General features: G+C 63.8%; 100 protein-coding genes and 2 tRNA genes (2 of these 102 running past the window's edge). 57 read left to right on the forward strand and 45 right to left on the reverse strand.

The annotated features are described in order from the left end of the window. The 4 genes in view from DNK59_RS15140 to DNK59_RS15155 are tightly spaced (at most 2 nt apart) and all read right to left on the reverse strand, a layout consistent with a single transcriptional unit that may run on beyond the window. A protein-coding gene (locus DNK59_RS15140) for an FAD/NAD(P)-binding oxidoreductase (protein ID WP_110723711.1) crosses the window boundary here: on the reverse strand, nt 1-1,072 show its 5' portion. Its footprint begins 188 nt before the window's first position; 1,072 of the gene's 1,260 nt are visible here — the first part of the coding sequence; it begins with the start codon at nt 1,070-1,072; the stop codon falls past the left edge of the window. Further along, a complete protein-coding gene (locus DNK59_RS15145) occupies nt 1,069-1,302 on the reverse strand; it encodes a 2Fe-2S iron-sulfur cluster-binding protein (protein WP_092320312.1) in 234 nt (77 codons plus the stop codon). The genes DNK59_RS15140 and DNK59_RS15145 overlap by 4 nt, the downstream gene beginning before the upstream one ends. Then, complete coding sequence (locus tag DNK59_RS15150; RefSeq protein ID WP_146249909.1) at nt 1,299-2,408, reverse strand: FAD-binding oxidoreductase; 1,110 nt, start codon at nt 2,406-2,408, stop codon at nt 1,299-1,301. The genes DNK59_RS15145 and DNK59_RS15150 overlap by 4 nt, the downstream gene beginning before the upstream one ends. Before the next feature lie 2 nt (nt 2,409-2,410). Continuing rightward, nucleotides 2,411-3,343: a 4-hydroxyproline epimerase gene (locus tag DNK59_RS15155; protein ID WP_110723713.1), complete on the reverse strand. Its 933-nt coding sequence runs from the start codon at nt 3,341-3,343 to the stop codon at nt 2,411-2,413. 265 nt (nt 3,344-3,608) lie between these two features. On the opposite strand from DNK59_RS15155, the gene DNK59_RS15160 reads away from it, so the two are divergent. From DNK59_RS15160 to DNK59_RS15175, 4 genes are all read left to right on the forward strand, one after another. Beyond that, nucleotides 3,609-4,529 (forward strand): dihydrodipicolinate synthase family protein, encoded by a 921-nt coding sequence (locus DNK59_RS15160; RefSeq protein ID WP_110723714.1) that lies wholly within the window; start codon nt 3,609-3,611, stop codon nt 4,527-4,529. Nucleotides 4,530-4,656: 127 nt separating this feature from the next. Continuing rightward, nucleotides 4,657-6,228 (forward strand): APC family permease, encoded by a 1,572-nt coding sequence (locus tag DNK59_RS15165; RefSeq protein ID WP_092320316.1) that lies wholly within the window; start codon nt 4,657-4,659, stop codon nt 6,226-6,228. 32 nt (nt 6,229-6,260) lie between these two features. Further along, complete coding sequence (locus DNK59_RS15170) at nt 6,261-7,835, forward strand: aldehyde dehydrogenase (NADP(+)) (RefSeq protein WP_110723715.1); 1,575 nt, start codon at nt 6,261-6,263, stop codon at nt 7,833-7,835. A 61-nt stretch (nt 7,836-7,896) separates the two neighbouring features. Next, nucleotides 7,897-8,907, forward strand: a complete 1,011-nt coding sequence (locus tag DNK59_RS15175; RefSeq protein ID WP_110723716.1) for an Ldh family oxidoreductase — start codon at nt 7,897-7,899, stop codon at nt 8,905-8,907. A gap of 172 nt (nt 8,908-9,079) precedes the next feature. On the opposite strand, the gene DNK59_RS15180 is transcribed toward DNK59_RS15175, so the two are convergent. Further along, nucleotides 9,080-11,203: a TonB-dependent siderophore receptor gene (locus DNK59_RS15180; protein WP_256596384.1), complete on the reverse strand. Its 2,124-nt coding sequence runs from the start codon at nt 11,201-11,203 to the stop codon at nt 9,080-9,082. Between the two features lie 272 nt (nt 11,204-11,475). Here DNK59_RS15180 and DNK59_RS15185 point away from each other — a divergent pair, with 272 nt between their 5' ends. Continuing rightward, nucleotides 11,476-12,012, forward strand: a complete 537-nt coding sequence (locus tag DNK59_RS15185; RefSeq protein WP_110723718.1) for a GNAT family N-acetyltransferase — start codon at nt 11,476-11,478, stop codon at nt 12,010-12,012. Between the two features lie 57 nt (nt 12,013-12,069). Here DNK59_RS15185 and DNK59_RS15190 read toward each other — a convergent pair whose 3' ends face one another. The 4 genes from DNK59_RS15190 to DNK59_RS15205 all read right to left on the reverse strand — a co-directional run bounded on the left by DNK59_RS15190 (nt 12,070) and on the right by DNK59_RS15205 (nt 16,075). After that, nucleotides 12,070-12,444: a hypothetical protein gene (locus tag DNK59_RS15190; protein WP_092320320.1), complete on the reverse strand. Its 375-nt coding sequence runs from the start codon at nt 12,442-12,444 to the stop codon at nt 12,070-12,072. Between the two features lie 219 nt (nt 12,445-12,663). After that, nucleotides 12,664-12,951, reverse strand: a complete 288-nt coding sequence (locus tag DNK59_RS15195) for a hypothetical protein (protein ID WP_110723719.1) — start codon at nt 12,949-12,951, stop codon at nt 12,664-12,666. 340 nt (nt 12,952-13,291) lie between these two features. Then, nucleotides 13,292-14,488 carry a DUF1501 domain-containing protein gene (locus DNK59_RS15200; RefSeq protein WP_110723720.1) on the reverse strand — a complete coding sequence of 399 codons (1,197 nt, stop codon included), beginning with the start codon at nt 14,486-14,488 and terminating at the stop codon, nt 13,292-13,294. A 42-nt stretch (nt 14,489-14,530) separates the two neighbouring features. Next, entirely contained in the window at nt 14,531-16,075 is a 1,545-nt protein-coding gene (locus DNK59_RS15205; protein ID WP_177431255.1) for a DUF1800 domain-containing protein, read from the reverse strand. 296 nt (nt 16,076-16,371) lie between these two features. On the opposite strand from DNK59_RS15205, the gene DNK59_RS15210 reads away from it, so the two are divergent. Beyond that, nucleotides 16,372-18,147 (forward strand): sensor domain-containing phosphodiesterase, encoded by a 1,776-nt coding sequence (locus DNK59_RS15210; protein WP_110723722.1) that lies wholly within the window; start codon nt 16,372-16,374, stop codon nt 18,145-18,147. Between the two features lie 247 nt (nt 18,148-18,394). Here the strand turns inward: DNK59_RS15210 and DNK59_RS15215 are convergent. From DNK59_RS15215 to DNK59_RS15235, 5 genes are all read right to left on the reverse strand, one after another. Beyond that, a tRNA-Gly gene (locus DNK59_RS15215) sits at nt 18,395-18,468 on the reverse strand. 157 nt (nt 18,469-18,625) lie between these two features. Beyond that, complete coding sequence (locus DNK59_RS15220; protein ID WP_092320325.1) at nt 18,626-19,510, reverse strand: alpha/beta fold hydrolase; 885 nt, start codon at nt 19,508-19,510, stop codon at nt 18,626-18,628. A 324-nt stretch (nt 19,511-19,834) separates the two neighbouring features. Continuing rightward, complete coding sequence (locus DNK59_RS15225; protein ID WP_092320326.1) at nt 19,835-20,527, reverse strand: pseudouridine synthase; 693 nt, start codon at nt 20,525-20,527, stop codon at nt 19,835-19,837. Nucleotides 20,528-20,562: 35 nt separating this feature from the next. After that, nucleotides 20,563-20,781, reverse strand: coding sequence for a cysteine-rich CWC family protein (locus DNK59_RS15230; RefSeq protein ID WP_110723723.1), 219 nt, complete (start codon nt 20,779-20,781; stop codon nt 20,563-20,565). Further along, the gene (locus DNK59_RS15235; protein WP_110723724.1) at nt 20,774-22,261 is read right to left on the reverse strand and encodes a sensor domain-containing diguanylate cyclase; all 1,488 of its coding nucleotides are present in this window, start codon (nt 22,259-22,261) and stop codon (nt 20,774-20,776) included. Before DNK59_RS15235 ends, DNK59_RS15230 begins: the two co-directional genes overlap by 8 nt. A gap of 303 nt (nt 22,262-22,564) precedes the next feature. On the opposite strand from DNK59_RS15235, the gene DNK59_RS15240 reads away from it, so the two are divergent. Beyond that, the gene (locus DNK59_RS15240) at nt 22,565-22,951 is read left to right on the forward strand and encodes a hypothetical protein (RefSeq protein ID WP_110723809.1); all 387 of its coding nucleotides are present in this window, start codon (nt 22,565-22,567) and stop codon (nt 22,949-22,951) included. Nucleotides 22,952-23,000: 49 nt separating this feature from the next. Here the strand turns inward: DNK59_RS15240 and DNK59_RS15245 are convergent, their stop codons facing one another. Next, nucleotides 23,001-24,113: an enoyl-CoA hydratase/isomerase family protein gene (locus DNK59_RS15245; protein WP_110723725.1), complete on the reverse strand. Its 1,113-nt coding sequence runs from the start codon at nt 24,111-24,113 to the stop codon at nt 23,001-23,003. 132 nt (nt 24,114-24,245) lie between these two features. Between DNK59_RS15245 and ung the strand changes: the two genes are divergently transcribed. Then, nucleotides 24,246-24,938 carry a uracil-DNA glycosylase gene (ung, locus tag DNK59_RS15250; protein ID WP_092320330.1) on the forward strand — a complete coding sequence of 231 codons (693 nt, stop codon included), beginning with the start codon at nt 24,246-24,248 and terminating at the stop codon, nt 24,936-24,938. 71 nt (nt 24,939-25,009) lie between these two features. Here the strand turns inward: ung and DNK59_RS15255 are convergent, their stop codons facing one another. From DNK59_RS15255 to DNK59_RS15275, 5 genes are all read right to left on the reverse strand, one after another. Then, a complete protein-coding gene (locus DNK59_RS15255; RefSeq protein ID WP_110723726.1) occupies nt 25,010-26,035 on the reverse strand; it encodes an AbrB family transcriptional regulator in 1,026 nt (341 codons plus the stop codon). Then, nucleotides 26,028-27,542 (reverse strand): tripartite tricarboxylate transporter permease, encoded by a 1,515-nt coding sequence (locus DNK59_RS15260; protein ID WP_092320332.1) that lies wholly within the window; start codon nt 27,540-27,542, stop codon nt 26,028-26,030. Before DNK59_RS15260 ends, DNK59_RS15255 begins: the two co-directional genes overlap by 8 nt. A gap of 1 nt (nt 27,543) precedes the next feature. Next, nucleotides 27,544-28,002: a tripartite tricarboxylate transporter TctB family protein gene (locus DNK59_RS15265; protein ID WP_110723727.1), complete on the reverse strand. Its 459-nt coding sequence runs from the start codon at nt 28,000-28,002 to the stop codon at nt 27,544-27,546. Between the two features lie 58 nt (nt 28,003-28,060). Then, complete coding sequence (locus tag DNK59_RS15270; protein ID WP_110723728.1) at nt 28,061-29,047, reverse strand: tripartite tricarboxylate transporter substrate binding protein; 987 nt, start codon at nt 29,045-29,047, stop codon at nt 28,061-28,063. A gap of 175 nt (nt 29,048-29,222) precedes the next feature. Next, complete coding sequence (locus tag DNK59_RS15275) at nt 29,223-30,515, reverse strand: OprD family porin (RefSeq protein WP_110723729.1); 1,293 nt, start codon at nt 30,513-30,515, stop codon at nt 29,223-29,225. Nucleotides 30,516-30,751: 236 nt separating this feature from the next. Between DNK59_RS15275 and DNK59_RS15280 the strand changes: the two genes are divergently transcribed. Next, nucleotides 30,752-31,423, forward strand: a complete 672-nt coding sequence (locus DNK59_RS15280) for a response regulator (RefSeq protein ID WP_092320336.1) — start codon at nt 30,752-30,754, stop codon at nt 31,421-31,423. After that, nucleotides 31,416-32,801: a sensor histidine kinase gene (locus tag DNK59_RS15285; RefSeq protein WP_092320337.1), complete on the forward strand. Its 1,386-nt coding sequence runs from the start codon at nt 31,416-31,418 to the stop codon at nt 32,799-32,801. Before DNK59_RS15280 ends, DNK59_RS15285 begins: the two co-directional genes overlap by 8 nt. 3 nt (nt 32,802-32,804) lie before the next feature. On the opposite strand, the gene DNK59_RS15290 is transcribed toward DNK59_RS15285, so the two are convergent. Both DNK59_RS15290 and DNK59_RS15295 read right to left on the reverse strand, forming a co-directional pair. After that, nucleotides 32,805-33,626, reverse strand: a complete 822-nt coding sequence (locus tag DNK59_RS15290; RefSeq protein WP_092320338.1) for an HDOD domain-containing protein — start codon at nt 33,624-33,626, stop codon at nt 32,805-32,807. Nucleotides 33,627-33,663: 37 nt separating this feature from the next. Next, nucleotides 33,664-34,605, reverse strand: coding sequence for a folate-binding protein YgfZ (locus tag DNK59_RS15295; protein ID WP_110723730.1), 942 nt, complete (start codon nt 34,603-34,605; stop codon nt 33,664-33,666). Between the two features lie 149 nt (nt 34,606-34,754). Between DNK59_RS15295 and DNK59_RS15300 the strand changes: the two genes are divergently transcribed. Both DNK59_RS15300 and DNK59_RS15305 read left to right on the forward strand, forming a co-directional pair. Beyond that, a complete protein-coding gene (locus DNK59_RS15300; RefSeq protein WP_016963899.1) occupies nt 34,755-35,009 on the forward strand; it encodes a succinate dehydrogenase assembly factor 2 in 255 nt (84 codons plus the stop codon). Beyond that, nucleotides 34,993-35,445, forward strand: a complete 453-nt coding sequence (locus DNK59_RS15305) for a protein YgfX (RefSeq protein ID WP_110723731.1) — start codon at nt 34,993-34,995, stop codon at nt 35,443-35,445. The genes DNK59_RS15300 and DNK59_RS15305 overlap by 17 nt, the downstream gene beginning before the upstream one ends. Here the strand turns inward: DNK59_RS15305 and nadB are convergent. Further along, a complete protein-coding gene (gene nadB, locus DNK59_RS15310) occupies nt 35,408-37,030 on the reverse strand; it encodes an L-aspartate oxidase (protein WP_110723732.1) in 1,623 nt (540 codons plus the stop codon). The two genes, DNK59_RS15305 and nadB, sit on opposite strands and share 38 nt — an antisense overlap. A 557-nt stretch (nt 37,031-37,587) precedes the next feature. Between nadB and rpoE the strand changes: the two genes are divergently transcribed. The 4 genes from rpoE (at nt 37,588) to DNK59_RS15330 (ending at nt 41,410) form a co-directional block, all read left to right on the forward strand. Beyond that, nucleotides 37,588-38,169 (forward strand): RNA polymerase sigma factor RpoE, encoded by a 582-nt coding sequence (rpoE, locus tag DNK59_RS15315; RefSeq protein ID WP_007930230.1) that lies wholly within the window; start codon nt 37,588-37,590, stop codon nt 38,167-38,169. 31 nt (nt 38,170-38,200) lie between these two features. Beyond that, complete coding sequence (locus DNK59_RS15320) at nt 38,201-38,788, forward strand: sigma-E factor negative regulatory protein (RefSeq protein ID WP_016963902.1); 588 nt, start codon at nt 38,201-38,203, stop codon at nt 38,786-38,788. A gap of 8 nt (nt 38,789-38,796) precedes the next feature. Next, complete coding sequence (locus tag DNK59_RS15325) at nt 38,797-39,753, forward strand: MucB/RseB C-terminal domain-containing protein (RefSeq protein ID WP_110723733.1); 957 nt, start codon at nt 38,797-38,799, stop codon at nt 39,751-39,753. Nucleotides 39,754-39,979: 226 nt separating this feature from the next. Continuing rightward, nucleotides 39,980-41,410 carry a DegQ family serine endoprotease gene (locus DNK59_RS15330; RefSeq protein WP_092320343.1) on the forward strand — a complete coding sequence of 477 codons (1,431 nt, stop codon included), beginning with the start codon at nt 39,980-39,982 and terminating at the stop codon, nt 41,408-41,410. Between the two features lie 75 nt (nt 41,411-41,485). On the opposite strand, the gene DNK59_RS15335 is transcribed toward DNK59_RS15330, so the two are convergent. Next, nucleotides 41,486-42,919 (reverse strand): M48 family metalloprotease, encoded by a 1,434-nt coding sequence (locus tag DNK59_RS15335; protein WP_110723734.1) that lies wholly within the window; start codon nt 42,917-42,919, stop codon nt 41,486-41,488. 232 nt (nt 42,920-43,151) lie between these two features. Between DNK59_RS15335 and DNK59_RS15340 the strand changes: the two genes are divergently transcribed. Both DNK59_RS15340 and DNK59_RS15345 read left to right on the forward strand, forming a co-directional pair. After that, nucleotides 43,152-43,391, forward strand: coding sequence for a sulfurtransferase TusA family protein (locus tag DNK59_RS15340; RefSeq protein WP_092320345.1), 240 nt, complete (start codon nt 43,152-43,154; stop codon nt 43,389-43,391). 33 nt (nt 43,392-43,424) lie between these two features. Next, nucleotides 43,425-44,495 carry an AI-2E family transporter gene (locus DNK59_RS15345; protein ID WP_092320346.1) on the forward strand — a complete coding sequence of 357 codons (1,071 nt, stop codon included), beginning with the start codon at nt 43,425-43,427 and terminating at the stop codon, nt 44,493-44,495. 35 nt (nt 44,496-44,530) lie between these two features. Here the strand turns inward: DNK59_RS15345 and DNK59_RS15350 are convergent, their stop codons facing one another. Together DNK59_RS15350 and DNK59_RS15355 are read right to left on the reverse strand one after the other, a co-directional pair. After that, nucleotides 44,531-45,004, reverse strand: a complete 474-nt coding sequence (locus DNK59_RS15350) for a peroxiredoxin (protein ID WP_092320347.1) — start codon at nt 45,002-45,004, stop codon at nt 44,531-44,533. Between the two features lie 9 nt (nt 45,005-45,013). Next, entirely contained in the window at nt 45,014-45,574 is a 561-nt protein-coding gene (locus DNK59_RS15355) for a glycine cleavage system protein R (protein ID WP_016963909.1), read from the reverse strand. 325 nt (nt 45,575-45,899) lie between these two features. Here DNK59_RS15355 and dapA point away from each other — a divergent pair, with 325 nt between their 5' ends. The 13 genes from dapA to DNK59_RS15420 all read left to right on the forward strand — a co-directional run bounded on the left by dapA (nt 45,900) and on the right by DNK59_RS15420 (nt 64,366). Continuing rightward, a complete protein-coding gene (dapA, locus tag DNK59_RS15360) occupies nt 45,900-46,778 on the forward strand; it encodes a 4-hydroxy-tetrahydrodipicolinate synthase (protein ID WP_092320348.1) in 879 nt (292 codons plus the stop codon). A gap of 17 nt (nt 46,779-46,795) precedes the next feature. Next, nucleotides 46,796-47,911 (forward strand): outer membrane protein assembly factor BamC, encoded by a 1,116-nt coding sequence (gene bamC, locus DNK59_RS15365; protein WP_110723735.1) that lies wholly within the window; start codon nt 46,796-46,798, stop codon nt 47,909-47,911. 4 nt (nt 47,912-47,915) lie between these two features. Then, nucleotides 47,916-48,674 carry an MBL fold metallo-hydrolase gene (locus tag DNK59_RS15370; RefSeq protein WP_110723736.1) on the forward strand — a complete coding sequence of 253 codons (759 nt, stop codon included), beginning with the start codon at nt 47,916-47,918 and terminating at the stop codon, nt 48,672-48,674. Between the two features lie 28 nt (nt 48,675-48,702). After that, nucleotides 48,703-49,416 (forward strand): phosphoribosylaminoimidazolesuccinocarboxamide synthase, encoded by a 714-nt coding sequence (gene purC, locus DNK59_RS15375; protein WP_060838001.1) that lies wholly within the window; start codon nt 48,703-48,705, stop codon nt 49,414-49,416. Nucleotides 49,417-49,500: 84 nt separating this feature from the next. Continuing rightward, a tRNA-Ser gene (locus tag DNK59_RS15380) sits at nt 49,501-49,590 on the forward strand. 611 nt (nt 49,591-50,201) lie between these two features. Further along, complete coding sequence (locus DNK59_RS15385) at nt 50,202-50,765, forward strand: fimbrial protein (RefSeq protein WP_092320394.1); 564 nt, start codon at nt 50,202-50,204, stop codon at nt 50,763-50,765. 27 nt (nt 50,766-50,792) lie between these two features. Then, nucleotides 50,793-51,557: a molecular chaperone gene (locus tag DNK59_RS15390; protein WP_110723737.1), complete on the forward strand. Its 765-nt coding sequence runs from the start codon at nt 50,793-50,795 to the stop codon at nt 51,555-51,557. Nucleotides 51,558-51,741: 184 nt separating this feature from the next. Beyond that, the gene (locus tag DNK59_RS15395) at nt 51,742-54,297 is read left to right on the forward strand and encodes a fimbria/pilus outer membrane usher protein (RefSeq protein ID WP_256596385.1); all 2,556 of its coding nucleotides are present in this window, start codon (nt 51,742-51,744) and stop codon (nt 54,295-54,297) included. After that, nucleotides 54,297-55,058: a fimbria/pilus periplasmic chaperone gene (locus tag DNK59_RS15400; protein ID WP_110723739.1), complete on the forward strand. Its 762-nt coding sequence runs from the start codon at nt 54,297-54,299 to the stop codon at nt 55,056-55,058. Before DNK59_RS15395 ends, DNK59_RS15400 begins: the two co-directional genes overlap by 1 nt. Before the next feature lie 79 nt (nt 55,059-55,137). Continuing rightward, nucleotides 55,138-56,781 carry a ShlB/FhaC/HecB family hemolysin secretion/activation protein gene (locus DNK59_RS15405; RefSeq protein WP_371920288.1) on the forward strand — a complete coding sequence of 548 codons (1,644 nt, stop codon included), beginning with the start codon at nt 55,138-55,140 and terminating at the stop codon, nt 56,779-56,781. Between the two features lie 75 nt (nt 56,782-56,856). Further along, entirely contained in the window at nt 56,857-59,892 is a 3,036-nt protein-coding gene (locus DNK59_RS15410; RefSeq protein WP_110723741.1) for a GLUG motif-containing protein, read from the forward strand. 214 nt (nt 59,893-60,106) lie between these two features. Further along, a complete protein-coding gene (locus tag DNK59_RS15415) occupies nt 60,107-61,267 on the forward strand; it encodes a fimbrial protein (protein WP_110723742.1) in 1,161 nt (386 codons plus the stop codon). Between the two features lie 171 nt (nt 61,268-61,438). Then, a complete protein-coding gene (locus tag DNK59_RS15420; protein WP_110723743.1) occupies nt 61,439-64,366 on the forward strand; it encodes a GLUG motif-containing protein in 2,928 nt (975 codons plus the stop codon). Nucleotides 64,367-64,482: 116 nt separating this feature from the next. On the opposite strand, the gene DNK59_RS15425 is transcribed toward DNK59_RS15420, so the two are convergent. Beyond that, complete coding sequence (locus DNK59_RS15425) at nt 64,483-65,271, reverse strand: IclR family transcriptional regulator (RefSeq protein WP_092320402.1); 789 nt, start codon at nt 65,269-65,271, stop codon at nt 64,483-64,485. A gap of 200 nt (nt 65,272-65,471) precedes the next feature. Continuing rightward, nucleotides 65,472-65,903 (reverse strand): PaaI family thioesterase, encoded by a 432-nt coding sequence (locus DNK59_RS15430; RefSeq protein WP_092320403.1) that lies wholly within the window; start codon nt 65,901-65,903, stop codon nt 65,472-65,474. A gap of 265 nt (nt 65,904-66,168) precedes the next feature. Between DNK59_RS15430 and DNK59_RS15435 the strand changes: the two genes are divergently transcribed. The 3 genes from DNK59_RS15435 to DNK59_RS15445 are packed head-to-tail and all read left to right on the forward strand — an operon-like array spanning nt 66,169 to nt 70,276. After that, on the forward strand, nt 66,169-67,872 hold the full coding sequence (locus DNK59_RS15435) for a long-chain fatty acid--CoA ligase (RefSeq protein WP_110723744.1): 1,704 nt from the start codon (nt 66,169-66,171) through the stop codon (nt 67,870-67,872). A 48-nt stretch (nt 67,873-67,920) separates the two neighbouring features. Next, nucleotides 67,921-69,276, forward strand: coding sequence for an MFS transporter (locus tag DNK59_RS15440; RefSeq protein WP_110723745.1), 1,356 nt, complete (start codon nt 67,921-67,923; stop codon nt 69,274-69,276). Between the two features lie 31 nt (nt 69,277-69,307). Beyond that, the gene (locus tag DNK59_RS15445; protein WP_110723746.1) at nt 69,308-70,276 is read left to right on the forward strand and encodes a nitronate monooxygenase family protein; all 969 of its coding nucleotides are present in this window, start codon (nt 69,308-69,310) and stop codon (nt 70,274-70,276) included. A 170-nt stretch (nt 70,277-70,446) separates the two neighbouring features. Here DNK59_RS15445 and DNK59_RS15450 read toward each other — a convergent pair whose 3' ends face one another. From DNK59_RS15450 to DNK59_RS15465, 4 genes are read right to left on the reverse strand one after another with little or no spacing between them, the layout of a single operon-like run. Beyond that, nucleotides 70,447-71,589: an acyl-CoA dehydrogenase family protein gene (locus DNK59_RS15450; protein WP_110723747.1), complete on the reverse strand. Its 1,143-nt coding sequence runs from the start codon at nt 71,587-71,589 to the stop codon at nt 70,447-70,449. Nucleotides 71,590-71,599: 10 nt separating this feature from the next. Next, nucleotides 71,600-72,787 (reverse strand): acyl-CoA dehydrogenase family protein, encoded by a 1,188-nt coding sequence (locus tag DNK59_RS15455; protein WP_110723748.1) that lies wholly within the window; start codon nt 72,785-72,787, stop codon nt 71,600-71,602. 10 nt (nt 72,788-72,797) lie between these two features. After that, nucleotides 72,798-73,982, reverse strand: coding sequence for an acetyl-CoA C-acyltransferase (locus DNK59_RS15460; protein ID WP_110723749.1), 1,185 nt, complete (start codon nt 73,980-73,982; stop codon nt 72,798-72,800). 16 nt (nt 73,983-73,998) lie between these two features. Further along, nucleotides 73,999-76,119: a 3-hydroxyacyl-CoA dehydrogenase NAD-binding domain-containing protein gene (locus tag DNK59_RS15465; protein WP_110723750.1), complete on the reverse strand. Its 2,121-nt coding sequence runs from the start codon at nt 76,117-76,119 to the stop codon at nt 73,999-74,001. Between the two features lie 311 nt (nt 76,120-76,430). On the opposite strand from DNK59_RS15465, the gene DNK59_RS15470 reads away from it, so the two are divergent. The 14 genes from DNK59_RS15470 to DNK59_RS15535 all read left to right on the forward strand — a co-directional run bounded on the left by DNK59_RS15470 (nt 76,431) and on the right by DNK59_RS15535 (nt 94,717). Continuing rightward, nucleotides 76,431-77,177 carry a GntR family transcriptional regulator gene (locus DNK59_RS15470; RefSeq protein ID WP_110723751.1) on the forward strand — a complete coding sequence of 249 codons (747 nt, stop codon included), beginning with the start codon at nt 76,431-76,433 and terminating at the stop codon, nt 77,175-77,177. Continuing rightward, complete coding sequence (locus DNK59_RS15475; RefSeq protein ID WP_110723752.1) at nt 77,174-77,962, forward strand: SDR family oxidoreductase; 789 nt, start codon at nt 77,174-77,176, stop codon at nt 77,960-77,962. Before DNK59_RS15470 ends, DNK59_RS15475 begins: the two co-directional genes overlap by 4 nt. 99 nt (nt 77,963-78,061) lie before the next feature. Beyond that, a complete protein-coding gene (locus DNK59_RS15480) occupies nt 78,062-78,994 on the forward strand; it encodes a 3-keto-5-aminohexanoate cleavage protein (RefSeq protein WP_110723753.1) in 933 nt (310 codons plus the stop codon). A gap of 79 nt (nt 78,995-79,073) precedes the next feature. Beyond that, complete coding sequence (locus DNK59_RS15485) at nt 79,074-80,423, forward strand: MFS transporter (RefSeq protein WP_110723754.1); 1,350 nt, start codon at nt 79,074-79,076, stop codon at nt 80,421-80,423. 532 nt (nt 80,424-80,955) lie between these two features. After that, nucleotides 80,956-81,537: a fimbrial protein gene (locus DNK59_RS15490; RefSeq protein ID WP_110723755.1), complete on the forward strand. Its 582-nt coding sequence runs from the start codon at nt 80,956-80,958 to the stop codon at nt 81,535-81,537. A gap of 28 nt (nt 81,538-81,565) precedes the next feature. Beyond that, on the forward strand, nt 81,566-82,321 hold the full coding sequence (locus DNK59_RS15495; protein ID WP_110723756.1) for a molecular chaperone: 756 nt from the start codon (nt 81,566-81,568) through the stop codon (nt 82,319-82,321). A 66-nt stretch (nt 82,322-82,387) separates the two neighbouring features. Beyond that, a complete protein-coding gene (locus DNK59_RS15500; protein WP_371920289.1) occupies nt 82,388-85,090 on the forward strand; it encodes a fimbria/pilus outer membrane usher protein in 2,703 nt (900 codons plus the stop codon). Beyond that, nucleotides 85,087-85,836: a fimbria/pilus periplasmic chaperone gene (locus tag DNK59_RS15505; RefSeq protein WP_256596388.1), complete on the forward strand. Its 750-nt coding sequence runs from the start codon at nt 85,087-85,089 to the stop codon at nt 85,834-85,836. The genes DNK59_RS15500 and DNK59_RS15505 overlap by 4 nt, the downstream gene beginning before the upstream one ends. An 85-nt stretch (nt 85,837-85,921) precedes the next feature. After that, complete coding sequence (locus DNK59_RS15510) at nt 85,922-87,574, forward strand: ShlB/FhaC/HecB family hemolysin secretion/activation protein (RefSeq protein WP_110723812.1); 1,653 nt, start codon at nt 85,922-85,924, stop codon at nt 87,572-87,574. A gap of 76 nt (nt 87,575-87,650) precedes the next feature. Beyond that, a complete protein-coding gene (locus DNK59_RS15515; RefSeq protein ID WP_110723757.1) occupies nt 87,651-90,662 on the forward strand; it encodes a GLUG motif-containing protein in 3,012 nt (1,003 codons plus the stop codon). 142 nt (nt 90,663-90,804) lie between these two features. After that, the gene (locus DNK59_RS15520; RefSeq protein WP_110723758.1) at nt 90,805-91,956 is read left to right on the forward strand and encodes a fimbrial protein; all 1,152 of its coding nucleotides are present in this window, start codon (nt 90,805-90,807) and stop codon (nt 91,954-91,956) included. An 89-nt stretch (nt 91,957-92,045) separates the two neighbouring features. Then, the gene (locus DNK59_RS15525; protein WP_092320419.1) at nt 92,046-92,969 is read left to right on the forward strand and encodes a LysR substrate-binding domain-containing protein; all 924 of its coding nucleotides are present in this window, start codon (nt 92,046-92,048) and stop codon (nt 92,967-92,969) included. Nucleotides 92,970-93,080: 111 nt separating this feature from the next. Then, a complete protein-coding gene (locus tag DNK59_RS15530; RefSeq protein WP_092320420.1) occupies nt 93,081-94,271 on the forward strand; it encodes a low temperature requirement protein A in 1,191 nt (396 codons plus the stop codon). An 80-nt stretch (nt 94,272-94,351) separates the two neighbouring features. Next, complete coding sequence (locus DNK59_RS15535) at nt 94,352-94,717, forward strand: 5-carboxymethyl-2-hydroxymuconate Delta-isomerase (RefSeq protein ID WP_092320421.1); 366 nt, start codon at nt 94,352-94,354, stop codon at nt 94,715-94,717. A 3-nt stretch (nt 94,718-94,720) separates the two neighbouring features. Here the strand turns inward: DNK59_RS15535 and DNK59_RS15540 are convergent, their stop codons facing one another. From DNK59_RS15540 to DNK59_RS15560, 5 genes are all read right to left on the reverse strand, one after another. Then, nucleotides 94,721-95,659, reverse strand: a complete 939-nt coding sequence (locus DNK59_RS15540) for a LysR family transcriptional regulator (protein WP_110723759.1) — start codon at nt 95,657-95,659, stop codon at nt 94,721-94,723. Nucleotides 95,660-95,839: 180 nt separating this feature from the next. Next, nucleotides 95,840-96,763, reverse strand: coding sequence for a DMT family transporter (locus DNK59_RS15545; protein ID WP_110723760.1), 924 nt, complete (start codon nt 96,761-96,763; stop codon nt 95,840-95,842). Nucleotides 96,764-96,779: 16 nt separating this feature from the next. Beyond that, nucleotides 96,780-97,964, reverse strand: coding sequence for a cyanate transporter (locus DNK59_RS15550; RefSeq protein WP_092320424.1), 1,185 nt, complete (start codon nt 97,962-97,964; stop codon nt 96,780-96,782). Between the two features lie 178 nt (nt 97,965-98,142). After that, nucleotides 98,143-98,613 (reverse strand): cyanase, encoded by a 471-nt coding sequence (cynS, locus tag DNK59_RS15555; RefSeq protein WP_092320425.1) that lies wholly within the window; start codon nt 98,611-98,613, stop codon nt 98,143-98,145. 36 nt (nt 98,614-98,649) lie between these two features. Then, entirely contained in the window at nt 98,650-99,309 is a 660-nt protein-coding gene (locus DNK59_RS15560) for a carbonic anhydrase (protein WP_092320426.1), read from the reverse strand. Between the two features lie 108 nt (nt 99,310-99,417). On the opposite strand from DNK59_RS15560, the gene cynR reads away from it, so the two are divergent. Next, nucleotides 99,418-100,308, forward strand: a complete 891-nt coding sequence (gene cynR / locus DNK59_RS15565) for a transcriptional regulator CynR (RefSeq protein WP_110723761.1) — start codon at nt 99,418-99,420, stop codon at nt 100,306-100,308. Here the strand turns inward: cynR and DNK59_RS15570 are convergent. Further along, the gene (locus tag DNK59_RS15570) at nt 100,281-101,069 is read right to left on the reverse strand and encodes a transporter substrate-binding domain-containing protein (RefSeq protein WP_110723762.1); all 789 of its coding nucleotides are present in this window, start codon (nt 101,067-101,069) and stop codon (nt 100,281-100,283) included. The genes cynR and DNK59_RS15570 overlap by 28 nt on opposite strands. A gap of 181 nt (nt 101,070-101,250) precedes the next feature. On the opposite strand from DNK59_RS15570, the gene DNK59_RS15575 reads away from it, so the two are divergent. The 4 genes from DNK59_RS15575 to DNK59_RS15590 all read left to right on the forward strand — a co-directional run bounded on the left by DNK59_RS15575 (nt 101,251) and on the right by DNK59_RS15590 (nt 104,512). Then, nucleotides 101,251-101,913, forward strand: coding sequence for a class I SAM-dependent methyltransferase (locus tag DNK59_RS15575; protein WP_110723763.1), 663 nt, complete (start codon nt 101,251-101,253; stop codon nt 101,911-101,913). A gap of 122 nt (nt 101,914-102,035) precedes the next feature. Beyond that, nucleotides 102,036-103,169, forward strand: coding sequence for a ribonuclease D (gene rnd, locus DNK59_RS15580; RefSeq protein ID WP_092320430.1), 1,134 nt, complete (start codon nt 102,036-102,038; stop codon nt 103,167-103,169). Next, nucleotides 103,166-103,459 (forward strand): YcgL domain-containing protein, encoded by a 294-nt coding sequence (locus DNK59_RS15585; RefSeq protein ID WP_092320431.1) that lies wholly within the window; start codon nt 103,166-103,168, stop codon nt 103,457-103,459. The genes rnd and DNK59_RS15585 overlap by 4 nt, the downstream gene beginning before the upstream one ends. Before the next feature lie 120 nt (nt 103,460-103,579). Continuing rightward, complete coding sequence (locus DNK59_RS15590; protein ID WP_110723764.1) at nt 103,580-104,512, forward strand: D-2-hydroxyacid dehydrogenase; 933 nt, start codon at nt 103,580-103,582, stop codon at nt 104,510-104,512. Nucleotides 104,513-104,580: 68 nt separating this feature from the next. On the opposite strand, the gene DNK59_RS15595 is transcribed toward DNK59_RS15590, so the two are convergent. Continuing rightward, entirely contained in the window at nt 104,581-105,174 is a 594-nt protein-coding gene (locus DNK59_RS15595) for a nitroreductase family protein (protein WP_110723765.1), read from the reverse strand. 273 nt (nt 105,175-105,447) lie between these two features. Between DNK59_RS15595 and DNK59_RS15600 the strand changes: the two genes are divergently transcribed. Next, the gene (locus DNK59_RS15600) at nt 105,448-105,897 is read left to right on the forward strand and encodes a YcgN family cysteine cluster protein (protein WP_016964444.1); all 450 of its coding nucleotides are present in this window, start codon (nt 105,448-105,450) and stop codon (nt 105,895-105,897) included. 185 nt (nt 105,898-106,082) lie between these two features. Beyond that, the gene (locus DNK59_RS15605; protein WP_110723766.1) at nt 106,083-107,318 is read left to right on the forward strand and encodes a hypothetical protein; all 1,236 of its coding nucleotides are present in this window, start codon (nt 106,083-106,085) and stop codon (nt 107,316-107,318) included. A gap of 60 nt (nt 107,319-107,378) precedes the next feature. Here the strand turns inward: DNK59_RS15605 and DNK59_RS15610 are convergent, their stop codons facing one another. The 4 genes from DNK59_RS15610 to DNK59_RS15625 all read right to left on the reverse strand — a co-directional run bounded on the left by DNK59_RS15610 (nt 107,379) and on the right by DNK59_RS15625 (nt 109,527). Next, nucleotides 107,379-107,744 (reverse strand): DUF2892 domain-containing protein, encoded by a 366-nt coding sequence (locus DNK59_RS15610; protein WP_110723767.1) that lies wholly within the window; start codon nt 107,742-107,744, stop codon nt 107,379-107,381. A gap of 81 nt (nt 107,745-107,825) precedes the next feature. Continuing rightward, on the reverse strand, nt 107,826-108,293 hold the full coding sequence (locus DNK59_RS15615) for an RNA methyltransferase (protein WP_011059840.1): 468 nt from the start codon (nt 108,291-108,293) through the stop codon (nt 107,826-107,828). Between the two features lie 120 nt (nt 108,294-108,413). After that, complete coding sequence (locus DNK59_RS15620; protein ID WP_016964441.1) at nt 108,414-108,791, reverse strand: YajD family HNH nuclease; 378 nt, start codon at nt 108,789-108,791, stop codon at nt 108,414-108,416. Between the two features lie 49 nt (nt 108,792-108,840). Beyond that, nucleotides 108,841-109,527: a spermidine synthase gene (locus tag DNK59_RS15625; protein WP_092320436.1), complete on the reverse strand. Its 687-nt coding sequence runs from the start codon at nt 109,525-109,527 to the stop codon at nt 108,841-108,843. 75 nt (nt 109,528-109,602) lie between these two features. On the opposite strand from DNK59_RS15625, the gene DNK59_RS15630 reads away from it, so the two are divergent. Next, nucleotides 109,603-109,914 carry a hypothetical protein gene (locus DNK59_RS15630; protein WP_110723768.1) on the forward strand — a complete coding sequence of 104 codons (312 nt, stop codon included), beginning with the start codon at nt 109,603-109,605 and terminating at the stop codon, nt 109,912-109,914. 155 nt (nt 109,915-110,069) lie between these two features. On the opposite strand, the gene DNK59_RS15635 is transcribed toward DNK59_RS15630, so the two are convergent. After that, on the reverse strand, nt 110,070-110,543 hold the full coding sequence (locus DNK59_RS15635) for a cyclic nucleotide-binding domain-containing protein (RefSeq protein ID WP_092320438.1): 474 nt from the start codon (nt 110,541-110,543) through the stop codon (nt 110,070-110,072). 103 nt (nt 110,544-110,646) lie between these two features. Continuing rightward, on the reverse strand, nt 110,647-112,701 hold the full coding sequence (locus DNK59_RS15640) for a S9 family peptidase (protein ID WP_110723769.1): 2,055 nt from the start codon (nt 112,699-112,701) through the stop codon (nt 110,647-110,649). Between the two features lie 100 nt (nt 112,702-112,801). Here DNK59_RS15640 and DNK59_RS15645 point away from each other — a divergent pair, with 100 nt between their 5' ends. Beyond that, a protein-coding gene (locus DNK59_RS15645) for an MFS transporter (RefSeq protein ID WP_110723770.1) crosses the window boundary here: on the forward strand, nt 112,802-113,013 show its 5' portion. 283 nt of this gene lie beyond the right edge of the window; 212 of the gene's 495 nt are visible here — the first part of the coding sequence; the start codon lies at nt 112,802-112,804; its stop codon lies beyond the right edge, outside the window.

Below are 113,013 nucleotides of genomic sequence, written 5' to 3' on the forward strand. Positions count from 1 at the left end.
CAGCCACGGCTGCGTAGGGCACATCTTCGCAACGGCAGAGCAGGGTGTCGGGGCGGGCCAGTTGCAGGATCCGCGGTTGCAGTTCGAAGTGCTGTTGCAGCCGTGTAGCAAAGTCCTGCCAATGCCGGCGTTGAGCGATCAAGGCAGCCGCCCGGGCGCTCTGGCCGCTGGCGACGCAGCCGGCAATCTCGCCTTCGATCCGGGCCAGCTCGCTGCCACCGATGCCGGTGCATTCGCCGGCGGCCAGGACCTGGGGCAGGCTGCTGCGTTGTTGCGGGTCGACGGCGATCGCCCCCTGTTCCAGGCGACAGCCCAGGTGGCTGGCCAGTCGGGTGTTGGGCACCAGGCCGAAGCCGCAGGCCAGGTAGTCGCAGGGCAGTTCACTGAGCTGCCGGTCCTGGCGGATGCGCACCCGTTGCAACTGCTGGTCGCCCAGGGCCTCCACCACGTGGGCGTTGCAGCGGTAGGCCGGGGTGAGCAGTTTGATCGCCTGGATCAGTTTGGTCGGCCAGCGCCACAAGTGGCTGGCGAACCCCAGTACCGCCGTGGTGGGCGCCTGTTCCAGCACCCGCAGCACCCGCGCCCCGGCCTGGCGTGCGGTGGCGGCGGTGGCCAGCAGCAAGGGGCCGCTGCCGGCGATCACCAGGGGTTTTCCGTGCATCGGCAAGCCGTTTTTCACAAGGGCCTGCAGGCCTCCGGCGCCGGTGACCCCGGGCAGGGTCCAGCCGGGAAAGGGCAGCAACAGTTCCTGGGCACCGCAGCACAGGATCAGGTGTTCGAACTCCACTTGCCAGGCCTGCCGGGCATCCTCCAGCAGCAGACTGTGGGGGCTCAGGGCGGCGATCACGCGGGTGGCGCCGAGGTAGCGCACCGCTGGGTGTTGCACAACCTTGAAGCGTTCGTCCGCGGCCGACGGCGTCGGACCCTGGCGCCAGATCTGCCCGCCGGGACGCGGGTTGTCATCGATGAGCACGATCGAGCGCGCGCTGTGGCTGGCGGCCCGGGCCGCGGCCAGCCCCGCCGGGCCGCTGCCGACAATCAGTATCTGGCAGCGCAGGCGTTGGGCGTTCATTGGCCGCGCTCCACCTGCATGCCGTCCTGGCACAGGGTCTGGCAGGCTAGTTGGCGCAGTCCGTCGATGCTCATCCGGCATTCCTGGCAGATGCCCATGCCGCAGAACGGCGCCCGTGGCCCGCCGTTGCAGGCGGTGCGGGTCCGCGGGTCGCCGCTGGCGGCCACGGCGGCGGCGACCGTGAGGCCGGGGCGCACGGCCAGTGCCTGGCGATCCAGGTAGATGATCATGGGGACTCTCCAGTCAGGGGGGCGAAGCGCCCGGGTCGATAAGGTCGCGGGTCGAGCGCCGGGCATTCACCGAGCATCTGCTGCACCAGCAGCCGTGCGCTGCCAGGGGCGGTGGTCACCCCCAGCCCTTCGTGGCCGAGCGCCAGCCACAGCCCCGGCTGTTGCGGGTGTTCGCCGAGGATCGGCAGGCCGTCCGGGGTGGCGGCGCGAAAACCGGTCCAGGCGCGGATGCCGTTGAGTTGTGCCAGTGCCGGCAGGTACTCCACCGCGCGCTGCAGCATCGCTGCCAGCACTTGGGGCTCGACCTCGGGCTCCAGGGTGTCGAACTGCCGCGACGAGCCGATCAGCAGTTGCCCGGTGGGGCGTGGCTGAACATTGAACGCCACCGAGGTGCCGTGGCTGGCGTGGGCGCTGGCGGCGTAGCCCAGCTCCACCAATTGATGCCCCACCTGCTGCGGGTAGCGGTCGGTGATCAGCAAGTGGCCCTTCTTCGGCCGCAGGGGCAGTTGCGCCAGCAGCTCCCGGGCGCCGTAGCCGTTGGCCAGCAGCACCTGGGGCGCGCGCAGTACCCGTCCATCGTCGAGCTCCAGCCGGTTGCCGTCGACGTTGCGGACCCGGGCGCGCTGACAGCTGATCAGCGGCTGGCTGTCGAGCAGCCAGCGGGCGGTGGCCGGGGCGTAGAGAATGCCGTCGCCGGACACTTGCAGGGCACCGCCCAGGCCCTGGCGCAGCATCGGTTCCAGGGCCGCCAGTGCCGGGCCGTCGAGCAGCTGGCCGGTGACGCCCTGTTCGGCCAGGGTCTGCTGCTTGGTCCGCGCCAGGTCCATTTCCGCGCGGTCGGCGGCCAGCCACAGGGTGCCGCAGTTGCGGTAGGCGCAGACCTCGGGCAGTTGAGCGCGCAACTGGCGCCAGAGCTCGAGGGAGTAGTGACTCAGGGCCAGTTCCGCAGGGTTGTCGTCCATGGCCACCAGATGGCCCATGCCGGCAGCGGTGGCGCCGCCACGGGCGTCGTCCAGCACCTGCACCCGCAGACCGCGGCTGGCCAGTTCGTGGGCGCAGGCGGCGCCGATGATGCCGGCGCCGACCACGATCACATCGGCCTGCACTTTCACGAGCCGATGCCCCAGGCGAACGGGTCGCTAGCGTCCAGCAGCAGGGTGGCTTCGGCGCTGATATGGGCACTGCCGCGCAGGGTCGGAATGATCCGCTCGCCGGCCAGTTCGTAATGGGCGCTGAACTGGCTGCCGATGACGCTGGCCTGGCGCCAGGTCTGGCCCGGGGCGAGCTGGCCGTCCGCGGCCAGACAGGCCAGCTTGGCACTGGTGCCGGTGCCGCAGGGCGAGCGGTCGTAGGCCTTGCCCGGACAGAGGACGAAGTTGCGGCTGTCGGCCTCTGGGTCGTCGGCGAACAGTTCGATGTGGTCGATGATCTCGCCCCCGGCGCCGGTGATTCCGGCGGCTTCCAGGGCTGCGCGCACGCTCCAGGTGTAATGGGTCAAGGCTTCGACGTTGTCCAGGGCCAGGCGCTGGCCGTGGTCGCTGATCAGGAAGAACCAGTTGCCGCCCCAGGCAATGTCGCCGTGCAGCGTGCCGTGCCCCGGCACCTGCAGCGCCACCTGCCTGCGGTAGCGATAGGCGGGCACATTGCGCACGCTCACCGACAGGTCCTCATGCAGGGTGGCCTGCACCGTGCCCACCGGGGTTTCGATGCGGTGCACGCCGCAGTCGATGCGCCCCAGGTGGTACAGCGAGCGCACCAGGCCGATGGTGCCGTGGCCGCACATGCCCAGGTAGCCGCTGTTGTTGAAGAAGATCACGCCGGCGCAGGCATCGCTGGCCTGGGGCGCGCAGAGTAGGGCGCCCACCAGCACGTCGCTGCCCCGGGGTTCGAGGACGCAGGCACGGCGCCATTGATCGGGGTCGCTGCGCAGGGTTTGCAGGCGCTCGGCCATGGAGCCCCGGCCCAGGTCGGGAAAGCCGTCGATGACCAGACGGGTGGGTTCACCTGCGGTGTGGGAGTCGATCACGGTTATTTTTTTCATGGCGGCACCTGCGGGGAAAGAGCTACAGAGTGGCCCTGGCGAGGGGCCGGCCGCTTGTGGGTTTTCCCTGGCGCGGATGACGAAATCGGCACAGTCGCCCGCGCGCGCCCGGGCTCGGGGAAGCAGGGTGCAGGGGATCGGCGAATGTGCCGATTTCGTCTCTTGCGGGGGTGAAAAGCTTCAAGCTGCAAGGGGGATAAAAGGCGACTCTGGATAGCGTCTCCAACGCCTGTCGGCCCGGCCGACCTCAAACAAGGACAAGACCATGAGCCGTAAAGCCATCCAGTGGAGCGGTGTATTCCCCGCCGTGACCACGCAATTCAAAGCCGATTTCTCCCTCGACCTGCAGGCCACTCACCAGGTCATGCGCAAGCTGGTGGACGATGGCGTGTCCGGCCTGGTGGTGTGCGGCACCGTGGGGGAAAACACCTCCCTGAGTACCGCCGAGAAACTCGCGGTGATCGAAGTCGCCAAGGACGCCGCCGCTGGCCGGGTGCCGGTGATTGCCGGGGTGGCCGAATTCACCACCGAGTTCGCCCGCAACACGGTGCGCGAGGCCGCCAAGGCCGGGGCCGATGGGGTGATGGTGATGCCGGCGCTGGTGTACTCGGCCAAGCCCCATGAAACCGCCGCGCATTTTCGCGCCGTGGCCACCGGCACCGACCTGCCGGTGATGGTCTACAACAACCCGCCGATCTACAGGAACGACGTCACCCCCGAGGTGCTGATCGCCCTGCAGGACTGCGAGAACATCGTCTGCTTCAAGGATTCCTCCGGTGACACCCGGCGCTTCATCGACCTGCGCAATGCCGTCGGCGAGCGCTTCGTGCTGTTCGCCGGGCTCGACGATGTGGTGGTCGAAAGCGTCGCGGTGGGCGCCGAGGGCTGGGTTTCCGGCATGTCGGTGGCCTTCCCCAGGGAGGGCGAAACCCTGTTCCGCCTGGCCAAGGCCCAGCGCTTCGAGGAGGCCCTGGCCCTGTATCGCTGGTTCATGCCGCTGCTGCACCTGGACGCCCGTCCGGACCTGGTGCAGTGCATCAAGCTCTGCGAAGAACTGGTGGGCCGCGGCTCGTCCATCACCCGGCCGCCGCGCCTGCCGCTGCAGGGGGAAACCCTGGCCGAGGTCAAGGCGATTGTCGCCAAGGCCCTGGCCACGCGGCCAAGCCTGCCGGACGTCGGCCTGTAATCCCTTGCCGGGCGCCCCGGGTGGGGCGCCCGCTTGCGCAACAGCGCATGTGCTGCAAGCGTCGGGCGGCCCCGCCGACGTGACATACGACCTGCCTATTCCAATAACCCAAAAAAGGCGCAGCCCCATGTCAGGCAAAGGCAAATTCAAGAAGCAACTCTCTCTGGTGGACCTGACCTTTATCGGTCTGGGTGCGATCTTCGGTTCCGGCTGGTTGTTCGCCGCCAGCCACGTTTCGGCGATTGCCGGGCCGGCGGGGATCTTTTCCTGGTTGCTGGGCGGCTTTGCCGTGCTGCTGCTGGGCATCGTCTACTGCGAGCTGGGGGCGGCCCTGCCCAGGGCCGGCGGCGTGGTGCGCTACCCGGTGTTTTCCCACGGGCCGCTGCTGGGCTATTTGATGGGGTTCATCACCCTGATCGCCTTTTCCAGCCTGGTGGCGATCGAAGTGGTGGCGGCCCGGCAGTACGCCGCGGCCTGGTTCCCGGTGTTGACCCATGAAGGCAGCAGCAACCCGACCACCATTGGCTGGCTGCTGCAGTTTGCCCTGTTGTGCCTGTTTTTCTGGCTCAACTACTCCAGCGTCAAGACCTTCGCCAAATCCAACAACTTCATCAGCCTGTTCAAGTTCGTCGTGCCACTGCTGGTGATCGTGGTGCTGTTCACCTTCTTCAAGCCCGACAACTTCCATATCCAGGGTTTTGCGCCGTTCGGTCTGTCGGGGATCGAGATGGCGGTGTCGGCCGGGGGCATCATCTTTGCCTACCTGGGGCTGACGCCGATCATTTCCGTGGCCAGCGAAGTGCGTGACCCGCAGCGCACCATTCCCATTGCCCTGATCCTTTCGGTGCTGCTGTCGACCCTGATCTACGGCCTGCTGCAACTGGCCTTCCTGGGCAGCATTCCCACGGAGATGCTGGCCAACGGCTGGAGCGGCATCAGCAAGGAGTTTTCCCTGCCGTACCGAGACATCGCCCTGACCCTTGGGGTCGGCTGGCTGGCCTATCTGGTGGTGGCCGACGCGGTGATCTCCCCCAGCGGCTGCGGCAACATCTACATGAACGCCACGCCGAGGGTGGTGTATGGCTGGGCCCGTACCGGGACCTTCTTCAAGATCTTCACCCGCATCGATGAGCAATCGGGGATCCCGCGTCCGGCGTTGTGGCTGACCTTCGGCCTGTCGGTGTTCTGGACCCTGCCGTTCCCCTCCTGGGAAGCGCTGATCAACGTGGTTTCGGCGGCCCTGGTGCTCAGTTACGCGGTGGCCCCCATCAGCGTCGCGGCGTTGCGCAAGAGCGCCCCGAATATGCCGCGGCCATTCCGGGTCAGCGCGTTTGCACTGCTCGGCCCGGTGTCGTTCGTGATCGCCGCGCTGATCGTCTACTGGTCCGGCTGGGGCACGGTGTCCTGGCTGCTGGGGCTGCAGATCCTGATGTTCGTCATCTACCTGCTGTGCAAGCGCCTGGTGCCCACCGACCACCTGAGCATCGGCGAGCAGGTGCGCTCATCGCTGTGGCTGATCGCCTTCTATGCCCTGACCATGGTCATTTCCTACCTGGGCAGCTTCGGCGGCATCGGCGCCCTGAGTCACCCCTACGACACCCTCACCGTCACCCTCATGGCCCTGGGTATCTACTACTGGGGGGCCAACACCGGGGTGCCCAGCGCCAAGCTGGTGCTGGACGGCGACGAGGTGGAATGACCCTTATCCCTTTTATTCAGACGAGGTACTGCATGACGGTTACGGGACAGATGCTGATAGGTCACAGCGCTGTACTAGGCGGCAATGGCTGGATTCATGGCGTGGCCGCCGCCAGTGGCGAGGTGTTGCAACCGGCTTTCGGTGGCGCTTCGCAGGCAGAGCTTGAACGTGCCTGCGCCTTGGCGGAGGCGGCCTTCGATCCTTATCGGCAGTTGCCGCTTGTGCAGCGGGCGGCATTTTTGGAGGGCATTGCCGAGCAGATTCTGGGGTTGGGCGAGGAGTTGATCGAGCGCTGTCAGTTGGAAACCGGCTTGCCCCGGGCCCGCCTGGAAGGTGAGCGGGGGCGCACCGTCGGCCAGTTGCGACTGTTTGCCCAGGTGGTCCGTGACGGCAGTTTTCTCGGGGTCAGGATCGACCCGGCGCAACCTCAGCGTCAGCCTCTGCCCAGGGTCGCGTTGCGCTTGCGGCAGATCGGCCTGGGCCCGGTGGCGGTGTTTGGTGCATCGAACTTTCCCCTGGCGTTTTCCGTGGCTGGCGGTGACACCGCCTCGGCCTTGGCGGCGGGCTGTCCGGTGATCGTCAAGGCTCATTCGGCGCACCCCGGCACTTCGGAGCTGGTGGCGCAGGCCATCGTTCTGGCGGCCCGGCAGCACGGGATGCCCGAGGGCGTGTTTTCACTGCTGTTCGACAGTGGCCGGAGCATCGGCCAGGGGCTGGTGGCGGACTCGCGGATCAAGGCCGTGGGCTTCACCGGCTCGCGCAGCGGCGGGATGGCGCTGATGCAGATCGCCGCGGCGCGCGCCGAGCCGATTCCGGTCTATGCAGAGATGAGCTCGATCAACCCGGTGCTGCTGTTGCCCCATGCCCTGGAGGAGCGCGCGGAACCTATTGCCTCGGCATTCGTTGCCTCACTGACCCTGGGCGCCGGGCAGTTCTGCACCAACCCGGGGTTGATCCTGGGCGTCGATGGGCCGGCGTTGCAGCGTTTTGAGCGGGCCGCCGCCGAGGCCCTCGGCCACGTGGCGGCGCAGACCATGCTCACGCCGGGCATTTACCGCAGCTACTGCCAAGGCGCGGCCATCCTCGCGGCGCATGCCCGGGTGCAGACCCTGGCCCAGGGCCCGGAAGGGCAGGGCCAGCAGGCGCGTGGGGCGTTGTTCGCCACCTCGGCCGCGGCGTTCATGGCGTGCCCCGAATTACGCGAGGAAGTCTTTGGCCCGGCCTCGCTGATTGTTCGCTGCGCCGACATGACGGTCCTGCAGCAGGTGCTGCAGAGCCTGGAGGGCCAGTTGACCATCGCCCTTCACCTGAGCGAGGGCGATCAGCCGCAGGTGCAGGCGTTGTTACCGTTGCTGGAGAGCAAGGCCGGACGCCTGCTGGCCAATGGTTTTGGCACCGGGGTCGAAGTCACCCATGCCATGGTCCACGGTGGCCCCTTTCCGGCCACTTCCGACAGCCGCAGCACCTCGGTGGGCAGCCTGGCGATCCAGCGCTTCCTGCGCCCGGTGGCCTACCAGGACTTGCCCGAGGCGCTGTTGCCGGCCGAGCTGCGCAGCGCCAACCCGTTGCAGGTGCCGCAACTGCTCGACGGTCGGTTCCCGGGTTGATCTCTCCATCCACCAAGACTCTCCCACAGGAGCGTTCCCCACCTGCCATAGAGGTTCTCGCATGTCTGAACACATCACCCTGTCACTGGATGAAGTCCGCGCCCTGTCGTATCGGGTCCTTACCCATCACGGTCTGTCCGAGGCCCATGCTCGGGCCATCGCCGAAGTCGTCACCCAGGGCCAGCGTGACGAATGCCATTCCCACGGGGTGTACCGCCTGCTGGGCTGCGTGCGCTCGGTGCGCGAAGGCAAGATCGACCCCCGAGCCGAGCCTAGCCTGCGGCACATATCGCCGGCGGTGCTGGAGGTGGATGCCCATTACGGCTACTCGTTGCTGGGCTTTCACACCGGCTTGCCGCTGTTGGTGGAAAAGGCCCGCAACCAGGGCATCGCGGCGATGGTGATCAAGCGCTGCTTTCATTTTTCCGCGCTGTGGCCGGAGGTCGAGGCGATTGCCGACTGCGGCCTGGTGGGCCTGGCGATGAACCCCAGTCACAGCTGGGTGGCCCCGGCCGGCGGCCGTCATCCGGTGTTCGGCACCAACCCTCTAGCCTTTGCCTGGCCGCGGCCTGGGGCTCACCCCTTTGTCTTTGACTTCGCCACCAGCGCCATCGCCCGGGGCGATATCGAACTGCATGCGCGCCAGGGCAAGCCGATTCCCGAGCACTGGGCGATTGACGCCGACGGCGAGCCCACCACCGATGCACGGGCCGCCTTGCAAGGGGCGATGCGCACCTTTGGCGGACACAAGGGCTCGGCCCTGGCGGCGATGATCGAACTGCTGGCGGGAGCCTTGATCGGCGACCTCACCAGCGTCGAGTCCATGGCCTTCGATGAGGGCGTCGGGGCCACGCCTTGCCATGGCGAACTGGTGCTGGCCTTCGATCCCAAGGTGTTTCTGGGGCCGGGTTATCAAGCCGGTCTGGAGCGGGCGGAGGGCTTGTTTGCCGACATGGCCCGGGACGGAGCCAGGTTGCCGTCCCAGCGCCGCTTCGAGGCTCGGGCCCGGAGCCTGGAGCATGGGGTGCAGATTCCCCGGGAGTTGCTGGAGGAGATTCGCCGGCTGCTCTGAGGCCTGTTCCTGCAGGCCGGCTTGCCGGTGAAGGGGAGCGGCTGCATGCGGCGTTTTGGTGGGCGTCTTCGCTGGCAAGCCAGCTCCTACAAGCATCCGTAGGAGTCGGCTTGCCGGCGAACAGGGGCGGGCATGATGCCGTGTCTTGATTGGCGGCTGGCCGGCGGACGCGTCAGAAGCGCACCTTGGCCGCCAGCTCCGCCGAGCGGCCAGGGGCGACGATGGCGAACATCCCCACGTGAGAGGCGTCGTAGTAGGTTTCGTCGGTCAGGTTGAGCACGTTGAGTTGCAGGTCAAGGTTCTTGTTCACCCGGTAGGCGAGCATGGCGTCGTAGCGCCAGTAGGCGTCGAGGCTGCGGGTGTTTTCGTCGTTGCTGTAGCGCTTGTCCACATAGTTGGCGCCGCCGCCGACCTTCCAGCGCTCGGTGAGCGCGTAGGTGGTCCAGATCGAGCCACTGTTGGGGGCGATGAACTTGGCCCGGTTGCCATCGAAGCGGGTGTCTTTCCCGGACGCGTACTTGAGCGTCCTGGCATCCAGGTAGGTGTAGCCCGCCATCACTTCCCATTGATCGGTGAGGTGGCCGGTGGCACCCACTTCAAAGCCCTTGACCTCGACGTTGCCGTCCAGCGTGACTTCGTTGCTGATCGGGTCGTAGGTCCGGGCGTTGCTCTTCTGGGTCTTGAACAGGGCCGCGGTCAGGGACAGGCGCTCATTGAGCAGGTCCCACTTGGTGCCCAGTTCGAGGCTGCGGCTCTTTTCCGGGGCCAGGTTGCTCAAGCGTCCGCCTGCGGCGCCGTCGGCATTGCCGGATTGCCCGGCGGTTTCCCCGGAAGGGTTGAACGAGGTGCCGTAGGACAGGTAGATGCTGCCATGGGGCAGGGGCTTGAAGACGATGCCGCTCTGGTAGGTCCAGATGTTGTTGCGGTTGCTCTGGGCGTCGTCACGCACGTGGTAATTGTCGAAGCGGGCGCCCAGGTTCAGGTCCCATTGTTCGTGCAGGGCCAGGGTGTCCATCACGTACAGGGCACGGTTGTTATGCCGGGTGACGTCGTGGCTGCCGTCGCCGCGTGGCACAGGGGCGTAAGGGGCTTGCGGGTTGGGATGGTTGAGATCGCCGGGGTCGGTCGCGGATCTTTTCGGCGCATAGCGGTTCTTCACGTCGATCCGCTCGCGGGAGAACTCCAGGCCGGCGCTGTAGCTATGGGTGATGGGGCCGGTGTCGAACTGGCCGAAGAGGTCGGTCTGGTTGATCAGCGAGGTATTGACCACGTTGCGCCCCCGGGCCGGGCCGCGCAGTACCACGCCAGCGGCTTGGTTGCTGATCTGGGCGGCGTCGTCGGCGCCCAGGTTCGGCCGGCTCATGATGTAGTCCTGCATGCTGCGCCCCTGGCGGGTGGTGTTGCGCAGGGTCAGGTGGTCATTGAGGTCATGCTCCAGCTGCAGGGTGAACAGGTCCGCCGAGGTCTTGCGGAAGTCGCGCTTGCTGAAGCCGTAGAAATTGTCTCGATTGACCTTGACCGGCTTGCCGCTGATGGCTGACACCGGGTGGCCCTGGTCGGGAATGTCGTCGCTCTGCAGGTGGTAATAGCTGAGGGTGCCGCGGGTGTCGGTGTTCAGGCCGAAGGAAAGGCTCGGCGCCAGGCCCCAGCGGGAGACTTGCACATCATCGCGCCCGGGGGTGTCGGCCTCATGCTGCATGGCGTTCAGGCGCAGGGCCATGTTCTGTTCGGGCAGGTACTGGTTGAGGTCGACGGTGCTCCGGCGCAGTTGATCGGTGCCCAGGGACAGGCCGCCGGCGGCGAAGCTTGCCTGTTGCGGCACCTTGCTCACCAGGTTGATGGTGCCACCGGTGGAGCCGCGTCCCGAGTAGGCCGAGCCCGGGCCCTTGACGATCTCGATCTGCTCGACGTTGAACGCTTCGTGGGTCATGCGCCCGACGTCGCGGATGCCGTCGATCATGATGTCGGTACTGGCTTCGAAACCGCGAATGAAGGGCCGGTCGCCCAGTGGCGTGCCGCCCTCACCGGCGCCGAAGGTGATCCCCGGCGTGGTGCGCAGGGCGTCGGCCAGGCTCGATACCGCGCGCTCCTGCATCAGCGACTCGGTGATGATGGTCACCGACTTTGGCGTTTCTCGCAGCGGTGCGGTGAACTTCACCGAGTCCGATGCCTCACGTCTGTATCCTGGCTGGTGTTCGCCCTTGACCTGGGTAGTGCCCAGGGTAACGGCCGCCGGCCCGGACGGGGCGGCAGCGTCTTGTGCGCTGGCGCCGATGCTGGCTTCGCTGAGTGCCATCAAGCCAAGGGATGTTGACCATAGCTTCCAGGGATGTGGACGGGCAGTACTGGACATTGAGAAAGGACCTCCGTTTTTATTTGGAAGCGATTCTCATCTGCGAATATGTGTCATTCAATCAGAACTGTCTGAACAATCATGTGGAAAAGTGTATGCGTTGCCCTTGGCGCTTATCGCTGATCTTGCGCGACACCTTGATTCTCATGCCGCCCCTTCTATTTTTCCTTGCGTTGCGATTTCATGGACGGCCCCTCCTTCTTGGACACTCATGGATGAACCTGCACCTTGAAACCCCCAGGCTGTTTTTACGTCCACGTACCCTTGAGCATTTCGAGGCTTGCCTGCGCATGGACCAGGATCCGCAAGTCACGCGCTTTGTTCCGGGCACCTGGGACGGCGGCCAATGGCACCGGGATTTTCTGCGCTCGCGCATGACCCAGGACTTTGGCCCGCGCTGCGGTTATTGGGCGATTTTTGCCAAGGACGCGCCGGATGAATTGCTGGGCTGGGTGTCGTTCATCCCCTTTGACGCCGTGGGGCCGGAGCTGGAAATGGGCTGGCGCCTGGTGCGGCGGGCCTGGGGGCGCGGTTTTGCCAGCGAGGCCGCGCGGCGGATTGTCGAGCATGCGTTTGCCGACCCGGCCGTGGAACGGATAGTCGCCGATGCCCATGTCGATAACGAGGCGTCGTTGGCGGTGGCGCGCAAGATCGGTTTTCGTTTCACCCACGAGGCCGATTTCGAAGGCTTGCCTTGCCGCTTCTTTGCAATGACTCGCGAGGACTTCCAGCAACAAGCGGTCGCTGGCTGAGGCGGGTTCAAGTGCGGGGCACCGCTAGCTGGTGCCCCGCAGGCTCGACGGTGGTCGTCAGAGGTGACGGCTGACCCACCACAGCACCAGGAAGGCGATCGCGGCGGCCAGGGCCGCGAGCTGGAACAGATTGATCAGGCACTTCAGGCCCAGGGGGAATCTGCGGTAGTCCTTGGCGTTCATGCCGCCGTTGCGCAGGAACAGATGGGGCATGGCGAACATGGAGCCGATGCACAGCAACATGAAGAAGCGGCTCAGGGGGTCCTTGCCCAGGAGCGGCATGCGGATGGCGATGACTCGGCAGCGCGCCAGGTGCTTGACCATGTCATCGAGCCTGAAATAACCCAGGTACACCTGGATCACCAGGGACACCAGCCCGGACATGACCACCAGGACCCAACCCGCAGTGTAAATATCTTTGGCGTTACACATATCTCTTCAGTGACCTCCTCAAGCTTCACGACCAGGCGTTCAGCGTATTGCTCCTCCAGTGAGCCCCGACACACAGGGCAGCCGGCCACCATACCACCCCGGGAGGCGGGGCGGGCCGTAGCGGGGCTGTTGCGACCATAGCCGCAGGCTTGCCCGGGCTACATGAGACAAGTACCAAAGGTGCGGGCCAGGGCCCTGGAATGTTCGCAGAGGGTTGCCCTAGAGCTTGGCGCAACGTGCCACATCGGCCTGGGTGGTGACTTGGGTGTCGATGCCCAGGCGGTATTTGCAGTAGTCGATGATCATCTGCCGTTGTTCGTTGCTGAGTGTTTCCACGCGCCGGTCATCGCCGTCGTTGGCATGGATGTTGAAAAACTCCAGGCGCAGGGTCGGGGCTCGCTTGAGAAACCAGCGGGTGTGGGTTTCAGCCTCTTCAAGCTCGGTGTAGTAACCGACATTGAGCATCAGCAACAGGACGAGGGAGAGCAGGAACAGCAGTTTTTTCAAGGTACGGCTCCTTCCGTGAGCGAGGGGCGCCCAGGGCCCGGGCGGCGCATGCTTGAGTTTTTTGCGCCGCTTGGCAAGCGCCGCGGATCGCGGGATGGGTGAAGTGTTCCTGGCCCGGGTTGCATCCGGGTTCAGCAAGCAGACAGTTGCCAACTGTTAAAAAGTGCAGCACGCCCAGCAGGAGCGGGGCGGTAACAGGGGGCAAATGGCTTGCCGCGGATGCACGGCAGATCGCCAAGAGTCTGTCGCGGCCAGTGGCCAATGCATCGGCTTGCAAGCCTCGGGGGCGATCTTCGGATCGCTCCTTTTTTTCGTGTTCATCCGGCATCCGGTCGAGGCTTCAGACCAGCCCCAGGGCATTGGGCCGCGAGCTGGGGAACACTTGCTGCACCTGGGGCCCCGTCAGTCCCCAGGTCGTGGCCAGCAACCCCCCGAGCAGATCGCGGTAGTTGTTGAGCACTGGGTAGTCGCGGTTCTGCAGCAGGCTCTGGGCATTTACCGCCACTTGCTCGCCGGCCAGGCGCCCACCGCGCACAGCGCCGCCGAGCACCCAATACACCGTGCCATGGCCGTGATCGGTGCCCTTGGCGCCATTCTCGCGAAAGGTCCGGCCGAATTCGGATACCACGATTACCAGGCTGTTCTTCCAGTGTTCGCCCATGGCCTCGGCATAGGCCGCCAGCCCTTGCCCGAGGTTGGCCAGGTTGTTGGCCAACGGGCCCTGGGTACTGCCCTGGTTGACGTGGGTGTCCCAGCCGCCGACATCGACGAAACCCAGGCGGTACTGTTCGCGCATCAGGCTGGCCATGCGCCGGGTCTGGGTGGCGAAGTTCTGCGCATTGGCGGCCCCGCGATTGGCCGCGAGCATCTCTTGCTCCAGCTCCTGCGAGACTTTCTGGCGCAAGGCCAGACCATCGCTGGCTGCTGCGGCGTAGGCCGTGTGCTGATACATGGATGAGAGAATGTTTGCCTGGCGCGCATCGAAGGGCACCTTGCCGGCGCTGCGCAGGGACAGGTTGGGAATGTCCCGGCCACCCTGGAAGCTCAGGGGCAGGGCATCGGTGAAAGCCATCGGCGCGCTGTCGGGCACTTGCCGGACCAGGCGCGCAAGAAAGCCCGAGTCGTAGCGCCGGCTTGGCTGGTTCGGCTGTCCGGCTTCGATGCTGTCCTGGGTTGCGAAGTGGCTGCGGGACAGGTCGTCGGTGCCGGCGAAGGGCACGAAGGCCATTTCCTTACGCTGCCACAGCGGGTACAGCGAGTCCCGCAGCACCGGGTTCAGGCCCCAGTGGCTGTCCAGGGCGATGGCGCTTTGCGGGTCGCGGGCGTCGGGGCGGGCGATCGCCAGGTTCGGCCGCGACTCGTAGTAGAAGTCGCTGCCGTAGGGCACCAGCAGGTTGTTGCAGTCGTAACCGCCGCGCAGGAACACCAGCAGGGTCCGCGGCGCGGCGGTCGGTGCGGCGAACAGCCGGGCGGAGAACGACAGGCCGGGCAGGGCAGCTGCGGCGGCCGCGGCAATCAGCAGTTGGCGACGATTCATGGCGGTTCCTGGTCAGGTGGCGGGCAGCCCTTTGGCGCGAGCTCAGCGGTTGTTGAAGTCCGGCGAGGACAGCAGAAAGGTGTTCCATTCCTGGGGCGAGACGGCCTGCTCCAGGGCGTTGCGGGTTGCGCTGGAGAGATGAGGAGCGAACGCCTGGTAATACATCGGGGTGGTGATCATCGGAAAGCCCGGCCCCGGGACCGTGCTGCCTTCGGCGGTGAACAGCCGGTTGTTGCCCGAACCTATGGCCCGGGCGATTTCAAAGCGCTTGGCCATCTGTCCGGAGCTCGACCAGCCACTGGCCACCAACGGCCAGCCGTCGGGGGTAATCCGGCCGAATATCGGCTGGCCCAGCTGATTCAGCCAGTTGAGCAGCGGGCGCGGGTTGGCCACGGGCTTGCCGTCATAGGTCAGGCGCAGCGCCGAGATCACGAACTGCTGCGGATCCTTGAATTTCCTGCCGGTCGATTGCAGCAACTCCGGTGACTGCATCAGCGTGCGCATGACCTGCGCAATGTCGCCGTCGCTGTCGTGGAAGGTCTTGGCCATGCGGGCCACCAGCGCCGGTGGCGGTTCGTCGGCGACAAAGTACTGGGCCAGCTTGCGCGCAATGAACTGGGCGCAGGCCGGTTGCCGGGTGATCAGGTCGATGGCCTGGGTGATTTCGGCGTAACCGCTGCCCTTGATGGTGTGGCCAAGCAGGTGCTTGTCGCTGAAGTCATGGCGCTTGGGGTTGAACTGGAACAGACCCTGTTGCACCACTAGCGGTTGCAGGGGCCGGGGCCAACGTTGCTCGCGGCCATCCGGGGGCATCAGCCCGGCGCCGGTGAGGATCAGGGCCAGTTGCTGCACGTCCTCCTGGCTGTAGCCGGCCGCCACGCCGAGGCTGTGCAGCTCCAGCAGTTCACGGGCGTAGTTCTCGTTGACCCGGCCCTTGGCGTTCTGGCTGTTGTCGAGGTATTCGAGCATGGCCGGGCTTTGCAGGGTGGCCAGCAGCAGGTCCTTGAACTTGCCCAGGGCATGGGGGCGAATCGCCTGGTTCACGTAGTCGGCGCTCAGCAGCCGCACCTGGCCCTTGCCCTGGAACAGGCTGAAGTGATTGAGCCAGAACAGCACCAGTTGCTCCTTGAGCTGGTTGGGGCCGTAGATGGCGTGCAGCAGCACCGCGGACTGGGTCTGCTCGGCGAGTTGGCTGGCCCGCTGGCGAAGGTCTTGCCTGGCCTGGTTGCGGGCATCACCGTCGGGCATGGCCTTGAGCTGTTCCTGGCGCTGCTTGAAGTCCTGCAGCAGGGCCGGGGTCGAGCCGTTCAGGACCGGGTAGCTGCGCAGCAGGGCGTCGATTGCCGCTGGCAACGGCTCGCGCAGGCGATCTTGCAGTTGCGCCTCGAGCAATCCGTCACGGCCCAGGTGGCGCAGGCGCTGGAATTGCGCGGTGTCCAGGTCGAAGCCGTCGCGCCTGAGCCAGGCAATGTCGGCGGCGCTGGGGGGCTGGGGCTGGGGTTCGGCGGCCTGGGCGAGGATCGGCAGGAACACGGCCAGCGCGCTCCACAGGTACAGGCAACGATGCAACGTAGGGGGCCTTGGCATGGGGCGGTTTTCCGGGTGGAGAGGGCAGCGGTGTGGCGTCTCAGTGCGCCCTGGCGGAGCTCTACCTTCCAGGGTAGGTCGCTCTAGATCAAGTGTTTCAACGAAGCGTTCAGACGCTGGCCGTCGACCGTTCGTCCGACGGATGGAATTGGCAAGCACCAGTCACTGCGTCATGCTGTCGATAGATGTCGTAATGCCATTACTTCAAGGCCCGGCCCGGTTTCCGGGCATCGTTGTATCCCCCCGTGAGTGAGATAGGTTGCTGATGAGTGTGTTGAACCTGCCCGAGACGGCGTATGCCCGATAAGGCGTTGGCCGAGGAGCAGCGCCTGGCTGCCCTGTATGCCCTGGAACTGCTGGATACCGCCCGTTGCGAGCGTTTTGACCGTATCTGCCGGCTGGCCGCCGAGTATTTCAAGGTGCCCACGGCGTTGATCACCCTGGTGGACCGTGATCGGCAATGGTTCAAGTCGCGGGTGGGGTTCGCGGCCGAACAGACCCCCATCGAGCAATCGTTCTGCGCTTACACCATCAGAACTGATGATGTGTTCGAGGTACAAAACGCCCGTCAGGATGTGCGCTTCCATTCCAATCCCTTGGTGACCGATGAGCCGGGCATCGGCTTTTATGCGGGTGCGCCACTGATTACCTCCACCGGGCATGCGATTGGCAGTCTGTGCGTCATCGACAAAGAGCCCCAGCGCCTGAATGCCGCCGAGCGCCAGCAATTGCGTGACTTGGCATCGCTGGTGATGGAACAGGTCGAGCAGCGTCAGCGCCTGACCCGGCGTGACCCGGTGAGCGGCCTGCCCAACCGCGAACAGTTCCAGAGCGATCTGTACGACCTGGCGGAGGAGCATCCGGGAGAAAGGCGCGTGCTGGTGCTGGTGGATGCGGTGGACATGACCGTGGCCCACGAGCTGACCCTGGCCATGGGCCTGGCGCCATTCGAAACCATCGTGCGCTTCCTGGCCCAGCAACTGCTCACCTACCTGGGGCGGCATGTGCGGGTGTATCACGTGTCGGTCAAGCGCTTTGGTTTCCTGCTGCCGGCGGCCCCCGGGATCGAGCGCTTTCTGGATGGGCTGGTGCGGCGTCTGCGCCGTCAGCCGCCGGGCCTGGAGTTGCCGATGATTCCCGGGGTGTGCGCGGGTACGGTGGAGTTCTTCACGGACCGCGACGCGGTGCCCGACGTCCTGCGCAAGGCGATGTTCGCCCTGGAACTGGCGACCCTCGGCCGCAGCACCTGGGCACCTTACGATGTGGTGCGTGACCAGGCCTATCGGCGGGCCTTCAACCTCGCCTCGGACATCAGCGAAGCCCTGGACAGCGGGCAGATCTACCTGATGTTCCAGCCGCGCTTCGCCCTGCCCGATGGCGCTCAGGTCGGCGCCGAGGCGCTGATCCGCTGGGATCATCCGTGGCTGGGGCCGATTTCACCGGCGGAGTTCATTCCGGTCATGGAGCGCAATACGCTGATCCACCGGGTGACCCACTGGGTGATCAATGCCGTGCTGGAGCGCCTGCAGCGCTGGAGTTCCAGCGACGTGCAGCGTCTGTCGATCAACCTCTCGCCCCAGGATTTCGAGGACCAGGACATTGCCGATGTGCTGCGCGATGCCTGCCGGCGTCATCGCATCGACCCACAGCGCCTGGAAGTGGAAATCACCGAAGGCGCCTGGCTGCGCTCCAACCCCACGGTGCTGGATCAACTGAGCAAGATTCGCGGCCTGGGCATGGATGTGGCCATCGACGACTTCGGCACCGGCTACAGCAACTTCGCCTACCTGCATCAGATTCCGGCCAATGTGGTGAAGCTCGACAAGTCCATGGTCACCGACCTTGAGAGCAGCGCCCAGCACCAGAAGATCACCCGCTCGGTGATCGCTCTGGCCCGGGAACTGGGTTACCGCACCGTGGCCGAGGGCATCGAGAGCTTCAAATGTCTGCAGATGCTGCGCACTTTCGGCTGTGATGAAGCCCAGGGGTATTTTCTGGCGCGGCCCATGGGCCAGGAGAAATTCCTCGCTCGCAGCGGTGCCCGGCGCTTTCCCTTGCAGCAGGTCTTCTGAGCGGGCTGGACAAAGCTGTCGGGGCGGTTGTGCAGCAGGGGCGGCTAGCGGTGGCTCGCGCAGTTCGCCCGGGGGCGGTGGTGCCAGCTTTTGCTTGGCAATCAGCCCAGGTGCGCGGCAGGTCAGTGATGAACCCGGAGCATCCGGACGAGGCTTGTGCTTGAGAAGCGGGAGTCGAGGAAAACGCTTGAAGCGAGGACTTGATGAACTGCTACGGACATCTGCACAGGCTTGCAGATAGAGGAAGTGGAGCGGGTGAAGGGAATCGAACCCTCGTTATCAGCTTGGGAAGCTGGAGTAATGCCATTATACGACACCCGCTCGAACGGCTGACTTTGTACCAGATGTGGCCGCAGATTTGAAGTTTTTCTTTATCTGACCTGTGCTTGCGTGTCATCGCTGTTCGCCGCAGGTGGGCCATGCGCCAGGAAAAACAGGGTTTTTCAAGGACGTCTGGCCCACCTGTGACGCTGCACGGTCAGATCGCCCGTGCATGCTGAGGCTGATCATAGTGCGCGCGCGTTCGAGCGTCGTACTGACCCGGCTTGAGGAATCCCAGCAATGCCTGGCGGCTGTCGCGGCAGGCGGCCTTGTGTTCCATGTCGAGAAAATGCCCGGTGGCCTGGATGGTGCTGAAGCTCGCTTGCTGCACATGGTCGGCGAACAGCTTGGCGTCGTTGGCCGAGGTGTACTCGTCCCACTCACCGTTGAGAAACAGCACCGGCACCTGGATCTTCTTCGCCGCCCGCAAGTAGCACTGCCGGTCGCCGTTGAGCACATGGCTGATGTGGAAGTGCATCTGCCCGTACTCGTGTTCCGCCAGGCTGCTGACGTGGCGATAGTTGTAACGCTTGAACAGCGAGGGCAGGTGCTTGCCGATGGTGTCGTTGACCAGGTGGCCGACGCGATGGCGGTCGAGGTTGCCGAGGTAGTCGACACCGCGCTCCAGGTAGTCGCGCATCGGCTCGTTGATCACCGGCGAGAACGAGCTGATCACCGCCTTCTCGATGCGCCGTGGACGCTGGGCCAGAGCCTGCAAGGCTGCGGCGCCGCCCCAGGAAAACGACAGCACATGCTCGGCGGCAAAGTGCTCGATCAACTCCAGGAGGATCTGCCCCTCCACTTCCTTGGTGAGCATCCGTTCGTGTTTGTTGTGGGCTTTGGAGCGGCCCGCGTAGGGCTGGTCGTAGAGCACCACGTTGAACTGCGGGTGCAGGTTCTTCACGGTCTGCGCAAAGGACGCAGTAGTGGCCATCGAACCGTTGACCAGAATGATGGTCTTGTCTGCGGCATCTGCGCGATAGAACTCCGTGTAAACCCGATACTGACCCTGTATATCCAGCACAGCGATTTCTGGCCTCATGTCATAAGACTCCTGGCAAGCGGGTATGCGCGCATCACTGAGTGTGCACGGGCAATGTGACAGGTAGGCATACGCCTGGAATGGGAGCCCATGTCGATCCGGTAAGGCAGGTCGACGGGTGTTGTTATAGGTGGGCGATTTGCCGGGGAAATGCAGAGCAGGCAGGGCTCAGGCCGGCAAAAGGTTTCTTAGATGTCTGTTCGTGACTCGTCGGTCACATTTCGGCCGACGGAGTGATTCAAGCAGGGCAATCGGCAACCTGCAAGTCGATTGGACAAATTGTTCGACAGCTTCTGCCCAGCGGTCGTCCGGGCAGGGGGTACTTCAGATCAGGCGGATTTCGTCGGCGCTCAGGGGCCGGTATTCGCCAGGTGCCAGCCGTTCGTCCAGCAGCAGCGGCCCCATGCGTTCGCGATGCAGGCGCAGCACCTTGTTGTTGAAGTGGCCGAACATGCGTTTGACCTGGTGATAGCGCCCTTCGACGATGCTCAGTCGAGCGCTGCGCGGACCGAGGATCTGCAACTGCGCGGGCAGGGTGGTGAGGTCTTCGAAGGCAAAATACAGGCCCTCGGCGAAGGTCTGGATGTACTCGGGGCCAATCTCGTCTTCGGTTTCCACGTAGTAGAGCTTGGGCAGCTTGGTCTGCGGCTGGGTCAGGCGTCGCGACCAGTGGCCGTCGTTGGTGATCAGCATCAGCCCGGTGGTGTTGTAGTCCAGGCGTCCGGCGATGTGCAGTTCCTGCGGGTCCGGCTCGTGGATCAGCTCCAGCACGGTCCGGTGCTCGGGATCGCGGGTGGCGCTGACGCAACCCATGGGCTTGTGCAGCATGAAGTAGCGTGCCGGCTTGCCGGCCTGCAGCACGTCCTCATCCAGCTCCACCCGACTGAATTCATCGACCTCGGCCCGTGGATCGCTGACCGGCTGACCGTCGATACGCACGCGCCGCTGCACCAGCAGCAGGCGCACCTGTTGGCGGTTGAAGCGCGGCAGGTTGCTGAGGAAACGGTCGAGGCGCATGGCAGGGGATCGCTGGCAGTGGACGAGGGCGGGTTTCAGGAGCTGGGCAGGGTGCCGGCGCGCAACTGCGCCTCGACCCCGGCGCAGCGCGGGCACAGGCAGGCACGGTCGCGCAGTTGCGGCGCCAGGGCCTCGATGATGGCCGGGTCGATGCTCACGCTATAGCACCAGCAGGCTTGGTCCGCCGTGCGTGGGTCGGCCAGGGCGCAGTCGTTGCGGGCACCGCAGGCCGGGCAAAGGTCAGGTTCATTCATGGCTGGAGTGAGGCATTTCCACGCAGGTTCGATTACGTCCACTTTGCTTGGCGCGGTACATCGCATGGTCGGCACGGGACAGCAGGCTGTGCAGGGTGTCCTCCGGTTGCAGGGCGGTCAAGCCGATACTGACGGTCAGTTGCAGGGGTTGCCCTTCATAGTAGTAGCGCTGCCGCTCGGTCAGCTGGCGAATCTTCTCGGCGATCTGCAGGGCGGGCCCGCTCTCGGTGTCCTTGAGCAATACGATGAATTCCTCGCCGCCCCAGCGACAGACGATATCGGACTGGCGCAGGCAATCCTGCAGGTCCCGGGCGAAGCCGCTGAGCACCTGATCCCCGGCCAGGTGGCCGTAGGTATCGTTGAGACGCTTGAAGTGATCCAGGTCCAGCAGCAGGGCGCAGAGCGGTGTCAGATCGCGCCGCGCCTCTTGCAAGGCCTGGGCTGCCAGCAGGTCGAAACCGCGGCGGTTGGGCAGGCGGGTCAGGCTGTCGAGGGTGGCCTGGGTTTCGATCTTGCGCTGGTAGCGGCGCACCACGCTGCTGAGCAGGATCAGCACGATGCTGGTGATCACCAGGCAGATCAGCAGGTTCAGGTACAGCGACTGGCGGATGCCGCTGAGGGCGCCATCTTCGCGCTTGTCGACGAACAGGTACCAGTTCAGCTCGGGAATGAAACGCACATTGAGAAAATGCCCCTGGCCCTGGGTCGAGTATTCAAAGCTGCCACTGTGGGGCTTGGGCAGTTGGGGCATCAGTTCTTTCAAGCTCGCCAGGTCATGCAGGGACTGGCCGCTGCGGGCACCCTGGGGGCCGCCATCGGCACCGGTCAGCACGATGCGCCCGAAGGTGTCGACGAAGTACACGCTGCGCTGGTAGCGCTGCTGGTACTTGTCGATCAGCTTGATGACCGCGTCTACCGTCAGGCCGACGCCGGCGGCGCCGATGAAGCGGTCCTGATAGTCGTGGACCTTGTAGTTGATGAAGAAAGTCAGCTTGTCCTGGTTGGCCAGGTCCGGGTCGACATTGATTTCATAGGGCGCGGCCATGTCACGCACGCGAAAGTACCAGGCATCCCTGGGCTCATCGACCTTGATCTTCTTCAGCACGCCCTTGGCCTGGTAGTAGGTGAGGCTGGTGTTGGACACGAAGAACGCGGTGTAGGCGTCGTAGTGGGTCATGACCTCATTGAGGTAGCGGGTCATCTGGCTGGGGTCGCGCTCGCCGGCCACCACCCAGTCACGCATGAAGGTGTCGCGGGCCATCATCGAGGAGATGAGCACCGGCCGTACCAGGTCCTTCTGGATTTCCGAATACACAGTGTCAGAAGTCAGTGGCAGCTCGGTGTTGACGATGTTGTCGCGGATCGAATCCCGCGAGGCGTAGTAGCTGAGCAGGGAGGTGGCGAGGAAGCCACTGCCCAGCAAGGTGATCAGGACCAGCACCAGCGAACGTTGCGAATACAGGGGAGAACGAAGCGGCATGGCGATTCCGTGAGAGTGGCCCGATGACGCATTCTAGTGGCATGGCGGGCAAATGACTCGTTCATCAGCGCACTGAATTGTCTGGGTATCGATACATTGCAAACGCCTCTTGCGTCGCCTCCGGCCGACGCCTTGAGGCGCCATGGGCGGCGGCCTACCAGCGGTCGCATGACTTGTATAAATGTGTTGCCAGAATCGCACCGGAAGGCATTTTTGCGGTCAGATACTTCGTCAGTCAGCCTGTTGCTGATTGCCGCCTGCCAGCGTCGCTGGCGTGGCTTCTTCGCGGTCCAGGAGGCCGCCATGTATCGTCGACTTCTGCTTGTTGCATTACTGGGTTTGAGTCTTGGCGCGTGTGTCCCTTATTACGATGGTGGCTCCAGCTACTACAGCTCCGAGGTCTACAGCACCCCGGCACCGGCCTATTACTACGGTGGCGGCGCTTCCTATTACTCCACCGGACGCAGCTACTACGCGCCGCGCTACTACCAGCCGGCGCCGCGCTATTACTCACCGGCCCCGCGTTATTACCAGGTTCCCCGGGCGGTCTACCGGCCCTATCCCGCGCAGGGTTGGGGCGGGCACGAGCGTCATGGCAACTGGAACAATGACAACGGTGGCGACCAGGACTGGGGCGGTCACGGCGGGCGTGGCCGTGGCGACCATGGACGAGGTGGGCGCGGCCACTGATCCTGCCGGGGCCAGGAGCCCATAGCCGCCACGGGCGGCTATGGGCTTTTTAGTAATCCGTCAGGTCCGCCAGGGGATGGCGACCTTCCCAGGCCTTGTGGAAGTGCGCTTCGACCACGGCCTCGGGCACCTGATTGATATCCGCCCAATGCCAGTGCGGTTGCTGATCCTTGTCGATCAGGCGCGCACGCACGCCCTCGGCGAACTCCGGATGCCGGCAGCAGTTCAGGCTCAGGGTGTATTCCATCTGGAAGACTTCGGCCAGCGACATGAAGCGGCCCCGGCGAATCTGTTCCCACACCAGGTGCGCAGTCAGCGGGCAGCCTTCGCCAAGGGTCTTGGCTGCGCGGCTGAAGAGGCCGTCGCTGTGACCGTGCAACTGGACGATGGCCTGCCAGGCGGCGGTTACGTCACTGACATCCAGCCAAGCGTCGATCTGCTGTCGGCGCGGCAGCCATTGAGCGGCGGGCATGTGCTCCAGGGCTTCCTGTTGCAGGGCCTTGAACAGGCTGTTGAGCTGGCGCGGAGTTTGTTCCTGCCAGTTCAGTTGCAGCAGGCCCTCGATCAGGGCCTCTTGTTGCTCATCCAGCAGGAAGCGGTCGGCGAGGTTCAAGTCCAGGGCGTCGCGGCCGTTGATGTGGGCACCAGTCAGGCCAAGGAACAGCCCGAGCTTGCCGGGCATGCGTGAAAGGAACCAGCTGGCGCCAACATCGGGATACAGGCCGATGCTGATCTCCGGCATCGCCAGGCGACTGCTGGGGGTGACGATGCGGATGCCGGCCCCTTGCAGCAACCCCATGCCGCCGCCCAGTACATAGCCGTGGCCCCAGCAGATCACCGGCTTGGGGTAGGTGTGCAGGCGATAGTCGAGACGGTATTCCGCGGCGAAAAAATGCCCGGCCAAGGCCGGCACTTCGCCCGGATGATCCAGGCATGCCTGGGCCAGGCTGCGCACTTCGCCACCGGCACAGAAGGCCTTGGTGCCGTTGCCGCGCAACAGCACGCAGACCACTTGCGGGTCCTTGGCCCAGGCGTCGAGGTGTTCGCTCAGTTGCTGGATCATCGGCAGCGACAGGGCGTTCAGGGTTTTTTCCGCGTCCAGGGTGGCAATGGCGATGCGGGCGCCATCACTGCCGGTGAGTGCTTCGACTTGCAGGTTCATCGTGACCTCGAGGAGCAATACAAGCGATCAGTATGATCGCTGGTAGGGAAAGTGCCGGATCTGTGTCAGATCAATTGACAAGCGAAGTCGGCTTTCCTAGGGTGCGGCCATTGTTTTTTCACGGGCCTGGCCATGACTGCTGACGATCGTATCAAACTCGAACCGAGCTGGAAGGAGGCCCTGCGGGCCGAATTCGAGCAGCCCTACATGAGCGAACTGCGCGAGTTCCTGCGCCGGGAACATGCCGCCGGCAAGGAAATCTACCCGCCGGGACCGATGATCTTCAACGCCTTGAATTCGACGCCGCTGGACAAGGTCAAGGTGGTGATTCTCGGCCAGGATCCGTACCACGGGCCGGGCCAGGCCCACGGCCTGTGCTTCTCGGTGCAGCCCGGCGTACCGGCGCCGCCGTCGCTGGTGAACATCTATAAAGAGCTCAAGCGCGACCTGAACATCGACATTCCCAACCATGGCTACCTGCAAAGCTGGGCCGACCAGGGCGTGCTGATGCTCAACACCACCATGACCGTGGAGCGGGCCAACGCTGCGTCCCATGCGGGCAAGGGCTGGCAGTTCTTCACCGACCGGATCATCGAAGTGGTCAGCGAGCATCAGCCGCACCTGGTGTTCTTGCTGTGGGGCGCCCATGCCCAGAGCAAGCAGAAACTGATCGATGCCACCAAGCACCTGGTACTGACCTCGGTGCACCCGTCGCCGCTGTCGGCCTACCGTGGCTTCCTCGGTTGCGGGCACTTCAGCCGCACCAACAAATACCTTGAGCAGAACGGCGAGACGCCGATCGAGTGGCGCCTGCCGCCGGTTTGATCAAGCCCCTTTCGCCGGCAAGCTGGCTCCAACATCCCCTGTAGGAGCCGGCTTGCCGGCGAACAAGACTTTCAGTCCCGGTTCCAATGCCGGAACAGGGGCTCTGCAAGAAACAGCACGAACAACAACCTCATCACCTGCATCGCCGTCACCAGTGGCACCGACAGTTGCAGTACCTCTGCCGTCAGGCTCATTTCCGCAATACCGCCGGGCATCATGCCCAGGGTCAGCGAACGCAGATCGAGGCGGGTCAGCACGCTCAGGCCCAGGGCCGCGAGGCCGGCCATCAGCATGGTCAGGGCGGTGGCGATCAGGGTACGGCCCATGAACGAGGGCGCCCGACGAAAGAACTCCCGGTTGAAGTGACAGCCCAAACCACTGCCGATCAGCCACTGGCCCAACTGGCTGGCGCCGTCAGGCAGGCCGATGTGCAGGTCCCAGGCGATGCTCGCCGTCGCGCTCAGCAACAAGGGCCCGAACAGCCAGGGATTGGGCTGGCGCAGGCGTTGCCAGAGCCAGGCCAGCAGCGCTCCGGCCGGGAACAGCAGGGCCAGCCACTGCCAGTCCACGCTGCTGGCGTGCTGGGACGGGGTGCCTTCCCCCAACAGGTACTTGAACGCCGCCGGTACGCAGAGCACCACCGTCAGCACCCGCAGGCTCTGCCCGGCCGCTACCCGACTGAGCACCGCACCGTTACGGGCGCCGAGATTGACCATCTCCCCGGAGCCGCCGGGCATGCTGGAGAAGAACGCCGTGGCCCGGTCTTCCCCGGTGCGTCGCAGCAACCAGACCCCGACCACGCTGGACAGGCTGGTGACCAGGGCACCGAAGAAGATCAGGCCGAAGTGGCTCAGTACCTGCTCCATCACCTGCGGGGTGAAGTGCAGGCCAATGCCGATGCCCACCACCCATTGCCCGCCTTTGCGCCCGCCGGGGATCTCCGCCAATTGCCAGGGCGTCAGGCAGCGCACCAGGATGATCGCCAGCAACGAGCCGACCATCCACGGCAGCGGCCAGCCGACCTGGCTGGCGAGGTAACCGCCAGCCAGGCCCACCAGGGGCGTGCCCCACCATTGCCTCAAGCGGGCTTCAGACATCGGCCACGGCACGTTGCTGGGCCGCGCGCTTGCGCCAGATACGCAGCAACGGCATCAGCAGCATGATCAGGGTCAGCACCCAGACCCCGACGGTGATCGGGCTCGACCAGAGAATCTCCATGGCGCCGTTGGAGATCGACAGCGCCCGGCGCAGGTTCTGTTCCATCAGGCCGCCGAGGATGAAGCCCAGCAGTACCGGCGACAGCGGGAAGTCCAGTTTGCGCAGGATGTAGCCGAAGATGCCGATGCCGACCATCAAGAACAGGTCGAAGGTGGTGGCATGCACTGCGTAGACGCCGATCCCGGTGATGATCGCGATCACCGGCACCAGGGCCCAGTTGGGCACCGCGAGGATGCGGGTGAAGATGCGGATCATCGGGATATTGAGGATCACCAGCATGATGTTGGCGATGAACAGCGAAGCGATCAGGCCCCAGACAATATCCGGCTGCTGCTGGAACAGCAGCGGACCCGGGGTGATGTTGTACAGCGACAGCGCGCCGATCATCACCGCGGTGGTGCCGGAGCCGGGTACGCCGAGGGTCAGCATCGGCACCAGGGCACCGCAGGCCGAGGCGCCGATGGCGGTTTCCGGGGCGGCCAGGCCGCGCTTGTCGCCTTCACCGAACGTGCCGCTGGCACCGGCGATGCGTTTTTCGGTCATGTAGGCCACGGCGCTGGCCAGGGTCGCGCCGGCGCCGGGCAGCACGCCCATGATGAAGCCCAGCAGGCCACAGCGGATGTTCACCACGAACACCGAGGCCGCTTCCTTGAGGTTGAACATCATGCGTCCGGTGGCCTTCACCGCTTCCTGGCCGCGATGGGTCTTCTCCAGCAGCAACAGGATCTCGCTGATGGAGAACAGGCCCAGCACCAGCACCACGAACTGGATGCCGTCGGTGAGGTGGATGTTGTCCCCGGTGAAACGGTACACGCCGCTGTTGGCGTCGATGCCCACCGCCGACAGAAACAGCCCGATCAGCGCGGCAATGAAGGTCTTCAACGGCCGGTCGCCGGCCATACCGCCCAGGCAGACGATGGCGAACACCATCAGCACAAAATACTCCGCCGGGCCGAAGGCGATTGCCCACTTGGCCAGCAGCGGGGCGAACAGCACCATGCCGCAGGTGGCGATGAAGGCACCGATGAACGAACTCCAGGCCGAGAGTGACAAGGCCACGCCAGCCAGGCCTTTGCGGGCCATGGGGTAGCCGTCGAGGGTGGTCATCACGGTGGAGGCTTCGCCAGGGATGTTGAGCAAGATCGAGCTGATGCGCCCGCCGTATTCGCAGCCCAGGTACACCGCCGCCAACAGGATCAATGCCGACTCCGGTGGCAGGCCCAGGGCGAACGCGATGGGGATCAGCAGCGCCACGCCGTTGATCGGGCCCAGGCCCGGGAGCAGGCCGACCACGGTGCCGATCAGGGTGCCGGACAGGGCGGTGACCAGGTTGTAGGGAGTCAGCGCAACGCCGAAGCCCTGGCCCAGATAACTGAGGGTATCCATATCAATTCTCCAGAACGTCGAGCAGGCCGAGGGGCAGTGGTACGTCCATGACCCGGTCGAACAACCAGTAGAGGCCGACACTGAGCAGGCTGATGATCACCAGGCTGGGCAGCCAGCGACCGCCATAGAGCCGGGCCATCGGTACGCCGATGAGGATGCTGGCGATGATGAACCCCAGGGGTTCGAAGGTGCCGGCGAACACCAGCAGCAAGGCCACGCAGATCGTGATCTTGTTCAGGGTTGCCCGGTCCAGGGGTGGTTCGTCTTCGCTGTGCTTGATCGGCGCCGGGCGAAACAGCATGTACAGCAAGGCCAGGCCCATCAGGCCGAGCATCAGCAGAGGGAAGGCCCGCGGGCCCACGGGTTCGTAGGAAAAGGCCGCCTGATACGGCCAGGCCATCAGTGCCAGGCTGGCGCAGGCCAGCAGCAACACCGCGGCGAAGAGACGTTGAACGAGCATGGGTAACTCCCGGGCGCGGCCCTCGATGCGCGAGGGCCGGGCCGTCAGCAAGGGGCGGTCACTGGATCAGGCCGAACTCTTTGGCCAGGGTCTTGTAGTCGGCCACCTGTTTCTTCACATAGGTGTCCAACTCGGGGCCGGTCAGGGCGAAGGGGAAGAGTTCGCGCTGATCACGCAGCTTGGCGAAGTCTTCGGAGGCCAGCAGCTTGTCGAAGGCTTCCTTCCACCAGGCATACTCTGCATCGCTGACCTTAGGCCCGAGGTAGAAACCGCGCACCACCGGCCAGACGATGTCGTAGCCCTGCTCCTTGGCGGTGGGGATGTCTTTCATTTCCGGCTCGTCCAGGCGCTGTTCGGAGAACACTGCCAAGAGGCGCATGTCGCCGGCCAGGATGTGCGGCATGGAGTCGGAGATGTCGGTACTGCCTACCTGGATGTGGCCACCCAGCAGGGCGGTGGCAATTTCGCCGCCGCCTTCCAGGGCCACGTAGCGCAGGTCCCGGGGGTTGATCCCGGCGGCCTTGGCGATCAGCGCGGTCTGCATCCAGTCCTGGCTGCCCACGGTGCCGCCGGAACCTATCACCACCTTGCTTGGATCTTTCTTCAGGGCCTGGACCAGATCGTCGAGGGTCTTGTAGGGCGAATCGCTTTTCACGGCGATGGCGCCGTAGCTGGTGCCCACTGCCGCCAGCCAGCGCACTGCGCTTTCATCGAAGCGGCCGAACTTGCCCTGGGCCAGGTTCAGCAGCGAGCCGCTGGACCAGGCCACCAGGGTTCCGGCGTCGGCGGGGCGCTGGGCTACCACGGCGTTGTACGCCACGGCGCCGACCCCGCCAGGCATGTAGGTCACGCGCATCGGCTTGGTCAGAATCTTCTCGTTGACCAGGGCACTTTGCGCCAGCTTGCAGGTCAGGTCGAAGCCGCCGCCGGGGGAGGCCGGGGCGATGCATTCCGGGCGCTTGGGTTCGGCGGACGCGGCCAGCAACTGGCCGGCGAACAGCATGCAGCCGGCGGTGAGGGCGAGGTTGCGCAATGAAAAGTCCATGATTGTCTCCACAGGAGTTGTTGTTATCGGTCTGTCCGGGTCATCCACGACCCTTTTTTCCGTAGGAGCCGGCTTGCCGGCGAAAGAGCCTTGAGCCCTGTGCAGGGCTTGCGGGCCTGTTCGCTGGCAAGCCAGCTCCTACGCAATGGTGAAACAGCGAGGCTTGCTCGCGGGCTTACCACAGGGCTACGGCGTAACTCACCAGCAGGCGCACTTCATCCGCGTCGCGAGCCGAATAGTTGGAGCGGTAGGTGGCGTTGCGCAGGCGCACGGCGACGTTCTTGAAGGTGCCGCTTTGCACCACGTACTTGATCTCGGTGTTGCGCTCCCACTCCTTGCCGGTGTCGCCGTTTTTCAGGGCGATGTTGTCGCCGCTGATGTAGCGGGTCATGAAGCTCAGGCCGGGCACCCCAAGCTTGGCGAAGTCGTAGTCGTAGCGGGCCTGCCAGGAGCGTTCCTCGGCACCGGCAAAATCGTTGATCTGTACGAAGTTCACCAGGTACGGGTCGCTGCCATCGACATAGGGAAAGGCGCTGTCGCCGGACATGTGCTGGTAGCCGGCGCTGAATTTGTGGCCGCTCAGGGCGTAGCTCAACAGGCCGTTGAGGGAGCGGTTGTCGATCTTGCCGCCTCGGGCCTGGCCCTGGTCATCGCTGATGGCCAGGCGCAGGTCGCTGGCGAAGGTACCAGGCCCCAGGGGGCGGGACGCCAGCAGGCCGAGGAAGTGCTGGTTGTAGACGTCGTCCAGTTGGGCGAAGTGGTAGCTGCCGGTGATCTTGTCGGTGAACTTGTAGTCCAGGCCGCCGAAGTTGAAGTGCTTGCCGGCCACGGTGCCGGCGAAGCGGCTGTTCTTGTTGTTGAGGCGGATGTCTTCGTAGTTGCTGTCGTCGCGGTCCTTGGCCTTGTCCAGGCGGCCGCCGGTGAAGGTCAGGTTCTTGATCTCCTTGGAGGTCAGCAAGCCGCCTTCGAAGGTCTGCGGCAGGATGCGCCCGTCGTTGGGCTTGAGGATCGGCAACTCGGGAATCAGGCTGCCGATTTTCAGTTCGCTGGCGGAGATCTTCACTTTGCCGGTCAGGCCGAGCTTGGAGTACTCATTGGCGGCGCGCCCGTCATCGTGGGTCGGCAGCAGGCCGGTGCCGGTGCGGTCGGGGCTGGAATCGAGCTTGACCCCGAGCATGCCCAGGGCGTCCAGGCCGAAGCCGACGGTGCCTTCGGTATAGCCCGACTGCAGGTTGAGCATGAACCCCTGGGCCCATTCGTCGCGCTTGGACTGCTGGGCGCTGGTGCCCTCGCGGAAGTCGCGGTTGAAGTACATGTTGCGGGTTTCGAAGGTGGCGCTGCTGTCTTCGAGAAAGGCGGCCTGGCTCAAGGGGGCGACACCGGCGAGGGCCGCGGCGCTGGCCAGGGCGGTCGGGGTCAGACGGGGAAAAAATACAGGTGTGGCGGCGTGAGGGCGCGTGGACGGCATCCAGGGGTACTCCGTTATTGTTCTTATTGTCGACGAAAACGCTTCGAGGCGTTTTGCGGGTCAGCGGTCGTTTAGACCAGGGCAGTCGAGACTGTCCGTAGCGGGACTCTAAAGGGCCAACCTTTCGCTAACCTTTCAGTGCATTTTCCCGGTTTTCGGGCTTCACAGCGGCGGATGCGGCGGTACACTCCGCGCCAAAGAGCGGCGTCGATCCCCCTGAAACGAGGTAATCATCCATGCGAGTCCTGCTCGTCGAAGACCATCTGCAACTGGCCGAAAGTGTCGCCCAGGCGCTCAAGAGCACCGGCCTGACCGTGGATGTGCTGCACGATGGCGTGGCCGCCGACCTGGCCCTGGGCAGCGAGGAGTACGCCGTGGCGATCCTCGATGTCGGCCTGCCGCGCATGGACGGTTTCGAGGTGCTCGCACGCTTGCGGGCCCGGGGCAAGAACCTGCCGGTGCTGATGCTCACCGCCCGCAGCGACGTCAAGGACCGGGTCCATGGCCTGAACCTGGGCGCCGACGATTACCTGGCCAAGCCGTTCGAGTTGACCGAGCTGGAAGCCCGGGTCAAGGCCCTGTTGCGCCGCAGCGTGCTGGGCGGCGAACGCCAGCAGCGCTGCGGGGTGCTGGCCTATGACCTGGACACCCGACGCTTCACTCTGGGCGAGGAACTGCTGACCCTGACGTCTCGCGAGCAGGCGGTGCTGGAGGCGTTGATTGCCCGTCCTGGCCGGGTGATGAGCAAGGAGCAGCTGGCATCCCAGGTGTTCGGCCTGGATGAGGAGGCCAGCCCCGATGCCATCGAGATCTATGTGCATCGCCTGCGCAAGAAGCTCGATGGCCACACGGTCGCCATCGTCACTTTCCGTGGCCTCGGCTACCTGCTGGAAAGCCGCGATGCATAAGCCCAGCAGCCTGCGCTGGCGGTTGCTGTGGAACCTGGCGCTGCTGCTGGTGGTGCTGATGCTGGCCAGCGGCTTGAGCGCCTACTGGAACGGCCGCGAGGCCGCCGACACCGCCTACGACCGGACCCTGCTGGCCTCGGCACGGACCATCGCCGCCGGCCTGTCCCAGCGCGACGGCAGCCTGAGCGCCAATGTGCCCTATGTGGCCCTGGACACCTTCGCCTACGACAGCGCCGGGCGCATCTACTACCAGGTCAACGACATTCACCAGCAACTGATTTCCGGCTACGAAAACCTCCCCGGTCCGCCGCCGGGCACTCCGCGTACCGATGACTACCCGGCCCTGGCGCGCTTCTATGACGCCACTTACCTGGGACAGAACGTGCGGGTGGTGAGCCTGCTCAAGGCAGTCAGCGAGCCGAACATGAACGGCATGGCGGAAATCCGCGTGGCCGAGACCGACGAGGCGCGGGTCGCCATGGCCCGCAGCCTGATGGCCGATACCTTGCTGCGCCTGGGCATGCTGGCCATCGGTGCGTTGCTGCTGGTGTGGTTTGCGGTGAGTGCCGCGTTGCGGCCGCTGGAGCGTTTGCGCGGTGCGGTGGAAGAGCGCCAGCCCGATGACTTGCGGCCACTGCCGCTGGTGTCGGTGCAGCGCGAGTTGTGGCCCCTGGTGCGGGCCTTGAATCATTTCACCGAACGTCTGCGCGGGCAGTTCGAGCGCCAGGCGCAGTTCATCGCCGAGGCCGCCCATGAGTTGCGCACGCCCTTGGCCGCGCTCAAGGCCCGCCTGGAGCTGGGCTTGCGCTCGGACGAACCGCAGACCTGGCGTTCGACCCTGGAAGGCGCGGCCCAGGGCACTGATCGCCTGACTCATCTGGCCAATCAGCTGCTGTCCCTGGCGCGGGTGGAAAATGGCGCCCGGGCGATTGCCGAAGGCGGTGCGCAGTTGCTCGATCTGAGCCAGCTGGCTCGGGAACTGGGCATGGCCATGGCGCCCCTGGCCCATGCCCGGGGTGTGGCCCTGGCGCTGGAGGCCGACGAGCCGGTGTGGCTCAAGGGCGAGCCGACCTTGCTCAACGAGTTGCTGAGCAACCTGCTGGACAACGCCCTGGCCCACACGCCGCCGGGCGGCAATGTGGTGCTGCGGGTCTTTGCCCCGGGGGTGCTGGAGGTGGAGGACGATGGGCCGGGGATTCCCCTGGAGGATCGGGACCGGGTCTTCGAGCGTTTCTATCGGCGCAATCAGCAGGTGGCCGGTTCGGGATTGGGCTTGGCGATCGTGGGGGAGATCTGTCGCGCCCATCTGGCCCAGATCAGCCTGCATGACGGCGAGCCTTCGGGGCTGAAGGTGCGGGTGAGTTTTATCGCCGGATGAGCATCAGTAGAGCATTGAGCGGGATGCTTGCAGATCGTTGCACATGGCCTGGTTTTCCGGGTCGATCCCCAGCCTCTTGAAGGCCGGCACGCTGAAGGCGTCGATCCGCGAGAGGGGGTGATCAGTGTCCTTGTGGCAGTACAGGGTCGCCACCTGCACCAGATCGACGTAGTCGATCCCGGCGCCCTGGCGGTCGAAGTGCAGGTACTGCCCGGGGATTGCCACCAGTTGTTCGGGGAACTCCCAGACCTGCAGCAGCTTGTCTCCCAGCAAGGGGTGGATACGCTCGATCACGTGGTTGAGGCTGACCGGATCGGACAGCAGTTCGTAATGGTCTTCGGCGTAGGTCAGGATCGGCAGTACGCCGATCTGGTGCACCAGGCCGCCCAGGGCCGCCTGGTCGGGCTTGAGCTGGGTGTAGCTGCGACACAGGGCATAGCTGACACCGGCCACTTCCAGGCTACGACGCCAGACGTCGTGCATCTTTTGCGCCACCACTTCGGAGCGGGCGTTGAAGATCTGCTCCATCACCAGGCCTATGGCCAGGTTGCTGCTGTAGTTGACTCCCAGGCGGGTGATCGCGGTGTGCAGGTCGGTGACTTCCTGGGTCGCCCGCAGCAGGGGACTGTTGACCACCTTGATCAGCCGTGCCGACAACGCGGTGTCGCGGCTTATCACTTTACTCAGGGTGCTGACGCTGATTTCCGGGTCTTCGGCGGCCTGGCGAATCTGCATGGCCACCTCCGGTAGGGTTGGCAGGACCAGGTCATCGTTGTCGATGGCCTCCACCAAATCCCGTTGGACCTTTTGCGCCAGCTCAGTCATTTCAGTTCTCTAGGGTGTTGCAGGAAAGGAGGAGCGATCAACGCTGGATTTCGCGATCGCGGTCCAGCTGATAAGGCAGATCCAGCAAGTGCAGGCTGGGCCCTTCAAGTGCCCCCAGGTGCAGGTTGCCGTCTTCCACCGCCTCGGCCTGCAATACGGCCAGCAGTTCCACCTGATCGGTTGCCCGGGCGGCCAGTACCACTTCACCGATGGCGCTGCCGTGGGTAGGGGAGAACAGCGGGGTACCCGGGACGGGAAGCTCGCCTGCGGGCAAGGCAAGGCGGTACAGGCGGCGCTTGAGCTTGCCCAGGTACTGCATGCGGGCGACGATTTCCTGGCCGGTGTAGCAGCCCTTCTTGAAGCTGACGCCACCCACGGCTTGCAGGTTGAGCATCTGTGGAATGAACAGCTCGCGGGTCTGCGCCATGACCTGGCCGAGGCCGGCGCGGATCTGGCCCAGCAGCCACTGGTTGAGCTCGCCCTCGGGCAGTTGCGCGGCCAATTGCCGGGCCAGGTGCTCGGCCTGTTCGGCCGGGGCCCAGAGTTCGGCGCGGTCGCTGGACACGCGTATGGCTATCAGGTCGTCGGACCGGACCACGGCGCCGTCTTCCTGGGGCAGTTCGAGGCCCAGGCCGCTGAGGGTGGCGTCGCCGCCTGCAAGGCCGAAACGCACCCAGTTGGCGCTTTCGTCGCTGAGCTTGGCCTTGGAGAACACGGCGTACTTCTTCAGGTCGGCCAGTTGCGGCTCGAGCAGTTCACTGGCCATGGCCAGCAAGCAACCGTCACCTTGCACAAGGATGCGGAAACTCGACTGCATGCGACCTTTCTGGTTGCAGCGCGCGCCGAGGCTGGATTGGCTGTCGCTGAGGTAATTGAGGTTGCAGGTCAACTGACCCTGAAGGAATTTGCTGGCATCAGGGCCGCGGACGGCGAGGACGCCTTCGTGGGACAGGGGGCAGAAAAAAGCGGAGTCAGCCATGGTTCATCGCAGGGTAAAAAGTCTGGGGCACATCATAAGGGGGCGCCCCTGAAATGGATAGTTCACAAAGGATAGCCGGTGACCGACCAAAGCCGACTGTTCTCGTGTTCCCCGGGCTGTATACTTGCGCTCTATTTGAGGAGCGCTCCATGGTTGAAGATGTTGAACTGAATCGCCTCTACTGGCACAGCCGTCGCGGCATGCTTGAGCTGGACGTGTTGCTGGTGCCGTTCGTCAGGGAGGTGTACCCGCATCTCGATGAGACTGATCGCGAGTGCTATCGCAAGCTGCTGGAGTGCGAGGATCAGGACATGTTCGGCTGGTTCATGGAGCGCAGCGAGTCCGAGGACCCTGAGCTGCAGCGCATGGTTCGCATGATTCTGGACCGTGTCCAACCCAAGTAGCGTGTTCGAGTGCCGCTGGCGTGCTTCAAGGCAACTGCTGGCGGCCTACCTGATGGCCCAGGCACTCGCCGTGGCGGCCATTTTTCTTTTGCAGTGCGCGCCTGTCGCCAAGTTCCTGGGGCTGTTGCTGTGCCTGTTGCATGCCGGTTGGGTGCTGCCTCGACAGATTCTCCTGACTCATCCCAGGGCGTTCACAGGCTTGCGGCATTCGGCACAGGGCTGGCAGTTGTGGAGCACGGCCAGGGGCTGGCAGGCTGTGCAGTTGCGCCCTGACAGCCTGGCGTTGCCGCTGATCGTGGTGCTGCGTTTTCGTGTGCACGGCGAACCGTGGGTGCGTGCTCTGTGTGTCCCGCGGGATGCGCAGGCGGCCGACGTGCATCGGCGCCTGCGGGTGCGGCTCAAGTTCGGCCGGCGTAGGTGGGCGGCTGCAGAATAGTGTCCCGGGCCTCGGGCAACTGCTGCGGGTAGTCGAGTGTGTAGTGCAGGCCGCGGCTTTCCTTGCGTTCCATGGCCGAGAGGATCATCAGCTCGGCGACCTGGGCCAGGTTGCGCAACTCGATCAGGTCGCGACTGACCTTGTAGTTGCTGTAGAACTCGTCGATCTCATCCAGCAGCAGGCGCACCCGATGCTGAGCCCGTTGCAGGCGCTTGTTGGTGCGCACGATACCCACGTAGTCCCACATGAATCGCCGCAGTTCATCCCAGTTGTGCGCAATGATCACGTCTTCGTCGGAGTCGGTGACCTGGCTGGCGTCCCAGGCGGGCAGGGCGGCGGGAATCGAGACCTGGGGCAGTTGCTCAAGGATGTCGGCGGCTGCCGATCGGGCATAGACGAAGCACTCCAGCAACGAGTTGCTGGCCATGCGGTTGGCCCCGTGCAGCCCGGTGAAGCTGGTTTCGCCGATGGCGTACAGGCCGGGCACGTCGGTGCGGCCCTGCTGGTCGACCATTACCCCGCCACAGGTGTAGTGGGCCGCTGGCACCACCGGGATCGGCTGCCTAGTGATGTCGATGGAAAACTCCAGGCAGCGTTCATACACCGTCGGGAAATGGCTTTTGATGAACTCGGCCGGCTTGTGGCTGATGTCCAGGTAGACGCAGTCAATCCCCAGGCGCTTCATTTCGTGGTCGATGGCCCGGGCGACGATATCTCGCGGAGCCAGTTCGGCCCGAGGATCGAAGCGCGGCATGAAGCGTTCGCCATTGGGCAGCTTGAGGTGGGCGCCTTCGCCGCGCAGGGCTTCGGTGATCAGGAAACTCTTGGCCAGCGGGTGATACAGGCAGGTGGGGTGGAACTGGTTGAATTCCAGGTTGGCTACCCGGCAGCCCGAGCGCCAGGCCATGGCGATGCCGTCACCACAGGCGCTGTCGGGGTTGCTGGTATAGAGGTAGACCTTGGCCGCACCGCCGGAGGCGAGAATCACGAAGCGTGCGCCGAAGGTGTCGACTTCGCCGGTGCTGCGATTGAGCACATAGGCCCCCAGGCAGCGATCGCCTTCCAGGCCCAGGCGCTTTTCGGTGATCAGGTCGACGGCGACCCTTTGCTCCAGCAGCTCGATGTTGGGGTGTTGTCGGGCCTGGGCCAGTAAGGTCTTGAAGATCGCCGCGCCGGTGGCGTCTGCGGCATGGATGATCCGCCGGTGGCTATGGCCGCCTTCGCGGGTCAGGTGGAACTCGAAGCCGCTTTCATCGCTGCCGGCGTCTTCGTCGCGGGTGAAGGGGACGCCTTGGTCGATCAGCCATTGGATGGCTTCGCGACTGTGCTCGACGGTAAAGCGCACCGCATCTTCATGGCACAAGCCGCCGCCGGCATTGAGGGTGTCATCGACGTGGGACTCGACGGTGTCGGTATCGTCCAGCACGGCTGCTACACCGCCCTGGGCCCAGTAGGTCGAGCCGTTGGCCAGGTCGCCCTTGCTCAGGACGGCAATACGCAGGTGGCTGGGCAGGGTAAGGGCCAGGCTCAAGCCGGCGGCGCCGCTGCCAATCACCAGAACATCGTGTTGAAACTGTTGGCTCATTTAAAGGATTCCGCTCAAAGCGACCCAATACGGGGTTGGCGCAAGACGCCTGAATCGGCGAGTCAAGGCAGCCACACAGCCCACTAGTATATAGAGGGGTGGATCGGCACAATAGTCGCGCCTTCATGGCGTTGTGCGACCTCGCTGAGCAAAAGCGTTGCTCTCGACCAGCCTCTACTCGCGGCGTTCCAGCTTCCGTGCGGGCTGATCGAAGAAGTAGGGCGGTTTTTCTCTTCACCGTTACACAATCTTCGTTTGGCACAGCTATAAAGATTGGGAACTTTTGCCAAGGCCCCAAACTCAATAGAAGGTTGCCTGAAAGAAGGGACAGCGTCGGTTCTGGCCAGGGTTTGCAGTCTGTTCCTTGTGACAGAAATCGACGACAGGATTATTCGCGCAGCCGGCCTCGCCCGCGCTGCGTTTTTCGTGCGTGCCGGATCAGAGCCCGCAGGAAACTTGCTTGGAGGGGGAGAACTTTTGCGAAAAGCCCGAGTCTATGTTTGCAAGCCTGATCGATTAGTGATGCAAGCCTCCTCCGAGCTTACCGAGGAGTGTTCATGCTAACCCAGGAAGAGGATCAGCAGCTGGTCGAGCGCGTTCAGCGTGGCGACAAGCGAGCGTTCGATCTGCTCGTGCTGAAGTACCAGCACAAAATTCTCGGGTTGATCGTGCGTTTCGTGCACGACACCCATGAAGCCCAGGATGTCGCACAAGAAGCCTTTATCAAGGCTTACCGTGCACTAGGTAATTTTCGGGGGGACAGTGCGTTTTATACGTGGCTGTACCGTATCGCCATCAACACGGCGAAAAACTATCTGGTTTCACGCGGCCGCCGGCCGCCGGATAGCGATGTCAGTTCCGAGGATGCGGAGTTCTATGACGGCGATCATGGCCTGAAGGATCTCGAATCGCCGGAACGTGCATTGCTGCGGGATGAGATCGAAGGCACCGTCCATCGAACCATTCAGCAACTACCTGAAGATTTGCGTACAGCCTTAACTTTGCGTGAATTCGATGGTCTGAGTTACGAGGACATTGCCAGCGTCATGCAGTGTCCGGTGGGTACCGTGCGCTCCCGGATTTTCCGCGCTCGGGAAGCCATCGATAAAGCCCTGCAGCCGTTGTTGCAGGAAACCTGAGACAGCGGCGACAGCCAAGAGAGGAACCGCCATGAGTCGTGAAGCCCTGCAGGAATCGCTGTCCGCGGTGATGGATAACGAAGCGGACGAACTGGAATTGCGTCGGGTATTGAATGCCGTCGACGAAGTGGAAACCCGTGAAACCTGGGCTCGTTATCAAATCGCCCGGGCAGCCATGCACAAGGAGTTGCTGCTTCCACGTCTGGACATTGCCGCTGCCGTTTCTGCAGCCCTGGCCGATGAAGCTGTACCGGCCAAAGCGTCTCGTGGGCCTTGGCGCAGCCTGGGTCGTCTGGCAGTTGCTGCGTCCGTGACCGTAGCGGTACTTGCTGGCGTACGTCTGTACAACCACGACGAGATCGCTGGTGTTGAGCTCGCTCAGCAAGCGGGTCAGCCAACCCTGGCTGCTCCACAAGTCAAAGGCCCTGCCGTATTGGCCGGCTACAATGAAAGCTCGGAAGCCACCGGCCCCATGGCCAATGGCGTATTGCAAGGGCAGCCCGGCTGGCACGACCAGCGTCTGCCAAGCTACCTGCGTCAGCATGCCCAGCAAGCTGCACTCAAAGGCACTGAAAGCGCGTTGCCTTATGCCCGTGCGGCGAGCCTGGAAAACCGCTAAGGAGGATCATGCGCGCCATACCTCTACTCTCGCTTCTGCTCAGTGGCTGGTTTGTGGTTCCAGCCCACGCCGACGAAGCCCAGGACTGGTTGCAGCGTCTTGGGCAAGCCGAACAGCAGCAAAGCTTTCAGGGCACCTTCGTTTACGAGCGTAATGGTAGTTTTTCTACTCATAACATCTGGCATCGTGTCCAGGATGGGAAGGTCCGTGAGCGGTTGATCCGGCTCGACGGTTCCGCTCAAGAGGTTGTGCGCGTCGATGGTCGTACCCAGTGCGTCAGCGGTACGCTGGTGGCAGGGTTGGGGGATGCCCCGGACTCTGCGGCGCGTGCCCTGGATCCGCAAAAACTCAAGAATTGGTATGAGCTTGCCGTTATCGGCAAGTCGCGCGTAGCCGGGCGCGAGGCAGTGATCATTGCGGTCACGCCGCGAGACCAGCACCGTTACGGCTTCGAATTGCACTTGGATCAGGAAACGGGCTTGCCGCTCAAGTCCCTGTTGTTGAATGAGAAGGGGCAACTGCTTGAGCGCTTTCAGTTCACTCGCCTGGACACTGCAGATGTCCCGGATGACAACGAGCTGCGTGCCGGCCCGGAATGTAAACCAGTGCTTCTGGACAGCGACAAGGCCTCCGCGATCAAGAGTACCCGGGTCTGGCACTCCGACTGGTTGCCTCCGGGTTTCGAGTTGACCAGTAGCAGCGCCCGCAAGGATCCGCAAACCAAGTCCGTGGTCAACAGCCTGCTGTATGACGATGGTTTTGCGCGTTTTTCCGTGTTCCTCGAGCCGCTCAATGGCGAGGCGGTCACCGACACTCGTTCGCAGTTGGGACCGACTGTCGCCGTGTCACGGCGCCTGACCACCCCAGAAGGCGAAATGATGGTCACTGTGGTCGGGGAAATTCCCATCGGCACCGCCGAACGTATCGCCCTGTCCATGCGTTTCGATGCCAGCACCCAGCAATGAACCTTTTATTGGTTGTGTAAGAGGTCGATCATGGCTCATCCACAATTGAGAAGATGAAATGTTTGGTGAGCAATTTCATTTGCAAAATCCACCAAGTTTTTTTATAGGTCAGAACCCCCCTCGGTTCTGACCTTATTTGTCGTTCCTGGAGCAAAATTGCCACCCCTGTCGTTTCGGCATTTGCTGCTCCATATCGCTTAACCACGCTCGTCGTAACGGGAGCCGTATGTCGATACCACGCTTGAAGTCCTACTTCACCATTCTTGCCACCGTACTGGTGCTGGGGCAGGCCGTGTCTGCCCAGGCAGCCGAGTTGCCTGATTTCACCCAGCTGGTCGAGCAGGCCTCGCCTGCGGTGGTGAACATCAGTACCACGCAGAAGCTGCCTGATCGGCGGGTTTCCAACTCAGCGCAGATGCCCGATCTGGAAGGCTTGCCGCCAATGCTGCGGGAGTTCTTCGAGCGCGGCATGCCCCAGCAGCGGTCTCCGCGCGGCGACCGCCAGCGTGAGGCGCAATCCCTGGGATCGGGCTTCATCATCTCCCCGGATGGCTACATCCTCACCAACAACCACGTGATCGCCGATGCGGACGAGATCCTCGTGCGCCTGGCCGACCGCAGCGAATTGAAAGCCAAGCTGATCGGTACCGACCCGCGCTCCGACGTGGCGCTGCTGAAGATCGATGGCAAGGACCTGCCCGTGCTGAAACTGGGTAAATCCCAGGATCTCAAGGCCGGTCAATGGGTCGTAGCCATCGGTTCGCCGTTCGGCTTTGACCACACCGTGACCCAGGGCATCGTCAGCGCCATCGGTCGCAGCCTGCCGAACGAAAACTATGTGCCGTTCATCCAGACCGACGTGCCGATCAACCCGGGCAACTCCGGTGGCCCGCTGTTCAACCTGGCCGGTGAAGTGGTGGGGATCAACTCGCAGATCTATACCCGTTCCGGCGGTTTCATGGGCGTGTCCTTCGCCATCCCGATCGACGTGGCGATGGACGTTTCCAATCAGCTGAAAACCGGTGGCAAGGTCAGTCGTGGTTGGTTGGGCGTGGTGATTCAGGAGGTCAATAAAGACCTGGCTGAGTCCTTTGGCCTGGAAAAACCTGCTGGTGCACTGGTGGCGCAAGTTCAGGATGGCGGCCCGGCAGCCAAGGGTGGCTTGCAAGTGGGTGACGTGATTCTCAGTCTCAATGGCCAGCCCATCGTCATGTCGGCGGATCTGCCGCACTTGGTGGGCGCGCTGAAGGCCGGGGCCAAGGCCAATCTGGAAGTGATCCGCGAAGGCAAGCGCAAGAACGTCGAGCTGACCGTCGGTGCTATCCCTGAGGAAGACAAGGACCTGAGCATGCTGCCCAAGTCCGGAGTCGAGCGCAGCAGCAACCGTCTCGGCGTGGCCGTGATCGAACTCAACGATGAGCAGAAAAAAGCCTTCGACCTCAAGGGTGGCGTTGTCATCAAGGAAGTTCAGGATGGCCCTGCTGCCCTGATCGGCCTGCAACCAGGCGATGTGATCACTCACCTGAACAACCAGGCGATCACCACAGCGAAGGAGTTCACTGAGATTGCCAAGGCGCTGCCGAAGAATCGTTCGGTGTCCATGCGTGTTCTGCGTCAGGGGCGAGCCAGCTTCATTACCTTCAAGCTGGCCGAATAAGCCGCCAGCCTTAAGGAGTGCCCAATAAAAAGCCCGCCTCGTATGAGGCGGGCTTTTTTATGGTCCCGCTCAAGGTCAGCGCATCATGTCCTTGACCATCTGCTCCTGATCCATCATCTCGCGCTGACGCGCATCGATCCTCGACGACAGGGGGAAGTTGCTGCCGGCCCGGCGCTTGGCAAAGTCCAACTGCTGGATGGCCTGGCGATAGTCACCGACCAGGGCGAAGTACTCGGCCCGGGCCTGGTGCAGGCCGATGATGTTGCCGGACAGGCCGCGGGTTTCTGCCACCAAGTACCAGACGTCCGGGTCATCCGGGCGACTTTTCAGCAGGCTTTCCAGGGCTTTTTCTGCATCCGCGGGGCGGTTCTGCTTGAGTAGAAGGTCTACCCGGACCTGGTTCAGCGGATAGTTGCCGGGGTAGAGGTTAAGCATTCGCTCGACCCGACTTTGCGCATCCGGCAGGCGGCTGTTGGCCATGTCCAGCTCGATCTGGGCCAGGTTGTAGGTGATGTCATTGGGCGACTTGGCCAGCAGCGGCTTGAGGTTTTCCCGAGCCTCGTTCCATTGGCTGCCCTTGATCTGGGCGATGGCCAGGCCGTAGCGCGCGATGTCGTTCTTCGGGTTTTCGTCGAGCTGGGCGCGAAAGCGCTTGGCGGCCAGGCCCGGGGACTCTTCATAGTTGAGTTGCACCCGGGCCCGAATCAGTTGATAGCGCAGGCTGTCTTCGGTGCCGCCTTGCTTGGCCTGTTCGGCGCGGTTGCGGGTGTCGGCGATCCGCGATTCGGTGACCGGGTGGGTCAGGAGGAATTCCGGCGGCTTGGCATCGAAGCGGTACTGGCGCATCAGGCGCTCGAACATGGTGGGCATCGAGCGCGGATCGTAGCCGGCTTTCTCCAGATTGAGGATGCCGATACGGTCGGCTTCCTGCTCGTTCTGTCGAGAGAAGCGCCGCTGTTCCTGGATCGCTGCAGCCTGGGTGCCGGCGATGGTAGCGATCCCGGCATCCCCGGCACCGGCGGCGGCGATCACGATCCCGGCCAGCAGCGCGGCCATCATCGGCACTTGCATGCGTTTCTGGGCCTCAACGCCGCGGGCGAAGTGCCGCTGGGAAAGGTGCGCCAGTTCGTGAGCCAGTACCGAGGCATATTCGCCTTCGGTCTGGGCGTTGAGAAACAGCCCGCCGTTGACTCCGACAATCCCGCCGGGAGCGGCAAAGGCGTTGAGCTGCGGGCTGTTGATCAGGATGAACTCCAGGCGCCGGTCATTGACCTGGCTGGTTTCCACCAGTTTGTAGACGCTGGTTTCGACGTAGTCCTTGAGTTGCGGGTCGTTGAGCTGAGAAACCTGGCTGCGCAGCAATGCCAGCCAGGCGCGGCCCAACTGGTATTCCTGTTGCGGCGAGACAATGGCTGAACTGGCATCACCGAGTGACGGCAGGTCGTCGGCGAAGCCCGGTGAGGCGAGCAGGCAAGCGAGCGTCAGCAGGGTAGGGCGCAGTAAATTCATGCACAAAGCCTTAATCGACAAAGGCTCTACTTTAGCTGGCCGCTGGTCCGGGGACCAGACAAAGGCGCTGAAAACTCTGCGGACCCCGGGTGCTTTCTGGCAAATTCCAGCGTCTATCCCATGAGCCCTTTGCCAGAGTGGTGCTGTTGTTTGGGGGCGGGCGTGTTTATTGCCGAAGGCTTTGCCTTGCAGGGTATTCTAGGCGCCTGAATTCACGATCGGAGTCAGTTCAATGACTGATGTTGTCGCCCATGATGCCGAGCTGGATGCCAGCGGGCTCAATTGTCCGCTGCCGCTGCTCAAGGCCAAGATGGAACTCAATCGCCTGGCCAGTGGCGCGGTGCTCAAGGTCATTGCCACCGATGCCGGGTCCCAGCGCGACTTTCGCACCTTTGCCCGCCTGGCCGGTCATACCCTGCTGCGCGAAGAGGACGATGCCGGGGTCTATCGTTACTGGCTGAAAAAGGCCTGACGGCCGCTCACCGATTTCATCTAAGGATCATTGATGTTCAAAGTGCTACGCGACTGGATACAGCGCTACTTCTCGGATGAAGAGGCGGTGGTGCTCGCTGTCCTGCTGTTCCTGGCCTTTACTGCGGTACTGACCTTGGGCGGCATGCTGGCGCCGGTGCTGGCGGGCATGGTCCTGGCGTACCTGATGCAGGGGCTGGTGGTGAGCCTGGAGCGCCTGCGCCTGCCCGGCGGGGCGGCGGTGGGGCTGGTGTTTGCCTTGTTCATGGGCTTGTTGCTGGTCTTCATCCTGGTGGTGGTGCCGCTGCTCTGGCACCAGTTCGTCACCTTGTTCAACGAGCTGCCCGGGATGCTCGCCAAGTGGCAATCGCTGTTGCTGCTGTTGCCCGAGCGTTACCCGCACCTGGTGTCGGATGAGCAGGTGCTGCAGGCCATTGAGGTGGCCAGGGGCGAGATCGGCAAGTTCGGGCAATGGGCGTTGACCTTCTCCCTGTCCAGCCTGCCGTTGCTGGTGAACATCATGATCTACCTGGTACTGGTGCCGATCCTGGTGTTTTTCTTCCTCAAGGACCGGGCAATGATCAGCCGCTGGGTCATCGGCTATCTGCCGCGGGAGCGGACCCTGATTACCCGGGTCGCCCACGAAATGAACCGGCAGATTGCCAATTACATTCGCGGCAAGGTCATCGAGATTGTCATCTGCGGCGGCGTCACCTATATCGCCTTCGTTGCCCTGGGCCTCAACTACGCGGCGTTGCTGGCGCTACTGGTAGGTATTTCGGTGGTGGTGCCTTATGTCGGCGCAGTGGTGGTGACGGTGCCGGTGGCGCTGATTGCACTGTTCCAATGGGGCTGGAGCGATCAGTTCATTTATCTGATGGCGGTCTACGGGATCATCCAGACCCTGGATGGCAACGTGCTGGTGCCGTTGCTGTTCTCCGGCGCGGTGAACCTGCATCCGGTGGCGATCATCTGCGCGGTGCTGCTGTTTGGCGGGCTGTGGGGCTTCTGGGGGATTTTCTTTGCAATACCCCTGGCCACCTTGTTCAAGGCGGTGCTGGATGCCTGGCCAAGGAAAGACCCGGCGGTGGCGCCTTTACTCTAGATACGCGGGGCGGCTATTCAGCCCCCCCGGGCATTTCAGGCCTTGTTCAGGGCCTGGGCCGCGGCCAGTACGGCGTCGACGTGGCCCGGAACCTTCACCCCGCGCCATTCCTGGCGCAGTACACCGTCCTTGTCGATCAGGAAGGTGCTGCGGTCCACGCCCAGGTATTCCTTGCCATAGAGCTTCTTCAACTTGATCACGTCGAACAGCTGGCAGACGGCTTCGTCCTTGTCGCTGATCAGCTCGAAGGGGAATTCCTGCTTGCACTTGAAGTTCTCGTGGGATTTCAGGCTGTCGCGGGAAACACCGAAGATTTCGGTGTTGGCAGCCTGGAAGGCGGCGTATTGATCGCGAAAACCCTGGCCCTCTGTGGTGCAGCCCGGGGTGCTGTCCTTGGGATAGAAGTAGATCACCACTTGCTTGCCCTTGAGACCGGACAGGCTGATGGTCTGGCCGCTGGTGGCAGGGGCCTGGAAATCGGCAATAGGTTGATCGATAGCAACGGCCATGGGGCTTCCTTACATTGGGTTCTGTGGGCGCCAGGGTTCGATCAGCGCATCGAGGTTCATGGCATCGGCAAAATCCAGGAACTGATCGCGCAACCAGCTGATCTGGGTGCCGGCGGGCAGGGTCACGGTGAAGGTGGCGTTGAGCATGGTGCCCCCGGTCTGCGGAGCCTGGTAGGTATCGCAGGTGAGGTTTTCCAGCTCGACATGGTGGTCGATGAAGAATTGGCACAGCTCGTTGACGATATCCGAGCGGTACGCCGCGCTGACGTAAGCCACATACGGCAGAGCCTGGGGACGGCTTTCCAGGGCTGCGCTGCGCACCACATTGACGGTGAAGGCGTGCTTCTTGGCCAGGAATGGCAGGCTGCTCTCCAGGCGCGCCAGGGCGTCCCAGCTGCCGGAAATCTCCAGCACCAGGGCGCTGCACTCGCCATGCCGGGTCAGGCGCGAGGTCACGACGGCACAGCGGTTTTCATGGCTGGCGCGGCACAGGACGTTGGTCAGCTCCATGGGGTTGGCGCCGAGGGCACTGATGACAAGGAATTGTTCGCGAACTGTGGGGGTGGACATGCAGCATTCCTAAAGCGATGAGCGGTCGATACTTTTGACAAGTCGGTGTCGGGCAAGCGCGGCCAGGGACTTCTCGGGGCCCCGAAGCACCAGCCGGCGACAGGTCCCGAAACCTCCGGAACACGGGCTGGCAATGCAGGAATGGGGCTTTGGAGAAGCGACAGGCAGGTGATAACCCGGTTTACACGCTTATCGGTAGCGATCAAAGCCTGAAGGGTAGCGAAAACCATCGCTCAGGGGAATGCTCACGGCGCGGGACTTCGCTTGTGCAAGGAACTTGGCGCCAGTACCATTACCGCTCTCTTTTTCCGGCAGGAGCGGTTGCATGATTGCGGGCAGTATGGTGGCACTGGTCACACCCATGGATGCACAGGGAAATCTCGACTGGGACAGCCTGAGCAAACTGGTGGACTTCCACCTGCAAGAGGGCACCAACGCCATCGTGGCGGTCGGCACCACAGGTGAATCGGCCACTCTGGATGTCAACGAGCACATCGAAGTGATTCGTCGGGTGGTGGCCCAGGTTGCAGGGCGCATCCCGGTGATTGCCGGTACCGGCGCCAACTCGACGCGTGAAGCGATCGAACTGACTACCAACGCCAAGATCGCCGGCGCCGATGCCTGCCTGCTGGTGACTCCGTACTACAACAAGCCGACCCAGGAAGGCCTGTACCAGCATTTCCGCGCCATTGCCGAGGCCGTGGACATCCCGCAGATCCTCTACAACGTTCCAGGCCGTACCGCATGCGACATGCAGGCCGAGACCGTGATCCGCCTGTCCAGCGTGAAGAACATCATCGGCATCAAGGAAGCCACCGGCGACCTGCAGCGGGCCAAGGCGATCCTGGCCGGCGTGCCTGAGGATTTCCTGGTGTACTCCGGCGATGACGCCACCGCGGTCGAACTGATCCTGCTGGGCGGCAAGGGCAATATCTCGGTGACCGCCAACGTCGCACCCCGGGCCATGAGCCAGATGTGCGCCGCGGCCATGGCCGGCGACGCCGCCAAGGCCCGCGAGATCCACGAAACCCTGATGCCGCTGAACAAGACACTGTTCATCGAATCCAACCCTATTCCCGTGAAATGGGCCCTGCACGAAATGGGCTTGATGCCGGACGGTATCCGTCTGCCGCTCACCTGGCTCAGTGCCGCCTGTCACGAACCGCTGCGGCAGGCCATGCGCCAGTCCGGCGTCTTGGTTTAATTGAGGAAGTACAACGCATGAAGCGAATGGCCGGACTTTCCGCACTTGCCTTGATTATCTCCAGCACCAGTGGCTGCGGTTGGATCTGGGGCCCGGAAGGCTACTTCCGTGACCGGGGTAGCGATTACCTGCAAGCGCAACAAACAGCACCGATGCAACTGCCGCCGGATGTACAGACCTCCAAGCGTCTGGATCCATTGCTGCCGATCCCGCGCAACGTCGCCGACGACAACGTCAAGGGCGAGTACCAGGTGCCTCGTCCGCAGCCGCTGTCGGCGATTGCCGATGCCAGCGACTACAGCCTGCAAAAGAGCGGTGATTCGCGCTGGGTCATGGCCCAGCATCCACCGGCCGAAGTCTGGCCGGTGGCGGTGCAGTTCTTCCAGGACAACGGCTTTCGCCTGGATCAGCAGCGTCCGCAAACCGGCGAGTTCACCACCCGCTGGCAGCGTTCCGACGAGCTTTCCGCGTCCGTGGCCAAGCGCCTGAGCAGCGCCGGCGTTGCCGCCGACAGCGAAACCCGCGTGCGGGTACGCATCGAGCCGGGCGTGCAGCGCAACACCAGTGAAGTCTACGTGGTCAGCGCCGAGCGTCCCGCCGGCAGCAGCGCCGACGTGGAGTTCACCAACCGTTCGCTCAACACCGGACTGGACGCGGCGCTGGTGGACGACATGCTGGCCAGCATGAGCCGTACTGCCGAAAAAGGCGGTTCTGTGTCCCTGTTGGCGGCTCGTGATTTCGATACCCCAAGCCGGGTCAGCCTCAGCGAAGACGGCAGCGGCAACCCGGTGCTGAACCTGGGCGCCGACCTCGATCGCGCCTGGTCCAGCGTGGGCCGCGCCCTGGAGCAGGGCGAATGGCGGGTTGAGGACATCAACCGCAGCCTGGGCCTGTACTACATCAACCTGGCGGAAAAAGCCGAGAAGAAAAACGACGAGCCGGGCTTCTTCGGCAAGTTGTTCGGCAGCAAGCCGGCCAAGGAAGAGATCGAAGCCCGCGCCGAACGCTATCAGGTTCGCCTGAGCAAGGTCGGCGACAACGTCCAGGTCACCGTCGAGAAGAACATCAACACCGTGGCGCCGGCCGATGTGGCGCGCAAAGTGCTGGGCGTGATTCAGGACAACCTGGGCTGATCAGATGCGTTTTGCCGTTCTCGGCAGTGGTAGCCAAGGGAATGGCACGCTGATCGCCAGTGCTGACACCTGCATCCTGGTGGATTGTGGTTTCTCCCTGCGGGAAACCGAGCGGCGCCTGCTGCGCCTGGGAGTCCATCCCTCGCAGCTGAGCGCCATCCTGGTGACCCACGAGCATGCCGACCACGTGCATGGCGTGGGTTTGCTGTCTCGGCGCTACAATCTACCGGTCTACCTCAGCCAGGGCACTTTGCGCGGGATGCGCAAGCCGGTTGAGGTGGCGGGTTTTGTCCGTGGTGGCGAGCCACTGCAGATCGGCACCATGCGCATTGACGTGATTGCCGTCGCCCACGACGCCCAGGAGCCTACCCAGTTTGTCTTCAGTGACGGCCAGCGGCGTTTTGGCCTGCTGACCGACCTGGGTTCCTACTGCGCCGGCGTACTGGAAGGCTACCGTGACCTGGATGCCTTGATGATCGAGGCCAATCACTGCCGGGACCTGCTGGCCCGCGGTTATTACCCGTATTTTCTCAAGCAGCGGGTCGGTGGCGACCAGGGACATTTGAACAACCATCAGGCCGCAAGCCTGGTGGCCGAATTGGGATGGCGGGACCTGCAGCACCTGGTCCTCGCCCATCTGAGCAGCAAGAACAACCTGCCGCAGCTGGCCCGGCAATGTTTTGTCGACACCCTCGGGTGCGACCCGGACTGGCTGCAACTGGCCGATCAAGATTCAGGGCTCGACTGGCGTCACATCGCCTAGCCCACCTACGTAGCAAGCGGAGCCCATCATGGAAAAACGTGAAGAACTCTACCGCGGCAAAGCCAAGTCGGTTTACAAGACCGATGACGCCGACCGCTTGATCCTGCTGTTTCGCAACGACACCTCGGCGTTCGACGGCAAGCGCATCGAGCAGCTGGACCGCAAGGGGATGGTGAACAACAAGTTCAACGCCTTCATCATGCAGAAACTCGAAGCCGCCGGCATTCCGACCCAGTTCGACAAGCTGCTGGGCGACAACGAGTGCCTGGTGAAGAAGCTCGACATGATTCCGGTGGAGTGCGTGGTGCGCAACTACGCCGCCGGCAGCCTGGTCAAGCGCCTGGGTGTGGAAGAGGGCATGAAGCTCAACCCCTACACCTTCGAACTGTTCCTCAAGGACGACGCCAAGGGCGACCCGTTCATCAACGAATCCCATGTAGTGGCATTCGGCTGGGGCACTGCCGAGCAACTGGCGCGCATGAAAGAGCTGTCGCTCAAGGTCAACGAAGTGCTGAGCAAGCTGTTCGATGACGCCGGCCTGCTGCTGGTGGACTTCAAGCTGGAGTTCGGCGTGTTCAGCGACGGCTCGATCGTCCTGGGCGACGAGTTCAGCCCGGACGGCTGCCGCCTGTGGGACAAGGACACCAAGAAGAAGATGGACAAGGACCGCTTCCGCCAGGGCCTCGGTGATGTCATCGAAGCCTACGAAGAAGTGGCCCAGCGCCTCGGCGTGCCGCTGTAATCGACGCAAGCATCTGATAGCACGGAAAAAATTCGCTCAAGGGGCTTCGCTTCGAGCAAATGTGCTGTTATGATGCGCGCCGTTGGAGAGATGCCAGAGTGGCCGAATGGGACGGATTCGAAATCCGTTGTACCTTCACCGGTACCTAGGGTTCGAATCCCTATCTCTCCGCCATACAAATAAAAGCCCCGGAAATCATCGATTTCCGGGGCTTTTTTGTTGCCTGCCGTTTTGCCCAAGCTGCTTTCCCACTGCGCTGCAAGCCCTCACCCGGTCCTTTCGACGTTCTTGTTCGCCTGACTTTACATCTGCTGCGGTGTATTCCCTCTTCCTCCCAACGCCTGTTGTCGCTCTCGATAGCAGGTGTGGGCCAAGTTGATTTCGCTCGTTAGAGATTTCACTAATCTGCTGCTTATTAATAAGTTTTCAAGTTTCAGCACAGTTGCCCTGTATTTAAAAACTTCATCTGGATGTTGTGTTGTGGGCGATGTTTTTGGGTTGTAGGAAATTTCTTGAAGATATCTGGGAGTATTCCTGTAATCCGAGTCGGCGTGGTCTTGATCTAAAACAATCGGCTCTTCGATATGGTGGCGTCCTGCTGGCAAACCTGGCTCGCTTGTGTGATTGAAGTGGGGCATCGAGCTGGAAACCAGCAGTAATCATAAACGTTTAAAGGCGGGGCAAATCTTTTCTTCTATTGCGGTGGCAAGAGTGTTTGCCGACCTCTTTGGCATAGGGAAGTTTTTTGTTCTTGTTCCTTTGAGTCATTTGGAAAAGGAAATCAGATGAAGCGCAAGTCTCTCTTGTCCATGGCTACTTCCGGTTTGATGCTGGCTGCATTGATCCCGACGTTTGCCCAGGCTACCGACGGTGTAGTGAACTTCAGTGGCAGCATCACTGACGTGACCTGCGAGATCAACGGCAAGGCGCCGGGCGAAAACAACGTGACCAACGTTGAGTTGGGCACTTTCTTGCCTACGCACTTTGCAAAAATCGGAACCACCTCCGACTTGAAACCCTTCGAGCTGAAACTCTCGGGCACTAACTGCAAGAACGACTCCAAAGTGTCCATCGAGTTCGATCAGGTCAACAACATTGACCCGGCTACAGGCAACCTGAAGCTGATCGGCAGTGCACCGGCAACCGGTGTACAGATCCAGATCTACAACGACAACGCTGCTCAACCGCAGAAGATTGTCCTGGGCCAGGCCGAGACGACGCCACAGGTGGCAACGGTTTCCGGTAACGCCGCAACCCTCAAGTACAAGGCCGCTTACGTCTCTACGGCAGCTTCGGTCGGTGCCGGTTCGGGTGTTTCCTTTATTCGCTACACCCTGGCTTATCAGTAACCGTCGTTAGTTATTAAGGGGCAGGTCATGACGCCGACAGCGCGTTTTGTACATTCTCTCGTTATCGGTGTCATGTTCCTGGGGCTGTTCTCGGGAACTGCGCATGCCGGGATAGTTCTACAAGGTACTCGGTTGGTTTATCCGGCCGACGCCCGGGAAGTTACATTGAAAATAAGTAACTCCGGTCCTGTCCCTCTTTTGGCGCAAAGTTGGATCGATAAAGGGGAGGCCAATAAGGCCCCTGAAGAAATACAAGTGCCTTTTCTGCTGGCACCGGCGGTCAGTCGCCTGGAATCTGGCGATTCGGCAGTACTGCGCCTCGCTTATTCGAAAGAGCCATTGGCGACCGATCGCGAATCATTGTTCTGGCTGAATGTACTGGAAACTCCACCACGCAAGGAGAAGGATGAAAACGTACTGCAGTTTGCTTTTAGAACACGTATCAAGATTTTCTTTCGACCCCACAATCTTGACGGCACTGTCGACTCGGCAGCTGAAAAACTCAAGTGGGAGTTCAATCGCGCCGGTCACTTGAGTTCAGCTCCAACAGGTACGCAAGTGCCTGTGGTCAAGGTATCCAATCCAACGCCTTACTACGTGTCTTTCGGTCGTATAGACGTTGAACTGGGAGGCCGTCAGTTCGCACTTAAACCAGGCATGGTTGCGCCGTTTGCCCAGGAGTCGTTCGCCTGGCCGGCAACAGCTCCGAAAGATCCGGCCAAGGCTTCCATCAGCTATGAGGTGATCAACGATTTCGGTGGCCGCCGGTTGCTGAAAAGTTCACTGCTCTAGTTGGTTTATTAATTCAACTTCGCTCGTTTGTCCGGTTGCTCTTTCTTGAGCGCGTTGGGATCTCGTTATGTTGAGTGTTCAGTGCCATAGGCGCGGTGTATCTGCGCGCCCGGGTGTTTGGTGTGGTCGGGGTTCTGCTCCGGTTGTACAGACGCTGTGTCTGGCAGTGCTGATGGGGTACTCGATGGTCCTTGTCGCGAGCGAGGAGAGCTCTCACCAGGCTGGCGGCGAGCGTGTGCTGTTCGACAGCCAGATGTTGTTTCAAGGCAAGGAGACACCCATCGATACTTCGCGCTTTGAGCAATTGGGTTATATCGCGCCCGGCAAATACCTGCTCGATCTGCTGGTGAGTGGCCAATGGCGGGCGTTGCTGGAGGTCGAGTTCCGTGCCAGCGACGAGCAGCAAGGTAGCCAGCCGTGCTTCGATCGCGGGTCGCTGCAGCAACTGGGGATCGACCTGCACAAGGCCGATGCTGCGCAGGGAGCCGGGGCGTCCCACCCGCTCATGGGGGAGGGGTTGTTCTGTGGAGACCTGGGCAGCTACATCCCTGGGGTAACCAGCCGCATCAATATCGCCGAGCAGAAGATCGAACTGTCGGTGCCGCAGTTCTTCCTCCAGCCGAACCTGTCGAAGACCTACGTCGATCCGGCGAGCTGGGATTCCGGAGTGTCCGCGGCGGTGCTCAATTACAACACCAGCCTGTTCAGCTCCCAGAGCCGTGGACAAAGCCAGACCAATGGCTACGCCGGGCTCAACATGGGGCTCAATATCGGCGCATTGCGCCTGCGCCACAGCGGTACCGCGACCTGGTCGCCGGAATTGGGCAGCCGCTATCAGCGTGGCTATATCTATGCCCAGACCGAGCTGGCGGACTGGCACTCGCAGTTGCTGGTGGGGGAAAGCGTGACCGATGCCGATCTGTTCGATTCGGTGTCGTTTCGCGGCGTTCAGTTGGCCAGCGACCCGCGGATGTTGCCCGATACCCAGCGTTACTACGCACCGCAAGTGCGGGGCACCGCCAGCACCAATGCCAAGGTGTCGGTGTATCAGCGCGGCTATCTGATCTACGAGACGACGGTTGCCCCCGGCCCCTTCGAAATTGCCGATTTGCAGGCGGCAAGCTTTGGCGGTGACCTGGAGGTAACGGTCACCGAGGCCAATGGAAAAATCAGCCGTTTCACCGTGCCTTTTGCCACCACCGTGCAATTGCTGCGGCCGGGCACTTCACGCTACAGCCTGACGGCGGGCCAGGTCACCGATCCGGGGCTTGGCGGCGAGCAGTATGTGGCCCAGGGCACGGTGCACCGCGGGCTGGATAACCAGCTGACCGGTTACCTCGGTACGGCAGTGACCGGCAGCTACATGTCGGCGCTGATCGGCAGTGCGCTGAATACCTCAGTGGGCGCTTTCGCTCTGGACCTGACTCAGGCCAGAACCGAATTGCCCCGGGACGGCAGCCTGCAGGGGTCGAGCCTGCGCCTTTCCTACAGCAAGAACCTGCCCGTCAGCGGTACGCAGTTTTCCCTGTTGGCGTATCGCTATTCCACCAGTGGCTATCTGGGGCTGCATGACGCCATTGCCTTGCAGGACTACGTGGAGCGTGGTGCCAGGGCCGAGTCGTTTTCCCGCGTGCGGGACCGCCTGGACGTGAACATCAACCAGCAACTGGGCGAGGGCGGCGGCCAGCTGTATGTCACCGGCTCCAGCCTCAAGTACTGGAATCGCCAGGGCCAGACCCTGAATTTCGCACTGGGCTACGGCAATCAATGGCGGGGCAACAGCTACTCATTCATGGCCCAGCGCATGCGCGCGTCCAGCAATGGCTCGGGACGTGGAGCCGGGGCGGACAACACCTATTTCAGTTTCAGCCTGTCGATCCCCTTGGGGCACGAGGGACGGCGGGGAACGACGGTCAACGCCTACGCCAGTCACGACCAGAACTCCGGCGCGCATTACACCAGCGGTGTGTCCGGGACCCTGGGGGAGCGGGGCGATGCTACCTATGCCGTGTCCGCGTCCCATGATCAACGTCAGCGCGAAACCGCGACCAACGCCAGCTTCAACTACTTCATGCCCGAGGTGTCCCTGAGCTCGAGTTTTTCCCAGGGCAGCGACTATCGCCAGCAATCCCTGGGGGCTTCCGGAGGCATGGTCTTGCATCGGGGCGGCCTGACCTTCTCCCAGACCCTGAGTGAAACCTCGGGCCTGGTGTACGCCCCCCATGCCAAGGGTGCCAGGGTCGGCTATGCCCGGACGCGGGTGGATGGCAGCGGCTACGCCGTGGTGCCGAGCCTGAGCCCCTATCAATTGAATACCGTGGACATCGATCCCAGCGGCATGGCCGACGATGTCGAACTGCAGGTCAGTTCGCGCAACGTCGCGCCGGTGGCGGGCGCGGTGGTCATGCTCTCGTATCCCACCCGCAGGGCCCGGGCGTTCCTGATCGATAGCCGACAGCCCAACGGCCGGCAATTGCCGTTTGCCGCGGTCGCCGTCGATGACCAGAGCGGCGCCGAACTGGGGGCCGTCGGCCAAGGCAGTCGCCTGGTGCTGCGTTCCGAACAGGACCAGGGAACCCTGCGTGTGGAGTGGGGCACTGAGCCGGACCAGCGCTGCCTGATCGACTACCAGTTGCCGCCCCGTGATCCGGCGTCCGCCTCCGGTTATGACCTGCTCCAGCTTCCCTGCCGGACACCTCCCGCTGGCAACGCGGGTTCACGCCAGGGGGGAGAGCCTTGATGCGCTACCTGAAAGGGCGAGACATGCCACGCCGTGCCGGTGTTGGCCGCTGGCTGCTGGCGGCGCTGCTGCTGTGGTGCAGTGCCTGGGCCCAGGCCGACCTGTCGATTGCCGGCACCCGGTTCATCTTCCCCGCTGACAAATCCGTCATGAGCATCAGGGTTGGCAACATCGGCCAGGCGCCGATCCTGTTGCAGGCCTGGCTGGACAAGGGCGATGCCAAGGCCAGTCCCAGCGGGCTGGCGGTGCCTTTCGTACTGTCGCCGCCGATCTCCCGGCTGGAGCCCATGCAGCGCACGGCCCTGATGCTGCGCTACAGCGGTGAGCCGCTGCCTAGCGATCGGGAGTCGGTGTTCTGGATCAACTTTCTGGAAGTGCCGTCCCGGCTGCCGGTGACCGAGAACGTCCTGCGCCTGGCCTACCGCATGCGCATGAAGCTGCTGTATCGCCCCCAGGGCTTACCGGGCACGGCAGACCAGGCCGTACGCCAGCTCAGGTGGCGCTTCGCCGCCGAGGGCAAGGGTGAAGGCGCACTGCTGGCCAGTAATCCGACGCCGTATTACGTGTCCTTTGCCCAGTTGGCGCTGGGCAGCGGCAGTCGATCCATCAGTTTACAGGGCATCACCGTGGAGCCTTTTGGCTCGGCGCGGATCGCCCTGCCCGAAGTACCAGGAACGACCCCGGATCAGGCGGTGGTTCATTACCAAGTGGCAACAGACAGCGGGGAGACGCTGAGTGGAAGTGCGCGGATACAAGACTGAAGTTGCCTTGGGCAAGTCATTGAGCGGCCCGCCGGCCGGGTACCTTGCGTGGGCTGGGCAACGGCTGTCCAGAAGTTGTTTGAGCCTGCTCTTGCTGCTGCCGGGGCTGGCGACGGCCGCCGGGTATGTACCCAGCGCGGGGCGGGCGATGCGTGATATCGAGGCCACCCAACCGGCGTTGCCGGAACCGGCGGAACCGGAGTTGGACCTACCGGCGGTCAAGCCAGCGAGTGCACCCGCCCCGGATACCTCGGGTATTCGCCTGCAGGTCAACGACTTCGTGCTGGTGGGCAATCAGGCGTTTTCCAATCCGACCCTGTTGGCGCTACTGGCGGACCTCAAGGGGCAGGAACTGGACCTGAACCAGTTGCGTGCGGCTGCCGAACGCCTGACCACCTATTACCAAAGCCAGGGCTACATGCTGGCCCGGGCCTTTCTACCGGCCCAGGAGATCGAGGACGGCGTGGTACGCATCGAGGTCATCGAGGGGCGTTACGGCCGTATCGAACTGCACAACCAGTCCCGGGCCCTGGACTCGGTGCTTCGTGGTCCTTTGTCGTCATTCCAGAGCGATGCCCCGGTGTTGAGCGATGACCTTGAGCGCAGTCTGCTGTTGTTGAGCGACCTGCCCGGAGTACGGGTCAAGGGCACCTTGCGTGCCGGCGAGCAGCGCGGCACCACCGACCTGCTGATCGATGCCCGGCCCGGGCCCTGGGCCAGCGGCAGCCTGGAAGCCGACAACTATGGCGGCTACTACACCGGCGAATATCGGCTGGGGGGCAGCCTCAATCTGAACAACCCCTTGCGCCTGGGCGACCAGCTCAACCTGCGGGTGCTGGGCAGCGATGAGGATCAGCGTTACTACCGCGCCGCCTACAAGCTCCCGCTTGGCCCCTGGTCCACCAGCCTGGGCGTGGCCTATTCGCAGATGACCTATGAGCTGGGCAAGGTGTTTGAACTGCTGGAGGCCCACGGCCAGGCCAGCATCGGCAGCGTCTTTGTCACCCAGCCGCTGATCCGCAGCCGTACCTTCGATCTCAGCGCCCAGTTGCAATACGAGGACAAGCGCCTGCGCGATGACATCGATCTGTTCGAGGTCAGCAGCAAGAAACACGTGGAACTCTGGAGCCTGGGCCTCAATGGCAATGTCCAGGACAGCCTGCTCGGCGGCGGCCAGACCTTCTTCTACCTCACCTTTGGCAGTGGGCGGCTGAGCCTCGACGATCCTGGTGACCAATGGCGTGATCACTTCACCGCCGGTACCGCCGGCGGCTTCCAGAAGTTCAACCTCAATGCCGCGCGCCTGCAGTACCTGAGCCCGCGTTTTCAGCTCTACACCCAGCTCAACGCTCAGTGGGCGTCAGCCAACCTGGACAGCTCGGAAAAGTTCGGCGTGGGCGGTCCGTTCGACGTACGTGCCTATCCCCAGGGGAATGGCAGTGGCGACCAGGGCTGGCAGGCCAGCCTGGAGTTGCGCTACGCCCTGGCGCCTCGCTGGCAGCTCAAGACGTTTGTCGACCACGGTGCGGTGCAGGTCAACAAACGTCCCTGGACCCGCGAGGAAAACCGCCGCCAGCTCTCGGGCGCCGGTGTGGGCGCCAGTTGGAGCGGGCCATCGCAACAGATCAGCGTGACCGGCGCCTGGCCCCTGAACAACAGCCAGGAAAGCAGCGGACCCGAACGCACACCGCGGATCTGGGCCAGCGCCACACAGTATTTCTGAAGGCCTGCGTGTACTTCGGATGCAGTGCCGTCCTGCAAAGGTTGCAGGGCGTTAATTGATAGATGAGGAGTCAACGTGAACAAGGTTTATGCATTGGTATGGAATCAGGCCCAGGGTTGCTGGACTGTGACCGACGAAGGCGCCCGTCGCCGCCGTCGTTGCGCAACCCGCAAAGGCCTGGTGGCGATGGTTGCCGGCTTGCTGGGCCTGGGCGGTCTGCCCGCGGCTTTCGCCTTGCCAACCGGGGGAACCGTGGTCTCCGGGACGGCGGATATCCTGACGTTCGATAACGGCAAGCAGATGTCGATCAACCAGCACACCGACAAGTTGATCACCAACTGGAACGACTTCAGTGTGCGCAACGGCCAGACCGTGACCTTCAGCCAGCCGACCAAGACTTCCATCGCCCTGAACCGGGTGATCGGCGTCAACGGCAGTGACATCCAGGGGCAGATCAAGGCCAATGGCCAGGTGTTTTTGATCAACCCCAACGGGGTGGTGTTCGGCCAGGGCGCGCAGGTGAATGTCGGCGGCCTGGTGGCCTCGACCCAGAACATCACCGATGCCAACTTCACCGCTGGCAATTACAAGTTTGCCGGCACCTCAACAGCGCAGATCGTCAATAGAGGCATGATCACCGCTGCTGACGGCGGCAACGTGGCGTTGATCGGCAAGAGCGTGAGCAACGACGGCACCATCAAGGCCCAGAAGGGCCGGGTGGCCCTGGGCGGTGGCAATGAATTCACCGTCAGTTTCGACAGCAACAACCTGCTGGACCTGCAAGTGGATGCCGCGGCGATCAATGCCCTGGTAAGCAACGGCGGCCTGCTCAAGGCCGACGGCGGGCAGGTGCTGATGACCGCCAAGAGCGCCGGCTCTATGCTGCAGACCGTGGTCAACAACCAGGGCGCCATCGAAGCCAACACCCTGTCGCGCAAGGCCGGCAAGATCACCCTGGATGGCGGTGACGTGGGTGTGGTCAACGTCGGCGGCTCGATGAGCGCCAGTGCGCTGACCTCGGTGGGCGATGGCGGTGTGGTCGAGACCAAGGGCGCCAACACCAAGGTGCAACTGGCCGCGCGGGTCAACACCCTGGCCAACAACGGCAAGGCCGGCACCTGGAAGATCAGCTCCAACGAGGTCAAGGTCGGCCCTACCGCTACGGCCGGCAACAACAACGTGTATGCCGATACCCTGGCGCACAACCTGGCCACCACCAATGTCGAGCTCAACAGCAAGAGCGGTGACGTTTCGGTGGACGGCGCCATTGCCTGGGCCAGCGGCAATCAACTGAGCGTCAACTCGGCCCAGGACATCCACATCAATAGCGGCCTGAAGGGCAGCGGCGGCGGAACTCGCATCGAGCTCAATGCCGATCGGGACATCAAGCTCAATGGCGCGGTGGAACTCACCGGGATCAACAACAGCCTGGGTCTGGACTACGGCAATTCCTATGCCCTGGGCAAGGATGGCCGGGTCACCCTGTCCGGCAGTGGCGCCTGGTTCGACGCCAATGGCGACCTGTACAACGTGATCCAGAACGCCGCGCAGCTGCAAGCGATCGGTACCAGCCTCGACGGTCTTTATGTTCTGGGCAATGACATCAAGGGCAGTGGCAGCATCAAGTCCATTGGTGGCAGTAACCAGTTCACCGGGACCTTCGATGGCCTGGGCAATACCATCAGCGGTTTCACCGTCAACACCGATGGCTCCTACGGTGGTCTGTTCGGCAAGTCGTCGGGTGATATCAGCAACCTCAAGCTGGCCTCCATGACCATCAACGGCACGACCTCCAGCGCCGGCTTCGGCAATATCGGCGGGCTGGTGGGCTTGAACAGCGGCACCATCACCAACGTCAGTGCCACCGATCTGCGGGTGGTTGCCAACAGCAATCAGAACAACTACCTCGGTGGCCTGGTGGGGATCAACTCCGGCGGCAAAATCGATCGTGCAACCATGGCCGGTACCGTCACCGGTAATGGCTACACCCTGGCTGTCGGCGGGCTGGTAGGGGAAAACCGCAACAGTTTCGCCGGCACCGGTTCCATCACCAACAGCCGCACCAACGTGCAGGTCCTGGGCACCATGCAGATCAGTCCCGTTGGCGGTATGGGCGGCCTGGTGGGGGTCAACAAGGGCGGTTCGATTGCCGACTCTTCCAGTGCCGGCACCGTCGGCACCGGTTTCAACCGCTACGTCCAGGACCCGAACCTGGGTGGCTTGGTGGGCTACAACCAGGGCGGCTCCATCGAGCGCGCAAGCTCCTCGGTCAACGTCTGGGGTTACGCCGCCAGCAACATCGGTGGCCTGGTGGGCTTCAACAACGACGGCACCGTCACTGACTCCAGCGCCAGCGGTGCGATCACCGGTACGGGGTCAGCGGCAGCAGGCGGCCTGGTGGGCTTGAACCAGAACAGCGTGCTGAACAACGTCAGTGCTTCCGGCAGGGTTGCCGACTCGACCGGTGCCAACGTTGGCGGTCTGGTGGGCAAGAACAGCCGCAGTGAAATCCACACCGCTGAAGCCACCGGTGAGGTTGTGGGGGGTGGCAGCGGCAACATCGGCGGCCTCATCGGGAACAACTTTGCCGGCACTACCGAATATGCAGTGGCTCGCGGCAAGGTCACAGGCGGCACCCTGAGCTATATCGGCGGGTTGGTGGGGCTCAATAATGGCGACCTGAGTTCAGTCGAGGCCAGCGGTAATGTCAGCGGCGGCGCCAGCAGCTTCGTCGGCGGCTTGATAGGGACCAACGGCGATTATGTGGATCACCGCATTGATACCGCATCGGCCAAAGGTAACGTCGTGGGCGGTGTCCAGAGTACCGTTGGTGGCCTGGTCGGGCAGAACAACTCGCGGATCGCCAACTCCTTGGCCAGTGGCGAGGTGAGCGGCGGCAGCTCTGCCCTTCTGGGTGGATTGGTCGGCTTGAACCAGGGGGATATTCGTCAGTCCGTGGCTTACGGCAACGTCAAGTTCCTCGCGAACGGCAAGCAGATCTACGGTGGCCTGGCCGGCGTCAACGACGGAATCCTGGCCTACAACACCGCGTTGGGGCAGGCGACCCAGGTACCGTTGGTTGGCCTCAATCAGGGCGATATCCGCAACTGATGAGGTAGTACAGGGGAGACGCAGTTTCTCGATACGCCGTGCCGGTGCAGGGCGTATCGGGGCTGCTGGCGGGTACCTGCTTGTTCCGTCCCCTGTCTGTTCTTTGCCGATGGCCGGAAGCAGCCGGCCATCGCTGTGCAATCCATCTCGCTTGTGCATCACGCAGCCGTTTTCAGGGGCCGCGGTACACAGGCGCAGGCTGGGAGAATGACAGATGATTCGCCAATGGCTCAGGCTGGTAGCTGATCTGCAACGACGTTGCCTGTGGGTGGGCGCAGTGCTGTTGACAGGGTTGTCCTGTGGGGGCGTGCAAGCCGCCACGGTCAATGGCTTTGCGCTGAACTGTGAGTTCAGCAACGGTGATGGCACGCCGTGGGTGGCGGTTACGCCGTTGGACGGCAGGGCCAAGGAGGGCGATGTGTTGTGGCAGCGCGCGGTCAGCCTGTACACCAACTTCCGCTATTCCCCCTCGGGTAACCGGGAGCGCGAGTTGGTCACGGTTGGCAACTGGAGTGGCGGTACGCCGCAACGTTTTCAATCCGCACCGACCAACGTCGAGGGAATAGGCTTTCGCGTTACGGTGAACCCCCAGGATGGCGGGCCCCTGACCCTGACACAGACCCCCAAGCTGATCGCCCTGGAAAAAAGCGAACTCGTTTACGACACCGGTGGGCGTCCCTTCGGGACCATGATCACCCGCTTCACTCAATCACTGATCCTGACGGTACCGCCGGACCAGTTGCCCAGCGGCAAACTGACCGTCGAGAGTGTCGTCGGCAGCTCCAACCTGATGCTCTATGCATTCGACCTGCCCGCCAACCTGGCGCGCCTGGGCTCCGAGGTGGCATGGCCCACCGACACCACCCCCCCTGGCATCTGCCGGCACAATTACCCATTGATGGGGCCCGAGCTGATCAGCATGGGCGGCGGCGGACCGATCGTGATTCCCAATACCTGCGTGGTCGAGGGCTACAAGACCATCCCTGTGCCTTTGGGGCGCTTTGCCCTGACGGACTTTCCCAAGGTCAACGACACCTCGCCACAGGTACCTTTTCGCATTGAGCTGAGTCGTTGTGCAGCCAATGCCAAACCGCGCATCAGTTTCACCGACAAGTCTTCTGCCTCGATGCCCCCGGGAATCCTCGGTCTGAGTTCCTCGACCCAGTCCCGGCCCGCCAAGGGCTTCGGCATCGTGGTGATCAACGACCTGACCCGGCTCCCGATCCAATACAACGGTGAGAGCTACGAGATGCAGCGCGTGGGTGATGGCGCAAGCATTCCCTTGCGGGCCAGCTACATCCGCACCGGCAACGACGACGAAATCGAAGCCGGCCAGGCCAATGGCGCTGCGGAGTTCACCTTTACCTTCCCCTGACCACGACAGGCACCGAGCAAACCCAGTTGCGCCATGGATTGCCTTGGCGCAGGCGCGCCTGTGCCCTGCGTGCGCCCTAAACAACGCTTCAACGGTCCCAGCGGATCTTTGGATGTTGTGCCGCCCTGTAAAGGTTTGCAGGGCGTTGTTCAACCGATAAGGAGTATTTGCATGAACAAGATTTACGCGTTGGTCTGGAACCAGGCCCAGGGTTGCTGGAACGTGACCCATGAAGGGGCGCGCCGTCGGCGCCGCTCCGGCTCGGGCAAGGGCCTGGTGGTGGCGGCCGCCAGTCTTCTGGCATTGATCGGCGGGCCCTCGGCCTTCGCCTTGCCGACAGGCGCGCAAGTGGTGTCCGGGAGCGCTGATATGCAGACCCAGGGCCAGCACCTGTCCATCAACCAGCACAGCGACAAACTGATCACCCACTGGAAGGATTTCAACGTGGGTGCCGAGCAGTCGGTGACCTTCAACCAGCCCAGCAGTACCTCGATCGCCTTGAACCGGGTGATAGGTGTCAATGGCAGTCAGATCCACGGGCAGATCAATGCCAACGGCCAGGTGTTCCTGATCAACCCCAACGGGGTGGTCTTCGGCCAGGGCGCGCAAGTGAATGTCGGCGGCCTGGTGGCTTCGACCCAGAACCTCAGCGATGCCGATTTCAACGCGGGCAACTACAAGTTCGCCGGGACTTCAGGGGCGCAAATCCTCAACCAGGGCACCATCACCGCCGCTGACGGTGGCGCTATCGCGTTATTGGGGGCGAATGTGCGCAACGAGGGCACGATCAAGGCCCAGGGCGGGAGCGTGGCGTTGGGCGCGGGCAATGGCTTCACCGTCAGTTTCGACAACAACCAACTGCTGGAGCTGCAAGTGGATGCCGCAGCGGTCAATGCGCTGGCAAGCAATGGTGGCCTGCTCAAGGCCGACGGCGGACAGGTGTTGATGACCGCCAAGGGCGCCGGTGCCATGCTGCAGACCGTGGTCAACAACCAGGGCACCATCGAAGCCAATACCCTGTCGCAAAAAGCCGGGCGGATCACCCTGGATGGCGGCGCTGTGGGGGTGGTCAATGTTGACGGTACGCTGCAGGCCAGCGCACTGGCTGGCGAGGGCGATGGCGGGGTGATCGAGACTCGGGGGGCGAGCACTCGGGTGCAGTTGCCGACCAAGGTCAACACCCAGTCCAGGGACGGCCAGACGGGCACCTGGAAGATCGCCAGCAACGACGTCAAGGTCGGCTCGTTCATCAGCGCCAAAAGCAACACCGTGCATGCCGATACCCTGTCGCGCAACCTGGCCACGACCCATATCGAACTGGCCAGTGGCAAGGGCGACGTGGCGGTGGACAACGGGATCTTCTGGTTCAGCGGCAACCGCTTGAGTCTCTCTTCGGCCAAGGACATCCGCCTGGATGACAGTCTGTTTGCCGGCGGCGCCAATGCCCGGGTCGAACTCGATGCCCAGGGCGATATCAAGCTCAACCGTCAGCTTGTGCTGAGCGGCAGCAACAGCAGTCTTGGGATCAATCACGGTGGCGATGTTGCGCTGGGCCAGAATGGACGCGTCACGCTGTCCGGCAGCGGTGCTCGCTTTGACGCCAACGGCGCGGACTACAGCGTCATTCAAAATGCCAAGCAGTTGCAGGCGATCGATAAAGACTTGGCGGGTCGCTATGTCCTCGGCAACTCCGTCCATGGCAGCAGCGCCCTCACCGCAATAGGTGGGCAGCAGGGGTTCAGCGGCGTCTTCGATGGCCTGGGCAATACCCTCAGTGGCTTCACGGTCAACAGCAACGGCGCCGATGGCGGATTGTTCGCCAGTTCGTCCGGCAGCATCAGCAACCTCAAGCTGGCCTCGATGACCATCAACGGTGCCACCTCCGGTTCCGGCGCGCTCGGCGGCCTGGTCGGGCGCAACAGCGGCAGCATTGCCAACGTCAGCGCCAGCGATCTGCGAGTGAATGCCAAGAGCCGGCAGGACAACCTGGTGGGTGGGCTGGTGGGGAGCAACTTTGGTGGCTCCATCGATGCGTCGTCCATGAGCGGCGTGGTGCTGGGTAATGCCTACACTTCGGCGGCCGGTGGCCTGGTGGGTGAGAATCGCCAGGGAGCGGCCGGTGGTGGCAGCGTGACCAACAGCCGCGCCGATGCCCGGCTTACCGCTAGCATCGCCAGCCATGCCGAGGGCGGAGTGGGTGGATTGGTGGGCATCAACCGTCAAGGGTTGATTGCCAATTCCGCAAGCTCCGGAGCGGTCTACAGTGGCGCCGGCTACAGCTACAAGGGCACGAACCTGGGCGGCCTGGTGGGCTACAACGAGGGCGGCCGTATCGAGGGCTCCCAGTCAGGGGTTGCCCTATCCGGCAACGGCGCGAGCAACGTTGGAGGCCTGGTCGGGCGCAACGAATCGGGCCGGATCAGCGACTCCTCGGCCAGCGGCGCGCTGCAGGGCACAGGCTTTGCCACGGCCGGTGGCCTGGTGGGGCTCAACCGCGACGGTGTTCTGCGCAACGTCAACGCCAGCGGCTCGGTCAATGCGGCGAACGGCCAGCACCTTGGTGGCCTGGTCGGGCAGAACCTTGACAGCGACATCAGCATGGCCGAAGCGTCCGGTAGGGTTCAGGGCTCCAGCAACAGCCATGTGGGCGGCCTCATCGGCTCCAACGCCGGCGGGCTCGTTGCCCAAGCGCTGGCCTTGGGCGATGTCCAGGCCAAGGATCAAAGCCATGTCGGCGGACTCATCGGTTACAACACCGGGAACCTGAAATCGGTCGAGGCCCGCGGTGACGTCAGTGCCGGCGCCAAGAGCATGGTCGGTGGACTGGTGGGCAGTCATGGTGTCGACAAGGGTGACAGCCTGATCGACACGGCCTCGGCCAAAGGCGCGGTCACCGGCGGCAGCTACAGCCTGGTCGGCGGCCTGGTGGGGCAGAACAAGGCCCAGATCGTCAATACGCTGGCCAGCGGCGAGGTCACCGGCAGCCGGGATGCGCGGCTGGGTGGCCTGGCGGGCCTGGACTTGGGTGACATTCGTCAATCCGCAGCCTTCGGCAATATCCAGGTGATTGCTGGCTATGACCGGTGGGGTGACGAGTAACTGATGGGACGGCCCCGCTGATTCCGGGGCCGGTCCAGGGTGCGTCATGGCCATTCATGGCGTACCCGATGTACCCGGCTCGTTGCACAAGCCGAACATCTGCCCTGGCGTCTGCTTCAGACGCCGAGGCTTTCCAGATCCCGGGCCAGCATCACCAACTGGTGGGCCAGGGAGTTTTGAAGTTTTTCACTGGACAGCTGAAAGCTCGGGGCTCCGCAGGTCAGGGCCATGATGCTGCCGTCGGCCAGACGCAGTGGCACGCCGGCGCCATTGACGTTGCGGTCCCACTCTCCCAGCGACAGGCAGAAGCCAAAGGCTTCGTATTCACGGAAGGAGTCCTCCAGGGACTTTTCCAGGACCGGCCATTCATCTCCGACTTTTTTCGCCACTTCCCGCAGCAGATGGTCACGCTCGATTTTCGGCGTAGCCGCCAGGTAGGCCCGTCCCGCCGCGCTGGTGGCCAGGGGCAGGCGCAACCCGGGCTCCATGCGCAGACTGGCCACTTCCGGCGGGCGGCTGCTGTCCACGTGAATCATCGACAGGCGATCGCGACAGGTCAGGCTGACCGTGGTGTTGGTGCGCCGGGAGAACTCGTCCATGAAGGGTTTGCCCAACTGGCGAACCCGCAGGCTGGCGGAGTAGGCGTAACCCAGGGCCAGTACCGCCGAATCCAGCTGGTACTTCTCCAGGTCCTGGTTGTACTTGAGATAGCCCAACTGCGTCAGGGTGTAGGTCAGGCGCGAAACCGTGGGTTTGGGCAGGCCGGTGATGCGGGCGATGTCCTGGTTACCACGTACCGCGTGACCGTGGGTAAAGGCCCGCAGGACTTCCAGGCCACGGGCCAGGGCTTCGACGAACTTGCGGTCTTTGGGCGCTGGTTCCGGGGCGTCGTTCGGGTCGTGCATGGGGTCTTCCGGTAGGGGCTGGTGCCGGGCGCAATGCCAGTTGACCAGACAGCGGGTTCTTGGAAACAGGGCAAAAATGTTATCCCGGAACCGCTTGAAATGAAATCGACGATTCCCTCTCGGAACACTATTGCGCCAGGCAGGCAGCCGTCTCGTCAGGCGGTCGTAGCGGGTCGATCCAGCGTCTGCGGCTGACCGCCTCAGCGGCTGTCGAGGCGCAGTCGGCCACGCTTGAAAACGCCCTCGGCGCTGGCCAGCAGTCGATCCTCGGCATCCAGCAGGTCGCAACTGGCCATGAAGATCTTCACGCCGCCGCCCCGGGTGCGAGCCACCGCGCGGACTTCGGTCCCCGGGGGTGTGCTCGCCATGTAGTTGATGTTCAACGACAGGGTCAGGGCCAGCCGCCATTGCTCGGGGTCGGCGTGCCAGGTTCCGCTCATGCCCATGGCGGTGTCGGCCAGTGAGGCGATGACGCCGCCGTGCAGATTGCCGGCCTGATTGAGGTGATGGGGCTGGACGGTGACCGCGATGACGGTCTGCGCCTGCTGGTATTGCTGCAGGTCCAAGCCGAGATGGGCGGCGAAGCCACTGAACAGACCTTGCAGTATCGGCGCGTCAGGTACGGCACTCATAGGCGATGGCCCTTGGGGTCAGGTCCTGGTCCGAGTCGCGGGAGGCGAGGCGCCCATGACCGGCAGGCGGTGATTTTTCTGATTGTGTTTCGCAGAGGCATTTGCGCGTTGAAATGCAGAATGTCAGCGAATAATCTACCGGTCAATACGGAATGATATTTCGCACAGCGGAATATAAGTGATTGAAATGAACCGGGTGCATGGGGCAGGATCGACCCGATCCGGAGGTTGCATCCCGATCGACCCAGGGCTTGAAGGAGGCTCCATGTCCACGATCCGTACTCAGCGTCCTCATCACCGTGTCTGGCCCAAACGCTTGCCCCTGGCGCTGACGGTGCCCGCCACCTCGCTGTGGTTCAACCTGGAGGTGGCCGCCCAGCGCTACCCGGACAAAGTGGCGTATCGCTTCTTCGGTCGGGAGCTGAGTTTTTCGATGTTGCGTGCCCAGGCCCTGGCCTTGGCCGGCTGGTTGCAGAGCGTGGGCGTCGAATCCGGGGATCGGGTGGTGCTGTACCTGCAGAACTGTCCGCAATTCATCGTCGCCTACTACGCCATCCTGCGAGCGAATGCGGTGGTGGTGCCGGTCAACCCGATGAACAAGGTGGAGGAGTTGAGCTATCAGCTCGACGATGCTCAGGCGCGGGTGCTGATCTGTGCGGCGGACCTGACGCCGATTGCCCAGGCGGCCAACGCCACCCTGGCGCCCGAGCAGCAATTGCGCGAACTGCTGGTGACCCGCTACAGCGATGCCATGCCGGCGCCGGCGGACCTGCATCCGGCGGAAGCCCCCAGTCCCGAGATCGATGCCTGGCTGCGCAGCGCGCCGCCCCTGGCCACGGGCTACCGGCACTGGCTTGAAGTGCTCGACCTGGCCTTGAGCCCGGGGCCCCATGACGCCCAGGCCGACGACCTGGCCATGCTGCAATACACCTCGGGCACCACCGGCCACCCCAAGGGTTGCATGCACACCCATCGCAGCCTGATGAGCAACGCGGTCAGCGGCAGCTGGACCCAGTCCACCGTCGAGTCGGTGGGCCTGGGGGTGGTGCCGTTCTTCCACATCACCGGCCTGGTGTGTTTTGTCCTGCGGGCGGTGTTCGACGCCACCAGCACGGTGATCATGCCGCGTTGGGACCGGGAACTGGCCGGGCGCCTGATTTCCCGTCATCGGGTGACTCACTGGACCTGCATCCCGACCATGATCATCGACCTGTTCGCCAGCCCCAACTACCAGGAGTTCGAGCTGTCCAGCCTGGTGCATATCAATGGCGGCGGAGCGGCGATGCCGGAGGCCGTGGCGCAGCGCTTGCGGGAGGAGTTCGGCCTGACCTTTCTCGAAGGCTACGGGCTCACGGAAACCGCCGCCGCCAGCCATGGCAACCCCCCCGAGAGGGCCAAGCTGCAATGCCTGGGCATGCCGTTCTTCGGCGTCGACTCGCGGGTGGTCGATCCCCAGACCCTCAAAGAACTGGAGCCGGGCCAGGTGGGGGAAATCATTACCTGGGGGCCGATGCTGTTCAAAGGCTACTGGCGCAACCCCGAGGCGACCGCGGCGGCTTTTGTCGAATTCGAGGGCAAGCGCTTCCTGCGCACCGGCGACCTTGGCCACATGGACGAGGAGGGGTACTTCTTTCTCACCGATCGCCTCAAGCGAATGATCAACAGCAGTGGTTTCAAGGTCTGGCCGGCGGAGGTGGAGGCCCTGCTGTTCAAGCACCCGGCGGTGCATGAAGCCTGTGTCATCGCGGCCCGGGACACCTACCGCGGAGAAACCGTCAAAGCCCTGGTGGTCCTGCGCAGCGAGGCCGTTGGCCGTACCCGTCCACAGCAGATCATCGACTGGGCGCGCGAGCACATGGCCGCCTACAAAGTGCCGCGGCTGCTGGAGTTCGTCGACAGCCTGCCCAAGTCCGGCTCCGGCAAAGTCATGTGGCGGGTGCTCCAGGAGCGCGAGGCCAGCCAGCCCTGAACAGCGATGTCCTTGATGCGCTAACCAATGCCCGCGCCGGAGACGACAATGACGACAAAAATAATAACTGTCCAAGATCCGCACGCTTCACCCGACCCAGGCCAGCAGCTCGACGCGCTGTACGCGAAGATTCGCTGGCGCCTGCTGCCACTGCTGATGCTCTGCTACATGATCGCCTTCCTCGACCGGGTCAATATCGGCTATGCCCAACTGCAGATGAAACAGACGCTGGCGTTTGGCGACGCGGTCTATGGCCTTGGGGCCGGAATCTTCTTTATCGGCTACTTTCTTTTCGAAGTCCCCAGCAACCTCATGCTCAAGCGCAGTGGTGTGCGCAAGACCCTGCTGCGCATCATGTTCTGCTGGGGGCTGGTGGCCGCGGCGATAATGTTCGTCGCCACACCGTTGCAGTTCTACATCCTGCGTTTTCTCCTGGGGGCCTTCGAGGCGGGGTTCTTTCCGGGGGTGATCCTGTATTTCACTTACTGGTTTCCGGCGCCGCGCCGTGGGCAGGTGATCGCCATCTTCATGACGGCCGCCGCCGTCGCCGGACTGATCGCCGGTCCCGTTTCGGGGAGCATCCTCAAGTACCTCGATGGCGTGGCCGGCTTCAACGGCTGGCAATGGATGTTCGTGATCCAGGGCCTGCCGGCCAGCGTGCTGGGGGTGCTGGCCTTTCTATATCTGCAGGACAGCCCGGAGCAGGCCCGGTGGCTCAGTTCAAGGGAGCAGCGATTGCTCAAGGAGGACATGGCCCAGGACCTGAAAAATGCCCGCCACAAGTCCCGGGACAGCCTGGCGCAGATGTTTCGCGACCCCAAGATCTACCTGCTGTCCCTGGCCTATTTCATGTTCCTGGGCGCCACCTACATGCTGGTGTTCTGGATGCCGAGCCTGATCCAGGGCTGGGGCACCCAGGACCTGTTGCTGGTGGGGTTGATCACGGCGGTGCCCAATATCATCGGCATCGGCGGCATGGTGCTGATCGGCTGGCACTCGGACAAGCAGCGTGAGCGCCGCTGGCACTTTGTCGGCAGCATGGCCGTCGCGGCATTCGGCCTGGCGATCATCACCTTGCTCAACGGCCACCTGGTGATGTCGGTAGCGGCCCTGTGTGTGGCCTACGTGGGAATCAAGGCCGGCACTCCGCTGTTCTTCGCCCTGGTCAGCGAGTACCTGTCGGTGGCGGCCACTGCCGGGGGCATCGCCTTTATCAGCAGCCTGGGCAACCTTGGGCCGGCCGTTACGCCCTGGCTCAACGGGGTGATCAACAGCCATACCGGCGGGCATGTCTCCAGCATGTACCTGGGGATTGTGATGTACCTGCTGGCCGGCGCCCTGGTGTTGATCACGGCGCGTAGCGCCAGAGCCCCCCGAGCCGCAGTGGCCCTGGCCGAATCATGAACCTTCTGGTCAATGGCACAGGAGCCAGAGCATGAGCTTGCCCGAGATTCTTTCACAGCGTTTGCGCTTGCCGGTGGTGGCGGCGCCGCTGTTCATCATTTCCACCCCTGAACTGGTGATCGCCCAGTGCAAGGCCGGTATCGTCGGTTCGTTCCCGGCCTTGAATGCCCGGCCAGCAGAGCGCCTGAGTGGGTGGATCGAGCAGATCACCCAGGCCCTGGCCGAGCACGATCGGCTGCACCCGGAGCGGCCTGCGGCGCCTTTCGCGGTGAACCAGATCGTGCATCGCTCCAACGACCGGCTGGAGCAGGACATGGCGGTCTGCGTGAAGTACAAGGTGCCGATCATCATCACGTCCCTGGGCGCGCGTCCCGAGATCAACCAGGCGGTGCACAGCTACGGTGGCATCGTGCTGCACGACGTGATCAACAACCGCTTTGCCCGCAAGGCCATCGACAAGGGCGCCGATGGCCTGATTGCGGTGGCGGCTGGTGCTGGAGGCCATGCCGGCACCCAGTCGCCCTTTGCCCTGGTTCAGGAAATCCGCCAGTGGTTCGACGGCCCGCTGCTGCTTTCGGGGGCCATCGCCTCGGGCCGATCGATCCTCGCGGCCCGGGCCCTGGGCGCCGATCTGGCCTACATCGGCTCGGCCTTTATCGCCACCGCTGAAGCCAACGCCGTACCGGCCTACAAAGAGATGATCCGCCAGTCGGGGGCCGAGGACATCGTCTACACCAACCTCATCACCGGGGTGCATGGCAACTACCTGAAAGCCTCGCTGAGCGCTGCCGGCCTGGACCCCGAGGCATTGCCCAGCAGCGACCCCTCACAGATGAACTTCGGCGCGGATCGGCAACGGCCCAAGGCCTGGAAGGAGATCTGGGGCTGTGGCCAGGGCATTGGCGTTCTGCACGCGGTGCCGGCCGCCGAAGTGCTGGTGGCGCGCCTGGCCACGGAGTATCGAGAGGCTTGCCAACGGCTTGGCTGCCAGGTGTTCTGAGTCGCTGTGGCTTGATAGCGCTGCCGGCAGTTGCCGGCAGCGGCGTTTCCGAGAACGCTGTGGCGGCTACCAGAGCTTGAGGCTGTAGTCGAGGATCAGCCGGTTCTCATCCACATTGGCGACACCTGCCGCCCTTTTGCCCAGGGCCTGTGATTGCCGGTCCGAGAGACTCATGGGGTCGGTGCTTGGCCAAGGGCGACGTAGCGCTGCAGGTGGTGATCCTCGTCCCCCAACTGATGGTCGATCATTACCAGCCGCTTGGCGTAATGGGCCAGTGGCAACTCCCAGGTCATGCCGATACCGCCATGCAGTTGGATGCATTCCTCTGCCACCAGGACGCCGATGCGGCCGATGCTGACCTTGGCCGCCGACAGGCTGCGTTCGCGGGTCAGACGGTCGGCGTCGAGGGCGGCCGCGGCGTTGATCACTGCCGAACGCGCCTGCTCGATCTCCAGCAACAACACCGCCATGCGATGCTGCAGTGCCTGGAAGCTACCGATAGGACGGCCGAATTGCTGGCGGGTACGCAGGTAGTCCAGGGTCGCCAGCTTGGCGGCCTCCATGGCGCCCAGGGCTTCCGCGCACAGCGCCAGCACGCCTCGGCCAATCGCCCGCTCCAGGGGCGCGTAACCCTGGTGCAGGTCGCCCAGCAGGGCATAGCCCGGCAGGATCACCTGGTCCAGCCGCAGCTGGGCAACCGGGCCGCTGTCGAGGGTGGCGCAACCCCGGATCTGCAGGCCCGGGGTATCTGCCGGTACCAGGAACAGCGAAATTCCCAGGCGGTCGTCGATGGCCCCCGCGGTGCGTGCCGAAACCACCAGCAGACCGGCCTGCTCGCCGTGCAGGACCAGGCTCTTGAGGCCGTCCAGGCGCCAGCCATCGGCATCTGGCTCGGCGCGGCAGGCGACCCGGTTGAGTTCGTAGTGGCTATCGGGTTCGTCATGGGCCAGGGCGGCGATCAGGCTGCCGTCGATGATCTTCGCCAGCTCGACTTTCTGCGCCTCGGTGCCGGCGCTGGCGATGGCGTCGCCGGCCAGCACCGCGCTGCCCAGCAACGGCTCTACCAGCAACCCGCGACCAATGGCCTCGAAGACCAGGGCCAGGTCGAAGCCGCTGCCGCCGTAGCCACCGTCGGCTTCGCTGAACAGGGCGCCGATCACCCCCAGGTCCGCCAGCTGGCGCCAGATATCGGGGTTGAAGCCCAGGTCGGATTGCAGGCTCTGCTGGCGTTTTTCCAGGTTGTACTGCTGGGCGATGAAGCGGTTCAGGCTGTCGCCGAGCATGCGCTGCTCCGCGCTGTGTTCGAAGTTCATGTGCGCCCCCTCAGAGCCCGAGAATCATTTTCGAAATGATGTTTTTCTGGATTTCATTGGAGCCGCCGAAGATCGACAGCTTGCGATTGTTGAAGTACTGCGCCGCCGCGCTGCTGGCGAAGGCCGGGCCCAGGTCCAGCGCGTCGGCCTGCTCCTGGGCCGCCATGACCCGGGCGGCGGGGCCCATGGCCCGGCGTAGCAGGGCGGTCAGTTCCTGACGGATCTGCGTGCCGCAGATTTTCAGCATCGAGCTTTCCGCGCCGGGGGCACCGCCGCCAGCGACGGCCGCGATCACCCGCAGGTTGGTGGTCTTCATGTTCTCGAGATCGATCTCGACCCGTGCCAGGCGCGCGGCGAATTGCGGGTCTTCCAGCAGCGGCCGGCCGTGGCGGGTGCGCTGCGCCGCCACGCGCTTGAGGCGCTGCAGCGCGGCCATGGACAAGCCGACCCCGGCAATGTTGGTGCGCTCGTAGGTCAGGAGGTACTTGGCGCAGGTCCAGCCCTTGTTCTCCTCGCCCACTCGATTGGCCACCGGCACCCGCACGTCGGTGAAGAAGACTTCGTTGATTTCGTGATCGCCTTCCAGGGTGATGATCGGCCGCACCTCGACCCCGGGGCTGGCCATGTCGATCAGCAGGAAGCTGATGCCTTCCTGGGGCTTGGCCTCACGGTCGGTGCGTACCAGGCAGAAAATCATGTTGGCGTGCTGGCCCAGGGTGGTCCAGGTCTTCTGGCCGTTGACCACATAGTGATCGCCGTCGCGCACGGCCGTGGTCTTCACCGCCGCCAGGTCCGAGCCAGCACCGGGTTCCGAATAGCCCTGGCACCACCAGTGGCGGCCGTCGAGAATCCGCGGCAACCAATAGTCCTGCTGCTGCGGGGTGCCGTACTTGATCAGCACCGGCCCCAGCATATTGACGCCAAAGGGCACGATGCGCGGCGCATTGGCCAGCCCGCACTCCAGCTCGAAGATGAACTTTTCCACGGGGCTCCAGCCCGGTCCGCCAAAGGCTTCGGGCCAGTGATTGGCCAACCAGCCGCGGGCGTTGAGCAGTGCATGCCATTGCTCCATATCGGCCTTGGACAGGCGCTCGCCTGCGGCCACCTTGTCACTCAGGGCAGGGGGCAGGCGTTCGGCGAGAAAGCTTCGCACCTGGTCGCGAAAGGCCTCTTCTTGTGGGGTGAAACTCAGGTCCATGGCGATGTCCTCAGTAGATTTCGAACAGCGCGGCGGCGCCCATGCCGCCGGCGATGCACAGGCTGACCACGGCGTACTTCACCCCCCGCCGACGTCCCTCAAGCAGCACATGGCCGGCCAGGCGCGCGCCGGTCATGCCGAACGGGTGACCCAGGGCGATGGCGCCGCCGTTGACGTTCAGGCATTCGTCGGCGATGCCCAGTCGCTGCTGGCAGTAGAGCGCCTGGGAGGCGAAGGCTTCGTTGAGTTCCCAGAGGCCGATGTCCTCGATCTTGAGGCCGTGTCGGGCCAGCAGCTTGGGCACGGCGAACACCGGGCCTATGCCCATCTCGTCGGGCTCGCAGCCAGCCACCGCCATGCCACGAAATGCCCCCAAGGGGGTCAGGTTGGCGCGGGACGCTTCCCGGGCCTCCATCAATACGCAGGCCGAGGCGCCGTCGGACAGTTGCGAGGCATTGCCGGCGCTGATGAAACGCTCAGGGCCTTGCACCGCTTGCAGTTTGGCCAGGGCCTCGTAGGTGGTGCCGCGACGGTTGCAGGTGTCGGCCTCCACCGTGACCTGAAGCTGGCTGACCCTGCCGCTCTGTTTGTCGGTCAGCGCCATGGTGGTGGTGCAGGGGATGATTTCCTCGCGGTAGCGGCCAGCCAGTTGTGCGGCTTCGGTCTTTTGCTGGCTTGCCAGCGAAAAACGGTCCTGGGCCTCGCGGCTGATGCCATAGCGCGCGGCGACGATGTCGGCGGTTTCGATCATCGGCAGGAACAGTTCCGGCTTGTGCTGCACCAGCCAGGGGTCGAGGTCCGGGTCGTCGCTGGCGCCACGGCCACGGATCTGCGAAATGCTTTCCACGCCGCCGGCGATGATCGCCGGGGCGCCGTCCACCACGATGCGTCCCGCGGCCATGGCAATGGCCTGCAACCCGGAGGCGCAGAAGCGGTTGACCGTGGTGCCGGCGATGCTGATGGGCAAGCCGGCACGGACCACTGCCAGGCGCGCGACGTTGCGCCCGGTGGTGCCTTCGCCATAGCCGCAGCCGAGGATGGCATCTTCGATCAGCCCCGGATCGATGGTGGCCCGCTCGACCGCGGCGCGCACTGCGAAGGCGGCGAGGGTGGGGCCTGGGGTGATGTTGAATTCGCCGCGATGGGCCTTGGTCAGGGGCGTGCGTGCAGTGGAGACTATGACGGCTTCGCGCATGGGACGTGCTCCTTGGTCAGTGGCTGTGGTTGAGGCTGTCGAAGTTCTCGCCGCGCTCTACCAACTGCACCAGCAAGGGGGAGGCTTTCCAGAACAGCGGATCTTCTTCGGCGAATTCGCGGATATCCGCCAGGACCTGGGGCAGGCCGTACTGGTCGGCGTACTTGAGCGGCCCTCCGCGATAGCGTGGGAAGCCGTAGCCATGGATAAGGGTGATGTCCACGTCCAGGGGGCGCAGGGCGATGCCTTCATGCACCACGTTGGCCCCTTCGTTGATCATGGCCGCCATGTAGCGCCGCAGGATTTCCGGGTTGCTGAAGCTCCGGGGCGAGATGCCGGCCCGGGCCCGCTCGGTATCGATGATCGCCAGGACCTCCGGGTCCTGCCTGGCGCTGCGCGGCCCCTCGGGATAGAGGTAGTAACCGCGACCGGTTTTCTGCCCGAACCAGCCGCGCTCGCAGAGGCGGTCGGCGATCTGTACATAGCGGGCCCGGGGATCGCGGGTGGCGGCCTTGCGCTGGCGGGTTGCCCAGCCAATGTCGCCACCGGCCAGGTCGGTCACCTGGAAGGGTCCCATGGGGAAGCCGAAATCCCGCAGGACCTGGTCGATCTGATAGGGCGAGGCACCGTCTTCCATCATGTGGTCAGCGGCCTGGCGATAGACCGCGAGGATGCGATTGCCGATGAACCCATCACAGACCCCGGCACGCACCGGCACCTTGCGCAGCTTCTTCGCCAGCTCGAAGGCGGTGGCGACGACATCGCTGGCGACCTTGGACGGGACCACGATCTCCAGCAGCTTCATGATGTTGGCGGGGGAGAAGAAGTGCAGGCCGATGACGTCGGCGGGCCGCGAGACGCTGTCGGCGATGGCGTTGATGTCCAGGTAGGAGGTGTTGCTGGCGAGCACCGCGCCGGCCTTGCACACCCGATCCAGTTCGGCGAATACCGCAAGCTTGGCCGCCATGTCCTCGAACACGGCCTCGATCACCAGATCGGCGTGGGCCAGGTCCTGGTAGTCGGTGCTGGCACTGAAGCGGGCCAGGGTCGCGGCTTTGTCGGCCTGGGTCAGGCGGCCTTTGTCGATCAAGGTGTCGTAGACCTTTTCGAGATTGCCGCGGCCGCGATTCAGGGCGTCCTGGTCGCGCTCGATCATGGTCACTTCCAGGCCCGCGTCGAGGGCCGTCACGGCGATGCCGGCGCCCATGGTGCCGCCACCCACCACGCCCACCCGGGCAATGGCCCGGGGAGCTGCCGCGCGGGTTTCGGGGGCCTTGAGCACTTCGCGCTCAGCGAAGAAGGCATGCACCAGCCCGGCGCGCTGCGGGCTGTCGAGGCACTCCAGAAACAGTCGGCGTTCTTCGCGCAGGCCGTCTTCGAAAGATTGATCGAGGGCTGCTTCCACGGCCTGGATGATGTGCAACGGAGACAGCAGGCCCCGAGATTTCTGCGTGGCCTGCTGGCGGGCAGCATCGATCGCTTGGCGCTGGGCGGTTTGCTCGTTCAGGGCCTGGGCATCCCGGGTACGTCGGACAGTGGCGCCCTGTGCCAGCAACTGGCGCATATAGGCCAGGCCTTCGGCCAGGGCGTCATCACTGTCCCCCAGACGGTCGACCAAGCCCAGGCCCAGGGCCTCCTCGGCGCTCAGGTGGCGCCCGCTGAGCATCAGCTCCAGGGCCGCTCTGGCACCGATCAGGCGCGGCAGACGCTGGGTGCCGCCGGCGCCGGGGAGCAGGCCCAGCAGCACCTCCGGCAGACCGAGCCGGGCGCTGCCGGTGGCCAGACGGTAGTGGGCGGCGATGGCGACTTCCAGGCCTCCTCCCAGGGCCACACCCTGGATCGTCGCCAGCACCGGCTTGCTGCTGTCCTCGATCCGTTGGACCACTTCCGGCAACGTCGGCGCCTGGGGTGTCTTGCCGAATTCGCGAATGTCGGCGCCGCCGCAGAAGTGCCGTCCTGCGCCGACCAGCAGTATGGCTTCGACCGCCGGGTTGTCGCCGGCACTGTCGATGGCCGCCAGCAGTCCGCGGCGGATCTCCACCCCCAGGGCATTGACCGGCGGGTTGTTGAGGGTCAGCACCAGGATGTTTCCGTGCAGTGCGCTGTCGACGATTGGCAGGGCTGTTTGGCAACTCATTGCTGCAGTCTCCGGGGTGAAGGCCAGCGAGAGGTCGATGGGCGCGGCGTGGCGTTCAGGGTGACCAGCGGGACAACGTCCCAGTCACTGATAGCTTGATTCCGCTATTTGAATCACTTGGCGAAAATAATCCTGTCATCAATGAATAATGCGGTCAATACGGAATGATATTTCGCAGTGCGGAATAAATAAGCGGTTTTAGCGGTAAAGCGGTCTTCCATGGCAGGTTTTGGATCAGGGTTCGATGTTTGACATATTTGATTTGTGATCACATATTGTCGGGCACAAGAACCACAACACAGGTAGATCCCATGTCTGAAGGTCCGGTTTCTCAAGATCCTGTTTCTCAAGATCCAATCCCCCTACCCACATTGCGTCAGGTTTCTCGCGATACCTTGCAGGAGCAGGTGTACCGGCAGATCCGCGAAGCCTTGATGAGTGGGCGTTTTCAACCGGGCCAGAAGTTGACCATCCGTGGCCTGGCCGAAGCCCTGGGTTCCAGCCCCATGCCGGTACGCGAAGCCTTGCAGCGCCTGAGTGCGGAAAATGCTTTTGAAGTCACGGAAACTTCACGTCTGCGAGTGCGAATGATGACGCTGGAGCGTCTGCGGGAGATCCGTGACGCACGGGTGGCACTGGAGGGGCTACTGGCGGAAAAAGCCCTGCAGCACCTGCAAAAGAGCGATCTGCAGGAGATCACCGATCTGTGCCGGCAGATGCAAAAGGCTGCCGACGAGGTGGATGTGTCCCGTTACCTGTGGACCAACTTCGCCTTTCACCGGCGAATCTATGCTGTGGCCCGAGCCGAGCTGACCATGGCCGCGGTGGAGAACTTCTGGTTGCACATGGGGCCGTGTTTCGCCCTGGTGGCGCCGGACCAGGCCCACCTGCAACGTTCCATGGAGGCCCACGATCGCATCGTCGAAGCCCTGGCCGCCGGTGACGGTCCGGGAGTGCGAGCGGCGGTCACCGACGACATCATGCAAGCGGCGGATTCCCTGGGCCGGCTGTTGGCCAAGAAGCCTGGTGCGGCGGCGGTCAAAGGAGGTCGGGCATGAGCATCTTGCAGCGCTTGCAGCCTTATCCGGGCTTGCGGGTGATGATTTCCGGCGGCGCGGCGGGCATCGGCGAAGTGCTGGCCCGGGCCTATCTCGAAGCCGGGGCCCGGGTGCATGTCTGCGACGTCAGTGAGGCGGCGCTGGCGGCGTTCCGGGATCGCTATCCCCAGGCGCTGGCGACCCGCACCGATGTCGCTGATCCGGAACAGGTCCGAGCCCTGTTCCAGCTTCAGGCAGAGCGCTTCGGCGGGCTGGACGTACTGGTCAACAACGCAGGCATTGCCGGGCCCACGGCCGGCATTGACGCCGTCAGCGACGCAGACTGGCAACGCACCATCGATATCAACCTGACCGCGCAGTACCGCTTTGCCCACCACGGGGTGCCTTTGCTCAAGGCCTCGGACAACGCCCATCTGTTGCACATCGCCTCGGTGGCCGGGCGCCTGGGATATGCCTGGCGCACGCCGTATGCGGCCACCAAGTGGGCCATCGTCGGGCTGATGAAATCCCTGGCGGCCGAGCTTGGGGCCAGCGATATCCGGGTCAATGCGCTGTTGCCGGGCATCGTCGAGGGACCGCGCATGGATGCGGTGATTCAGGCCCGGGCCGAACAGACCGGGGTGCCGGTTGCCGTCATGCGCCAGGAGTACCTGAACAAGATCTCCCTCAAGCGCATGGTCAGTGCCGAAGACGTGGCCGCCATGGCGCTGTTTCTCTGCTCGCCGGCGGCCCGCAATATCACTGGCCAGGCGATCAGCGTCGACGGCAACGTCGAGTACCTCTAGCCACACCCGCGATCCGCACCGCTGAAGGTCGTCAGCGGTGAATTCCATCAGCGACACCCAGGGATTTTTTTCATCAAGAATAAAAGTCGGAGTACCGTCATGCCTGAAAAAACGCCTGTCATCATCACTTGCGCAGTCACCGGGGCGATTCATACCCCGTCCATGTCGCCGCACCTGCCGATCACCGCCGGAGAAATTGCCGCCCAGGCCATTGCTGCGGCCCAAGCCGGTGCGGCCATCGTGCACCTGCATGCCCGAGATCCGGAGGATGGGCGGCCGAGCCAGGACCCCGAGCTGTTCCGGCGTTTTCTGCCGCAGATCAAGGGTGCCTGCGATGTGGTGATCAATCTCACCACCGGTGGCGCACCCACCATGGGCGTCGAGGAACGTCTGCAGCCAGTGCTGGAATTCAAGCCGGAGCTGGCCTCGCTGAACATGGGCTCGATGAACTTCGGCCTGTACGAAATGCTCAACCGCTTCACCGAGTTCAAGCATGACTGGGAGCGGCCGTACCTGGAGGAGAGCGACGACCGCATCTTCCGCAATACCTTCCGCGATATTGCCCATATCCTCAGCGCCTGTGCCGAGAATCGCACGCGCTTCGAGATCGAGTGCTACGACATCGGTCACCTCTACACCGCTGCGCATTTCCTGGAGCGCGGCCTGCTCAAGGCACCGCTGTTCATCCAGTCGGTGTTCGGCCTGCGTGGCGGCATCGGTGGACATCCCGAGGATCTGGCACACATGCGCCGCACCGCCGACCGGCTGTTTGGCGATGCCTATCACTGGTCGATCCTTGGCGCCGGGCGCAACCAGATCCCCCTGGCCACCATGGGCCTGGCCATGGGCAGCCATGCCCGGGTCGGCCTCGAGGACTCGCTGTGGGATGGCCCCGGCAAACTGGCGACCAGCAACGCTGATCAGGTGCGGCGCATTCGCACGGTCATCGAAGCCCTGGGCGGCCGTGTCGCGACCCCGGACGAAGCTCGGGCCCTGCTCGGGCTCAAGGGGCGTGACCAGGTCGCGTTCTGACCCTTGAAGGCCCGTGTCAGCGGCCCTGGCTCCAGGCCCGCTGACGATCCCGCATAACAACTAAAAAGGGATATGCCCCATGCACACTGCAACCACTGCAGCGCCCCGGGACTCGCAACAACTGACCCGGCTGATGTTTCTCAAGCTCATGCCGCTGTTGATCGCGGCCTATGTCCTGAGTTTTCTCGACCGCACCAACATCGCCCTGGCCAAACACCAACTGGATGTGGACCTGGGCATTTCCGCGGCTGCCTATGGCCTGGGTGCCGGGTTGTTCTTCCTCACCTATGCGCTGTCCGAGGTGCCCAGCAACCTGATCATGCACAAGGTCGGCGCGCGCTTCTGGATTGCCCGGATCATGGTCACTTGGGGGCTGATCTCCGCCGCCATGGCCTGGGTCCAGGGCGAGACCTCCTTCTATGTGCTGCGCCTGCTGCTGGGGATCGCCGAAGCCGGCCTGTTTCCCGGGGTCATGCTGTACCTGACCTACTGGTTCGACCGCCGGCAACGGGCCCGGGCTACCGGCTATTTCCTGCTGGGGGTATGCCTGGCCAATATCATCGGCGGTCCGCTGGGGGCGGCGGTGATGAAAATGGATGGCCTGTTGGGCTGGCATGGCTGGCAGTGGGTGTTCCTGCTCGAAGGGCTGCCGGCGGTGTTCTTCGCCTGGGTGGTCTGGCGGCGCCTGCCGGACCGTCCAAGCCGCGCGCCCTGGTTGAGCGCCGAGGAGGCCCGGGGCATCGAGCAGCGCCTGGCCGACGAAGCCGATGAGGGCGCGGGGCAGGGCGGGCATTCGTTCCGCCAGTGCTTTACGCCGCAGATCCTGCTGGCGATCTTTGTCTACTTCTGTCACCAGATCACCATCTACACCGTGATCTTTTTCCTCCCCAGCATCATTGGCAAGTACGGCAGCCTGAGCCTGATGAGCGTCGGCCTGCTGACCTCGCTGCCATGGATCGCCGCGGCGCTGGGGGCGATCAGCCTGCCACGGCTGGCCAGCAGCGCGCAGCGGGCCCGGCGCCTGCTGGTCTGCGGCTTGCTGACGATGGCGGCCGGGCTGTTGATCGCGGCCTTTTCCGGGCCGGTGTTGAGTCTGCTGGGGTTCTGCGTGGCGGCGCTGATGTTCTTCGTGGTGCAGTCGATCATCTTCCTGTACCCGGCGTCACGGCTCAAAGGCGCGGCCCTGGCGGGAGGTCTGGGCTTTGTGAACTCCTGCGGACTGTTGGGCGGTTTTGTCGGCCCCTCGGTCATGGGGGCGATCGAGATGAGCACCGGCGATGCCATGAACGGCCTCAAGGCCATTGCCCTGGTGCTGCTGGTGGCGGCGCTGGTGGCCTTGCGCTTGCGTCAGGGCCATGAAGATCAGCGTCCGGAGCGCCCCATGGCCGCGGTTGCGCACCCTGTTCCGGGGCGCTCAAGCGGGTTGTGAACGCTTGCAGCGCAGGCCGCGCTGTCGAGAGCCTTGAGCAAACGCCCGGTGCAATGCACCGGGCGTTTTACGTTGCGAGCACTGCTGTGGCCCGGAACCGGCCAGCGGTCGCTTGATCCGCAGGTTACCGGGCGCAATCGCTGCGGTTTATCGCGGTGTTGCAATGTCGGTGGCCTTATATAAGAAGTGTCTTATTCATTAGTCGCTTTTTATCTGGTTAGTGGTGTTTTTTATAAGTAGTACAAGTTCCCAAGAAAAATCTTGTTCATTTAAGGAGCGCTCCTCGTTACATGAAGATTGGTCGTTATTCTAAAAGAAGAGTGCGGTCGGTATCTTGATGTTCGCTCTGGATGGAACGCAGATGCCTGTTGGTAATGTGTGTTTTATTGTGGGCAAGAGCAGTTGATCGAGGTTGTTGTGGTGTTCAACTCATGTTTCGTTGGCTCGAAGTTCAGCAAGGCTGTACGTCTCGGGAGAGCGAGTTTGTTTTGAATGCTGTGCTCTTAGACGGTTTTTAATAATAGGGAATCAGATGAAACTTAAATCTTTTGCATCCATGGCGGCCTCCGGGTTGCTGCTTGCGGCACTGACTCCGGCATTGAGCTACGCAGAAACCGGTGTCAACTCCGGCAACGTGAAGTTCGAAGGCCTGATCTCCAGCGTCAGTTGCAAGGTTCAGGTCGATGCCAACGAGTCCGGAGCGAACACCGGCACGGTCAAGTTCGGCAACGTCCTGCCTTCGGTGTTCGACGGTGGCATCGGCTCGGCTTCCGAGTTCAAGGAGTTCAACATCAACCTCAGTGGCAGCGGCTGCACCGACGGCTCCAAAGCCGCCGTCAGCTTCCACAAGGACGGTTTCATCGATAACGCCACCGGCAACCTGCGTCTGATCGACAGCGGTTCCGGTTCGGCGTCGGGCGTGCAGATCCAGATTCACAACAACGGCGCCAACCCGGGGAAAATCGACCTCTCGGAAAACAACAATCAGCAGTTTGCCGAAGTGGCGGGCAACAAGGCCGTGCTCAAGTTCAAGGCCTCCTATGTGGCGGTCAGCGACACGGTCCTCCCAGGTCGTGCCGACTCCAATATCAACTTCGATGTGACGTACAACTGACGTCTGGCAGTTACTTAAGGAGTTGCTCATGGCGCCGAAAGCGCATGTGTTTAGAACGTTCGTTATCGGCGCCATCTTTCTGAGTTTGTTCTCTTCGGCAGTCAATGCGGAGATAGTCATTCATGGCACGCGTGTGGTTTATCCGGCGGATGCCCGTGATGTGACACTGAGAATGAATAATCCAGGCAGCGTGCCGATGTTGGTCCAGGCCTGGATTGACGATGGCGATGCCAGTAAGGCCCCAGAAGAACTGAAAGTTCCATTTCAACTGACTCCGGCACTCAGTCGCCTGGAGCCCAATGCCGCGGCGGTATTGCGCATTGGTTATTCGAAAGAACCGTTGCCCGCTGATCGTGAATCACTGTACTGGCTGAATATTCTGGAAGTTCCGCCACAACACAAACAGGATGAAAACCGATTGGCCTTTACCTTTCGTCACCGAATCAAGTTGTTCTTTCGTCCTGCGGACTTGAAGGTCAATGTCAACTCGGCAGTGGAAAAACTCAGTTGGAAGTTTGAGCCCGCGGGAGTTGCCCAGGACAAGGCCGCAGGTCCGGTGGTCCAGGTATCCAATCCAACCCCTTATTACCTGTCCTTCAGCAAGGTCGAGGTGCAAGTGCAGGGGCGCAGCGTCGACCTGGGGGTCGGGATGGTCGCGCCTTTTGCCAGCGAGTCCTTTGCCTGGCCGGCAAACGCCGAAAGAGTGCCCCGCAATGCAGCGGTGCGCTTTGAAGTGGTCAATGACTTCGGCGGCCGGGTGCCGCTGGAAAAGAACCTTCTCTAGTTGTCCGGTCAATTCAACTCCGCTCTTGGCCCTGGTTATTAAACGCTGAGTGCATTGGTATCGATTATGTTCAGTGTGCAGCCCTTCTGGCTGGGTTTTCCTGTGCGTGCGCGAGTCTGTCCTGGTGAGGGACCGGCCCTGCTCTTGCGAGTTCTGTCGGTACTGACCGGGCTGCTGGGGCTGGCGGTTCCTGTGGCAGCCCAACCGACCAGCGCTGATCAAGCCACGCGCTCGGAAGTGCCTGGCGACGCGCCTCAGAACAGCCCGGTGTTCTTCGATACCCAGATGCTGTTCAAGGGGCCGGGAACCCTCATCGACACCCAGCGTTTCGAGCGTCCGGGTTACGTGGCGCCGGGCAAGTACCTGCTGGATGTACGGGTCAGTGGCGCCTGGCGCGGGCTGATCGAGATCGAAATGCGCGAAAGCGCTGACCCCCAGGGCAGCCAGCCCTGCTACGACCGTGGGCTGCTCAAGCAACTGGGCATCGACCTGGACAAAGTCGACGCCGCGCTGGCGCCTGCCAGTCATCCGCTGCAGGGTGACGGGGTGTTCTGCGGGGACCTTGCCAGTTACATCCCCCACGTGACGACAAAGGTCAACATGGCCGAGCAGCAGCTGGAACTCTCGGTGCCCCAGCTGTTCGTGCTGCCTGAACTCGCCTCCAGCTACGTCGATCCGGCCAGCTGGGATTCGGGCATCAACGCGGCCCGGCTCAACTACAGCACCAACCTGTTCAGTTCACAGAGCGGGGGCCGGCGCAGTACCAACGGTTATGCCGGATTGAACATGGGCCTGAACCTGGGCGACCTGCGCCTGCGCCACAGCGGCACCTTGTCCTGGTCGCCCGACAGCGGCAGCGATTATCAGCGGGGCTATATCTACGGCCAGACCGACCTGACCGACTGGCGTTCGCAATTGCTGGTGGGGGAGAGCGTGACCGATGCCGAGCTGTTCGATTCGGTATCGTTTCGCGGGATCAAGCTGTTCAGCGATGAGCGCATGCTGCCCACCACCCAGCGCTATTTCGCCCCGGTGGTGCGCGGCACGGCCAATACCAACGCCAAGGTCACGGTGCAGCAGCGGGGTTACCTGGTGTACGAAACCACCGTCGCCCCGGGCCCCTTCGAGATTGCCGACCTGCAGGCCGCCAGCTTTGGCGGTGACCTGGAGGTGACGGTCACCGAGGCCGACGGGCGCACCCAGCGCTTTACCGTGCCCTTTGCCACCATGGCCCGCCACCTGCGTCCGGGGAGTTCCCGCTACAGCCTGACCGGCGGCCAGGTGATCAGGGCCGGGGGGCGTGGCCAGCATCAGTATGTGGCCCAGGGCACCCTGCAACGCGGGCTGGATAACCAGGTCACCGGTTATGCCGGTGCCTCGCTCACCGGCAGCTACATGGCCGGCCTGATCGGCGCGGCGCTGAACACCGAGTTCGGCGGCTTCGGCCTCGACCTGACCCAGTCCCGTACCCAGGTGCCACGCAACGGCAACCTGCAGGGTTCCAGCCTGCGTCTTTCCTACAGCAAGAACCTGCATGACAGCGGCACTCAGTTCTCGTTGCTGGCTTATCGCTATTCCACCCGGGGCTACCTGAGCCTGAGGGACGCCATCGACTTGGAGGACTTCGTCAACCGAGGCGCGCGGTTCGAAGACTTCGCCCGGGTCCGCGATCGGCTGGATGTCACGATCAACCAGCGGGTGGACGGCATCGGCGGTGACTTCTACCTCAACGGCTCTTCCCTCAACTACTGGAACAGCCGCGGCCAGGCGCGTAACTACGCCATGGGTTACAACCATCAGTGGCGCGGCTTGAGCTACGCCCTGAGCGTCCAGCGGACCCAGGGTTCGAGCCAGTTTTCCGGGCGGCGCACCAGTAGCGAGAACACCCTGTGGAGCCTCAGCCTGTCGCTGCCCCTGGGCGGCGTCTCCGGGCGGTCGACCCTGGCCAATGCGTTCATCAGCCACGACCAGAATTCCGGTGCCCACTACTCCAGCGGCATTTCCGGCTCGCTGGGCGAGCGTGAAACCGCTTCCTATGGTGTGTCGGTGGCCCATGATGCCCTGCCGCGGGAAACCTCGACCAACGCCAACCTGAGCTACTACCTGCCCCAGGTGTCCCTGAGTTCGAGCCTGTCCCAGGGCCGTGACTATCGGGCCCAGTCGCTGGGCGCCTCCGGCGGCATGCTCCTGCATTCCGGGGGCCTGACCCTGTCCCAGACCCTGAGTGAAACCGCCGCCCTGGTGCATGCTCCCCATGCCAAGGGCGCCAGTGTCGGCTATGCCGGTGCGCAGGTGGACGGGCAGGGGTATGCGGTGCTGCCGAGTCTTGCGCCCTACCAGCTCAATACCGTGGACCTGGACCCTGGCGGCATGGCCGACGACGTCGAGCTGCAGGTCAGTTCGCGCAACGTCGCGCCCAGGGCCGGCGCCGTGGTCAGGCTGTCCTACCCGACCCGCAAGGCCCGGGCGTTTCTGATCGACAGCCGGCAGGCCGATGGCACGCCGCTGCCCTTTGCCGCCAGCGTCCTGGACGCCGACAGCGGCGAGGAGCTGGGGGCGGTGGGGCAGGGCAGTCGCCTGGCGCTGCGCAGCGAGAAGGACCAGGGCCGCATCCGTGTGCAGTGGGGCGAGGGCCCCGGCGAGCAGTGCCTGATCGACTATGTATTGGTGCAATCCGCGGCGCACCAGGGCAACGACACGCTGCTGCTCGACCTGCCGTGCCGCGGCCTGTCGCAAGCGGGCGTCACTTCCATGGAGCCAGCGTCTTGAAGGCCAGGCTGGTTTGTGTGGTGCGTGACCTGTGCCTGCTGGGGGCGATGCTGCTGTTCAGTCAGGGCGCCCCGGCCGACCTGTCGATCGTCGGCACACGCTTCATCTACCCCCAGGGACTGGCGGCCTTGAGCATCCGGGTCGGCAACCTCGGCACGGCGCCGCTGTTGCTGCAGACCTGGCTGGACAAGGGCGATGCCTCGGTGGATCCGAGCCGGCTGGCGGTGCCATTCGTGCTTTCGCCCCCGCTGTCGCGGCTTGATCCGCAGCAGAGTGCCGTCCTGTCGCTGCGTCATAGCGGCGAGCCGCTGCCCGCCGATCGCGAGTCGGTGTTCTGGCTCAACTTTCTGGAAGTGCCTTCCCTGCGGCCTCTGAGCAGCAACCAGCTGAACCTGAGCTACCGCCTGCGCATGAAGCTGCTGTATCGCCCCAAGGGCCTGCCGGGTCGCGCCGACGAGGCGGCGCGCCAGCTGCGCTGGAGCCTGCAAGAGGCGACGCAGGCGGCCGGGGCTGCGGTGCTCGGCGTGAGCAATCCGACGCCGTACTACGTGTCCCTGGCTCGAGTGGATGTGGGCGACCAGCGCCACCCCCTGACGGTGCAGGGCATCACCGTCGAGCCGTTCGGCTCGGCACGCCTGCCTTTGCCCGCCGCGCCGGTGTTGAGCGGCGGTGCGGCAGAAATTCGATACCAAGTGGTTTTAGACAGCGGGGAGACGCTGAGTGGACGTGTGCAAATACACCTGTAGTGGTACGGCAGCCGGGCTGCCGGCCGGTGGATGCAAAGGGCGAGGTGCGGGGCGGTTGCGAGTGCCGTCGGCGCTGCCGCCGGTGATGTTGCTGGGGCTGTTGTTGCCCGTGCTGGCGCAGGCCCAGATGCGGGTCCAGGGGACCAGTGCCGGACAGGCCATACGGGATATCGAAGCCACCCAGCCGGCGCTGCCGCTGCCCACCGATGAGGTGCAGTTGGAGGTGCCCAAGGCCGAGCGTTCGACGCCAGCCCCGGACACTTCGGGGGTGCGCTTGCAGATCAAGGCCTTCGTCATCGAGGGCAATCAGGTGTTCAGCGATCAGGACCTGCAGCCGCTGCTGGACGATCTGCGCGGACAAGAACTGGACCTGGGCGGTTTGCGTGACGCAGCGCAGCGCATCACCGCTCATTACCAGCAACAGGGCTACCTGCTGGCCCGGGCCTTTTTGCCGGCCCAGGAAGTCGAGGGCGGTGTGGTGCGCATCGAGGTCATGGAAGGTCGCTACGGCCGGGTCGAGCTGAGCAACCAGTCCCGTGCCCGGGACGGCGTGCTCCGTGCACCGCTGGCCGCCCTGGACAGTGGCCTGGCGGTCAACAGCGCGGAACTCGAGCGCAGCCTGCTGCTGCTCAATGATCTGCCCGGGGTCCGGGCCAAGGGAACCTTGCGTGCGGGGCAGGCTCCCGGCACCAGCGATCTGCTGGTGGAGGCCCAGCCCGGTCCCTGGGCCAGCGGCAGCCTGGAGGCCGACAACTTCGGCGGCTACCACACCGGCGAGTACCGCCTGGGGGGCAGCTTCAACCTGAACAATCCCCTGGGCCTGGGGGACCAGATCAACCTGCGCCTGCTGGGCAGCGATCGGGACCAGCGCTACTGGCGCAGCGCCTATCAACTGCCGGTGGGGCCCTGGTCGACCCGGGTCGGTGCGGCCTATTCGCACATGAGCTACGAGCTCAACAGAAAACGCGTGAAGAAGCTGCAGATGAATGGTCAGGCCAGCGTCCAGAGTGTGTTCCTCGCCCAGCCGATCCTGCGGGGCCGGACCTTCGACCTGAGTGCGCAACTGCAATACGAGAACAAGCAACTGCGCGACGACATCGACCTGTTTGAACTGAGCAAGCGCAAGCACATCGAGTTGTGGACCCTGAGCCTGGGCGGCAACCGCCAGGACCGCTTCCTTGGCGGTGGCTACAACCAGTTCAGCCTGTCCTACGGCTCGGGCCGCCTGACCTTCGATGACGCCTTTGAGCAGCGCATGGACCGCTACACCGCCGCCACCGGTGGCGGCTTCGCCAAGACCAACCTGCAGGTCGCGCGCCTGCAGCGCCTGGGCGACCGCTTCCAGCTCTATGCCCAGGTCAATGCCCAGTGGACTTCGGCCAACCTCGACAGCTCGGAAAAGATGGGGCTCGGCGGCCCCTACGGCGTGCGCGCCTATCCCCTGAGCGCCGGCATCGGCGACCAGGGTTGGCAGGCCGGCCTGGAGCTGAGCTACGCCCTGGCCCCCGGCTGGCAGCTCAGCCTGTTTGCCGACAAGGGCTATGTCCAGGTCAACCGCCAGCCCTGGACCAGTGAAATCAACACCCAGCGCCTGCAAGCGGCGGGGCTGGGGGCGCGCTGGAGCGGCGACCGGCGGCAACTCAACCTGACCAGCGCCTGGCCTCTGGATAACCAGAAGGCCGGGGACGGTCCCGAGCGCACCCCACGGATCTGGGTGAGCGCGACACAGTTTTTCTGAAGGCCTGCGTGTGCTTTGGAAGTAGTGCCGTTCTGCGAAAAACAGCAGAGCGTTTAAACATCAATAAGGAGTCATTGTGAACAAGATTTATGCGTTGGTATGGAACCAGGCCCAAGGATGCTGGAACGTGACGTGCGAGGGCGCGCGGCGCCGGCGTCGCAGTAGTGGGCGCAAGGGGTTGCTGGTGATGGCAGCCGGCTTGCTTTCCCTGGGAGGACTGACGCCGGCGCTGGCGTTGCCCGAAGGCGGCACGCTGGTTTCCGGCAGTGCCAATTACGACGTCAATGGCAACAACCTGGTGATCAATCAAAAGACCGACAAGCTGATCACCAACTGGAACGAGTTCAACATCGCCTCCGATCAGTCGGTGACCTTCAACCAGCCTGGGCGCGACTCCATTGCCCTGAACCGGGTGACCGGCTTCAAGGGCAGCAACATCCAGGGCGTGCTCAACGCCAACGGCCAGGTGTTTCTGATCAACCCCAATGGGGTGGTGATCGGCCAGGGTGCGCAGGTCAACGTGGGCGGCCTGGTGGCCTCGACCCGGGGCATCAGTGATCAGGACTTCAATGACGGTCGCTACCAGTTCTCCGGAAAATCAGCGGTCGAGGTGATCAACGACGGCAAGATCACCACGGATGAAGGCGGCTACGTGGCATTGCTTGGGGCGCGGGTCCGCAACAACGGCGAAATCGTCGCCGATCAGGGCGCGGTGGCCCTGGGGGCCGGCAACGATTTCACCCTGAGCCTGGGTAACGACAACTTGATCAACCTGGAGGTCAAGGGCGCGGCCGCTGATGCCTTGGTGCAGAACACGGCGTTGATCAAGGCCGATGGCGGTCAGGTGCTGATGCTGGCCAAGAGCGCCAATGCGCTGACTCAGACGGTGGTCAACAACCAGGGCGTGATCGAGGCCAATACCCTGTCCAACAAGGGCGGGCGCATTGTCCTGGATGGCGGCGAGCGTGGCGTGGTCAATGTGGGGGGGCGATTGACGGCCAAGGCCACAGCCACCGATGGCAACGGCGGTAGTGTGGAAACCTCGGGCGCGGTCACCCGGGTCGAGCTCAACGCCGAGGTCGATACCCGCTCCAGGAACGGCCGCACCGGCACCTGGGTCATCGAGTCCAACGAGGTCAAGGTGGGGTCGACGGGCGTGGCTGATAGCCCGACCCTGGTCGAAAGCACGCTTTCCCAGAACCTGAACAACACCAGCGTCAACCTGCGCAGTCGTCGTGGCGATGTGACGGTGGACGCTCCGGTTGCGTGGAAAAGCGGCAACCAACTGACCCTGACCTCGGCCAGCGACGTCAAGGTCAATCAGCGGATCGACGCCAAAGGTGCCAACTCGCGTCTGGAATTGAACGCCGCCAAGTCGGTCCGGCTCGACAATCAGGTGAGCCTCACCGGTGCCAACAACAGCCTGGGCGTGAAGTACGGCGAGCAACTGGTGGTGGGCGCCAAGGGGCAGGTGACCTTGTCCGGAGAGAACGCCGGGTTTGACGCCAATGGCAAGCAGCACAAAGTGATCCAGAACAGCCAGCAGTTGCAGGCCATCGGCAACAAGCTCGATGACCACTATGTCCTGGGCAATCAGATCAAGGGGTCAGGGAGCATCAACTCCATTGGCGGTGATCGGTTGTTCAGCGGCTCGCTCAATGGCCTGGGCAATACCATCAGTGGCTTCACCATCAACAGTTCGGGGCTGTACGCCGGACTGTTCGGTCAGTCTTCCGGCAGCATCAGCGATCTGAAGCTGGCTTCAATCACCGTCAACGGGCAAAACAGCCAGAACGGTTTCAGTGAAATCGGCGGCCTGGTGGGGCGCAACAGCGGCAGCATCGCTCGGGTCAGCAGCAGCGATATGCGGGTTTCCGTCAACAGCGACCAGCGCAACAAGGTCGGCGGCCTGGTGGGGGTCAACTACGACGGCTCCATCAGCGACTCTTCGGTAGCGGGCTCGGTGTCTGGCGGTGCCATGACCTCGGCCGTGGGCGGAGTTGTCGGAGAAAACCGTTTCGGCGATGTTCAGGCGGGCGTCGTGAGCCGCAGCTCCAGCCATGTCGATATCACGACTCACATGTACAAGCAGAACATGGGCGGTGCCGGCGGGCTGGTGGGGGTCAACAATGGCGGAGTGATTGCCGATTCGTCGAGCAAGGGCAGCATCGGTACTTACAATCCGCTCTACCAGGGGCTGAACCTGGGCGGGTTGGTGGGCAATAACCAGAACGGCACCATTACCGGTTCCATTTCCTCGATGAACGTGTACGGCTCCCTCAATAGCCATATTGGTGGCCTGGTCGGGCTCAACCGCGCAGGCACCATCCGTGGATCCAGTGCCAGCGGCAACGTCTATGGAGTGGGCACCGAGACCGCAGGCGGGCTGATCGGCATGCAGCAGAACCAGAGCCAGGTGAGCAACGTCCAGGCGACTGGCGACGTGATAGACCGCGTCGGCACGAATCTGGGTGGCCTGATAGGAAAAAGTGACGACAGCACCATCCGCGGCTACATCGAAGCCAAGGGCGATGTCAAAGGCGGTATCAAGTCCAACGTCGGCGGTCTGGTCGGTAGCAACATCGGAGGCCTGATCTACGATGCCAAGGCCCAGGGCGCGGTGGAAGGCTACGCCAAGAGCAATATCGGCGGGCTGGTCGGCTACAACGATGGCGACCTGGTTTCGGTTGAGGCTCACGGCAAGGTCTTTGGCGATACCTACAGCTCCGTGGGTGGGCTGGTGGGCTTCAACGCCGACCACTACAACCACGTCATCGAGCGTGCCGTGGCGACGGGCAACGTCCATGGAACCTGGCACAGCAAGGTCGGGGGCCTGGTCGGCGACAACCAGTCGCGGATCGTCAACTCCGAATCCCGTGGCCGCGTCAGTGGCGGCTGGCGTGCCACCCTGGGTGGCCTGGTGGGCGTGAACGAGGGGCAGATCCAAGGCTCGAAGTCCACTGGCAAGGTCGATACCGTCTGGCACTACTTCCAGAGCTACGGTGATCAGGTCGGCATCAACCACGGTTCCTACTCGTCGGTCCGCGTTCCCGACAGCCTGACGCCCTTGGCCAGCCTGGCGGAATAAGCTGCGCTGATAAAACCTCGGCCCGGCTGCCAGGGACTGCCCCTGGCACGCCGGGCACCGCAACCTGTTCACTATCATTGGTCGGCTCCCGGGGCGCTGTAGAGCGCGCCAGCAGCCGGCATGGAAAAAGAGGGAATGACCAATGAGTGACCCATGGCTCAGGCTCCTCACCGATGGGCGACGGCGCGGACTGTTGATCCGCGCGATGATCCTGCTGCTGTCGTGCTTGCCAGGGGGCTTGCCGGCGTATGCCAAGACGGAGGGCAAGGCCAAGAATTGCGAATTCAGCAGCTATGGCGGCTCTGCCCAGGACTGGGTCGAGATCACGCCATTGACCCGCAGCACGCCGGTGGGCGCGGTATTGCAGCAGCGTCACGTGAACCCGGTCATCGAATACACCACCGAGGAATCCAGAACCCAGGCGCGGCATGAATTGGTGGCCGCTGCGCATTTGCCCGGGGTGAGGTTTCCCGATGGCATCGTTCCGACCAATATCGACGGCATCAGCTTCAAGGTGACGGCCTATCCTACTGGCTCGGACCCCCAGATGCTCACCGGTAACTTCTATCCCCGGGTCCTGGAAAAGTACGCCGTGGAGCACTCAGGCAACCCGCTGAAAAAAGTACCTACGGCTTACGTTTATTCGCTGATCCTGACCCGACCCGCCGATGAGTTGCCCAAGGGGGCGCTGGTGGTCAACAGCTTGAGCGGTGCCCAGGTGGCGCTGTACGCGCTGGATCTGGACGAGGGTGTGGCGATGGTCGGGCAACACTTGCTGGAGCTGCCGCAGCAAGACAACCGGGATCGGTGTTCGAAACAACTGCTGCTCAGCGAGCAGCAACTGCTCGGGAACGATGGGGTCAAGTTCGCCGCCAAGTGCCAGGTGGTCACCCGCAACGTCACACTGCGTCTGGGCAGTCCCTCGGCCCATGACTTTCCCACGCTGGGTTCGACCTCGCCGCCCTCGGCCATGGCCAGGCTTGAAGTCAACGACTGCTCGTTCAACAGCCTGCCGAAGGTCTCGTTCAGCGCCGAACCCGCCTCGCGCTGCGACCCGTCAGGGATACTGGGGCTAACTCAGGATCCGGGACGGTCCGTCGCCAAGGGCGTTGGCATCGTCATGTTCAACGAACAGATTCCGCGGATTCATTGCAACGGCACTCAATACGCCATGGAGCGCCCGTCAGGCAGTGATAGCGCCAGCTTCAGCTTCCGTGCCCAGTACATTCGCACCGGGCCGATCACCGAGGGCTCGGCCAACAGCAGCGCCCAGTTCAATTTCACCTTCGACTGAGCGAACGGCGCTGGCCACCGGGCTTTGCCTGGACGCCGGCCCCCGGGCCTTTCTACACTGACCTCCGTCTGGGGACCGGGGGAGCACCGATGAATCGCAATGAACTGCGCAAGGCCGACATCAACCTGATGGTGGTGTTCGAGGCGTTGATGCTGGAACGCAACGTCACCCGGGTGGCGGAGAAGCTGTTTCTCGGCCAGCCCACCATCAGCTCCGCGCTCAACCGGCTGCGGGCGATGTTCAACGATCCGCTGTTCATCCGGGTCGGCCATCGCATGGAGCCCACCGCGCGCGCCGAGCAGATCATCCAGCACCTGTCGCCGGCCCTGGACGCGTTGTCCTCGGCCCTGAGCCTGACCCACGATTTTGATCCCGCCAGCAGCACCATGACCTTTCGCATCGGCCTGTCCGACGACGTCGAGTTCGGCCTGTTGCCGCCCCTGTTGCGGGCCCTGCGCCAGGAAGCGCCGCAGGTGGTGGTCGTGGTGCAGCATGTGGACTACTGGCGGATTCCCGATCTGCTGGCCTCGGGCGACATCACCGTCGGCATCAGCCAGACCCGCGGCCTGCCGGCCAATGCCAAGCGCAAGTTGCTGCGGCATATCCAGCCCAGCGTGTTGCGGGCCGATGCCAGCGATACGCCGCTGACCCTCGACGAATACTGCGCGCGGCCCCATGTGCTGGTGTCGCACACCGCCAACGTCGCCGGTTTTGCCGATGAGTGGCTGGCGGAAATCGGCCGCACCCGCCAGGTGGTGCTTTCCGTGCCGCAGTACAGTTCGTTGCCGGCGCTGCTGGCGGGCACCGACATGCTCGCCAGCCTGCCGGACTATGCGGCGGCGGCCATGGCCGCCTCGGGGCAACTGTTTGTCGAGCCTTATCCGTTCAAGACCCCGACCCTGGACTTGTCCATGGTCTGGCTCAGTCACGTCGACAGCGATCCCGCGGAACGCTGGCTACGCTCGCGCCTGGAAGCCTTCATGGGGGAAAGGGCGCCCATCGCTCAGTTCTGAGCGGCTACCGCTCGGCTGGCTTGGATTCGCGGGGGCCGGCTTGGCATTGGCGCAGGCGGCTGCTTTGCTGTGTAGGTCTTCTGGTGAAACATCGATCGGTGGAGTGTGCCCATGAGTCGTTCCCGTTCCCTGTTGCGTGGGCGTGGCCGCCACGACAGCGGCAAGGTTGGCATGGTCGAGCTGTTCTTCGACCTGGTGTTCGTGTTCGCCGTGACCCAGCTGTCCCATTCCCTGCTGGCCCATCTGTCCCTGGGCGGCGCCGTGCAGGTGGCGTTGCTGATGGTGGCGGTGTGGTGGGTGTGGATCTTCACCTCATGGATCACCAACTGGCTGGATCCGGAAACCCTGCCGATCCGCCTCGGGCTGTTCGTGCTGATGGTGGCGGGGCTGCTGCTGTCCTCGTCGATTCCCCAGGCCTTCGGCGAGCGCGGCCTGCTGTTCGCCGGCGCCTATGTGTTCATGCAGGTGGGGCGCACCGCCTATTCCCTGTGGGCGGTGCGCGGCGAGCCGTTGAACATGACCCGCAATTTCCAGCGCATCCTGCTGTGGCTGCTGTTCTCCGGGGTCTTCTGGATCAGCGGCGGCCTGCTCGAAGGTCCGCAGCGCCTGGCGTGCTGGGGGCTGGCCCTGGCCATCGAGGTGCTGTCGCCGTCGCTGTATTTCTGGGTGCCGGGGCTGGGCCGTTCGACCCTGGCCGACTGGAACGTGGAAGGCAATCACATGGCCGAGCGCTGTGGCCTGTTCGTGATCATCGCCCTGGGGGAGTCGCTGCTGGTGACCGGTGCCACCTTCGCCGAGCTGACCACCAGCGCCCAGGGCCTGTTGGGCTTCGTGGTGGCGGTGCTGGGCAGCATCGCCATGTGGTGGGTGTACTTCGACAGTGGTGCCGAACGGGCCCATCACCGTATCGCCCACTCCGCCGATCCGGGGCGCCAGGCGCGGATTGCCTACACCTACCTGCACCTGTTGATCGTGGCTGGGATCATCGTCAGCGCCGTGGCCGATGAACTGGTGCTGATGCACCCGGATCACGCCAGTCCGGCCGGGGTGCTGGTGATCGTCGGCGGCCCCTGGCTGTTTCTCCTGGGCTGCGCCCTGTTCAAGTGGGTAATGAACGACCGGCCCTTGCCGCCGCTGTCGCACCTGGCCGGGCTGCTGGTGCTCCTGCTGTTGTTGCCGGCGGCCGGCAGTCAGCTGTTTTCCGCCCTGGCGCTGGGCAGCCTGAGCACCCTGGTGATGGTGGGCGTGGCGGCCTGGGAAACCCTGGCCCTGCGTGAGCGAACGCCGACGGCGGGGCACTGAGGTCAACAACCTGTTCGGTCGGATGCCGCGGCTTGTGTAGTATGGAGCGCCTTTTTCCCTGACAGACCAGGAGTTCTGCCATGCCGCACCTGCATATGGAATACACCGCCAACCTGCCGCAACTGGACGTCGACAAGGCGCTGCTGCGACTCAACCACGGGTTGGTGGCGTCCGGGCAGTTCTCCGACGAGTTCGATATCAAGAGCCGCGCGGTCAAGGTCGAGGCGTTCCGGGTCGGCACGGGCCTGGGCGAGCGGGCCTTTGTCCACGTCAAGCTGGCCTTGCTAAGCGGCCGTTCGCCGGAGGTCAAGAAGCATTTGTCCGAGAGCCTGCTGGCGGTGTTGCAGGACCTTGCGCCCTGGCCACAAGAGCTGCAGGTGCAGCTGTGCGTGGAACTGATCGACATCGACCGCGCGTCCTACAGCAAGGCCGCCGTCGGCCGCTGAGGGCTAGGCCAGGCCCGGTTCGGCGCAGACCTTGACTACCTGTTCGCGGAACCAGGCCTGCGCACTGTCCTGATCGGTGTGCTGGCTCCATTGCATGTCCAGGGTGAACCCCGGCAGCCCGCTGGGTGCCTCGCAGTGGTTGAACACCGCCTCGTTGGCCAGCAGGCCCTGGATGCGTCGCGGCAGGGTGAGGATGAAGTCGGTGCCGGTGATCATCTTCAACGCCGCGCTGTAGCTGTTGGAGCGGGCGACGATCTGCCGCTTGTGGGCCTGGCGGGCCAGCCAGCCATCCACCATGTTGCTGTCCGAGGTCCAGGGCGTGGGAAACACATGACGCCGCTCGATGAACGACTGCAGGCTGAAGCGCGGTTCCTTGGGCGGCGTCGCGCGCTTGTCGAAGACGCACACCAGATCGTCCTCCAGCAGCATCTGCGACTTCAGGTCGGCATGGCTGGCGTGGAAGTTGGGGCCGAAACAGATCACCAGGTCGACGCTGCCATCGCGCAGCTCCTCGGCGGGAACATCGCTCTCCAGTTTCTGCACATTGACCGTCACCGGCAGGTCGGCGTAGTCGAAGCCCTTGAGTAGCCGGGGCAGGATCAACAGCTCGAAGTATTCCGGCGCGCACAGGTTGAAGGTCACGGCCTGGCGGGTCGGATCGAATGCCGGCACGCCGCTGTGACACAGGTTGATGCTCTCCAGGATCTTCAGCACGTGGCTGTACATGCTGGTGGCCTTGTAGGTCGGGCGCATGCCGTTGCGGGTCGGGACGAACAGTTCGTCCTCGAAGCCGTTGCGCAGTTTCTTCAGGCAGTAGCTGACCGTCGACTGACTGACGCACAGGGTTTCCGACACCCCGGTGACACTGCTTTGCTCGTACACCGCGACAAAGACCATCAGGTCCTGCATGTCGAGTTTTCTGAGCACGTTGTTGATGAGCATCCGTTCCATCCCGCTGGGCACCTGGCGCCGGTGGCGCGCAAACCGGGTCGATGCTAGCGGAACGATCGTCCTAATTAAATGCCCGGAGCGGGGATTCGCGGACAGCATCGGGACATTAAATTCCGATAACACGACCTGCGCATTTTCCCTCAACCAGCGGGTGCCTGTCCCGGGGCAATTTCAGGCCGTGGCAGCCTTCGCACGGCTGCCCTGCACCAGGCCGACCATGCCCAGGACCACCAGCACGGCACCGAGCACTTCCGCGGTTCGCGGTGTCTGGCCCAGCCACAGCCAATGGAACAGTGTCAGCAACAGGGTGCTGAGGTAGATGTAGGAAATCACCGTGGACGTGGCGATGACGCCAATCGCCCGGTGCAACAGCCAGAAGGTCGCCAGGGTGGCAAACAGCGCCAGGTACAGCAGCCACAGCAGATCCTGGCTGCCCAGCAGGGTCGCGCTGCGCCAGCCGCCGCTGGCCAGACTGGCGGCAAACAGAAACAGGGCGCCGAACAGCATGTTCCAGAAGGTCATGGCCGCCGGGCTGCACCCTTGCAGGCTATTGGCCTTGAGGCGCTGGCTCAGCGGCGAGTAGGCGGCCATGGCCAGGCATCCCAGGCCATAGACGCCCATGGCGTACAGCGACGGCCATTGCCCCGGAGCCCCTCCCTTGAGGATCAGCAGCAAGGCCCCGGCGCCGGCCACCAGCATCGCCGGCCAGCGCCGGGGCTGGCGATCACCGGGCAGCAGCCAGCCTTCGAACACCAGGGTCAGCAGCGGCACCAGGGTGAACAGGGTTCCGGTGGTGACCGCCGAGGTGTAGCGCAAGGCCTCGAACAGCGAGCCGAAGTACAGCGCCAGCAGCAGCCCCAGCACTGCATGGGCCCGAAGCCCCGCCAGGCTCATCGTCGAGGAGCCTTTGAGCCAGAGCAGGGGGGCGAATAGCAGGGCCGAGAACAGCAGGGCCGAGAACAGCAGGCGCAGCGCGGTCAGCAGCACCGGGTCGATGGCCTGGTTGACCTGGGCGGCGGCGAAGAACGAGGCGGCGATCAGCACTGCCCACAGCAGCATGCCGAGATGCGCCTGGGTGAAGTTCACGGGATTCATGACAGGCTCCGGTGGATCAGCGGATGTGCTGGCGGTAATGCCGCGGATCGAAACGCAGCACCATGAGGACCATCACCAGCATCACGGCGGTCAGTGACCACCAGGCCCATTCGAAGCTGCCCAGCTGGTCGCGGATCACCCCCGCCAGCAGCGGCGACAGGCCGGCGATCAGGTAGCCGATGCCCTGCACGAAGGCAGTCAGGCCGCCGGCCCGGCGCGGGTCGGGCAGGTGGTCCAGGGATACGATCAGGCTCATGGGAAACAGCCCGCCAATGCCCAGGCCCAGCAGGCATGGCCAGAGCAGGCTCAGGTGCTGCGGGCTGAGGATCAAGCCGCAGAAGCCGGCGATGATCAGCAGCAGCAGGCCCGCCAGGACCCGGCGCCGGTCCGGGTTGCGGTTGGCGATGGCCGGGGTGACCAGCCCGGAAAGCACTTCCATGGCGGTGAGAAAGCCCAGCAGCAGGCCGGCGTTCTGTTCACTCCAGCCGTTCTCCACGTAATAGGGCGCCAGCCACGCCAGCACGCAGGTGTAGGAGGCGGTGCCGAGGCCGAAGAACACCGCCAGCAGCCAGGCCCGACGGTTGCCGGCAAAGGATTCCCGTGCGCCGCGCGAGGCGGGCAGGCTCGGCAGCGAGCTGCGCTGGGCGTACCAGAACCCCAGCGCCAGCAGGGCCAGGGCGGCCCAGATCGCCAGGGCCAGGCGCCAGCTGCCGCTGTAATTCATCACCAGCGGGGCGAAGGACGCCGCGATGGCCGCGCCGCCCATGATCGAGGTGACATACAGGCCCATGAACAGCGAGACATTGTCGGCAAAACGCGACTTGATCAGCGCCGGCATCAGCGCCTGGATCAGGGCGATGCCGATGCCGGCCAGCACCGCGCTGAGAATCAGCTCGGCGGCCGAATCCATGAACAACCGCGAAACGGTCGCCAGGCCGATGATCAGCAGTGACAGGAGCACGGTACGGTGTTCGCCCAGGCGTTGGCTGATGGCCATGCCGAAGAACATCGCCAGGCCCATGGCCATCACCGGCAGCATGGTCAGCAACGAGGCCAGGCTGAAGCTCAAGGGAATGTCGCCACGGATGCCCGACAGCAGCGGGCCGACGGCGGCCATCGACGGCCGCAGATTGAGCGCCACCAGAATCACGCTGACCATCAGCCAGAGCGCGGGGCGGGAAGTAGCACGAATATTTTCCATAACCAGACCTTGAAGAAATCAGGGCCTGATTAGGCGGTGCGGCTCAGAAACGGCGCAAATCAGAAAGTCTGAGGTGTTATTTAAGAATTAAATAAGCCGCAAGCCGCAAGCCGCAAGCTGCAAGCGGGGTGCCTGAACTTGCAGCTTGAAGCTTGAAGCTTGCCACTCAAAGCTGCCTTTAGAACGGCTTGGTCGGCAGGTATTTGCCGTCCAGGGTGATTACGGCGCGGGAGCCGCCTTCGGGGTCATCGACCTTCTTGATGTCCAGCTTGAAGTTGATGGCGCTGATGATGCCGTCGCCGAATTGTTCGTGGACCAGGGCCTTGAGGGTCGATCCGTAGACCTGGAGCATTTCGTAGAAGCGGTACACGGTCGGGTCGGTGGGGATGCCACCGGCGATGCTGCCGCGCAGGGGGATGCTTTGCAGCAGGCGGCTGGCGTCCTGGTCCAGGCCGAGCTTGTTACACACCAGGTCGGCGGCTGCGGCCGGCAGGGCATGCTGGCCCAGCAGGGCGGCGGTGACGAAGGCCAGGCTCAGCCCGGTGCCGTCGGTGAGGTCCTGCCACGACAGGTTCTTGCGTGCCTTGGCATCGATGATGGTGTCGGCCAGGGCCAGGCGTGGGGCTTGGGCAAATTGCGATTGCAGCATGGGGTGATTCCTCTTGGGTGACGAAAGGGCAGCGGCTCAGGCCGCGCTGGAAGGTTGGCTGGCCAGGGCACAGGTGTGCGGATGCTCGGCCAGGGACACGAAGCGTTGGTGATTGCCGTCGAGGGCGGCGATGGCGCCGCTTTCGATGTCATAGACCCAGCCATGCAGGTTCAGCCGCCCCTGTTCCAGGGCCAGGGCCACCGCGGGGTGGGTCTTGAGGTTAGCCAACTGGGCAATCACGTTGTCGCGCACCAGGGCGTCCAGGTGTGCGGCCGGCGAGGCGTGCTGGCGGGCGGCGTTGATCACCTTGGCCGACTCGGCGTGGCGCAGCCAGTTGGCCACGGCGGGCAGGTGGTCGAGGCATGTGCAGGAGGCTATGGCGGTCATCGCGCCGCAGTCGGAGTGGCCGCAGATGACGATGTCGCTGACCCCCAGCACCGCGACGGCATATTCCACGGTGGCCGACACGCCGCCCGGCTCGGGGCCGTAGCTGGGCACGATATTGCCGGCGTTGCGGATCACGAACAGGTCGCCGGGCTCCTGCTGGGTCAGCAGCTCGGGCACTACCCGGCTGTCGGAGCAGGTGATGAACAGGGTGCCGGGGCTCTGGGTGCTGGCCAGTTGCTTGAATAGCGCACTGCGTTGAGGAAAGGCCTCGCGCTGGAACTTGAGGAAGCCGTCGATGATGTTCTGCATGGGATTCTCCTTGCGTCGCTGATGGGGCAAGGATGGAAGTTTTCAGCTATAGCGTCCAAGACCGGCTTATTATGCTTTCCATAAGTACAGCCTATAGTTGGAGCCTGCATGCTGCTGCGTCATATCCGTTACCTGCTGGCCGTGGCCGAGCACTGCAATTTCACCCGCGCCGCCGAGGCGCTGCATGTGTCGCAGCCGACCCTGTCGCAGCAGATCAAGCAATTGGAGGAAGCGCTGGGCGCACCGCTGTTCGATCGCTCCGGGCGCAGCGTGCGCCTCACCGACGCGGGCCAGGCCTATGTCGCCTATGCCCGGCGGGCGCTGCAGGATCTGCAAGCGGCCAAGCGGGCGATCCACGATGTACAGGACTTGAGCCGCGGCTCGTTGCGCCTGGCGCTGACCCCGACCTTCACCGCCTACCTGGCCGGGCCCTTGCTCAGCCGCTTTCACCAGCGCTATCCGGGCATCAATCTGAGCATCGAGGAAATGACCCAGGACCGCCTGGAAGCGGCGCTGGCCGAGGACCGCCTGGACCTGGCGATCGCCTTTGCCGGCGAGCACCTGGCGGAGGTCGACAGCCAGGCGCTGTTCAGCGAAACCCTGAGCCTGATGGTCGGCCCGCAGTACCCGCAGCCGGACAGCCTGCCCCTGACGAGCGAGGCGCTGGGCCGTCAGTCCCTGGTGCTGCTCAGTGGCGATTTCGCCACCCGCCGGCATATCGACCGGTATTGCCGGCAGCAGGGCATTGCGCCGCGGATTGTCGCCGAGGCCAATTCGGTCAGCGCGATTGTCGAGATGGTCCGGCACGGGCAGTTGGCGACTATCCTGCCCAGCTCGATTGCCCGGGAGCAGCCGGGGTTGCGCAGCCTGGCCCTGCAGTCAGCGCTGGCGCCACGCCGCGTGGTGCTGCTGGAACGCCGTGGCGCCTACCGCAGCGCCGCCAGCCAGGCTTTCCGGCAAATGCTGCTGGATCAGGGCGCGGGCGCGGCCAGCCACTGATTGACCACCTGGTCGTAGGCGCCGGTGGCCTTGCTCAGGTGCAGCCACTGGTCGACGTAGCTTTTCCAGGCCATGTCGTCCCGGGGTAGGAGGAAGGCCTTCTCGCTGTATTGCAGGTAGCGTTCGGGATGGACCGCGCACAGGCCCGGCTTGTGCTTTTGCTGGAAGCGCGCTTCCGAGGCGTCGGTGATCATCACGTCGGCCTGTTTGCTCAGCAGTTGATCGAAGATCTTCACGTTGTCGGCGAACAGGATCAGGTTGGCCTTGGGCGCGTGTGCCCGGGCGAAGATTTCGTTGGTGCCGCCCGGCGGTTCGATCAGGCGCACCGAGGGCTGGTTGATCTGCTCCAGGGTTTCATAGCGCTTGAGGTCCTGGCAGCGCACCAGGGGAATCTTCCCGTCGACGCCCAGGGGCTGGCTGAAGAAGGCGGTTTTCTGCCGCTCCAGGGACACCGAAATACCGCCCACGGCGATGTCGCACTGCTGGCTGTGGAAGTCGGCCATCAGGCTCTTCCAGGTGGTGCCGATCCACTTCACCCGGACCCCAAGGCTCTGGGCCAGGGATTGGGCCATGGCAATGTCGATGCCTTCGTACTGGCCGTCGTCGCGCAGGTAGCTGTAGGGCTTGTAGTCGCCGGTGGTGCAGACCTTCAACTGGCCGCGCTCGAGCACCTGGTCCAGGCGCGAGCTGGCGTCCTGGGCGAAGCCGATGGCGGGGGCGCTGAGGCCCAGCAGGGTGCAGAGCAGGAAGCGGCGGAGCATGGGGTCGATCCTTGAGTGGTGGGCGGGGCGGGGTGCCGGAGCATTATTGGTGTCCGGTCAAGGGCGGGCAAGCAGGGGGTTGTTCAGCGCTGGTACAGGAGCGCGTGCGGGCTTTCGACCTTTTTTTCACGAACGACTGGTTAATCTGCAATCTCTGGATACCCACAAGAGCTCGCCAGTCATGTCGTCTCACCCCCCACCGTCCATCGAACTGGAGTTCGCTCGGCGTTACGACCAGGAGCATGCGCGCGTCTGCGGCGAACCTCGGCCTGTCGGGCTCGGTGCACGCCTGGCGCACTGGCGCACCACGTGTCTGGTCCGCCATGCCCTGAAAGTGGCCGGGGAACCGGGGCTGATCCTGGACGTGGCCTGCGGCGCCGGACGTTACTGGCCAGTGCTGGCCGAGCATGGCAATCGGGTGATCCTGGCGGCTGACCCTTCCCAGGACATGCTCAAGCATGCCCAGACCCACCATCCGGCCAGCCTGATGCAACGGGTCAAGACCTTTCACAGTTCGGCGTTCGACATCGGTCTGCCGGCCAATGCGGTGGACAGCATCATCTGCATGCAGCTCTTCGCCCATGTGAGCCACAGCGAGGACCGCCTGGCGCTGCTGCAGGAGTTCCATCGGGTCAGCCGTGACTCGGTGATCATCGCCACTCGGGTCGAGCCGCTGTTGAATGTCCGTGGGGCCGCGCCCGCCGGGCCTACGGCCTTGCGCCCGGTCAGCAAGGGGCTGCTGGAAGGCGAGTTCAGGCAGGCCGACTTTGAGGTCCTGAGCCATCAGGATCTGCTGCCCGGTTTTGGGGCGCTGCGGGTCTACGTCCTCAGAAAACACAGCTAGTTACCACTCTCGGACTATTCTTGCCCTCCGGCAGAAGGTTTCGCACTTGCTCTTGTCGGGTGAGTGCTCAGAAATCGCCGGCGGCGATATATACTGCGCGCCATTCTTCAAGGGAGAGCCGTGTGGCCATCGATATACACTGGATTCGCGACAACGATAGCCTCGGTCAGCTTTGTGCTCAGTGGCAGCAATTGCCCTTCGTCGCCCTCGACACCGAATTCATGCGGGTCGATACTTTTTACCCCATCGCCGCCCTGTTGCAGATTGGCGATGGGCAGCGCGCCTACCTGATTGATCCTTTGACCATCGACGACTGGCAGCCCCTGGCGGCCCTGCTGGAGAACCCGGCGGTGGTCAAGGTGGTGCATGCCTGCAGCGAAGACCTCGAAGTCCTGCTGCGTCTGACCGGCAGCCTGCCGGCGCCATTGTTCGACACCCAACTGGCGGCCGCCTACCTGAACCTGGGTTTCTCCATGGGATATTCGCGCCTGGTGCAGGAAGTCCTGGGGATCGAGTTGCCCAAGGGCGAAACCCGCTCCGACTGGCTGCAGCGTCCGCTGTCGGAAACCCAGGTCAGCTACGCCGCCGAAGACGCCGTGCACCTGGCCCAGGTGTTCACCGAACTGCGGCCCAAGTTGTCCGCAGACAAGTACCGCTGGGTGCTCGAAGACGGTGCCGAGCTGGTGGCCAACCTGCGCCGTGAAGTGGACCCCTACGAGGTCTATCGCGAGGCCAAGCTGGCCTGGAAACTGTCCCGCGCCCAGTTGGCCGTGCTGCGCGAGCTCTGTGCCTGGCGCGAGCGTGAAGCCCGTGCCCGGGACTTGCCGCGCAACCGCATCGTGCGTGAGCACGCCCTCTGGCCCCTGGCCAAGACCCAGCCCGAGACCCTGGCGGCGCTGGCCAAGATCGAAGACATGCACCCGCGTACCGTGCGCCAGGACGGCGAGTTTCTCCTCGACCTGATCAAGCGCACCGCAGCCCTGGGCCCGGACCAGTGGCCACCGGCCATCCCCGAGCCGTTGCCGATCGAAGCCGCGACCCTGCTCAAGCGCCTCAAGGCTGTGGGCCAGGTCGAGGCCGAGCGCCTGGGCATCGCCCCGGAAGTCATGTTGCGCAAGAAAACCCTGGAAAGCCTGCTCAAGAGCGGTTTCCCCAACGGGCCCTACCAATTGCCTGATTCGCTGCGTGGCTGGCGCCGCGAATTGATGGGCCAGGCACTGCTGGACAGCCTGGCCACCGCCGGAGAACAGCCTTGAAACGTATCTGCTCCATCTATAAAAGCCCGCGCAAGAACGAGATGTACCTCTACGTACTCAAAAGCGAGGCTCTGGAACGCGTGCCGGAAAACCTGCTGCTGGCTTTCGGCAAGCCGCAACATGCCTTCGACCTGGTCCTGACCCCGGAGCGCAAGCTGTCCCGGGAGGATATCCACCAGGTACTGGAGAACCTCGATAAGCAGGGTTATCACCTGCAGATGCCGCCGGCCGAAGACGAGTACATCGAGCATTTGCCCGAAGAGCTGCTGCGTCGCAATGATCCGGTCTGACCCGTAGCGGCTCGGTCCCGAGCCGCTGTTAGATGCAAACTGACTGACTTGGCCGCCGCCTTGATCGATGGAGCGATACTCCGTCGGCGGCGACCTGCACCGTTTTTTAAGGTTTGAGCCATGCGCGTTCTGATTGCCGAACACGATCACGCTGTTTATGCCCGCCTGTTGCGTCAGGCGGCCCCGGAGCTGGAAGTGCTGACCAGCGGTGACTCCGCCGAGCTGTCGCGGCTGGCGGCCGATTGCCCGGTCTGGCTGGGGCAGCCGGACCTGCTGGCCACCCTGTTGCGCCAGGGGCACCAGCCCCGGTGGTTGCAATCCACCTGGGCCGGCATCACTCCGCTGCTGGCCGACGGTTTGCCCCGGCATTACCGCCTGACCCGGGCAGTGGGCATCTTTGGCCAGGTGATGGCCGAGTACGTGCTGACCTACATCCTCGGCCATGAGCGCGAAGTGCTGGCGCGGCTGGTCAGCCAGGTGGAACGCAAGTGGGACAACCGCCTGGGCCAGAGCCTGGTGGGACGCAAGGTGCTGATCGTCGGCACCGGCGATATCGGCCAGAGCGTGGCGCAGTTCCTGGTGCCGTTCGGGGTCAAGCTGTACGGCATCGCCAGCCAGGCCCGGGAGCAGGCGCCCTTTATCGAAGTGGCCGGGCTGCAAGACCTGGGACGCTTGGTGGGGGAGGTGGATTACGTGGTCAACCTGTTGCCCAACACTCCCAGCACCCACGACCTGTATGACGCCGCGCTGTTCAGGCAATTCAAGCCCAGCGGGCTGTTCATCAATGTCGGGCGCGGTGTTTCCGTGGTCGATGCGGACCTGGTGCAGGCCCTCAAGGAGGGTCATCTGGCCGGAGCCGTGATCGATGTCTGCCGCCAGGAACCGCTGCCGCAACGGCACCCGTTCTGGACCGCCTGGGGCTTGCTGCTGACCGGCCACAGTTCGGCGCCGACTTCGCCGGAATTGATGGTGCAGCTGTTTGTCGACAACCTGCGGGCCTACGAGGCCAGGCAGGCCTTGCGCGGCGAAGTGGATTTCGCTCGCGGCTACTAGAGCACAGCGGCAAGCTTCAAGCCGGCAGCTTCAAGCTTGTAGCTGCCGGCTTGGGGCTTGTGGCGGCCTTAAAGGCTGAAGTCGCCTTCGGCCACGGTTTCGCTCAGGGGACGACGCGGGCTTGGTTCTTCCCGGGCCTGCAGGTATTCGGCCAGGGTCGACTTGTCTCCCAGCTTGCCCACCGCCACGGCGGCATGCAGGGCATAGCCTTCGGGAATCTTCAGTTCCTTGCGCGTCAGTTCCTGATCGAAGCCGGCCATGCCGTGGGTGTGCCAGCCACTCAGGCTCGCCTGCAGTGCCAGGTGGCCCCAGGCCGAACCGGTGTCGAAGGTGTGCCACAGCGCCGGGGATTCTTCCGTGGCGCCAGGGGCGGTGAAGGTGGTCTTGGAAATCACGATCACCAGGGCCGAGGCGTGCTGCGCCCAGCCACGGTTGAATTCGTTGAGCAGGCCGAGGAAGCGTTCCCAGTTCGGTGTGTCGCGGCGGGCATAGAGAAAGCGCCAGGGCTGCGAGTTGTAGGCCGAAGGCGCCCAGCGCGCGGCCTCGAAGAAGCTCAGCAGGGTTTCTTCCGGGATGCTTTCGCCGGTGAAGGCCCGGGGCGACCAGCGCTGGGTGAACTGCGGATGGATGGCGTAATCGGCAACGCGAGGATTGGCGCTCATGGAAAGACTCCTGGCAGCAAGTGAGAAGAGTGGAATAAACCGGCAAGCGCAGTTGGCTGAGCGAAGGGGCATTCCGGGCCCCGTGCGGTTTGCCGGGTGCGACGCGGTCGAGCGTTAATGGCACACGGACACGGGGCGGTCCGAGGGGCAAAGCTACTGTGCCCATGGCCGGCTGACAAGTCTCGGGCTACCGGCAGTCAGTAGCGCTTGGCCCAAGGGGGCTTGGGCACTAGACTGGCGGCCTTTTCACCCTCGGATACTGATGCTTGAGCCATGGCCGCCAAAGTCGAACCTTTCTGGATACGCAAAACCCTCGAACAACTCGACCAGGACGAATGGGAGTCGTTGTGCGATGGCTGTGGCCTGTGCTGCCTGCAGAAGCTTGAGGACGAGGACGACAACAGCGTCTATTACACGCGCATCGCCTGCAAACTGCTGGACCTGAAGACCTGCCAGTGCAGCGACTACGCCAATCGCCGTGCCTCGGTGCCCGACTGCATTCAGCTGACGCCGGGCAAGGCTGACGAGTTCAAGTGGCTGCCGCCTACCTGTGGCTACCGCCTGGTCAGCGAAGGCAAGGACCTGCCGCTCTGGCACCACTTGGTGTGCGGCGATCGCGATGCGGTGCACCACGAGCGTATTTCCCAGTCCGGTCGCATGCTCGCCGAAGGCAGCGTGGCGGAGGAAGACTGGGAGGATCATCTGATTTTCCGCGCCGGCTGAGGACTGGCCGCGCCGGCCGCAGCGCCTGTTCAGGTTCCAGCGGGCAAGGTTCAGGCAAGGCAGAAATGGCCAAGAAAAGGGAATTTGGGGGCTGAATGAGCATTCGAAGCGGTTTGCAACCCCGCCTGAACCCAGCGCGGCAGATGATGAGCAGCTTCTCAAGGGGTTTACCGCAAGGAGAATGTATGAGGGTGGGGGCGAAGCTGGCGCTGGCCACTGCGCTGCTGGCGCTGAGCGCATCGGTCGTTGCGGCGCAGAAGGTCGATCTGGATTATCACGTGCGCTTTTTGCCCCAGAGCGATCAGGCCGAGGTGCGCCTGACCCTGGCCGAGGGCACGGTCCTGCGCAGCCTGGATTTCGACCTGGGCGCCGGCGGCGACTACAGCGATTTCAAGGCCGACGGTCAATGGCAGGCGGCGTCGGCCGATGCTGGCGGCCAGCGCGGCATCTGGCGCCCGGCCAGCGGCAAGGCCAGCCTCAGCTACCGGGTGCGTTTGAGCCACAGCATCAAGAAGGGCAGCTACGACAGCCGCAGCACCGCCAACTGGGCGCTGCTGCGCGGCGAAACCCTGGTGCCGCCGGCGCGGATCGATCAGCAGGACGGGGTCGAGCTGGTGTCGCGTCTGGATTTCGACTTGCCCGCCGGCTGGAAGAGCATCGAGACTGCCTGGCCGCGCATCGGCAAGAATCGCTTTCGCATCGACAACCCCTCGCGCCTGTTCGATCGCCCCACCGGCTGGATGCTGGCCGGCAACCTGGGCAGCCGCCGCACGCGCCTGGGGACTACCGAGGTCAGCGTCGCCTCGCCCCTGGGCCAGGGCATGCGGCGCATGGATGTGCTGACGCTGCTGACTTTTGTCTGGCCGCAAGTGCAGGCGGTGTTTCCCCGTCAGCCGGGCAAGCTGCTGATTGTCGGTGCGGCCGATCCGATGTGGCGGGGCAGCCTGGCCGGGCGCGATTCGCTGTTCCTCCACAGTCGCCTGCCGCTGGTCAGCGAGAGCGGCAGCAGCCCGTTGCTGCGGGAGCTGGTGCAGTCGTTGGCGCGCATCAACGACAGCCAGCGCAGCGACTGGATCAGCGAAGGCCTGGCCGAGTATTACGCCATTGAATTGCTGCGCCGCGCCGGCGGGATCAGTGACGAGCGTTATCAGGTTCTGCACCGGCACCTGATCAAGGACAGCCACAAGGTCAGCAGCCTGCGGGGCGAGCAGGTGGATAGCGCCACGGTGGCCAAGGCGGTGTTGCTGTTGCAGGAGCTGGACCGGGAAATCCGCCTCAAGACCCGCAACAAGCGCTCACTGGACGATGTGCTGCAAGGGGCGATGCGCCTGCAGAGCGTCAGCACCGATGAGTTCATCCAGCTCAGTGAAAGCGTGCTGGGCGAGTCATCCAAGGTTCTCGACACCAGCCTGCTGCACTAGCCAGCAGTAATGCCCCGGCGCCGACCAATCGCTTGAGGCGTCCATCGGGACGCCCCGGGATCAGGCCTTGGGCACCTTCGTTTCATCATGGCTGGCGGCGTTGGCGTTGCGGCCTGCCGCTTCGGCGTTGGCCTTCAAGTTGCGCAGTTCTTCACCGGCGCGTTCGATCTTGCCGCGCACCTGATGCAGGTCCTGGCGGCCTTTTTCCAGCAGGCTCTTGGCCGAGCTGTGCCCGGTGATGCCCCGTGCCAGGGCGACGCCGCCAATGGCCACCTGGATCAGGCCGAACACGCCGCCACGGCGCAGGCCCTTGCCCAGCATCACCACGCCACCGGCCAGGGAGCCGATGCGTTCCCAACCCTGGACGTTCTGCTGTGCTTGAAGCGGGGCCGGCTTGATGGTTTGCAGTTGTTTGCGCTCGCTCATGATCTGTCTCCAATGGACCTAAGGGTATGCAGCTGACTGCACCTGGGGCACGGGGGTTCCCGCCAGTTGTCCGGCGTGTCTTCAGAACTTGGGCCCGGAGCGGGTGTTGTTGCCTTTGGCCAGGCGGTCGTAGAGCACCACGTTGACCGTGGCGGCCAGGTTCATGCAGCCGGTGGTGGGGATATAGACCACGTCCTCGCACCAGTCGCGGATCTCCTTGTCGAGGGAACCGTCTTCCGGGCCGAAGATGTACAGCGCGCGATCCGGGTGGGTGTATTCCGGCAGCGGGCGGGCGCCTTCCACCAGTTCCACGGCCACCGGGATGCAGCCCAGGGGGAGGATTTTCTTCAGGTCGTCGATGCCGATCAGGGGAATGTCCTGGTGGACTTTCTTGGTGTCGGTGACGAAGTCGCGGGCACGCTCATAACGCTTGCCGGTGTAGAACACCGAGGCGACGCCATAGCAGCCGGCGGCACGCATCACCGAACCAACGTTCTCCGGCGACTTGGGGTTATACAAACCGATGCAGCTGTACCTTTTGTTTGCCACGAGCAGGGAGCCTTGGGGGAAAAGAGCGCGATTATACGGGGATTGGGCGGGGTGTGGCGGGGTGTTCGGCGGTTCGCGGGCCAGCCCGCTGCTGCGGGAGCGGGCTGGCCGGCGAAGGGGTTACTCGCTGTCTTTCTTCATCAACCCAGCCAGGGCGGCGAATGGGTTGTGGGTCGCCTTGGCGACTTTCGGCGTACTCAGCGAGCCTTCGCCGAAGTACTGCTGGTCGGTGTAGCGCGAGTGCTCGTTGTCGTGGCAGTACAGGCACAACAGCTCCCAGTTGGAGCCGTCCTGGGGGTTGTTGTCGTGGTTGTGATCGCGGTGGTGCACGGTCAGCTCGCTCAGGCGCTTGCCGGAGAATTCCCGGGCGCAGCGGCCACAGACGTGGGGGTACATCTTCAGCGCCTTGTCGCGGTAGCCCATTTCCCGGTCGCGCTGGGCGTCGGCAAGGATACGGTCCAGCTTGGCGGTGTTGGACGGGGGAGTGGACGAACTCATGGGTTCACCTTTGTAGAAGGACTAATGACGGTAATGGACAAAGTTTAGCTCAGGCCTTGAGCTTCTCGGCAATCCAGATGGTGTGCCGGGTGCCACGATTGCCGTGGGCGTACACCTGCACTTCCTCGGCCTTGAAGCCGGCCTTGCGCAGGCGCTCGGAGAACTTCTGGTCGGCGCTGGCCGACCACACCGCGAGCACCCCCTTGGGCCGCAGGGCCCTGGCGCAAGCCGCCAGGCCGGCGCTGGAGTAGAGCCAGCTGTTGGCTTTCTGGGTCAGGCCTTCGGGGCCGTTGTCGACGTCGAGCATGATCGCGTCGAAGCCCTGGGGTTCGGCTTGCAGGACCTTGGCCACGTCCTCCAGGCGGATCACCGTGCGCGGGTCCAGCAGCGGCCGACCGGATTTTTCCCCGAGCGGGCCACGGTTCCATTCCACCACCCCGGGCACCAGTTCGGCGACCACCACCTCGGCACTCTGGCCCAGGTGCTTGAGGGCCGCGGCCAGGGTGAAGCCCATGCCCAGACCGCCGATCAGCACCCGCGAGTTCGCACGCCCGGCGACCTTGCTGCAAGGGATCTGCGCCAGGGCGTCCTCGGAGCCGTGCATGCGGGTGTTCATCAACTGGCCGCCGTCGCCGCCCTGGATCTTGATGACGAAATCCTCACCGTATTCGAACAGGCACAAGGCACCGCCGTTGTCGGGAATCGCAGTGGTGTCCAGCAGTACGAAACGTTTCATGGAGATCTCATTGAGGAAGGCAAAAGCTCCCGGTTGGGAGTAGCCTGACGCCAGACAATAGCAATGGAGCCATTGATGAAGCGCACTATTCTAACGGTGATTGCCCAAGCGGCGCTCGCCCTGACCGCCGCCCTGGCGCTGAGTGTTGGCCCGGCCCTGGCCGACGAGCCGCAAAGCGCCCCGGTGGTGACCCCAACGCCCAACCTCGGCGCCCCGGGCACCGCAACGCCCACGCCTTATCCGCAAGTGACCCCGCCCAGCACGCCCAAAGCCGGCAGCAGTGGCAGCGCGCCCCTGCTGCCGCCGATCGACATGCCCAAGCCACCCAAGGACCAGACCCTGCCGGGGCTGGAGCAGAACGACAACAAGGCCAAGACGCAGGGCTGATGGTTGTAGCAGGCTGGTGTGGCGAGGGAGCTTGCTCCCGCTCGGCCGCGCAGCGGCCGCAACACCTGAGCCCAGGTTGCAAGGGTTGAAAACGAGTAGCGGCCATTGGGGTGGCTATGCCACCCAGCGGGAGCAAGCTCCCTCGCCACGGGGGGTCAGTACTGCTGCGCGAGCAACTGGCCGTCGGCCATGCGCAGGCGCTTGGACAGCGACACGGCCAGGGCGCGGATGATCTTGGCGGCGATCTTCGGTGCCTCGTTGAGCATCTTTTCTAGGGAGTCCTTGCCCAGGTTGAGCAATTGGCAATCACTGGCCGCCACGCAAGTGGCCGAGCGTCGCTCGCCATCGAGCACCGCCATCTCGCCAAAGGCCCGACCGCTGCGCAGAGTGGCGATGGTCAGGGGCTGGCCGTCCTGGGTGCTCTTTTGCACGGCTACCTGGCCGCTGTGGATGATGCACATGAAGCTGCCGGCATCGCCTTCGCGAAAAACCGCCTGGCCCTGGGCGATGCTGCTGATGCTGAAGTAGCCCGCCGCAGCGTTGAAGTCGGCGGGCAGCAGTTGGTCGAACAGGCCGCAGTCCATCAGCCAGTCGCGGATCTCGTTGTTCAGTAAGGTGGGTTCGGACATGGGATCAGGGTCTTTTTCTTGTGTCTGTTGCACGGGCGCAGGCCCGGTCCGGCGTTTGCCGGCGGCGATCCTGGGTTAAGACAGGAGCGCCGCCGAGAGTTCCTCAGCCCAGGCCCAGAATGTTCAGGACGAAGGCATATTCGAGGGCTACGTCACGTAATCCCTGGTAACGGCCGCTCATGCCGCCATGCCCGGCGCCGAGTTCGGTCTTGAGCAGCAGCGGGTTGTCGTCGGTCTTGGTGGCCCGCAGTTTGGCCACCCATTTGGCCGCTTCCCAGTACTGCACGCGACTGTCGTTGTAGCCGGCGATCACCAGAGTGGCCGGGTAGGCCTGGGCGCGGACGTTCTCGTAGGGCGCGTAGGCCTTGATCCGCTCATGGACTTGCGGCTCCTCGGGGTTGCCCCATTCGTCGTATTCGGTGACGGTCAGTGGCAGCTCCGGATCGAGCATGGTGTTGAGTACATCGACGAAGGGCACTTCGGCGATGGCCACCCGGAACAGCTCGGGGCGCTGGTTGAGCACCGCGCCGATCAGCAGGCCGCCGGCGCTGCCGCCGCTGATGGCCAACTGCTGGGCGCTGGTCAGGCCCTGGGCGATCAAGTGTTCGGCGCAGGCGATGAAGTCGCCGAAGGTGTTCTGCTTGTGTTCCTGCTTGCCGGCGCGGTACCAGGCTTCCCCCAGCTCGCCGCCGCCGCGCACGTGGGCGATGGCAAAGGCCACGCCGCGATCGAGCAGGCTCAGGCGCGCGTGGGAGAACCAGGGGTCGAGGCTCTCGCCATAGGCGCCGTAGCCGTACAGGTACAGGGGCGTCGGCTGGCCCAGGCATTCGCGCTTGACCACCAGGCTGATGGGCACCTGGGTGCCGTCGGCGGCGGTGGCCCAGAGGCGCTGGCTGACGTAGGCATCAGGGTCGAACGGGCCCAGTACCGGGGTTTCCTTCAATACCTGCTGCTGGCCGTCGGCCAGTTGCAACTGACGCACTTGGGCCGGGCGATTGAGCGCCTCGTAGCGCAGGCGGATGCGCGAGCTGGAAAACTCCAGGCTGTTGTGCACGTGCAGGCTGTAGGCCGCATCCGGCAGTTGCACACGATAGGCGGGCAGGCCTTGCGGGTGCACTTCGATGATCGGCAGGCCGCCTTCGCGCAGGCTCAGGGTCATGGCGCCGGCGTTGAGGGTCACGCCGTCGAGCATCACCTCGGGGTTGTGCGGCACCAGCCGTTGCCAGTCGCTTTGCTCGGGGATCGCGCCGGTGTCTGCTGCCTGGTAGAGGGCGAAGTTGATGCCTTCGCGGTTGCTGCGGATGAACCAGGTCCACTGGCCGTCGAGCTGGCCATGGTCGACATCGTATTCATGGCCTTCGACCCGGGGCGCCATGCAGGTAAAGGGCTGCTCGGGCCGTGCGGCGTCCAGGACCCAGGTTTCGCCGGTGGTCTTGCTGCCCAGGGACAGCAGCAACTGGCGTTCGGAGCTTGAGCGGTAGCAGTGCAGGAAGAAGCGCCCGTCCGGCTCGTGGAACACTTCCTCGGCGGCCGTGCCGTCCAGGCGGTAGCGCAGCAGTTTGTGCGGGCGGTGAGTGTCGTCCAACTCGCCGAAGAACAGGGTCAGGCTGTCGTTGGCCCAGGTCATGCTGCCGTCGCAGTTGTCGAAGGACAGCTCGCTGACCTTGCCGTTGGCCAGTTCCTTGACGAACAGGGTGTAGATTTCCTCGCCGGTGGTATCGAGGCTGTAGGCCAGGCGCTGATGGTCGGGGCTGATGCTGAAGGCACCGAGGGAGAAGAATCCGCCGTTGGCCAGGGCGTTGGGGTCCAGCAACAGCTGTTCGCGGCTTTCGTCCACCGTCAGGCTGTCATCCGTCGGACGCGGGCAGCGGTAGTGGCGAGGGTATTCGTCACCGGCGGTGGTGCGGGTGTAATACAGGTACGGGCCCCAGGGCGAGGGCAGGGACAGGTCGGTTTCGAGGATCCGGCCCTTGATCTCCTGGAACAGCGTCTCGCGCAGCGGCGCCTGGTGCGCCAGCTGGGCGTCGAGGTAGCTGTTTTCAGCCTTCAGGTAATCGAGCACCGCGTCGGTGTCGCGTTCCTGCAGCCAGGCATACGGGTCAGCGCCGGCGGCCTTGTGGGCAATCGGGGCACTGCTGTCGTTGGCGGTTAAGGGCATGGTGGGCTCTCGGGCGATGACAAATGAGGGCTGGGCAGACGGCGTTGCAGCCTGACACGGGAAAAGTCGTTATCATAAGCGCCTCTTTGCCTGCCTTGCCATGGACACCATGACCGAGAACGACTATCTGATCGCCTGGGGGCTCTATGCCTTCGCCGCCTTGGGCTGCCTGCTGGTGTGGATGCGCCTGACCCGCTGGATGTGGCGCTGGCTGCGCGAGCCGCTGCGTGTGCTGATGGCGGTGCTGTTGTTCAGCCCCACCATCATCGACTCGGTCAAGGATAAATTTGCCCCGGCCATTGCCATCACGGC

The organism is Pseudomonas sp. TKO26, assembly GCF_003225665.1.
Lineage (GTDB): Bacteria > Pseudomonadota > Gammaproteobacteria > Pseudomonadales > Pseudomonadaceae > Aquipseudomonas > Aquipseudomonas saponiphila.

Bases quoted from the DNA above. Each gene is read 5' to 3' on its own strand.
- DNK59_RS15425 (WP_092320402.1), bottom strand. From the start codon at position 65,271: ATGCACGACCCGAACGACGCCCCGGAACCAGCGCCCAAAGACCGCAAG.
- DNK59_RS15510 (WP_110723812.1), top strand. From the start codon at position 85,922: ATGTTGCTGGGGCTGTTGTTGCCCGTGCTGGCGCAGGCCCAGATGCGG.
- DNK59_RS15200 (WP_110723720.1), bottom strand. From the start codon at position 14,488: ATGAATCGTCGCCAACTGCTGATTGCCGCGGCCGCCGCAGCTGCCCTG.
- DNK59_RS15415 (WP_110723742.1), top strand. From the start codon at position 60,107: ATGATTCGCCAATGGCTCAGGCTGGTAGCTGATCTGCAACGACGTTGC.
- DNK59_RS15280 (WP_092320336.1), top strand. From the start codon at position 30,752: ATGCGAGTCCTGCTCGTCGAAGACCATCTGCAACTGGCCGAAAGTGTC.
- DNK59_RS15590 (WP_110723764.1), top strand. From the start codon at position 103,580: ATGCGCGTTCTGATTGCCGAACACGATCACGCTGTTTATGCCCGCCTG.
- DNK59_RS15445 (WP_110723746.1), top strand. From the start codon at position 69,308: ATGAGCTTGCCCGAGATTCTTTCACAGCGTTTGCGCTTGCCGGTGGTG.
- DNK59_RS15575 (WP_110723763.1), top strand. From the start codon at position 101,251: ATGTCGTCTCACCCCCCACCGTCCATCGAACTGGAGTTCGCTCGGCGT.
- DNK59_RS15435 (WP_110723744.1), top strand. From the start codon at position 66,169: ATGTCCACGATCCGTACTCAGCGTCCTCATCACCGTGTCTGGCCCAAA.
- DNK59_RS15325 (WP_110723733.1), top strand. From the start codon at position 38,797: ATGCGCGCCATACCTCTACTCTCGCTTCTGCTCAGTGGCTGGTTTGTG.
- DNK59_RS15440 (WP_110723745.1), top strand. From the start codon at position 67,921: ATGACGACAAAAATAATAACTGTCCAAGATCCGCACGCTTCACCCGAC.
- DNK59_RS15260 (WP_092320332.1), bottom strand. From the start codon at position 27,542: ATGGATACCCTCAGTTATCTGGGCCAGGGCTTCGGCGTTGCGCTGACT.
- DNK59_RS15400 (WP_110723739.1), top strand. From the start codon at position 54,297: ATGCGCTACCTGAAAGGGCGAGACATGCCACGCCGTGCCGGTGTTGGC.
- DNK59_RS15545 (WP_110723760.1), bottom strand. From the start codon at position 96,763: ATGAATCCCGTGAACTTCACCCAGGCGCATCTCGGCATGCTGCTGTGG.
- DNK59_RS15560 (WP_092320426.1), bottom strand. From the start codon at position 99,309: ATGCAGAACATCATCGACGGCTTCCTCAAGTTCCAGCGCGAGGCCTTT.
- DNK59_RS15170 (WP_110723715.1), top strand. From the start codon at position 6,261: ATGACGGTTACGGGACAGATGCTGATAGGTCACAGCGCTGTACTAGGC.
- DNK59_RS15205 (WP_177431255.1), bottom strand. From the start codon at position 16,075: ATGCCAAGGCCCCCTACGTTGCATCGTTGCCTGTACCTGTGGAGCGCG.
- DNK59_RS15220 (WP_092320325.1), bottom strand. From the start codon at position 19,510: ATGAGGCCAGAAATCGCTGTGCTGGATATACAGGGTCAGTATCGGGTT.
- DNK59_RS15145 (WP_092320312.1), bottom strand. From the start codon at position 1,302: ATGATCATCTACCTGGATCGCCAGGCACTGGCCGTGCGCCCCGGCCTC.
- DNK59_RS15480 (WP_110723753.1), top strand. From the start codon at position 78,062: ATGCCTGAAAAAACGCCTGTCATCATCACTTGCGCAGTCACCGGGGCG.
- DNK59_RS15370 (WP_110723736.1), top strand. From the start codon at position 47,916: ATGCGTTTTGCCGTTCTCGGCAGTGGTAGCCAAGGGAATGGCACGCTG.
- DNK59_RS15470 (WP_110723751.1), top strand. From the start codon at position 76,431: ATGTCTGAAGGTCCGGTTTCTCAAGATCCTGTTTCTCAAGATCCAATC.
- DNK59_RS15525 (WP_092320419.1), top strand. From the start codon at position 92,046: ATGAATCGCAATGAACTGCGCAAGGCCGACATCAACCTGATGGTGGTG.
- DNK59_RS15350 (WP_092320347.1), bottom strand. From the start codon at position 45,004: ATGGCCGTTGCTATCGATCAACCTATTGCCGATTTCCAGGCCCCTGCC.
- DNK59_RS15640 (WP_110723769.1), bottom strand. From the start codon at position 112,701: ATGCCCTTAACCGCCAACGACAGCAGTGCCCCGATTGCCCACAAGGCC.
- DNK59_RS15460 (WP_110723749.1), bottom strand. From the start codon at position 73,982: ATGCGCGAAGCCGTCATAGTCTCCACTGCACGCACGCCCCTGACCAAG.
- DNK59_RS15240 (WP_110723809.1), top strand. From the start codon at position 22,565: ATGTATCGTCGACTTCTGCTTGTTGCATTACTGGGTTTGAGTCTTGGC.
- cynR (WP_110723761.1), top strand. From the start codon at position 99,418: ATGCTGCTGCGTCATATCCGTTACCTGCTGGCCGTGGCCGAGCACTGC.
- DNK59_RS15320 (WP_016963902.1), top strand. From the start codon at position 38,201: ATGAGTCGTGAAGCCCTGCAGGAATCGCTGTCCGCGGTGATGGATAAC.
- DNK59_RS15340 (WP_092320345.1), top strand. From the start codon at position 43,152: ATGACTGATGTTGTCGCCCATGATGCCGAGCTGGATGCCAGCGGGCTC.
- DNK59_RS15455 (WP_110723748.1), bottom strand. From the start codon at position 72,787: ATGGACCTGAGTTTCACCCCACAAGAAGAGGCCTTTCGCGACCAGGTG.
- DNK59_RS15450 (WP_110723747.1), bottom strand. From the start codon at position 71,589: ATGAACTTCGAACACAGCGCGGAGCAGCGCATGCTCGGCGACAGCCTG.
- DNK59_RS15300 (WP_016963899.1), top strand. From the start codon at position 34,755: ATGGTTGAAGATGTTGAACTGAATCGCCTCTACTGGCACAGCCGTCGC.
- DNK59_RS15295 (WP_110723730.1), bottom strand. From the start codon at position 34,605: ATGGCTGACTCCGCTTTTTTCTGCCCCCTGTCCCACGAAGGCGTCCTC.
- DNK59_RS15520 (WP_110723758.1), top strand. From the start codon at position 90,805: ATGAGTGACCCATGGCTCAGGCTCCTCACCGATGGGCGACGGCGCGGA.
- DNK59_RS15180 (WP_256596384.1), bottom strand. From the start codon at position 11,203: ATGGCACTCAGCGAAGCCAGCATCGGCGCCAGCGCACAAGACGCTGCC.
- DNK59_RS15185 (WP_110723718.1), top strand. From the start codon at position 11,476: ATGAACCTGCACCTTGAAACCCCCAGGCTGTTTTTACGTCCACGTACC.
- DNK59_RS15290 (WP_092320338.1), bottom strand. From the start codon at position 33,626: ATGACTGAGCTGGCGCAAAAGGTCCAACGGGATTTGGTGGAGGCCATC.
- DNK59_RS15270 (WP_110723728.1), bottom strand. From the start codon at position 29,047: ATGGACTTTTCATTGCGCAACCTCGCCCTCACCGCCGGCTGCATGCTG.
- DNK59_RS15465 (WP_110723750.1), bottom strand. From the start codon at position 76,119: ATGAGTTGCCAAACAGCCCTGCCAATCGTCGACAGCGCACTGCACGGA.
- DNK59_RS15485 (WP_110723754.1), top strand. From the start codon at position 79,074: ATGCACACTGCAACCACTGCAGCGCCCCGGGACTCGCAACAACTGACC.
- DNK59_RS15285 (WP_092320337.1), top strand. From the start codon at position 31,416: ATGCATAAGCCCAGCAGCCTGCGCTGGCGGTTGCTGTGGAACCTGGCG.
- DNK59_RS15610 (WP_110723767.1), bottom strand. From the start codon at position 107,744: ATGAGCGAGCGCAAACAACTGCAAACCATCAAGCCGGCCCCGCTTCAA.
- DNK59_RS15390 (WP_110723737.1), top strand. From the start codon at position 50,793: ATGACGCCGACAGCGCGTTTTGTACATTCTCTCGTTATCGGTGTCATG.
- DNK59_RS15530 (WP_092320420.1), top strand. From the start codon at position 93,081: ATGAGTCGTTCCCGTTCCCTGTTGCGTGGGCGTGGCCGCCACGACAGC.
- DNK59_RS15490 (WP_110723755.1), top strand. From the start codon at position 80,956: ATGAAACTTAAATCTTTTGCATCCATGGCGGCCTCCGGGTTGCTGCTT.
- DNK59_RS15230 (WP_110723723.1), bottom strand. From the start codon at position 20,781: ATGAATGAACCTGACCTTTGCCCGGCCTGCGGTGCCCGCAACGACTGC.
- purC (WP_060838001.1), top strand. From the start codon at position 48,703: ATGGAAAAACGTGAAGAACTCTACCGCGGCAAAGCCAAGTCGGTTTAC.
- DNK59_RS15535 (WP_092320421.1), top strand. From the start codon at position 94,352: ATGCCGCACCTGCATATGGAATACACCGCCAACCTGCCGCAACTGGAC.
- DNK59_RS15570 (WP_110723762.1), bottom strand. From the start codon at position 101,069: ATGCTCCGCCGCTTCCTGCTCTGCACCCTGCTGGGCCTCAGCGCCCCC.
- DNK59_RS15385 (WP_092320394.1), top strand. From the start codon at position 50,202: ATGAAGCGCAAGTCTCTCTTGTCCATGGCTACTTCCGGTTTGATGCTG.
- DNK59_RS15620 (WP_016964441.1), bottom strand. From the start codon at position 108,791: ATGAGTTCGTCCACTCCCCCGTCCAACACCGCCAAGCTGGACCGTATC.
- DNK59_RS15540 (WP_110723759.1), bottom strand. From the start codon at position 95,659: ATGCTCATCAACAACGTGCTCAGAAAACTCGACATGCAGGACCTGATG.
- DNK59_RS15255 (WP_110723726.1), bottom strand. From the start codon at position 26,035: ATGTCTGAAGCCCGCTTGAGGCAATGGTGGGGCACGCCCCTGGTGGGC.
- DNK59_RS15165 (WP_092320316.1), top strand. From the start codon at position 4,657: ATGTCAGGCAAAGGCAAATTCAAGAAGCAACTCTCTCTGGTGGACCTG.
- ung (WP_092320330.1), top strand. From the start codon at position 24,246: ATGACTGCTGACGATCGTATCAAACTCGAACCGAGCTGGAAGGAGGCC.
- DNK59_RS15630 (WP_110723768.1), top strand. From the start codon at position 109,603: ATGAAGCGCACTATTCTAACGGTGATTGCCCAAGCGGCGCTCGCCCTG.
- DNK59_RS15190 (WP_092320320.1), bottom strand. From the start codon at position 12,444: ATGTGTAACGCCAAAGATATTTACACTGCGGGTTGGGTCCTGGTGGTC.
- DNK59_RS15595 (WP_110723765.1), bottom strand. From the start codon at position 105,174: ATGAGCGCCAATCCTCGCGTTGCCGATTACGCCATCCATCCGCAGTTC.
- DNK59_RS15395 (WP_256596385.1), top strand. From the start codon at position 51,742: ATGGTCCTTGTCGCGAGCGAGGAGAGCTCTCACCAGGCTGGCGGCGAG.
- DNK59_RS15175 (WP_110723716.1), top strand. From the start codon at position 7,897: ATGTCTGAACACATCACCCTGTCACTGGATGAAGTCCGCGCCCTGTCG.
- DNK59_RS15245 (WP_110723725.1), bottom strand. From the start codon at position 24,113: ATGAACCTGCAAGTCGAAGCACTCACCGGCAGTGATGGCGCCCGCATC.
- DNK59_RS15155 (WP_110723713.1), bottom strand. From the start codon at position 3,343: ATGAAAAAAATAACCGTGATCGACTCCCACACCGCAGGTGAACCCACC.
- DNK59_RS15275 (WP_110723729.1), bottom strand. From the start codon at position 30,515: ATGCCGTCCACGCGCCCTCACGCCGCCACACCTGTATTTTTTCCCCGT.
- DNK59_RS15635 (WP_092320438.1), bottom strand. From the start codon at position 110,543: ATGTCCGAACCCACCTTACTGAACAACGAGATCCGCGACTGGCTGATG.
- DNK59_RS15600 (WP_016964444.1), top strand. From the start codon at position 105,448: ATGGCCGCCAAAGTCGAACCTTTCTGGATACGCAAAACCCTCGAACAA.
- DNK59_RS15420 (WP_110723743.1), top strand. From the start codon at position 61,439: ATGAACAAGATTTACGCGTTGGTCTGGAACCAGGCCCAGGGTTGCTGG.
- nadB (WP_110723732.1), bottom strand. From the start codon at position 37,030: ATGAGCCAACAGTTTCAACACGATGTTCTGGTGATTGGCAGCGGCGCC.
- DNK59_RS15235 (WP_110723724.1), bottom strand. From the start codon at position 22,261: ATGCCGCTTCGTTCTCCCCTGTATTCGCAACGTTCGCTGGTGCTGGTC.
- DNK59_RS15160 (WP_110723714.1), top strand. From the start codon at position 3,609: ATGAGCCGTAAAGCCATCCAGTGGAGCGGTGTATTCCCCGCCGTGACC.
- DNK59_RS15355 (WP_016963909.1), bottom strand. From the start codon at position 45,574: ATGTCCACCCCCACAGTTCGCGAACAATTCCTTGTCATCAGTGCCCTC.
- DNK59_RS15475 (WP_110723752.1), top strand. From the start codon at position 77,174: ATGAGCATCTTGCAGCGCTTGCAGCCTTATCCGGGCTTGCGGGTGATG.
- DNK59_RS15500 (WP_371920289.1), top strand. From the start codon at position 82,388: ATGTTCAGTGTGCAGCCCTTCTGGCTGGGTTTTCCTGTGCGTGCGCGA.
- DNK59_RS15550 (WP_092320424.1), bottom strand. From the start codon at position 97,964: ATGGAAAATATTCGTGCTACTTCCCGCCCCGCGCTCTGGCTGATGGTC.
- DNK59_RS15330 (WP_092320343.1), top strand. From the start codon at position 39,980: ATGTCGATACCACGCTTGAAGTCCTACTTCACCATTCTTGCCACCGTA.
- DNK59_RS15225 (WP_092320326.1), bottom strand. From the start codon at position 20,527: ATGCGCCTCGACCGTTTCCTCAGCAACCTGCCGCGCTTCAACCGCCAA.
- DNK59_RS15625 (WP_092320436.1), bottom strand. From the start codon at position 109,527: ATGAAACGTTTCGTACTGCTGGACACCACTGCGATTCCCGACAACGGC.
- DNK59_RS15605 (WP_110723766.1), top strand. From the start codon at position 106,083: ATGAGGGTGGGGGCGAAGCTGGCGCTGGCCACTGCGCTGCTGGCGCTG.
- bamC (WP_110723735.1), top strand. From the start codon at position 46,796: ATGAAGCGAATGGCCGGACTTTCCGCACTTGCCTTGATTATCTCCAGC.
- DNK59_RS15265 (WP_110723727.1), bottom strand. From the start codon at position 28,002: ATGCTCGTTCAACGTCTCTTCGCCGCGGTGTTGCTGCTGGCCTGCGCC.
- DNK59_RS15430 (WP_092320403.1), bottom strand. From the start codon at position 65,903: ATGAGTGCCGTACCTGACGCGCCGATACTGCAAGGTCTGTTCAGTGGC.
- DNK59_RS15335 (WP_110723734.1), bottom strand. From the start codon at position 42,919: ATGAATTTACTGCGCCCTACCCTGCTGACGCTCGCTTGCCTGCTCGCC.
- DNK59_RS15210 (WP_110723722.1), top strand. From the start codon at position 16,372: ATGCCCGATAAGGCGTTGGCCGAGGAGCAGCGCCTGGCTGCCCTGTAT.
- cynS (WP_092320425.1), bottom strand. From the start codon at position 98,613: ATGCTGCAATCGCAATTTGCCCAAGCCCCACGCCTGGCCCTGGCCGAC.
- DNK59_RS15345 (WP_092320346.1), top strand. From the start codon at position 43,425: ATGTTCAAAGTGCTACGCGACTGGATACAGCGCTACTTCTCGGATGAA.
- dapA (WP_092320348.1), top strand. From the start codon at position 45,900: ATGATTGCGGGCAGTATGGTGGCACTGGTCACACCCATGGATGCACAG.
- DNK59_RS15495 (WP_110723756.1), top strand. From the start codon at position 81,566: ATGGCGCCGAAAGCGCATGTGTTTAGAACGTTCGTTATCGGCGCCATC.
- rpoE (WP_007930230.1), top strand. From the start codon at position 37,588: ATGCTAACCCAGGAAGAGGATCAGCAGCTGGTCGAGCGCGTTCAGCGT.